Consider the following 112001-nt stretch of genomic DNA (forward strand, 5'->3'; position numbering starts at 1 on the left):
GAGCCGGTGACGTAGAAGATGCGCACGCCCGTCGCCTCGTTCAGCGCGATCGCGAGGATGACGACCGCGAAGGCGGCGACGACGATCGGGATGTTCATCGTGATGATGCTCGTGGCCTGGCCGATGCGGTCGGCGAGCTTGTACTGGCGGGATGCCGTGTACACGCCGAGCGCGATGCCGAGGACGGTGAAGAGGATCGTGGCTCCCAGCACCAGCTCGGCGCTGACCCACATGCGGTAGCCGACCTGCTCGTTCACCGAGCCGCCGGTCGGGCTCACGCCCCAGTCCCACCGCAGCAGGATCCCCGTGAGCCAGTTCCACCACCGTTCGATGAGAGGGACGGTGTCGCTGAGGTTGCGCGGCTTGAGGAGGTGGACGATCTGCTCCTCCGTCACCGGAGGGCGGCGACCGACGTAGTTGCTGCGCGGGTCGAGGAAACCCCACGCGAGGAAGTACGTGAGATTGGTCGCGACCACGATCATGAGCAGCCAGCCGAGTGCTCGGCGCACGAGATACTTGATCAAGGGTGTGATTCTTTCTCTTCTACAGACGCGCGCGGGATCTGCCGACGCAACGCTGAGCCGGGTAGTCATTCAACCACCAACTGCTGGACTGCGCGACACGACACCTGCACGCTGTCTGTGACGGAGTCTTGTCGCTCATGGGATCCGGTGTCACCGATTGCTCCCGGGCAACTTCGCGAGACTACCACCAGTTATGAGGGAATCTCGGATCGGCCCGCGCTCACCCTAGACTTGAGGGGACATGTCACCACGCGCTCTCACTCCTCTTCAGCCTGCCGCGACTCCGGCCACGCAGATCCGCAACTTCTGCATCATCGCCCACATCGACCACGGCAAGTCGACCCTCGCCGACCGGATGCTCCAGATCACCGGAGTGGTCTCCGACCGCGACATGCGGGCCCAGTATCTGGACCGCATGGACATCGAGCGCGAGCGCGGCATCACGATCAAGAGCCAGGCGGTGCGGATGCCCTGGCAGATCGGCGAAGAGACCTTCGCGCTGAACATGATCGACACCCCCGGTCACGTGGACTTCACGTACGAGGTGTCCCGTTCCCTCGCCGCGTGCGAAGGGGCGATCCTCCTCGTCGACGCGGCTCAGGGCATCGAGGCCCAGACGCTCGCGAACCTGTACCTCGCGCTGGAGAACGACCTCCACATCATCCCGGTCCTGAACAAGATCGATCTCCCGGCCGCCGACCCGGAGAAGTACGCCAAGGAGCTCGCCTCCCTCATCGGCGGGAAGCCGGAGGACGTGCTGCGCGTGTCGGGCAAGACCGGCGTCGGCGTCGAGGAGCTCCTGGACCGGCTCGTGCAGGAGATCCCCGCGCCGAAGGGCGATCCGGAGGCTCCGGCGCGCGCCATGATCTTCGATTCCGTGTACGACGCGTACCGCGGCGTCGTGACGTACGTGCGCATGATCGACGGCAGCCTGTCTCCGCGCGAACGCATCCAGATGATGTCGACCGGCGCGAACCACGAACTCATCGAGATCGGCGTCTCCAGCCCTGAGCCCATTCCGAGCAAGGGACTAGGGATCGGCGAGGTCGGGTACCTGATCACCGGCGTGAAGGACGTGCGCCAGTCGAAGGTCGGCGACACGGTCACGACCAGCCGGAAGCCGGCATCCGAGGCGCTGGCCGGGTACACCGATCCGAAGCCGATGGTCTTCTCCGGCCTGTACCCGATCGACGGCAGCGACTACGCGGAACTGCGCGAGGCGCTCGACAAGCTGAAGCTGTCTGACGCCTCTCTCGTCTACGAACCGGAGACCTCCGTCGCTCTCGGCTTCGGCTTCCGCTGCGGATTCCTCGGGCTCCTGCACCTCGAGATCATCACCGAGCGGCTCGCGCGCGAGTTCGGCCTCGATCTCATCACCACAGCCCCCAGCGTCATCTACGAGGTGCTCACCTCCGACACCGGCGAGACCGTCACCGTGACGAACCCGAGCGAATACCCCGACGGGCGCATCGGCTCCGTCTCCGAGCCGATGGTCAAGGCCGCGATCCTGCTCCCGAAGGACTACGTGGGCACGGTCATGGAACTGTGCCAGTCGCGCCGAGGCTCGCTGCTGGGCATGGAGTACTTCTCCGAGGAGCGCGTCGAGCTGCGCTACAACATGCCGCTCGGCGAGATCGTCTTCGACTTCTTCGATCAGCTGAAGTCCAAGACCCAGGGGTACGCCTCGCTGGACTACGAGCCCTCCGGCCAGCAGGAGGCCGATCTGGTCAAGGTCGACATCCTGCTGCAGGGCGAGAAGGTCGACGCCTTCAGCTCGATCGTGCACCGCGACAAGGCATACGCCTACGGCACCATGATGGCCGAGCGACTGCGCAAGCTCATCCCGCGGCAGCAGTTCGAGGTGCCGATCCAGGCCGCGATCGGCGCCCGCATCATCGCTCGCGAGACGATCCGCGCGATCCGCAAGGACGTGCTCGCCAAGTGCTACGGCGGTGACATCACCCGAAAGCGCAAGCTCCTCGAGAAGCAGAAGGAGGGCAAGAAGCGCATGAAGATGGTGGGTCGCGTCGAGGTCCCCCAGGAGGCGTTCATCGCCGCGCTCTCCGGCGACGTCGAGGGCAAGGACAAGAAGTAGTCCGGTTCTGGGTGCCCGCGGCGCGTGGGGGTGATCGCTCAGGCAAGCCGAAGTAGGGTGGAGATCATGCGGCGCGGGACTTTCCGAGACGACACGGTTGACTATGCGGCCGTGGGTGCCACCCACGCCCCGGATCTGATGCAGTACCCGCCGGAGCGCAGCATCCCGGCGGAGCAGTCCTGGCGGATCGGCAGCGGCTCCGAGCGGTTCCAGACCGCAGGGGAGTCCCTGCTGTCGTGGACGGCGCAGCGAGCCGCAGGGCTCGGCATCCAAGACGTGCGCCCGGCCCCCGGTCCCGCGTACGCCGGAGTGAGCTTCGACGCCGAAGGAAACCCCATCGCGCCCAGCAAGCACGACATCGAGCAGCGCTTCGACGCGGAGGGCACGCCCTTCGTCGGCCCGGGAATGACCCTGAAGCTGCACGGCCATGTGGCAGGCATGAGCGCCGATGCCGAGCTGCGGGTGATCTCCGTGACGGAGGAGAAGCGCCGCATCGGCTTCGTGCTCGGCACGGTCGGAGGATCGGTCGTGAGCGGCGAGGAGTCGTTCGACATCGACTGGCGCGAGGACAACGACGAGGTGTGGTTCACCGTCCGCGCCTTCGACGCGCCGAACGCGATGCTGTACCGGATGGTTCCCGCGCTCGTGAAGCGGCGCAGGAAAGAGCTGTTCGCCCGGTACCTGCGGGCGATCTCCCCGCTCTACGCGACCCCCGTCTGATGGCGGGTCCTCTTCCCCTCGGCGATCCGGCCCCGGCGGACGGCGGGCTCCCCGCCGATCTCTCCGTCGATCCCTCCGTGCCGTTCTCGGCGTACCTGCACATCCCGTTCTGCCGTGTACGGTGCGGGTACTGCGACTTCAACACCTACACCTCGGGCGAGCTGCGCGGCGCGAAGCAGGAGGACTACGCCGACACCCTCGCCGCGGAGATCTCCCTCGCCCGTCATGTGCTGTCGGACGCCGGAGCGCTCCGGCCGATGGACACGGTGTTCTTCGGAGGCGGCACGCCCACGCTGCTGCCCGCCGGCGACCTCGCGCGGATGCTGGATGCGGCGGTGTCGGCCTTCGGGCTCGCCGACGGCGCGGAGGTGACGGTCGAGGCGAACCCCGACACGGTGACCCCCGAGGTCGCCAGGACTCTCGCCGATGCCGGGGTCACCAGGCTCTCCATCGGCATGCAGTCCGCCGTGCCGCACGTGCTCGCTGCGCTGGATCGCACGCACCGGCCGGAGAACGTCCGCACCGCCGTCGAGGCGGCGAAGGGCGCCGGTCTCGCGGTCAGCGTCGACCTCATCTACGGTGCGCCGGGGGAGTCTCTGTCCGATTGGGAAGCCTCTCTCGACGCCGCACTCGACCTCGAGTCGGACCACATCTCCGCGTACGCGCTGATCATCGAGGACGGCACGAAGCTGGCCAGGCAGATCCGCCGCGGCGAGGTGCCGACACCCGACGACGATCTCCAGGCCGACATGTACGAGCTCGCCGACTCGCGGCTCGCCGCCGCCGGTTTCGAGTGGTACGAGGTCAGCAACTGGGCGCGCTCCGCGGATCAGCGTTCGCGTCACAACCTCGCGTACTGGCGGGGGAGCGACTGGTGGGGCTTCGGCCCCGGGGCGCACAGTCACGTCGCGGGCCTGCGCTGGTGGAACGTGAAGCACCCGGCCGCATATGCGCAGCGGCTCGCGGCATCCGAGTCCCCGGCTGCCGGAACCGAGCGCCCTGATGAGGAATCGCGGATGCTGGAGCGGGTGCTGCTGCTGAGCCGTCTCGCCGAGGGCATCGCCGTGGCGGACCTGCCTGCAGGGAACCGAGCCCGCGTCGCCGGCCTGATCGCCGACGGTCTGGTGGATCCTGCCTCCGCCGTTCGCGGCCGCGTTCGGCTGACGCTCCGCGGCCGGCTGCTGGCCGACGCGGTCGTCAGGGAGCTCACCGACTAGGGAGCAGATCCATGCCGATCGTGCGTCGCTGGGGCACCGTGGTGGTCACGGCATCGAACAGGCGCGTCCTGCGCTCGGAGCCGAAAGCGGGCCATCCGGGGTCGCCGGTGGTGACGAAGGAGACCCACGCGCGGTGCATGTCGGCGGCGAGCTCGCGCGGAGCGTCGGTCCCCGCCATGCGCTGCGTCTCGGGGTCGTCGAGCCGGTCGAACACGAAGCCGAGCTCGAGCGCGTGCGCGGCGCGGAGATCGCGCACGGGGCTGGGCCAGGCGAACTCGTAGACGTGGGTGTCCGCGGGGCGCGCTGCCGCGACGCGGCTGAGCGGAGCGCGGAGCATGACATCGGTCGCGAGCTGTCCGAAGATCTCCCCGGTCGACGCCGAAGGGAAGTCGGCGCGGTACGCGGCCACCGCACGGCCGGGGATGCGCAGCGCGAGACGCGCGATCAGCAGCTTCGCCCTGCTGATGCCGGCGAGCGCCTCCGGGGGGAACCACAGCCGGTACTCGTCGGTGTTGCTGCCGATGAGCAGCGGGGTGTCGATCTCGCCGAGCACCTCGTGGGGAGACCGGGGGAGGCTGTCGGGGTCGATCGAGAACTGGAATCCCGGCGCGCCCCCGAGGGGTGAGGAGCCTGCCGCCTGCTCGCGACGGGCCTGCAGGAGCTGGTCGGGGTCGACGCCGGCGAAGGACTCCCGATCGGCGCGGATGCCGAGCCGCTTCGCCAGCTGCGCGGTGACGCGCCCGGCCTTCTCCGGTGTCTGCGCCTCCAGAGGACCGGACTCGATGATCGCCTGAGCGATCAGCGCACGCGACTCCGGACGGGCCAGGAGACCGGCGATGATCGCGCCGCCCGCCGATTCGCCCATCACCGTGACGCGCGCGGGGTCGCCGCCGAACGCCGCGATCTCGCGGTGGACCCAGTCGAGGGCGGCCGCGGCGTCGCGCAGGCCGAGGTTGCGCGGTGCGTCCTCGAGCACGGAGAAGCCCTCCGAGCCCAGGCGGTAGTTGATCGAGGCGAAGACGATGCCGGCGCGTGCGAACCCCGTGCCGTCGTAGATCGAGAGCGCGGCGGTGCCGCGTTCGAGGGCGCCGCCGTGGATCCACAGCAGCACGGGCGCGTCCGAGGCGTCGACCGGGGACCAGACGTTGACGGTGAGGATGTCTTCGCCGTCGATACGCACCGAACCCAGCAGCTCGCCGGTCGCGCCGGAGTAGGGGAGCTGGGGAGACGTGGGGCCGAAGGACACGGCGTCGCGCTCGCCCGTCCACGCGGGAGCGGGCTGTGGCGCGCGGAACCGGTTGTCCCCGAACGGCGGCGCGGCGTACGGGATGCCGAGGAAGCGACGGACGCCGTCCTCGACGGTTCCTCGGAGGACCCCGGTGCTGACGGAAGCGGTGGACGGCGTGGTCATGAGCGCCATCCTAAGGTGCACGCGATAGGATTGGCACTCTATAGGTCCGAGTGCCAGGCGGGAGGGTGAGATGGTCACAGAGCGAGGCCTGCAGGTGCTGCGCGCGATCGTGCAGGACTACGTCGAGACGCACGAACCCGTCGGCAGCCGCACGATCGTCGACCGGTACTCCTTCGGCGTCTCCGCGGCCACCATCCGGAACGACATGGCGCTGCTCGAGGACGAGGAGCTGATCGCCGCTCCGCACACCTCCTCGGGGCGCGTGCCGACCGACAAGGGGTATCGCGTCTTCGTGAACCACCTGGCTCAACTGCGGCCGCTCACCGTGGCTCAGAGAAGTGCGATCGAGTCCTTCCTCGCGGACCCCGCCGATCTCGACGACCTGATGGCGCGCACCGTCCGTGTGCTCACGCAGCTCACGGGGCAGGTCGCCCTGGCGCAGTATCCGTCGTTCGCACGCGCGCATCTGACCCACCTGGAGCTCGTCGCGCTCGCGCCGAGCCGGATGCTCGTCGTGCTCGTCACCGACGCCGGCGGCGTCTCACAGCGCATGACCCCGCTCCCGATCGAGCTCGACGAGGCCGATGTGGCGGTGCTGCGGGCGCGGCTGTCCGCGCTGATCACGGGCCGTGCGGTGAGCGACGCCGCTGAGCGCCTGCAGACCCTGCTCGCCGATGACACGACGACGGATGCCGCGCTGCGCGCCCTCGCGACCGTCATCATCGACGAGCTGGGCGAGTTCCGCCAGGAGCGCCTCGTCATGGCGGGGGCCGCGACGCTGGCCCGGCGCGAACAGGACTTCCGCGGCAGCATCCATCCTCTCCTCGAGGCGATCGAGGAGCAGGTGACGCTGCTGCGGCTGATGAGCGAGATGGAGACCGACGTGCACGGGCTCGCCGCGAGCATCGGCACGGAGAACGCTCCGTTCGGTCTTGGCGAGGCGTCGATCGTCGCCAGCAACTACGCCGCACCGAGCGGCACCGCGCGCGTCGGCGTCATGGGCCCGACCCGCATGGACTATCCGAGCAACCTCGCGGCGGCGCGGGCCGTGGCCCGCTACCTGTCGCGGATGCTCGACGAAGACGAGGCGAGCCGCTGAGGCGGCCGCCGAACGAACACACACGGAGAAGGGCCATCGTGGCGGATCACTATGAGGTTCTCGGGGTATCCCGAGAGGCGTCCACCGACGAGATCAAGAAGGCGTATCGACGCCTCGCGCGTCAGCTGCACCCGGATGTGAACCCGGGCGAGGAGGCGGCGGAGCGCTTCAAGCTCGTCACGCACGCGTACGACGTGCTCAGCGACGACGAGTCGCGACGCCGGTACGACATGGGCGGCGGAGACGGCGCCGCAGGCAACTTCGGCGGGTTCGGAGGCTTCGGCGACATCTTCGAGACCTTCTTCGGCGCCGCGCAGGGCGGCGGGCGCGGCGCTCGTCCGCGGTCACGGCGCGAGCGCGGCCAGGACGCGCTCGTGCGTGTGACCCTCGAGCTCGGCGACGTGGTGTTCGGCGCGCACCGCGACATCGAGGTCGACACGGCGGTGCTGTGCGAGACGTGTCAGGGATCCTGCTGCCAGGAGGGCACGTCGCCCGTCACCTGCGACATCTGCGGCGGCTCCGGCCACGTGCAGCGTCAGGTCCGCAGCCTTCTCGGCAACGTCATCACCTCGCAGCCGTGCGGCACCTGCGAGGGCTACGGCACGACGATCCCGTACCCGTGCGGAACCTGCGCTGGTCAGGGGCGCGTGCGGTCGCGTCGTACGGTGTCCCTCGACATCCCCGCCGGTGTGGAGACCGGGCTGCGACTGCAGCTGCCGGGCTCCGGCGAGGTGGGCAAGGCCGGAGGCCCCAACGGCGACCTGTACGTCGAGGTCACGGTGAGCCCGCACGCGGCGTTCAGCCGTGACGGCGACGACCTCCTCGCCACGCTCGAGGTCTCCATGACCGACGCGATCCTCGGAACGGACACGAAGATCCAGGGGCTCGACGGCGAGGTCGACCTGGAGATCCGCTCCGGCATCCAGTCGGGTGACGTCCTGACGATCAAGGGCCGCGGCATCACCCCGCTGCGGGGATCCCAGCGTGGTGACCTCAGGGTCGGCGTGCAGGTGGTCACGCCCACCAAGCTCGACTCCGCACAGCGCGCGCTCATCGAGGACTTCGCGAAGAAGGCGAAGTCGCCGGGACCGCAGCTCGCCCAGTTCCAGCAGGGGCTGTTCTCCAAGCTCCGCGACCGCTTCCGCTCGCACTGAGCCATGGCGCTGCACTTCCTGGTCGAGACGTCGACCGATGCCGCGGTCGGTGACCTCGTGTCGCTCACCGGCGCGGAGGCGAAGCACGCGGCGGTCGTCCGCAGACTGCGTGTGGGCGAATCCGTGACGATCGGCGACGGTGCAGGCGTCTGGCTCACCGGTGTCGCCGAGGAGGTCTCTCCGACCCGGGTGGACGTGCGCGTGTCCGACCGTGCGATCCACGACGCGCCGACGCCCCGCATCGTCCTCGTTCAGGCACTGGCCAAGGGCGATCGGGATGAACTCGCCGTCCAGGCGGCCTGCGAGCTCGGCGTCGACGAGATCGTCCCGTGGCAGGCGAGCCGCAGCGTGTCGCGCTGGGACGGGCCCAAGGCCGTCAAGGGGCGCGAGCGCTGGGCGACGATCGTGCGCGAGGCCGCGAAGCAGGCGCATCGGCCCTGGATCCCCGAGGTCTCGGAGCCTCTCACGACGGGACAGCTCGCGCAACGCGCGGCGGATGCGCGGATGCTCCTGCTCGACCCGACGGCGACCATCAGGCTCTCCGAGCGGGAACCGGACGGTCGCGACCTGATCCTCGTCGTCGGCCCCGAGGGCGGCATCGCCCCCGAGGAGCTGGACCGTCTCGTCGCGGCGGGTGCCGAGCGCGTGCTGCTCGGCGACACGGTGCTGCGCACGTCCACGGCCGGTCCGGCCGCGATCGCGGTGCTGTCGGTGGCGCTCGGCCGCTGGTGAGCGTCCCCTCAGTAGACTGAGAGCATGAGCGAGCCCTCGATCTTCACCCGCATCCTCACCGGCGACATCCCCGGGGAGATCCTGCTGGAGACCGATCGGGTCTTCGCGATCCGAGACATCAACCCGCAGGCGCCGCTGCACGCCCTCGTCATCCCGAAGACCGAGGAGTACCGCGACGTCACGGAGCTCGCCGCAGGCGACCCCGCGCTCCTCGCGGACATCGTGGCCGCGGCGAGGCGGCTCGCGGAGGAGCACGCGAACGGCGAGTACCGCCTGATCTTCAACAACGGCGCGAGCGCCGGCCAGTCCGTCTTCCACGTGCACGCCCATGTGCTCGGCAACATCGAGGAGAGCAAGCTCGTTGGCTTCTGACGATTTCGATTCCGCTCCCGACCGCGGCAGCGCCGTCGAGAAGATTTACGCAGACGGCGTCGCCATGGTGCAGCTGCTGGGGCCGCAGGACCGGCTGCTGCGGATGCTGGAGAAGGAGCATCCGCAGGTGCAGGTGCTCGTCCGCGGCAACGAGATCACGCTGTCGGGAGACGCCGATGCCGTCGCCGACGCCAAGCGTCTCGTCGACGAGCTGCTCACGATGACCAGACGCGGCCACGACCTCGCTCCGAGCGACGTCTCGAGCTCCGCCAGGATGCTGCGTCAGGACGGCGGCCCGCGTCCGAGCGAGGTGCTCGGCGAGGCGATCCTCTCCACCCGCGGCAAGGTGATCCGTCCGAAGACGCTCGGTCAGAAGGAGTACGTCGACGCGATCGACGAGAGCACGATCGTGTTCGGCATCGGTCCGGCCGGTACCGGCAAGACCTACCTCGCGATGGCGAAGGCCGTCCAGGCGCTGCAGCGCAAGGAGGTCACCCGGATCATCCTCACGCGTCCGGCCGTCGAGGCGGGGGAGCGTCTGGGCTTCCTGCCCGGCACCCTCAACGACAAGATCGATCCGTATCTGCGACCGCTGTACGACGCGCTCAACGAGATGATGGACCCCGAGATCGTCCCGCGTCTGATGGCGACCGGCACGATCGAGGTCGCCCCGCTCGCCTACATGCGCGGTCGCACCCTCAACGACTCGTTCGTGGTGCTCGACGAGGCGCAGAACACCACCCCGGAGCAGATGAAGATGTTCCTCACCCGGTTGGGGTTCGGCACGAAGATGGTCGTCACCGGCGACATCACCCAGATCGACCTCCCGCAGGGAGCTTCGGGGCTGCGGACAGTGACGCGCGTGCTGAGCGACATCGACGACATCCACTTCGCCCGCCTCACCAGCGATGACGTGGTGCGCCACTCGCTCGTCGGGCGCATCGTCGACGCCTACAGCGAGTATGACGAGAAGCGCACGGCGCAGCGGTTCGAGCGCGAGCAGGCGGCGGAGTTCGCCAATCGCGCCGATCGACGCGGCGCCCAGCGACCAGGACCACGCGACCGGATGCCGAAACGAGGACTCTCATGATCGAGATCAACAACGAGTCGGCGATCGACGTCGACGAGACCGTGCTGCAGCGGCTGACGGACTTCAACCTCGCGCAGCTGCATGTCAGCGCCGACGCCGAGGTGGCCATCGTCCTCGTGGACGAGGGCGCCATGGAGGCGCTGCACGTCCAGTGGATGGACGAGCCCGGCCCGACCGACGTGCTCAGCTTCCCGATGGACGAGCTGCGCCCCGGCACGGAGGACCGCCCGACGGCCCCCGGGCTCCTCGGCGACATCGTGCTGTGCCCGCAGGTCGCGGAGACGCAGGCGCAGGCGGCCGGCCACACGCTGATGGACGAGCTCATCCTGCTGACCACGCACGGGCTGCTCCACCTGCTGGGCTTCGACCACGCCGAGCCCGATGACGAGCGCGAGATGTTCGGTCTTCAGAAGGAGCTCATCCAGGGCTTCGCGGCCTCTGAACGCCGACGATGACCGCGGCCTTCCTCCTCGCGGGGGCGGTGCTGCTCGTCGCGTTCGGCGGTCTCATGGCCGCTATCGATGCGGCTTTCGCGGTGACCTCGCGCGCCGACCTCGAGGAGATGGGCGCCGAGGGACGCAATGCGGGGCAGCTGTCCCGCATCGCCGCCGACCCCGATGCGCACGTCAACGCGGTGGCGTTCATCCGCGTGCTCGCGGAGACGACGGCCGCGGTCCTCGTGACGGTCGCCTTCTCCAGCCTCTTCGACAACATCTGGTGGGCGATGCTGGCCGCCGCCGTGCTGATGACGGGCATCACGTTCGTGCTGGTCGGCGCGAGTCCGCGTACGTTCGGCAGGCATCACGCCGACGCGATGCTCCGTGCGTGCGCTCCCGTCGTGCGCGGAGTGCGGATCATCCTCGGACCGCTCGCGCAGGGCCTCGTCGTGCTCGGCAACCGCGTCACCCCCGGGGCGGGACGCAGCACATTCAGCTCGGAGGAGCAGCTGCTGAGCATGGTGGACGAGGCGGCATCGAACGACCTCATCGAGGCGGACGACCGCGATCTCATCCACTCCGTGTTCGACTTCACCGACCAGTTCGTGCGCGCGGTCATGGTGCCGCGCACCGAGATGGTGACGGTGGATGCGACGGCGACCACGAGTGAAGCCATGGCGCTGTTCCTGCACCGCGGCGTCTCGCGCATGCCCGTCGTCGACGACGAGGCGGACGACGTCGTCGGCGTGCTCTATCTCAAGGACCTCGTGCAGTTCGCGTTCCGTGACGAGAACGCCTGGCGGACGGCTCCCATCCGGCCCATCTCCCGGCCGGCGACCTTCGTCCCCGAGTCCATGCGCGCGGAGACGCTGCTGCAGCAGATGAAGCGAGACGCGGTGCACGTGTGCCTGGTGATCGACGAGCACGGCGGCATCTCGGGGCTGGTGACGCTGGAGGATCTCATCGAGGAGCTCGTCGGCGAGATCTCGGACGAGTACGATCAGGTGTCGGCCGAAGTCGTCGATCTCGGCGAAGGCAGATACCGCGTGAGCGCCCGGCTCTCGTTGGAGGACGTCGGCGATCTCTTCGGACTCGAACTCGAGGATGAAGACGTCGACTCGATCGGCGGACTGCTCGGCAAGGCTCTCGGACAGGTTCCCCAGCCGGGGGCCACGGCGACGGTCGACGGCGTCGTGCTGACCGGCGGGGCCTCTCGCGGGCGAGGGCGCGGCATCGCGACGGTGTTCGTCGAACGGGCGCAGGACGCGGCCCATGAAGGAGACACGGAAGATGACTGAGAAGACCAGAAGCGGCTTCGTGACCTTCGTCGGGCGCCCCAACGTGGGCAAGTCCACGCTGACCAACGCCCTGGTGGGCGAGAAGATCGCGATCATCAGCGACAAGCCCCAGACGACGCGCCGCGCGATCCGCGGCATCGTGAACCGTCCTGACGGCCAGCTCGTGATCGTGGACACCCCCGGCATCCACAAGCCGCGCACGCTCCTCGGCGAACGACTGAACGACCTCGTCGAGCAGGTTCTCGGAGATGTCGACGTCATCGGGTTCTGCGTGCCCGCGACGGAGAAGGTCGGACCCGGCGACCGCCGCATCGCCGCGTCCCTCGACGGGTATCCGCGCGCGAAGAAGATCGCGATCGTCACCAAGACGGATGCCGCGGGGCGAGAAGAGATCACCGAGCGCCTGATCGAGGTCGACGCGCTGCGTGAGGACTGGGCGGCCGTGATCCCGCTGTCGGCGCTCACCCGCGATCAGCTCGAGGTCCTCTCCGACGAGATCATCCGGCTGCTGCCGAAGGGCCCTGCGCTGTATCCGGAAGGCATCACCACCGACGAATCCGAGGAGGATCGGATCGCGGAGATCATCCGCGAAGCCGCTCTCGACGGCGTCAGGGATGAGCTCCCGCACTCGATCGCGGTGGTCGTCGACGACATCGCGCCGCGCGAGGACGGCAGCCTGACGGACGTGCACGCGTCGATCGTCGTGGAGCGCGACAGTCAGAAGGCCATCATCATCGGGCACAAGGGGTCGCGTCTTCGGGACGTCGGCGCCCGCGCCCGCGGCGGTATCGAGGAGCTCCTCGGAGCCCGCGTGTTCCTCGGTCTGCACGTCAAGGTCGCGAAGGAATGGCAGCGTGACCCCAAGCAGCTCGGCAGACTCGGCTTCTGAGATGCGCGCGCGTCTACCCCGGGCGGACGACCCGCCTCCCTCGCCGGCATGAGCGCCGGCAGCGAAGACCCGAACTCGCTGCGCAATGAGGTCTTCTCCCGCGTCTTCGACGAGAACTGGGCGGCCGTCAGACATCACATCGAGTGCGTGATCGACGACGACGCCGAGGTCACGGAGCTCGTCTCGGTCGTGTTCTTCAACGCCTGGACGAGGCTGAAGCCGAATCGACCGCTGGGCCGCGTGTGGCTGCTCCGCGAGGCGGACCGCTCACTGCGGCACCGTCTGGGGCGCACCGCCGACCGCCCGGCCGTCACCGAAGCCGTGCACGCGGGGGTCGCGGGGGAATCAGGATCGGAGTGCCCGGCGAGTCACGCCGAGATCCTGAGAGCGCTCTCTGGCCTCAGCGTGCGGGAGAGGCGTATCATCATGTTCACGTACTGGGACGGACTCGCGGTGGGGGATATCGCCGAGTCGATGGGTGTTTCTCGTGCCTGTGCGGAACGGACGAAGCGTCGCGCGCACCGGAAACTGCGTCGCGGCTTGGGCCTGGAGGGGACGGACTGATGCCACAGCTGACCGATGAGGAGCTGGATCGGCTGCTCTACGCAGCCGGTGATCGCGCGCGCACTCCGATCGACGCCAAGCCCGACGCTGAGGCTCTCGCGATGCTCGACCGCATCATGGCGACCGACCCGCACCCGCATCGCACCCGCAACCGCGTCGTCGGCTGGGGGTCCAGTCTCGTCGCAGCGGCTGCTGCCGTCGCGATCGGCGTCAGCGTCGTCGGCTCCGGGGGCGCTGCCGTCGCGGGGACGCCGTCCCCGTTGCAGTTCGAGGGCTCTACGACTGTGACGGAGACGATTCAGAACGCGCAGGCGGCGCTGGCCGCCAGCTCCGGACCAGCCGAACCGGCGCGTACCGTGCGTTCGGCCAATTGGTCGTTCAACATCAACGGCGATACAGGTGCGGCGAAAGTCGTCCCGCAGCTCACCGTGCTGCGGTGGGAGGCCGATGGCTCGGGTCTGGTGACATACGTCGAGGGTGAACCCTATGATCCGTCTGACGCCGCCGCGAACGCGGGAATCGAAGTGGTCAGCAGCGGCAAGATCACGCGGGAGCTCGTGATGGCTCCGGGTGACTTCACGACACCTGTGACCGCACCGCCAGGGACGAGCAAGGAGGAGATCGAAGCCGCACTCGCAGCGTTCGGAATGCCGAAGGATCCCTCAGCGTCCCAGGTTCTCCAAGCGATCGAATCATTGCTCCAGCAGTGGACCCTGACGAACGCCCAGGAGTCCCAGCTGCTCGGGATACTCGCAGACGCCACCGGTTCGACCGCGCTCGGCACCTCGACCGATCGACTCGGTCGTTCGGTCTCGGGAATACGCGTCCCCACCGACAGCGGCGCGGCGAGTGACGTGCTGCTCATCTCCACAGAGACGGGAAGGATCATCGGTCTCGAGCGGACGGTCCTGGTTGCGGACGACCTGCTCCCCGCGGGCGCGGTGCTCTCCTATTGGGTTCTGGATATCGGTGAGGTGGCCGTCCGATGAGGATGCGACGTTATGCGGCATCTGTCGCGCTCGGGACGCTGTTCGTCGTTGCAGGGGCAGGCCCTGCGATGGCAGAGTCTCCGGAAGAGGTCGATCCGCTGGTCGTGCAGATGCTCGAAGACGTGCCCGGTGGAGTCCTGGTCGATGCGACCCATGCGGAATGGCCGGAACTCGGCATGGCGCTCACTGTTCCGACCGCAGGAGACCTGAGTGCGAGGACCGCTTCGGGGTCCTGCGCTTCGGGCCTCATCTGCGTGTACAAGCTGCCGTCTCTCTCCGGAGCGTTTCTGAGCTACTCGGGGTGCGGGGTGCTCGCGGTTCCCGGGGACTGGACGGTGCGGTCGATGGACAACAATCGTGCCTCCGGATATGCGCAGGCGCGCAACGTGACCACCGTGCTCGCGACCGCGAACGCGGGCAGCTGGACGAATGTGGGCGGCACCACCACCAACATCCGCTGCGTCTTCTGAAAATGGCGCGCCATTGGGTGGCGACCGAGTGGGGCACGCCCGACTCGTGGTCCTTCGAAGAGTACGAGCCGGCGCTTCCCGGCGAAGGGGAGATCACGGTCCGTGTCCGCGCCGCGGGAGTGAACCCCGCGGATGCCAAGCACGTCGCCGTGCCCCGCACCGGCGTCTCTCTCCCCGTGCCGATCGGCTACGAGATCTCCGGCGAGATCGTCGCCATCGGACCGGACACGAGGATCGGCTCTGGCGAGGCGCACCCGGGAGATCAGGTGATCGCTTTCCGCGTGCGCGGCGGTTACGCCGACGAGATCACCATCCCCGCCGAGAAGGCGTTCGCTAAGCCGACGACGCTCGATCATGCGGCGGCGTCGAACCTGTTCCTCACGGGGACCACGGCGGCGGAGATGCTGTTCGTGACCGGAGCCTCGCCCGGGGAGACCATCCTGCTGCACGGCGCCTCGGGCGCGGTCGGGGTCGCCGTGCTCCAGCTGGCCGCGCTGCGCGGCATCCGCGTGATCGGCACGGCGAGCGCTGCCCGTGCCGAGGTCGTCCGTCGTTTCGGCGGAGTTCCCGTCGCGTACGGTCCCGGCCTCGAGACCCGTGTGCGCGAGCTGGCAGACGGCCCGGTCGACGCGGCGCTGGACGCCGTCGGCACGGACGAGGCGATCGACGTGTCCCTCGCCCTCGTCGCCGATCGGACGCGCATCGTGACGATCGCCGCGGCTCATCGTGCGGAGGCCGACGGCATCCGCTGGATCGCCGGCTCCCAGCCGGACAGCGCGCGTTTCAGAGACGAGATCAGGGGTGAGCTGGTCGCGCTGGCGCAGAACGGCGATCTCGTCGTGCCGGTGGCGATGACCTTCCCGCTCTCCGAGGCGCCGGAGGCGCTGCGCGTGCTCGCCGGAGGCCATCCCGGCGGAGCGATCGCGCTGATCCCCTAGTCGATCTCGCGAAGCGCCGACGTGACGAACACGACGTCGTCGCCGAACTCGGCGTCCGCGGCGTCCTGGATGCTGCCGTCATCCCAGACGACCTGCACCCAGACGTAGCCTCGATCACTCGACGCGGTCAGCGCTGTCGAGCCGAGACGTGCGGCGACGTCGTCCTGGATGCGCGTGAGATCGGCCGCAGAGGTGGTGCCGTCCACTCCACCCGACGGGTCCTCCGGACGGATCGGATCGTAGAGCGCGAGCATGATCGGCGGATCGGTGATGGTGTACCTCTCGCCGTCGTACGTGCCGTACACGGCGTAGGTGCCCCAGGTGACGTCTCCCGACGTCTCGCTGCCGTCCACACCCTCCCAGGTCCACCCGTCGACGGGGAGACCCTGGCACTGCGGGGGATACGACTCCATGACGGCGCCCAGGCACAACTGCACGTCGCCGCCCTTGTCGATCACCGTGCCCGTCCCGATGACCCGGCCCTGCGGCGGCGCGGGGTGCACCGCCTCCAGGCGCTGATCGGAGGGGACCGTGGTGCTCGTGGGCGCCGGGGATCCTGCCGGGCCGGACGCGCATGCGGTCAGCGCGAGGAGGCAGGCGACGGATGCGGCGGCGAGGAGCGGGCGACTCTGCGATGTGCTCATACTCGACAGTGTCGCCGCAGCACGGATCGTCTCAGAGCGAGTCGAAGCGCATCGGTATCCCTGCTACCATGGCCGCATGCCTTTCGGCGGTCTGCTTCTTCTTAGCTGCCGCGACGAGTCCTAAGAGCTAGGGCCTTCCTCGTCGCGGCGCTTGTGTTGGCCCGTACATTCTGACGAAGAGAAGAAGCCCATCATGAAGAACACCCAGCGCCCGTCCGGGATGCCGATCCACAAGTACCGGCCGTTCCACGAGCAGATCGTCGTCGACCTTCCCGACCGCACCTGGCCGGACGCCCGGATCACCGAGGCTCCCCGCTGGTGCGCCGTCGATCTCCGCGATGGCAACCAGGCTCTCATCGACCCGATGTCGCCCGAGCGCAAGCGCGTCATGTTCGAGCTGCTCGTGAGCATGGGCTACAAGGAGATCGAAGTCGGCTTCCCTTCGGCCAGCCAGACCGACTTCGACTTCGTGCGTCAGCTCATCGAGGAGAACCTGATCCCCGATGACGTGACCATCCAGGTGCTGACCCAGGCACGAGAGCACCTCATCGAGCGCACCTACGAGTCCATCGCCGGGGCCAAGCAGGCGATCGTGCACCTCTACAACTCCACGAGCGTGCTGCAGCGCGAGGTCGTCTTCCGCACCGACAAGCAGGGCATCATCGACATCGCCCTCGAAGGCGCTCGCCTGTGCCGGAAGTTCGAGAAGACCATCCCCGACACCCAGGTCTACTACGAGTACTCGCCCGAGAGCTACACCGGCACCGAGCTCGAGTTCGCGGTGGACGTGTGCAACCAGGTGATCGAGATCTTCGAGCCGACGCCTGACCGCAAGGTCATCATCAACCTCCCCGCCACCGTCGAGATGGCCACGCCGAACGTGTACGCCGACTCGATCGAGTGGATGAGTCGCCACCTCGCCCACCGCGAGAACGTCATCCTGTCGCTGCACCCGCACAACGACCGCGGCACCGCGATCGCCGCCGCCGAGCTGGGCTACATGGCCGGCGCGGATCGCATCGAGGGATGCCTGTTCGGCAACGGCGAGCGCACGGGCAACGTCGACATCGTCGCGCTGGGGATCAACCTGTTCACGCAGGGCATCGACCCGCAGATCGACTTCAGCGACATCGACCAGGTCAAGCGCACGGTCGAGTACTGCAACCAGCTGCCGGTGCCCGAGCGCAGCCCCTGGGCGGGAGACCTGGTCTTCACCGCGTTCAGCGGATCGCACCAGGACGCGATCAAGAAGGGCTTCGAGGCGATGGCCGCGACGGCGGAGTCCCGTGGCGTCACGGTCGACGACATCGAGTGGGCCGTGCCGTACCTGCCTGTCGACCCGAAGGACCTCGGCCGGTCGTACGAGGCGGTCATCCGCGTCAACTCGCAGTCCGGCAAGGGCGGCGTCGCCTACCTGCTGAAGGCTGATCACGCGATCGATCTGCCGCGCAAGCTGCAGATCGAGTTCTCCGGCGTCGTGCAGGCCAAGACGGATGCCGAGGGCGGCGAGGTCACCAGCGAGCAGATCTGGTCGATCTTCAACGACGAGTACCTTCCCGCGGCCGATGCCGCCGCCAAGTGGGGCCGCTTCGAGCTGCTCGCCACTCAGACCCGCAGCGACATGTCGGGCGAGGTGGTCCTCGACGTCGTGCTCCGAGACGACGAGCAGGAGCTCGCGATCTCCGGCAGCGGCAACGGCCCCGTCGCCGCCTTCGTCGAGGTGCTGCGCGCACAGGGCTTCGACATCACCGTCTACGACTACGTCGAGCACGCTCTCAGCGCCGGCGGCGACGCGCAGGCCGCGGCGTACGTCGAGCTGCAGGTCGGCGACCAGCGCCTGTGGGGCGTGGGCATCGACGGAGACATCTCGACGGCATCGCTCAAGGCGATCGTGTCGGGCGTGAACCGATCGATCCGGACCCGCGCCGCAGAGCTCGCCGCGGTCTGACAGCCACCGGGCGAGCGGCCTCACCATCTGGTCGTCGAGCGAGCGAAGCGAGACGAAACGCGTCAACTGACGTCGAACGTCGGATGACGCGTTTCGTCTCGGTCGCTGCGCTCCCTCGCTCGACGACCCGGGGGTGATCGTACGTCGCCCGGAGGAACATCGACCGACGTGTCAGCGCCCGGTGTCCGAGGGCTTGATGATCGGGATCATGCCGGTCTCTGCGGCGACCTTGCGGCGGTACAGGCGGCGCTGCTCCGGCAGGGACACGTCGAAGCTCACCGCGAGGATGCGGATCACCGCCGTCACGATGATGCCGATGATCGCGGCGAGCGTGATCGGCATGTGGAACAGGTTCGCGACGACGATGAACGTGCAGCCGGCGCCGGCCGCGACCGCGTAGAGAGAGCCGACGTGCATGATCGCGGTCGGCAGTCCCATCAGCATGTCGCGGAGCACGCCTCCACCGACCGCCGCGCACACGCCGATGAAGACCGCGGGCACCGGGGGGATGCCGAAGGCGATGGCCTTGCTCGTGCCGAAGGCGCCGAACATGCCGATGACCACTGCGTCGAGCACGACGATCACGGTGTTGATGCGGTTGAAGACCCCGGCGAGGAGCATCCCGAACAGGGAGGCGCCCGTCGCCGTGACCAGATACCAGTTGTCGTGCAGCGTCGCGGGCGGCTGACCGAGCAGGATGTCGCGGATGAGGCCGCCGCCCATGCCGATCATGATGCCGATGATCGCGACGCCCAGCCAGTCGAGTCGGCGCTGACCCTGGAAGCCTGAGGCGAACATCGCCCCCTGCACGCCGCCGAGGCCGACGCCGAGGAGGTCCGCCCACAGCGGAATGGTGAAGAGCGGTTCGGTCACCCGTCCATTGTCGCGCACGGAGGATAATCGAACCGTGCCGACCTACCGAGACGAAGCGGTGATCCTGCGCACCCACAAGCTGGGTGAGGCGGACCGCATCGTCACCATGCTCTCGCGGCGCCACGGCAAGATCCGCGCCGTGGCCAAGGGGGTCAGGCGCACGTCGTCGAAGTTCGGCTCCCGCCTGGAGCCGTTCATGGTCGCCGATGTGCAGCTCTACCAGGGACGCTCTCTCGACATCGTGCAGCAGGCCGAGTCGCTCGGGGCGTACGGAGCCGATATCGCCGCGCACTACGACCGGTTCACGTCGGCCAACGCGATGGTCGAGACCGCCGACAGGCTGAGCGACTCGGAGGCGACGCCCGAGCAGTACCTCCTGCTCGTCGGAGGACTCCGCGCCCTCTCACGGGGCGAGCATGCACCGCGCAGCATCCTGGACTCCTATCTGCTGCGGGTGATGGCACTGTCCGGCTGGGCTCCGTCGCTGGGGGACTGCGCCAGATGCGGCGATCCCGGTCCGCACACGCACTTCGTCGGGCAGCTCGGCGGGTCGGTGTGCACGAACGACGCTCCGGCGGGCAGCCCTCGGATCGCCGAGCGCACGCTCTCCCTCCTGCGGTCGCTGATGGCAGGGGAGTGGGAGCTCATCGATGCGGCATCGCCGGTCGAGACCTCCGCGGCTTCCGGATTGATCGCCGCCTACGCCCAATGGCACCTCGAGCGCGGCATCCGCTCGCTCGCGCACGTGATCGACGCCCCCCGAGAAGGAGCACGGTGAGCCCGAAGCCATTCACCCACAAGGATGCCGTGGCGTACCGCCCGCTCGACTGGACCGGGGTGCACCCGCCCGCCTTCCCGGCGGTCCCCGCTCATGTGGCGATCGTCATGGACGGCAACGGCCGCTGGGCCAACCGCCGCGGCCTGAACCGCATCGAAGGGCACAAGGCCGGTGAGGAGGTCCTGCTCGACGTCGTGGCCGGCGCCATCCAGGCAGGCGTGAAGCACCTCTCGGTCTACGCCTTCTCCACCGAGAACTGGGCGCGCTCTCCCGAAGAGGTGCGCTTCCTCATGGGATACAACCGCGACGTGCTGCACCGGCGCCGCGACCAGCTCAACGAATGGGGCGTGCGGGTGCGCTGGGCCGGTCGCAAGCCGCGGCTGTGGGGCAGCGTCATCAAGGAGCTCCAGTACGCCGAGCAGCTCACCCGGGGCAACGACACCCTGACGCTGACCATGTGCGTGAACTACGGCGGGCGCGTCGAGATCGTCGATGCGATGCGCTCCATCGCGGCAGAGGTCGCCGCAGGGCGGGTCAAGCCGAACGCGATCAGCGAGAAGATGATCCGCAGGCACCTGTACGTCCCCGACATGCCCGATGTCGACCTGTTCCTGCGGAGCTCGGGGGAGCAGCGCACGTCGAACTTCCTGCTCTGGGAGTCCGCGTACGCCGAGATGGTCTTCCTCGACACCCTGTGGCCCGACTTCTCCCGCGAAGAGCTCTGGCGCGCGATCGGCATCTACCTGTCGCGCGACCGGAGGTTCGGCGGAGCGATCGACACTCCCGATCAGGCCTGAGAGCGCATCCAGCGCTCGGCCTCGCGCGGATGCCGCAGCCGCACGATCGTCAGGTGGGGGAATCGCTCCTCGATCCCGGGCATGCGCTCGGCCCAGTGTCGGAGGGTCTTCGTCTGCCAGGCGAGGATGTTCTCCTCGGGGTCGCGGTTCAGCATGTTCCACGGCCCCTTCTCGCGATTGCCGTTCCAGAGCTCGCGCCGGAGCACGCCGCGCGCGAGGGTGCGTCTGATCAGCCGCGAGCGCACGACGCGGTACGGGTAGTCGAGCCAGAGCGCGAGCTGCGCGCGCGGCGTCATGATCTCATCCGTGCCCTTGCTGGTGTACTGCCACTCGGTGATCCAGCGCTCTTCGGCAGCGAACGTCCGCACGTCGTCGAGGAACGACGGCCGCGGTGTCCACTCCGGTCCGTGGAACAGCGCATCGATCTCGATGTGGCGCAGATCCCAGGCGGCGCCGATGCGTGCGGCGAGGGTCGTCTTGCCCGACCCTGAGACGCCGGCGATGAGGATCCGCTCCGGTCGGAACGGCAGAGGATCATCGGCGGAGAGCATCCGAGAATCCTAATCCGGAATAGCCCATTGGTGCATGCGGTTGGATAGGGATGTGACTGAACCCATCTCGATCGACATCTGGTCCGACATCGCCTGCCCGTGGTGCTACATCGGCAAGCGCAATCTCGAGAAGGGCCTCGAAGCCGTCGCCGGTGACGAGGACGCCCCGCAGGTGAACATCACGTTCCACTCCTTCGAGCTGTCTCCCGACACCCCGGTCGACTTCCACGGCGACGAGATCGACTTCCTCGCCGGCCACAAGGGGATGCCGCGCGCACAGGTCGAGCAGATGCTCTCCCATGTCACCGGTGTCGCGCAGAACGCCGGACTCGAGTACCGCTTCGATCTGCTGCAGCACACGAACACGGTGAAGGCGCACGAGCTGCTGCACCATGCGAAGGCGGAGGGCCTCCAGCACGAGATGGAGGAGCGACTGATGTCGGCGTACTTCACCGAGGGCAAGCACGTCGGACGGGTCGACGATCTCGTCGAGCTCGCCGTCGAGGTCGGTCTGGACGCCGACGCCACTCGTCAGGTGCTCGAGTCCGCGCAGTACCTCCCCGCGGTTCGGCAGGATCAGGCGCAGGCGCAGGCCTACGGCATCCAGGGCGTGCCGTTCTTCGTGATCGACGGCCAGTACGGCATCTCCGGAGCGCAGCCGCCTGCCGCCTTCGAGAACGTGCTCCGCGACCTGTGGGCGAAGCGCGGCGAAGACGAGTCGGAGCCCGCCGCGGTCTAGCGGGTCAGCGCCGCCTCGATGGCCCCGACGATGGCGGGGTCATCGGGCTTCTGCTTCGGGCGGAAGCGCTGCACGGATCCGTCCGGCAGCACGAGGAACTTCTCGAAGTTCCACTCGACGCGGCCGGCTTTTCCGCCGGCATCGGGCGTCTCTTTGAGCTCCTTGTAGAGGTCGGCGGCGTTCTTGCCGTTGACCTTGACCTTGTCGGCGATGGGGAAGGTGACGCCGTACGTCGTGGAGCAGAACTCGAGGATCTGATCGACCGACCCCGGCTCCTGGCCGAAGAACTGGTTGCACGGGAAGCCGACGACGCTGAATCCGCGGTCGCCGTAGAGGCGCTGGAGTTCTTCGAGCTGCTCGTACTGCGGCGTGAGGCCGCACTTGGACGCCACGTTCACCACGAGGACGACGTCGGCGCCGAGATCGTCGAGCGTCTTCTCCGCTCCCTGAGCGTCGACGAAGGGGATGCTGCGCACTGCGGAATCGGTCATATCCACAGCTTAGGTCGGTGCGCCGCCATGGGCGCCGGGTCTGGGAGAATAGAAAGGTCATGACTGTCGCCACCGCCCCCGCCCGCCCGCTCCGCATCGGACCGATCGACCTCGACGTACCCGTCGTGCTCGCGCCCATGGCGGGCATCACGAACACCGCCTTCCGCAGGCTCTGCCGCGAGTACGGCGCTGGCCTGTACGTGAGCGAGATGATCACGTCGCGCGCGCTCGTCGAGCGCAACGAGAGCACGATGAGACTCATCCGCCATCACGAGTCGGAGACCCCGCGGTCGATCCAGCTCTACGGCGTCGACCCGAAGACCATCGCCGATGCCGTGCGCATCATCGTCGCCGAGGACCACGCCGATCACATCGACCTGAACTTCGGCTGCCCCGTGCCCAAGGTGACCCGCCGCGGCGGCGGCGCCGCGCTGCCGTGGAAGAACCGTCTGTTCGCCGACATCGTCACCCAGGCCGTGAAGGCGGCGGGCGACATCCCGCTCACCGTGAAGATGCGCAAGGGCATCGACCACGATCACCTCACCTTCATCGAGGCGGGGCGCGCCGCCGAGGACGCGGGAGCGGCAGCCGTCGCCCTGCACGCCAGGACCGCGGGGGAGTACTACTCCGGCAACGCCGACTGGAACGCGATCGGCGAGCTCAAGCAGGCGGTGACCAGCATCCCCGTGCTCGGCAACGGCGACATCTGGTCGGCCGACGATGCGGTGCGGATGATGGCGCAGACCGACTGCGACGGCGTCGTGGTCGGGCGCGGCTGCCTCGGACGCCCGTGGCTCTTCGGCGAGCTCGCTGCGGCCTTCGGCGCCGAGACGCAGCCCGTCGATGCGACGCTCGGCTTCGTCGCCGACGCCTTCCGGCGTCACGCGGAGCTGCTCGTGGAGTTCTTCGACGACGAGGACCACGGATGCCGTGATGTCCGCAAGCACGTCGCCTGGTACTTCAAGGGGTACCCGGTCGGCGGAGACATCCGCACCGGCCTCGCGATGGCGTCGAGCCTGCAGAACATCGACGACCTGCTCGGACAGCTCGATCGCGACGCCCCCTACCCTGGAGCGGACGCCGAGGGCCAGCGCGGCCGGGCGGGTCGGCCGAAGCGCACGGCCCTGCCTGACAAGTGGCTCGAGTCGCGCGAGATCGCCGAGTCGACGTCGGAGATGATGCGAGGAGCGGAGATCGAGAACAGTGGCGGCTGACCAGCGGATCTCGGGCTACGACGCACGCGACGCGGAGCGCTTCTTCGCGGAGACCCACCGATCGGAGCGCGACGACTTCGCCCGAGACAGGGCTCGTGTGCTGCACTCCGCCGCGCTGCGCCGTCTTGCGGCGAAGACGCAGGTTCTGAGTCCGGCGAGCACCGCCGACTTCGCCCGGAACCGTCTGACGCACTCCCTCGAGGTGGCCCAGGTCGGACGCGAGCTCGCCACGGCGCTCGGGGTGTCCGCCGACGTCGTCGACACCGCCTGCCTGAGCCACGACCTCGGCCACCCGCCCTTCGGCCACAACGGGGAGCGGGCCCTTAACGACTGGGCGGAGAACATCGGCGGGTTCGAGGGCAACGCGCAGTCGCTCCGCATCCTGACCCGCCTCGAGGCGAAGGTCCTCGACGATCACGATCGCTCCGTCGGGCTCAACCTCACCAGGGCGAGCCTCGACGCGACCTGCAAGTACCCGTGGACGGTCGACAGTCCGGTCCCGGATCCGGGCGGGCGGCTGAAGTTCGGCGTCTACCCCGAGGACGAGGCCGTGTTCCGCTGGATGCGCGAGGGCGCACCGGGGCGCCTTCGCTGCATCGAGGCCGAGATCATGGACCTCTCCGACGACATCGGCTACTCGGTGCACGACTTCGAGGATGCGATCGTCAACGGGTACGTCGACGTCGCGCAGCTGTCGGACCCGCGCGAGCACGAGGCGCTCATCGACCGCATCCAGCAGTGGGTCGGCTACGACTTCACCAGGGACGAGCTCGCAGACGGCCTCTACCGGCTGGCAAGCCAGCCGATGTGGCTGACGTCGTTCGATCGCTCCCGTCAGGATCTGGCGCGCCTCAAGAACCTGACCAGCGACTTCATCGGGCGGTTCGCTCGCGCCTCCGTGTCGGCCACCAGGGAGGCCTACGCCGGTCCCGTCCTGGTGCGCTACAACGCTCATGTCGTGGTGCCGCGAGTGGTCGAGACCGAGATCGCCGTGCTCAAGGGCATCATGGGTCAGGCCATCGTCACGATCGATGCGCGCAAGGGCGTCTACAAGGAGCAGCGTCGCGTGCTGAAGCGCCTCGCAGACGCTCTGTGGTCGACCGATACGCTGTGGTCGGCGGGGGAGGACGTGCTCGAGCCCGCGTTCGCCGCGGACTTCCTCGATGCGACGACGGATGCCGAGCGCGCCCGCGTCATCGTCGACCAGATCGCCAGTCTCACGGATCAGAGCGCGATCGACTGGCACAACCGCCTCGTCGGCGAGATCGATCCCGCCGAGGTGGGGATCTGGAATCCGCGGAACGCCCGACCGGGCGCGCGTCGCGCGGCATCGGACGACCGGCATCCCGCATCCGCCGAGGTGCGCTGATGCCCCGCATCCGCCAGGCCGACGTCGACGAGGTGAAGGCGCGCACGAACATCGCCGACATCGTCGGCGAGCGCGTCGCGCTGAAGTCGGCGGGTGTCGGGTCGCTCAAGGGGCTGTGCCCCTTCCACGACGAGAAGAGCCCGAGCTTCCATGTCCGGCCCCAGGTCGGCTACTACCACTGCTTCGGATGCGGCGAGTCGGGAGACGTCTACTCGTTCCTGCGCGAGATGGATCACGTCAGCTTCACGGAGGCCGTCGAGAGGCTCGCCGGCCGCATCGGCTACACGCTGCACTACGAAGACGGGGGCGCCGCTCCCGAGACGAGCGGTCGGGCGCGGCTGTACGCGGCGAACACCGCCGCCGCAGAGTTCTTCCGCTCGCAGCTGCTGTCTCCCGATGCCGAGGCCGGGCGTCGTTTCCTCGGCGAGCGGGGGTTCGACGCGGGGGCTGCCGCGCACTTCGGCGTCGGCTTCGCCCCGCGCGGCTGGGACGGCATGCTGAAGGCGCTCACCGCGCAGGGGTTCACCCGGGAGGAGCTCAGCACCGCTGGGCTCGTCTCGACAGGCCAGCGCGGCGTATACGACCGCTTCCGCGGGCGGCTGGTGTGGCCGATCCGCGACGTCTCAGGGCAGACGATCGGCTTCGGAGCGCGCAAGCTGTTCGACGACGACCAGGGGCCGAAGTACCTCAACACCCCGGAGACGCCGATCTACAAGAAGGCGCAGGTGCTGTACGGCCTCGACCTCGCCAAGAAGGACATCGCGCGCGGCGACCCCCGGCGGGTGGTGGTCGTCGAGGGGTACACGGATGTGATGGCCTGCCATCTCGCCGGCCTCACGACCGCGATCGCCACCTGCGGCACGGCATTCGGCACCGATCACATCAAGGTGCTGCGACGGGTCATGGGAGACGACAACGCCTCCGGCGAGGTGGTCTTCACCTTCGACGGCGACGAGGCGGGGCAGAAGGCGGCGCTTCGGGCCTTCACCGAAGACGACCGCTTCAACGCGCAGACCTTCGTGGCGGTCGCGCCCGACGGGCTCGACCCCTGCGATCTGCGGCTGCAGAGGGGGGATGCGGCCGTCCGCACCCTCATGGACGCCAAGGTGCCGATGTTCGAGTTCGCCCTCGACCGCAAGCTCGCAGGCTTCGATCTCGGAACGGTCGAGGGGAGGGTGGGCGCGCTCAGGGCTGCGGCGCCGATCGTCGCGGAGATCAGGGACCGGCTGCTGCGCCCCGGATACGAGCGCGTGCTCGCCCGACGTCTCGGCATGGATCCGACCGAGGTGCACAACGAGGTCGAGCGGGCAGCACGCGGCGGCTCGCACTCCGCGCCGTCGCGACCGGAGCCGGCGCCCATCGATCCCGCAACGGGGGCCCCGGCGATCGTTCCGGTGACGCTCGCGAGCCTTCCTCGCACCGCAGACGTCGCCGTGGAGCGCGACGCGATGATGGGCGTGCTCCAGTACGGACATCAGATCGATCAGGCGCTGCTTTCCCGCGCTCTCATCGCGCCGTTCCGCACCCCGGGACTCGATGCGGTGCGGGAGGCCGTGGCATCCGCGCCCGACCGCACTCGCGCGGGCTGGGTGACCGACGCGGTCAACGCGGTGCGCGAGCCCTACCGTTCTCTCGCGGGGGAGCTGCTCATGACGCCGTTCCCCGCTCGCGACGAGGCGGGGGCCGTGGCGTCGGCGACCGATCTCGCGCGTCGGCTCATCCTCCGCAGTCTCGAGCACGAGAAGCAGGAGCTCCTGGGGGCCGTGCAGCGCGTCCCCGCCGACTCCGACGGAGGGCGTGCCCTGCGCATGAGGCTTCGCGACATCGACGTGGAGCGTCAGCGGTTCACCGAGTCGTAACAGGGGGCGCCGCTCGACGCAGGGCAGGATGGAAGCATGTCCCGAAGGCCCGACTCCACCACCGCGATCGACTGCTCGGACCTGGTGATCGACCGGGCCGGCCACGGTGCGCCGACCAGGGCCGTCGACGGGGTGACCTTCTCGCTCGCCCCCGGTGAGCTGATCTGCGTCGCGGGCCCCACCGGCTCAGGCAAGTCCTCGCTCGTGCTCGCCCTCGCAGGATCCACCGATCCGTCCGTCCGTGTGGTCGGCGGAAGCGCCCACGTCTGCGGAGTGGATGTGCGTCGCCCAGGACGCAAGCACCGGATCCTCACCTACCGCACGGGTTTCGTGCCGCAGGGAGCCGGTGCCGACCTGCCGCCGCGGCTCACCGTGCAGGAGGTGATCGCCGAGCCGATCCTGATCCGCGAGAAGCGCGTGAACACCAAGGCGCTCTCGATCCGTGTGGCCACCCTGCTCGACGAGATGCACCTGCCGCTCGGCACGGCCGCGAAGTTCCCCTACGAGCTGAGCGCCGGCATGCGGCAGCGGGTCGCGATCGCACGCTCCTTCGTGCTCGAGCCGAGGGTGCTGATCGCGGACGAGATCCTCGCCAACCTCGATCTCGAGGTGCGCCCCGTGGTCTTCGACGCCATCACCCGTCGTCGCAAGGAACAGGGCATGGGGGCACTGCTGGTGACGAACGACGCCGACTTCATCCGCGAACTGAACGCCGAGACCCTGATGCTGCGCAGCGGCCACGTCGTCGCCAGGGGAGTCGGAAAGGACCTGCTCTGGGCGCCCAACGCCGAGGCGGATTCGCAGTCCTGAACACCGTTGGATGCGACACGCCCGAGTCATCGTCCGTGTCACGAGCACGCCGAAGTCTTTGCTAAGCTTGTCGAGTTGCCCGCTCAGCGGAGCACATTCCTCGGTAGCTCAATTGGCAGAGCAGCCGGCTGTTAACCGGCAGGTTCTTGGTTCGAGTCCAAGCCGGGGAGCCAAGACCCCTGGCCTTCGCATGAAGGCCAGGGGTTCTCCTTTTCACCACAGCCGATGAAAGCCGGAGCGGATGACTCGATCCACGCAGTTCGCGCAGCTCGGCGCGCTGCTGCTCGAGGCGGGATTCTCCGCCACCGACACCCGCGACGCGCTGGAGGAGATCCGCGCCCGCAGGGCCCCGGAGCAGGAGCTCGCCTTCGCTGTGCTCCCCGAAGCGGTCTTCGTGTCGCCCGCAGAGGGGTCAGAGGGATCGATCCTCCGCATGTCCTTGGCATCGTCCCTGTCGACGAGGCAGTCCGCGATGGTGAGCCGGATGATGCACCGTCTCCGTGACGGTGATATCTCGCTGGAGCGGGCGCTCGGGGCCGAGCAGGACCGCATCCGCGCGGCCTGGATGCGCAAGCCGCTGCTGCGTTGGGTCGTCGGCAACGCGCTCCTCGCCGGCGGACTCGCGGTGCTGTTCCGCTGCCCCTGGTGGGCGGTCGTCGTGTCGACGCTCGTCGCGGCGCTCATGGGCGCTGTCGCCGTCCTGCTGCGCCGCATCCGTCCCGCTGCGGCGATCGTGCCGTTCGTGATCGCGTTGCTGTCGACCGTGCTCGTCAGCGAATCGGCTTCGATGCTGGGCTATACGACCGTGCCCCTCTTCGCCGTCTGCGCGCCGATCGCGATCCTCGTACCGGGGGCCATGATCACGAACGCCCTGCTCGAACTCACCTCGGCCGACGTCGTCACGGGCGCGTCGCGTCTCGTCTACGGCGTCGTGCAGCTCGGATTCATGGCGGCGGGAGTCGCGGCGGGCAGCGCCTGGATCGGTCTCGAGATCGATCAGGACTCGGCCTTCCTGCTCGCCGATGTCGCGGGGATCATCAGCGCCGACCCGGCCTGGGCGTCCCTGCCCTCGACCGTCTTCAGCTGGATCGGCGTCGCTGCCGTCGCGATCGGCATCAGTCTCGCGTTCGGGGCCGGGTACCGGCTCACCGCGGTCAGCATCGCCGCGATGGGAGTCGCGTATGCGCTTCTGATCGGGTTGGCGCCGTTCTGGGGGAGCACGGTGGCCACCGGAGCCACGGCAGCGGTGCTCTTCGTGATCGCCAGGCTGGTCGAGCGCTCCTCGTTCGCGATCCCCGCGACGATCACCTTCCAGCCCGCGTTCCTCCTGCTCGTGCCGGGAACCGTCGGACTCGTGGCGATCACCTCGTTCGACATCGACCCCGTCGCCGCGGCGCTGGCGATCTTCGCGAGCCTCTGCATCGGGACGAAGCTCGGCTCGATCATCGTCGACACGCACTGGTGGCGGCTGTTCCTGCGGCCGCGCCCGGGCCTGTAATGCAAAAGAAGGCCCCGCCGAGATGGCGGGGCCTTCTTTTGCTGTGTGAGGCCGGATCAGCGTGCGGCGCCCTTGAGTGAGGTGCTCGACTGGATGATGTTGCCCGACTCGTCCTGATCGAAGATCACGCACTGGATCACGCGGTCGTTGTAGGAGTCCCAGGTGTCCTGGGTCGGGGTGATCGGGTAGACGCCGAGCGCGGACTGGTCCCACGGGATGCCGACGAAGGACGTGAAGCCCTCACCGGTGCACTGCTCCTGCGAGGCGGTGTCGATCGCCGTGGCGTCGTACTCGCCGTCGGGCATCTTGTACTCGAAGAAGACCTCTTCGTCGTGCGGCTCGGTGCAGGGCACGACATCGGCGCTCTCGAGGAGGCCCGAGGGGCTCTCCATCTTGCAGTCGCCGACCTTCAGCGAGAAGATGCCGATGTTGGCGCTCTCGGTGACCTGACCGGTCTTGTCGTCGCGGTCTGCGTCTCCCGAACCGCTCCCCAGGATGCCGTTCAGTGCGCTGCAGCCGGTCAGTGCGAACGAGAGCGCCGCCGCCGATCCGACGAGAGCCAGCGCGTGTCGCGTGCGCAGTTTCATGTTGTTTCCCCTCCAGGACTGTGGTGAGCGGGCACAGAAGAGTCCCGCCTCAGGAAACGCTATCCGTCCCGGAGTCTGTGATGCAACTCGAAAACCCCTTTGACCAGGCTGAGAGTCTCAGCCCTCGAGGTCGTCGACGCCCGGCATCCAGCTGGCGCCGGGTCGACCCCATCCGCGTTTGCGGGCGATCTTCTGCGCGGTCTTCCAGTCTCCGTCCGACAGGCGATCCACGTAGAGGATGCCGTCGAGGTGGTCGAACTCGTGCTGCATGATGCGCGCGCGCCAGCCGTCGACGGCGATCGCGACCGGTGAGCCGTCGAGGTCGGTCCCGGTCACCTGCACCCGCTCGGAGCGGCGCAGCGGGAACCGCTCGCCGGGGAAGGAGAGGCAGCCCTCCGACTCCAGATCGGGGTCGGGGTCGCCGGGTTCGAGCGGGGTCATCCACAACTCGGGGTTGATGATGACACCACGCCACGGCTGATCGTCGTCGTCGACGTAGGCGTAGGTGTAGATGCGCAGCGGTACGCCGACCTGAGGGGCGGCGAGTCCCACGCCGGGCGCGGTGTCCATCGTCTCGAACATGTCGGCGACGAGGGTGCGGATCTCGTCGGTGATCGCCTCGACGGCGGAAGCGGGAGAGTGCAGGACGGGATCGCCCATGATGCGAATCGGAAGTACAGCCACGCCATAACCATACTGGGCGCACATCGCCGGGTAGGGTCGTAGGGTGAGCATCTCCGTATGGATGAGTGGGGCGGATGTCGGCGACCAGCTCGTCGGCGTCTTCCAGAATCCGCGACTCCTCCTGGGCATCCCGCTCGCCCTCGCGGGCGCCGTCTTCATGTCCCTCGGCGCGCAGTATCAGCACCGTGGGGTGGAGAAGGTCGAGCAGCTCAGCGGCGCGGACGGCGCGACCGGGCTGAGTCTCGACCAGATCAGAAGACTGCTGACGCGTCCGTCCTGGATCATCGGCACGCTCATGCTCGGACTGGCCATCGTGTGCCAGCTCGCCGCGCTCTCCCAGGCGCCGCTGATCGTGGTGCAGCCGCTCGGCGCGATCGCCCTCGTGATCACGACCCTGCTCAACGCCAGGGTCTCCGGACACACGCCGACGAGGCAGTCCATCACCGCGATCGTCTGCTGCGTCGGCGGCATCTTCCTCTTCGTCTCCTTCGCCGCGATCTTCGCGGCGGAGAAACCCATCAGCGACATCGAGCTCTTCACGATCCTGGCGATCCTGCTCGTCGTGATCATCGTGCTCGGCGCCTGCTGGCTCGTGCTGCGTCACCGCATGCGGGCTCTCTTCTACGTCATCGGCGCCGGCATCCTCTACGGCTTCGTGGCCACCCTCGCCAAAGCGGTCATCAATCGCATCGAGGCCGGCAACTTCGAGTGGATCACCCTCGTGTGCGTGATCGCCCTGATCGCGGCATCCGCCGTCGGCGCGTACTTCGTGCAGACCGCGTACAGCTCCGGTCCGCCCGACCTCGTCATCGCCGGTCTCACGGTGGTCGACCCGCTGATCGCGGTGCTCATCGGAATGCTCGTGCTCGGCGAAGCGGCGGCGGCGCCCGGCTGGGTGCTCGTGATCTTCGGGGTCGCCGGCGCCATCGCGGTGTGGGGCGTGGTCGGTCTCGCCCGGTACCACCCGCAGGTTCTCAGCGAGAGTCAGGAGCTCGGCATCCCGCGGGGGAGCGACGGCGCCACGGGAGCGGACGAGCAGAAGTAGGCGCTCTCCGCGCACTCGGACGCCACGACCGTCACGGCCGTCGAGGTCCGGGTTCGCGTCCGATCAGTACGCGGGGTCGATGAGGTCGGGGGAGACCTCGGAGGCAGCCGCCTCGTCGACGAAGAAGATCGTCCGCTTGCGCCCCTTGGCGCCCGCTGCGGGCACGCTGGTGTAGCTGGCGCCCGCGAGGGCCAGACCGAGCGCGGAGGCCTTGTCGGCGCCCGTGAGCACGAGCCAGACGCGCTTGGAGGAGTTCAACACCGGTCGGGTGAGAGTGACGCGCTCCGGCGGAGGCTTGGGGGAGTCGCGCACGGGCAGGGCCGCGGCATCCGTCACCGTGACCTCCGGGCGGTCCGGGAAGAGCGAGGCGATGTGGCCGTCGGGTCCGACGCCAAGGAAGCACACCGCGAACGACGGCCACGGATTCTCATCGGTTCCGAACCGCGCGAGCTCCGCCGCGTACGCGGCGGCCGCCTCGTCGAGGGTGAGGCCGCTGTCGGATGCCGCGATCTCGTGGACGTTCTCGACGGGGACCGGGATGCTGTCCAGGAGAGCCGCTCGGGACTGCACGGCGTTGCGGTCGGCGTGAGCACGGGGCACGAAGCGTTCGTCGCCCCACCAGAAGTGGACGAGCGACCAGTCGATGTCGGCCGACCGTGGATTCTCCGCCGTCGCGCGCAGCACCGCACCGCCCATCGAACCGCCCGTGAGGGCGATGTGGGCGATCCGGCCGTTGCGCGTGCGTGCTCGCAACCGAGCGATGAACCGGTCGGCCACCCGCGCCGCGACGGCGGCGGGGGTGGGTTCGACGACGACCCGCTTCTCTGCGGACGCTGTCTGCATCGACATCATTCTCCTGTCTCGGGCGGACCCAGCTTCTCCCAGCCCTCGGTGATGACTCGACCGTACAGGACATCGGGGTCGAGGCGACGCAGCTCCTCGGCGAGGCACTCCCTGAGCGTGCGGCGCGGCAGGTGGAGGTCGTGGTCGGGTTGCTCGGGCTGCGTGAGCACGGCGACGCCCGGAGTCGGACGCTCCAGCAGGATGTCCCCGTCTGCACGGGTGAGCCGCACCGACTTGATGCCCTCCTGCCAGTGCTCAGGGTCCTCGTACGACCAGCGCACCGGCACCTCGAGCGCCATCTGCAGCCAGGCCGCGAGCAGTGCGGTCGAGGGGGAAGCGACGGCGCCGCGCACCTCGACATCCGTCACCTCGAGGTACGGAGGCTGATCGAGCACGGCGGCGAGCTGCTCGCGCCAGTGCGTGAGCCGGGTCCAGGCCAGATCCGTGTCTCCGGGGGCGTGCGTCTCGCCGAGCAGGGCGAGGCGGTCGCGCACGTCGGGGGAGGTCGCGGCATCCGTGATGCGTCGCTGGGCGATCCTGCCGAGCGGCGAGGTCGCGGGGGAGACGGGCGCCTCCTCCGGCCACCAGGCCACCACCGGGGCGTCGGGGAGGAGGAGGCCGGTGATGAGGCTCTCCTCGTTGCTCGCCGCATCGCCGTAGGCGCGCAGCACGACGACCTCGCTGGCTCCGGCGTCTCCGCCGACGCGGATCTGGGCGTCGAGTCGCGACTCGCCGCCCCCGGTGGTGAGCACGATGACGCGCATCGGGTGCTCGCGTGATGCGTCGTTGGCCGCGTCGATGGCGGCCTCCGCGACGCCGTTCCGCGCCGAGATGACCAGGGTGAGCACGCGGCCGAGAGCGACGACGCCGCCCTCCTCACGGGCCTTGACGAGGTTCTTCGCGACCTGGCTGACGGTCGTGTCGGGAAGGTCGATGATCACGGGCGTCTCCAGACTCGTCCGTCGCGGGCCAACAGGGCATCAGCGGATGCCGGGCCCCACGATCCGGGTGCATACTGCTCGACGGGGCCGCCCTCGGCAGCCCAGTACTCCTCGACCGGGTCGAGGATCTTCCACGAGAGCTCGACCTCCTCGTGCCGCGGGAACAGCGGCGGATCGCCCAGCAGGACGTCGAGGATCAGGCGCTCGTAGGCCTCTGGACTCGCCTCGGTGAAGGCGTGCCCGTAGCCGAAGTCCATCGTCACGTCGCGGACATTCGTGCCGTTGCCCGGCACCTTCGAGCCGAACCGGATGGTCACGCCCTCATCGGGCTGCACGCGGATCACGAGCGCGTTCTGACCGAGCTCCGATGTGTTGCTGCGCCCGAACAGGTGCTCCGGTGCGCGCTTGAAGACGACCGCGACCTCGGTCACCCGTCGGCCGAGCCGCTTGCCGGTGCGCAGGTAGAACGGCACCCCCGACCAGCGGCGGGTGTCGATCTCCAGCTTGATGGCCGCGTAGGTCTCCGTCGCCGACTCGGGGTTCATCCCCTCCTCGTCGAGGAACCCGGTGACCTTCTCGCCGCCCTGCCACCCGCCGGCGTACTGCCCGCGTGCGGTCGCCAGGGCGAGGTCGTCCGGGACGTGCACCGCCGCGAGGACCTTCTCCTTCTCGGCACGCAGGTGCTCCGCGGACAGGCTGATCGGCTCTTCCATCGCGGTGAGGGCGAGAAGCTGCAGCAGGTGGTTCTGGATGACGTCACGGGCCGCGCCGACGCCGTCGTAGTAGCCGGCGCGGCCGCCGACGCCGATGTCCTCGGCCATCGTGATCTGCACGTGGTCGACGTAGTTGCGGTTCCAGATCGGCTCGTACAGCTCGTTGGCGAAGCGCAGCGCCAGGATGTTCTGGACCGTCTCCTTGCCGAGGTAGTGGTCGATGCGGAAGATCGAGTCCGCGGAGAACGCCACCTCGAGGGCCTTGTTCAGCTCGCGAGCGGACTCGAGGTCGTGCCCGAAGGGCTTCTCGATCACGACCCGGCGCCAGCGGTCCTCTCCCTCGTCGTCTCCGACGAGGCCCGAGTCCTTGAGCTGCTGCGCGACGACCGCGAACGACTTCGGCGGGATCGACAGGTAGAACGCGTGGTTGCCCATCGTGCCCCGCTCCACGTCGAGCTGATCCACCGTCTCACGGAGCTTGCGGAACGACTCGGGGTTGTCGAACTCGCCGGACACGAAGCGGATGCCCTGCAGCAGCTGCGTCCAGGTCTCCTCGCGGAAGGGGGTTCGCGCGTGCTGCTTGACCGCGTCGTACACGACCTGCGCGAAGTCCTGATCCTCCCAGTCCCTTCGGGCGAATCCGACGAGCGCGAAGCCCGGCGGGAGCAGGCCCCGGTTGGCGAGGTCGTAGACCGCGGGCATGAGCTTCTTGCGCGACAGATCGCCGGTCACTCCGAAGATCACCAGGGCGCTGGGCCCGGCGATCCTGTTGAGACGGCGATCATCGGGGTCGCGCAGCGGGTTGTGCCCGCGCGAGATGGGAACAGACATCGGTGGGGGATTCTCCTGGCTGCTTACTTCTGTGCTGCTTCGAAAAGGGTGAGCACGTCTGCCGACGAGTCGGTGATCGTCAGCGTGACGACCGGACGGCCGTGCTCCGCGAGCACCGCGGCGTCACCCGCGGCCTGCGCCTCGATGAGCTGACCGAACGTGAACGGCCGACCGGGGATCTCGAGGTCGACGTCGGTGCGCTCCAGGAGCTGGAGGAACACGCCCTGTGCCGGACCGCCCTTGTGGTACTGACCGGTGGAGTGCAGGAAGCGGGGTCCCCAGCCGAAGGTCGTCGGTCGACCGGAGTCGGCGGCGACGAGCTCGCGGAGGCCCTGCAGCTGCGGGACGTCGAGTCGGTTCACATAGGCCTGGATCGAGACGTAGCCGTCGTCGCCCAATCGGGCCCACAGGGAGTCGAGGACGCCCTCGATCGTGCCGGAGGCGGCGAGCTCGGGGTCGGACACGCGGACCTCGACGCTGTTCTCGATGAACGCCGGAGCCGTGGCCTCCGGGCGGGCGTCCAGCAGACCGCGGGCAGCGATCTTGGCGGACTCGACGTCGGGCTGGTCGAACGGGTTGATGCCGAGCAGGTATCCGGCGATGGCCGTCGCATACTCCCAGACGATGAACTGCGCGCCGAGCGTGCCGGAGACGAGGATCTCGCCCTGGTGCTTCTCGCGGAGGTGGAACTCGTTCGCGTCATCGACCAGGCGCACGATCTGCAGGTCGGCGGGGTTCGCGTCGAGCTCCGGGGACACGGGCAGCAGGACGACGGGGAGGATGCCGGTGCCGTCCTTGCCCGTGGACTCCGCGATGAGCTGCTCGATCCAGTCGGGCAGGCCGTTGATGTGCGTGCCGTCGGTGATGAGCCCGAGCTTGTCCCGGCGCGGGCTGGTGGCCGCGATCGCCGCTGCGAGGCGGAGAGCCGGGTTCTCGGCGGAGTCGACCGCGACCTCCAGCAGCGAGGCCTCGGCCTCGTCGAGCAGCTCGTCGATGTCGACGCCGGCGAGCCCCGAGGGGACGAGACCGAACGCGGTGAGCGCCGAGTAGCGTCCACCCACGTTCGGATCGGCGTTGAAGACGCGATAGCCGGCGTCGCGGGCCGAGGCGTCGAGAGGCGAACCGGGGTCGGTGACCACGACGATGCGCTCGACCGGATCGATGCCGAGGTCGCGGAACGCCGTCTCGAACGTGCGGCGCTGAGAGTCGGTCTCCACGGTGGAGCCGGACTTCGACGACACGACGAGGACGGTGCTCTCGAGCCCGTCGTCGAGGGCGGCGAGCACCTGCGCCGGCGAGGTCGAGTCGAGGATCGTGAGCGGAACGCCCGCCGTCTGCGAGATGACCTCGGGGGCGAGGGAGGATCCGCCCATGCCCGCGAGGACGACGCGCGTGACGCCCTTCGCGGCGAGCTCGTCGCGCAGCGCCACGATCTCACCCACGAGGGGACGCGAGATCGACACGGCCTCGACCCATCCGAGCCGCACGGCTGCCTCGGACTCGGCATCCGGGCCCCAGAGGGTCGCGTCGCCCCCGGTGATGCGCGACGCGACGAGGTCGTGCACCAGTCCGGGGACGCTCTCCTCGATCGCGGCCTTCGCCGCGCCCGAGGCGTGCAGCGCGAAGGTCATCGCTGCGCCTCGAGCCCTTCGCTCACCTGGCTGAGCAGGTCATGCCAGGAGTCGATGAACTTCGCGACGCCCTCGTCCTCGAGCACCTGGGTGACGTCGGCGAAGTCGATGCCGAGGTCGGCGAGCCCCGCGAAGACCGCACGGGCCTCCTCGTAGCCGCCCGTGATCGTGTCGCCGGTGACGACGCCGTGGTCGAAGGTCGCCTCGAGCGTCTTCTCGGGCATCGTGTTGACGACGCCCGCGGCGACGAGCTCCGTGACGTAGAGGGTGTCGGGCAGGTTCGGGTCCTTGACGCCGGTCGACGCCCACAGCGGGCGCTGCGGGTTCGCGCCCGCGGCGATCAGCGCCTGCGCGCGCTCACCGGCGAAGGTCTTCTCGTAGAGCTCGTAGGCGAGGCGCGCGTTGGCGAGGCCGGCCTTGTTCTTGAGAGCGTCCGCGGCGTCCGAGCCGATGGCGGCGAGGCGCTTGTCGGTCTCGGTGTCGACCCGCGACACGAAGAAGGACGCGACCGACTCGATGGTCGAGAGGTCGATGCCCGCCGCCTTCGCGGTCTCGAGACCGGTCAGGTACGCCTCGATGACCTCGGCGTAGCGCTCGAGGCTGAAGATCAGCGTGACGTTGACGCTGATGCCCGCGCCGATCGCCTGCGCGATCGCGGGAAGGCCAGCCTTGGTCGCGGGGATCTTCACGAGCAGGTTCGGACGGTCGACCGTGGCCCACAGCTGCTTGGCCTGGGTGACCGTGCCGTCCGTGTCGTGCGCGAGGTCGGGGGAGACCTCGATCGACACGCGTCCGTCGACGTGGCCGGTGGCCTCCCACACGGGGCGGAACACGTCGAGCGCGGCGGCCACGTCCTGCGTGGTGGCCGCGAACACGGCCTCCTCCGCGGTCGCGCCGGATGCCGCGAGCTCGGCGACCTGCGCGTCGTACGACGTGTCGTCGGGGTTCGTGATGGCGTTCGCGAAGATCGTCGGGTTGGTGGTGACGCCCGTGACGTTGCGCGAGGCGATCAGCTCGGCGAGGTTGCCGGAGGAGATGCGGGTGCGGGACAGGTCGTCGAGCCAGATGCTGACACCGGCGGCTGCGAGGTCTGAGGTGGGGGTGCTCATGCGTTCTCCTTGATGGTCTCGCGTGCCGCCTGGATGACGGCTTCGGTGGTGATCCCGAACTTCTCGAACAGGGTCTTGTAGTCGGCGGAGGCGCCGAAGTGGTCGATGCCGACCGAGCGGCCGCGGTCGCCGACGATCCCGCGCCAGCTGAGCACGGAACCGGCCTCGACCGAGACCCGGGCGGTGATGCTCTTCGGGAGCACGCTCTCACGGTACGCCTCGTCCTGCTCGGCGAACCACTCGAGAGAGGGCGCGGAGACGACACGGACGTTCACGCCCTCGGCAGCGAGCGCCGCACGCGCGTCGACGGCCAGCTGGACCTCGGAACCAGTCGCGACGATGATCACGTCGGGGGTGCCGTTCGGCGCCTCGGCCAGCACGTACGCGCCCTTCGAGACGTTCGATGCGGAGGCGAAGGTGTCGCCGGATGCCGCGCCCTCGCCGCGCGCGAACACGGGGATGTTCTGACGGGTCAGGGCGATGCCGGTCGGGCCTCCCTGGCGGCGGAGGATCTCCAGCCAGGACGCCGCGGTCTCGTTGGCGTCGGCCGGACGCACGAGCGTGAAGTTCGGGATGGCGCGCAGCGTGGCGATCTGCTCGATCGGCTGGTGCGTCGGGCCGTCCTCTCCGAGGGCGACGGAGTCGTGCGTCCACACGAAGATGCTGGGCACGTCCATGAGCGCGGCCAGACGCACCGGCGGGCGCATGTAGTCGCTGAAGATCAGGAACGTGCCGCCGAACGGACGGGTCGGACCGTGCAGCTTGATGCCGTTGACGATCGCACCCATCGCGTGCTCGCGGATGCCGAAGTGCAGGACGCGGCCGTAAGGGCTGCCCGACCACTCGTGGGTGGACCACTCGGCGGGGATGAAGGACTTGGCGTCCTTGATCGTGGTGAGGTTCGACTCGGCGAGGTCGGCCGAACCGCCCCAGAGCTCGGGGAGCTCGGCGGCCAGGGCGTTGATGACCTGGCCGGATGCGGCACGGGTCGACACGTCCTTGCCCGCCTCGAACACGGGGAGGGCCGCGTCGATGCCGGCCGGAAGCTCCTTGGCCTCCAGGCGGTCGAGCAGGGTCTTGCGCTCGGGGTTCGCCGCCGCCCAGGCGTCGAACGACTCCTGCCAGGCCGCGCGGACCTCTGCGGAGCGTGCCGCGAGGCCGCGGGTGTGGGCGATGACGTCGTCGGCGACCGCGAAGTGCTCCTCGGGGTCGAAGCCGAGGACCTTCTTGGTCGCGGCGAGCTCGTCCGCGCCGAGGGCGGAGCCGTGGATCTTGCCGGAGTTCTGCTTTCCGGGCGACGGCCAGCCGATGATCGTCTTGAGGATGATGAGCGACGGCTTGTCGGTCTCGCCCTTGGCCGCCTCGATCGCGGCGTAGAGCTCGGCGACGTCCTCGACGTACTGGCCGGTCTTCTTCCAGTCGACGACCTGGACCTGCCAGCCGTAGGACTCGTAGCGCTTCGCGACGTCCTCGGTGAAGGCGACGTTCGTGTCGTCCTCGATGGAGATCTGGTTGGAGTCGTAGATCGCGATGAGGTTGCCGAGCTGCTGGTGGCCCGCGAGCGACGAGGCCTCGCTGGTGACGCCCTCCTGCAGGTCGCCGTCGCCGGCGATCACGTAGATGAAGTGGTCGAAGGGGCTGGTGCCCGCAGCGGCCTCGGGGTCGAAGAGGCCGCGCTCGTAGCGCGAGGCGTAGGCGAACCCGACCGCGGAGGCGAGACCCTGGCCGAGCGGGCCGGTGGTGATCTCCACGCCCTTGGTGTGGCCGTACTCGGGGTGGCCGGGGGTCAGCGAGCCCCACGTGCGCAGAGCCTTGAGGTCGTCGAGCTCCAGTCCGAAGCCGCCGAGGTAGAGCTCGACGTACTGCGTGAGGGAGGAGTGACCCGCGGAGAGGATGAAGCGGTCGCGGCCGAGCCAGTCGGTGTCGGCGGGGTCATGACGCAGCACCCGCTGGTACAGCAGGTAGGCGGCCGGCGCCAGGCTCATCGCGGTGCCGGGGTGGCCGTTGCCGACCTTCTCCACGGCATCCGCCGCCAGCAGCCGAGCGGTGTCCACCGCGCGCCGATCGATCTCTTCCCACTGCAATTCCGACACGGTGAAGCCCTTCTCAACAGTTCGAGAGCGCCCGGTATGCACTGTCGCGGTCCGCAACGATACGGAAGGGGATGCTTGAGCGCCGGGCGCGCGAGTGTTTTCAGCATAGCGGTGCGTGTTACCGCGTTACATCGGACTACAACGCATTCAGGGGAGAGGAATTCCCCTCGTGGTGCGCGGACGGGCGGACGGTGGCTCTCGCCCCGTGCCCTAGACTGAAAGGGCTGCCCACGCGTGCCCGGAGGAGGCGATCGAGATCTCGACGATGTCTGATCAGACCGTTGCGAAGAAGTCCGTCGGTCGTACGGTGAAGGCCTACGTCGCCCTCACGAAGCCGCGCGTGCTCGAACTCCTCCTGGTCTCCACCGTCCCGGTGATGTTCCTCGCTCAGGGCGGCCTGCCGAACCTGTGGCTCGTCCTTGCGACGGTGATCGGCGGCTCCATGAGCGCAGGCTCCGCAGCGGCGTTCAACATGTACCTCGATCGCGACATCGACGCGCACATGCACCGCACCGAGAACCGGCCGCTCGTCACCGGCGAGATCACGCCGCGCGGTGCGCTCGTGTTCTCATGGACCCTCGCCGTCCTCTCGACGGTGTGGCTGTACGTGACGACGAACTGGCTGGCCGCGGTGCTCTCGGCATCCGCCATCTTCTTCTACGTCGTGATCTACACGATGATCCTCAAGCGCCGCACGGAGCAGAACATCGTGTGGGGCGGCATCGCCGGATGCTTCCCCGTGCTGATCGGCTGGGCGGCCGTGACCGGCTCCCTGGACTGGCCGGCCTTCATCCTCTTCGCCCTGATCTTCCTCTGGACGCCGCCGCACTACTGGCCGCTCTCCATGAAGTACAAGGACGACTACGACGACGTCGACGTCCCCATGCTCGGCGTCACCCGCAACGCGTCGCAGGTCGGACTCCAGGTCATCCTCTACGCGTGGGCGACCGTCGCCTGCTCACTGCTGCTCGTGCCGATCGCGAGCATGGGGCTCGTCTACACCGTCTCCGCGCTCGTCTTCGGCGGCTGGTTCATCTACGAGTCGCACCGCCTGTACAACCGTGCGGTGCGGGGGACCGAGGCGCGTCCGATGAGGGTCTTCCACGCCTCGATCACCTACTTGACGCTGATCTTCGTCGCGGTCGCGATCGACCCGCTGCTCCCGTTCTGATCCTCGGTCGCGGAGTCCTCTGACGCGGTCTCCGCGACAGCCTCGGGATCGACGACCGACTCAGGCTCCACGGCCTCGGGCTCTGCCGACGCGACGTCCTCTGCGGGCGCGCTCTGAGCGCTCCAGTCGATGGCCTCGACGGCGACCGGCTGCGACGCCGGAAGGATCGCCTGCACGGCGACGAGCGCGAGCGCGATCAGGGTCCCGAGCACGCCGGCGCCGACGAGCGCAGCGCCGAACACGATGAGCGACTGTCCGACGTAGACCTCGACTCCGGTGGCGGTGCCGTCGAGCAGCGTCGAGGTCATCGTGCTCAGCTGGCCCGAGATGATCCATCCGCCGACCGCCGCGGCGACGAGGGAGACGAGCAGGAGGAGCCAGAAGCCGATGCTGTGCGTGAGTGACTTTTTCATGCCGCCCACCATGACGCAGCTTCTGTTGCGTCTCCGATGTGCCGTCTATGCGTCGGCTGGGCGCATCAGGATCGCGGCGATGCGGGGCGCTTGAGGTGGAGCACCACGACGGTGTAGGTCGCCGCCGACAGGGCGGCGAGCACCATGTGGATGCCGACGAGGATCTCCGGAAGCCCTTCGCGGGCCTGCCACACGCCGACCCCGACCTGCACGAGGATCGCCGCTACGAGGACGAGCAGCCATCTGCGGGGTTCGAGGCGCAGCGCCCAGGCGGAGATCGTCAGCACCGCGACGAGTCCGGCGAGGATGTAGCCCGGCCACGAGTGCACGTGCGCGAGGACGGTGGCGTCGAAGCCGTGACGGAGCACCTCTGCGTCGCCGGAGTGCGGGCCGGAACCCGTGGTCAGCACGCCGAAGACGATCGTGACGGCGAGGGCGAGGCCGGTCACGTGCGAGAGGATCGCGAACCAGGCGGGCACCGCCTTCTCGCGCGGTCCGGGGACCGCGTACAGGCGAACGAGGAACGCCGCGGTGATGCACACCAGCAGCAGCGACGACACGTAGTGGAAGCCGACGATGAACGGATTCAGGCCCGTCCACACCGTGATGCCGCCCACGACGGCCTGCATCACGATGCCGCCGAGCACAACGAGGGAGAGCACCCAGAGGTCGCGACGCCGGGCGCGGAAGCGGAGGACGAAGAACACCACGGCGAGTGCGAGGAGGCCGACCACTCCGGTCATGGTGCGGTTGCCGAACTCGATGATGCCGTGGATGCCCTGCTCGGGCGTCGGCACGAGCGACTCGGGCGTGCACAGCGGCCACTGTGAGCAGCCGAGCCCCGAACCGGTGAGGCGTACGGCCCCTCCGGTGCCGATGATGATGACCTCGGCGAGGAAAGACAGCCAGGCCGCGACGGTCAGTCGGCGGCCGATCTCGGAGGGCAGCCAATCATGGACGCGGGACAGAAAACCGGTCCTCGTTGCGGGGGAGTCGGCGGTGGCGGTGTCGGGCATGGGTCCTCCGGAACCCCCGTGACGCGGACATGACGGCCCGCACGTCTGAGGGAACCTGTAGAATCGGGGTGTTGGGATGCCCGCGTGACCGCGGAACGCATCCCTGACAGTTTAGGCGCGATGGAAGCGCCGGTGATGAGGGCCCCACCAGCGGCACCCGCTCCCGCAGACTCGACGGGGATCAGGTGTGTCGGGGCGGATGACACCGTTGAGGCCCAATAAGGAGAGTGTGTGATGTCGGATGTGCTGATCGACCGCCCGGAGCTTGACGGTCTGGGGGTGTACGAGTTCGGCTGGCACGATGCCGACGCCGCGGGAGCCGTGGCGAAGCGCGGCATCTCCGAAGAGGTCGTCCGAGGCATCTCTGCCCTCAAGGACGAACCCGAATGGATGCTGAAGACGCGCCTCAAGGGCTATCAGCTCTTCGGACGCAAGCCGATGCCGACCTGGGGCGCCGACCTCAGCGACATCGACTTCGACAACATCAAGTACTTCGTGCGCTCCACGGAGAAGCAGGCGCAGTCGTGGGAGGAGCTCCCCGCGGAGATCCGCGAGACCTACGAGCGTCTCGGCATCCCCGAGGCCGAGCGCCAGCGGCTCGTCGCCGGCGTGGCCGCGCAGTACGAGTCCGAGGTCGTCTACCACCAGATCCGCGAGGACCTGGAGGAGCAGGGCGTCATCTTCATGGACACCGACACCGCGCTGCGCGAGCACCCCGAGTTCTTCGAGGAGTACTTCGGCACCGTGATCCCCGCCGGCGACAACAAGTTCGCGGCGCTGAACACGGCCGTCTGGTCCGGCGGCTCGTTCGTGTACGTCCCCAAGGGCGTTCACGTGGAGATCCCGCTGCAGGCCTACTTCCGCATCAACACCGAGAACATGGGCCAGTTCGAGCGGACCCTGATCATCGCCGACGAGGACAGCTACGTCCACTACATCGAGGGCTGCACGGCTCCGATCTACAAGTCGGACTCGCTGCACTCGGCCGTCGTCGAGATCATCGTGAAGAAGAACGCCCGCGTGCGCTACACGACGATCCAGAACTGGTCGAACAACGTCTACAACCTCGTCACCAAGCGCGCCGTCGCCCACGAGGGCGCGACCATGGAGTGGGTCGACGGCAACATCGGCTCCAAGGTGACGATGAAGTACCCGTCGATCTACCTGATGGGCGAGCACGCCAAGGGCGAGACCCTCTCGGTCGCCTTCGCGGGCCCCGGCCAGCACCAGGACGCCGGCGCCAAGATGATCCACATGGCGCCGTACACGCAGTCGTCGATCGTCTCGAAGTCGATCGCCCGTGGCGGCGGTCGCGCCGGCTACCGCGGCGAGGTGCGGGTGGATGCCGCCGCGCACCACTCCGCGAACACCGTGCGCTGCGATGCGCTGCTCGTCGACACGAAGTCCCGCAGCGACACCTACCCTGCGATCGACATCCGCGTCGACGACGTCCAGCTGGGTCACGAGGCCACGGTCTCGAAGGTCAGCGAGGAGCAGCTCTTCTACCTGCAGTCCCGCGGCATGCCCGAGGACGAGGCGATGGCGATGATCGTGCGCGGCTTCATCGAGCCGATCGCGCGTGAGCTGCCCATGGAGTACGCGATGGAACTGAACAAGCTCATCGAGATGGGCATGGAAGGATCGGTCGGCTAGTGACGGCCCCTACGACCGCGCCCGCAGAGGCGCAGCACACGAACGCGCACATCGACCCGGCCGCCCAGGTGGCCGACGCCGGTTTCGTCCCGGTGCAGACCCGCTCAGAGCGTCCGCACTCCTTTGATCCGACCGACTTCGGCGCGCCCTCGGGCCGCGAGGTCAACTGGAAGCACACCCCGGTCGCGCAACTGAAGCCGCTCTTCGAGGTCGCCGCGCCCAACGACGGCGTCAGCTACGCCTTCCCCGCGGGTGAGGAGTACGTCGCGGCTCCGCTCGCTGCGGGCGACGCTCCGCGCGGCGAGGTCTTCCTCGCGGAGGACATCACGGCCGCCGTCGCCTGGCAGGGCGCCGCCGAGGCTCTGCACATCCGCATCCCGCGCGAGGAGGAGGTCGCCGAGCCCATCCTCGTGCAGGTGACCGGCCTCGGCGCCGGGCTCCGCGCCGATGCGCACATCGTGATCGAGGCGCTCGAGCACAGCTCCGCGACCGTGGTCCTCGCGCACTCCGGCTCGGCGCAGTACTCGCAGAACGTCGAGATCATCGCCCGCGACGGCTCCAGGCTCACCGTCGTGAGCCTGCAGCAGTGGCAGGACGACGCGATCCACACGTCGGCGCACCAGGCCCGCGTGGGCGCGGACGCGACCCTCAAGCACTTCGTGATCAGCTTCGGCGGCGCTCTGGTCCGGGTGAACCCGAACGTCGAGCTCGCGGGCAACGGCTCGGAGGGGTACCTCTACGGCCTCTCCTACGCGGATGCCGGTCAGCACCTGGAGAGCCAGGTCTACCTGCACCACAAGGGCGCCCACACCAAGGGCGACGTCCTCTACAAGGGCGCGCTGCAGGGCGAGGGAGCGCACAGCGTCTGGATCGGCGACGTGCTGATCGGCGCGAACGCGACCGGCACCGACTCCTACGAGGCGAACCGCAACCTGGTCCTCACCGAGGGCGCGCGCGCCGACTCGATCCCGAACCTCGAGATCGAGACGGGCGACATCCTCGGCGCCGGCCACGCCAGCGCGACGGGACGTTTCGACGACGAGCAGCTGTTCTACCTGCAGGCCCGCGGCATCTCCGAGGAGGAGGCGCGGCGCCTGGTGGTGCTCGGCTTCCTCAGCGACATCGTCCAGCGCCTCGGCATCCCGGCGCTCGAGACCGAGCTGCTCGCGACGATCGAGACGGAGCTCGCGGCGGTGACCGCGTGAGCGCCGAGCGCGTCTGCGGCGTCGCCGACCTCGAGACCGACATGCCGCTGCGGGTCGACCCCGCCGGCGTGCCGATCACCGTCATCAAGGACTCCGATGGCGTGATCCACGCCATCGGAGACACCTGCACGCACGGTGACATCTCCCTCTCCGAGGGCTTCGTCGAGGGCGACACCGTCGAGTGCTGGGCTCATGGCTCGGCGTTCTCGCTGCTCACCGGCAAGCCCCAGAATCTCCCCGCTTTCGAGCCCGTCCCGGTCTACGTCGTCGAGATCGACGGCGACGACGTGCTCATCGATCCGACTGTGACAAAGGAAGTTTGAATGTCTGTTCTCGAAATCCGCGACCTCCACGTGACGGTCGAGACGGAGGCGGGGACCACCCCGATCCTCAACGGAATCACCCTCACGATGAACACGGGTGAGACCCACGCCATCATGGGCCCCAACGGCTCGGGCAAGTCGACCCTCGCGTACACGATCGCCGGTCACCCGAAGTACACGGTGACCTCCGGCTCCATCACCTTCGACGGCCAGGACGTCCTGGAGATGAGCGTGGACGAGCGCGCCCGCGCCGGTCTGTTCCTCGCGATGCAGTACCCGGTCGAGATCCCCGGCGTCACGGTGACCAACTTCCTGCGCACGGCGAAGACCGCGCTCGACGGCGAGGCCCCCGCGATCCGCAGCTGGACCAAGGACGTCAAGCAGGCGATGTCGAACCTGCGCATGGACCCGAAGTTCGCGCAGCGCAACGTCAACGAGGGCTTCTCCGGTGGCGAGAAGAAGCGCCACGAGATCCTCCAGCTCGAGGTGCTCAAGCCGAAGTTCGCCGTCCTCGACGAGACCGACTCCGGTCTCGACGTCGACGCGCTGAAGATCGTCTCCGAGGGCGTCAACCGCGCCAAGGAGGCCACCGGTCTCGGCGTGCTGCTGATCACGCACTACACGCGCATCCTCCGCTACATCCGCCCCGACTTCGTGCACGTGGTCGTCGCGGGCAAGATCGTGGAGGAGGGCGGCCCCGAGCTCGCCGACCGTCTCGAGGAAGAGGGCTACGACCGCTTCCTCGACCCCACGGCTCCCGTCGAGGCGTAGGCTGACAGCCATGACAGCGACCCTCACGGACGAGAAGTACGACGAGGTCACCGAGGCGCTCAAGGACGTCATGGATCCCGAGCTCGGGATCAACGTCGTCGACCTCGGCCTCATCTACGATCTCGCTTGGGATGACGAGAACGACGCTCTCGTCATCCACATGACGCTGACCAGCGCCGGGTGCCCGCTCACCGACGTCCTCGAGGACCAGACGGCCCAGGCGCTGGACAACGTCGTCGATCGCTTCCGCATCAACTGGGTGTGGATGCCGCCGTGGGGTCCCGAGAAGATCACCGACGACGGACGCGACATGATGCGCGCGCTCGGCTTCGCGATCTGACGCGGATCGGCGCACTGCCGCGCGGCGGCCGACGCGCTCGTGCCTCATCGCCGAGCGCGCACCAGCGAGGGGAAGCCCGGAGGAACATGGTCGAGGTCGAAGCGCTGCCGTTGAGCGAGCTCCGTGAGCGCACCAGCGAGAAGTGGCGGGAGTATCCCGCCGACGTCCTGCCGCTGTTCGTGGCGGAGACCGACTTCCCGCTGGCGCCGACGGTGCAGGCGGCGCTGCAGCGCGCGATCGAGACGGGCGACACCGGGTACATCGCGTCGCGGGGCCCGCTGGCCGAGACCTTCGCCGCGTTCGCGAAGCGCCGCTTCGACTGGGAGGTGGACCCGGCGCGCCTGCGGTCCACGGCCGATGTCAGCATGGGGATCGTCGAGATCCTCCGTCGCGTCGTGCAGCCGGGCGAGCGCGTGATCGTGACGCCGCCCGTCTACCCGCCGTTCTACGACCTCGTGGAGGAAGCGGGAGCCGAGGTGGAACGGGTGCCGCTCCGCGACACCGGCACCGCCTGGGAGCTCGACCTCGACGGCATCCGCTCTGCCTTCGAGGACGGCGCGCGGGCGATCCTGCTGTGCAACCCGCACAACCCGACCGGTACCGTGCACGACCGCGACGCGCTGGCCGCGCTCGCGGACCTCGCGGACGAGTTCGACGCCGCGGTGGTGTCGGATGAGATCCATGCGCTGCTCGCGCAGCCCGGCACCGGGTTCACGCCGTTCCTCTCGGTGAGTCCGGTCGCCCAGCGCGTCGGCTACGCGGTCGTCAGCGCCAGCAAGGCGTTCAACCTGGCGGGCCTCAAGTGCGCGCTGATGGTCACCGCCGACGACGCGACGACGGCGGTGCTCCGCTCGCTGCCGATCGAGGTCGTCTGGCGCACAGGGCAGCTGGGGCTCCTCGCCGCCGTCGCCGCGTTCGGCGAGGAGAGCGACGAGTGGCTCGACGGTCTCGTGCGCACCCTCGACCGCAATCGGGTGCTGCTGGAGGACCTCCTCGCACGGCTCCTGCCCGGCGCCCGTTATCGCATCCCCGATGCGGGCTACCTGGCGTGGATCGACGTCTCCCGCCTCGGACTCGGCGACAGCCCCGCCCGCCGCATCCTCAAGGACGCGAAGGTGGCGTTGAACGCCGGATCGACCTTCGGTGCAGAGGGGGAGGGGTTCGTGAGGTTGAACTTCGGCACGAATCCCGAGATCCTCACCGAGGCCGTCGAGCGCATCGCCGCGCTCGTGGGCCGATGACGGAGACCGCGACCGCCGCTTCGATCTGGGACCGCGAACGCATCTGGGTCACCGTCGGCGCCATCGCACTGATCTTCCTCGGGGCCATCGAGGCTCTCGCCGTGACGACGGTGATGCCGGTCGTGAGCGACGCGCTCGACGGCCAGTCGCTGTACGCGGTCGCGTTCGCCGGCACGCTGGCGACGAGTGTGATCGGCATGGTCGCCGCGGGCGCCTGGTCTGATGCGCGGGGTCCGCGAGGCGCCCTCTACGTCGCGGTCTCGCTGTTCATCCTGGGGCTGTTGATCTCGGGCTTCGCCGTCACGATGCACCAGTTCCTGATCGGGCGGCTCGTGCAGGGGCTCGGCACGGGTGGTCAGACGGTCGCGCTCTACGTCGTGGTCGCGCGGCTCTATCCGTCGCAGCTGCACGGCAAGGTGTTCGCGGCCTTCGCGGCGGCCTGGGTCGTGCCGTCGATGATCGGTCCGTTCCTGGCCGGCGCCGTCGCGGAGTACGTCGACTGGCGCTGGACGTTCCTCGGAGTGGCTGTGCTCACCGCTGCGGCTTTCCTGACCATCGCGGTCCGTCTGCGCGGAGTCGACCTCGGCCACGGTGAGCCGCAGGATCGACGGGCGCTCGTCACTCGGCTCCTGCTCGCCGTCGTCGTCGCCGTGCTCGCCGTTCTCGTCGGATTCGCTGCCGAGATGGAGCCGGGTATCGGCTGGCCGGTCGCAGCGGGCGCGGTGCTGCTGATCGGGTTCGCGGTGCTGCCGCTGCTGCCGCGGGGAACGTTGCGGTCGCGGCGCGGACTGCCCAGCGTCGTCCTGATGCGCGGGATCGCCTCCGGAGCGTTCTTCGCCTCCGAGGCGTACGTGCCGTACCTGCTCATGGAGCGCTTCGAGTTCACGGCGACCTGGGCCGGCGTCGGCCTCATGCTCTCGGCGTTCGCGTGGGCCGGAGCCTCTGAGCTGCAGGGTCGGTTCGGGGAGCGGCTCGGCAATCGCAGGATCGCGGTGATCAGCACCGGGCTCATCGTGCTGGCGCTGCTGTGCGTGCTCTCGGCCGCGCTGCTCGGCCTCTCGCCGGTTCTCGTGATCGTCGGATGGGGCTTCGCGGGCGGCGGCATGGGGCTCCTCTATCCGCGCCTCACGGTCTTGACGCTCGCGTACTCCGATGAGACCAACCAGGGTTTCAACTCCTCGGCGCTGTCGATCGCGGACTCGACCGGCTCCGCCGTCGCGATCGCCCTCGCCGGATTGGGAGTCGCGACGCTGGGCGGGGGCGCCGGCGCCTTCGGCGCGGTGTTCGTCTTCGGGATCGCGCTGGCGGTGGTGGCTGTGGTGCCCGGTCTCAGACTCGGTCACGCGGCGGAGACGCCGCTGCGCTGACCTCTCCGGCGAGTGCACGGACGCCGAGGTCGAAGACGAGGTCGAGTCCGGCCGTGACGTCGATCTCGTCGACCGTGTTCGCCGCGCCGTGACTGTCTGCGTGCATGCGCTGCTGCACGAGCGTGGAGTGACCGAGCACGAAGTGCAGGATGGCGGTGGCGCGATCCCGCGCATCGGGCAGGCCTCTGAGAGCCGTTTCGAGAGCCGTCTGTGCGTAGGAGGACCCCAGGCGCAGCGCGTAGGTGCTGAGCACGAGCTCGGCGCCGTCGCGGTACGCGAAGAGCGCGTCGCGGATGCTCCGCGCGATCGTGAGCACGTCGGCGTCGTCGCGGGGGATCCCGGCCGTGATGCGGTCGGCGAGGACCGCGAGGAGCTCCTGCTTGCTCTGGAAGTGCCAGTACAGCGCGCTCGGCTGGATGTCCAGCCGTCCGGCGATGCGTCTCATCGACAGATCGGCGAGCCCGACCTCGTCGAGCAGGGCGAGCGCCGCGCTGGCGACCCCGTCACGGTCGTGGCGGACGGAGTTGTGGTCGGGGCTCATGACCCCACTATAGTGAACACCGTTCAAGTGAACAGTGTTCAGGAAGTGGATCGGCTCCCGACCGAGACCCCTGAACCCCGACGGAAGGAAACCCATGACCGACGCCCCCCGCGATCTCGGCCGTGATCTCGCGCGCATCGCGATCTTCGCCGCGCTCATCATCGTCCTCGGAACGGTCACGATCCCGCTGCCCGGCGGAGTCCCGATCACCGCGCAGACCCTGGGAGTCATGCTGGCCGGCACGGTGCTCGGACCCCGCAGAGGACCGCTCGCCGTGCTCCTGGTCCTGGTGCTCGCAGCGATCGGACTCCCCGTGCTCGCGGGCGGGCGGGGAGGCCTCGGCGTGTTCGTGGGGCCGACCGCCGGCTACATGCTGGGCTGGATCTTCGGCGTCATCGTGATCGGCCTCATCGTCCGCAGCGGACGGCTGACCTGGTGGCGCACAGCCATCGGCACGGTCGTCGGCGGCATCCTCGTTGTCTACCTGTTCGGCATCCCCGTGCAGTCGCTCGTGCTCGGCGTCGATCTTCTCCCCACGGCGGCATCGACGGTGGTCTTCCTCCCCGGGGACCTGCTGAAGGCGGCCGCGGCCACCGCCTTGACCCTGGCGCTGGCCAGGGCGTACCCGCCGGCCTTCGGCGGCTCCATCCGGCTCGAGCGGACGCGGGCGCGTGCGGCCTGAGACCGATCTGCGAACCGTCGCGCTCGACCGGGTCTCGGTCGAGCGCGACGGCCGGCGCATCCTCTCGGAGGTCAGCCTCGCGATGGACGCGCCGCGGATCGCGGTGATCGGGGCGAACGGCTCGGGCAAGTCGACCTTCGCCCGGCTGCTGAACGGACTCGTCTCCCCGTCGACGGGGCGGGTGTCGGTGCACGGCCTCGACTCCTCGCGCGACCGCGCGGCGCTCCGCCGCCGGGTCGGCTTCGTGTTCACCGATCCGCAGGCGCAGATCCTGATGCCGACACCCGCCGAGGATGTGGCGCTGTCGCTCCGCGGCCTTCCTCGGCCCGAGATCGACCGTCGGGTGACGGAGGCGCTGGCCGAGCACGGGCTCGCCGGTCACGCCGACGTTCCCGCATCGGCGCTGTCGGGAGGGCAGAAGCAGCTGCTGGCCCTCGCTTCGGTGCTGATCACCGAGCCGGCGCTCGTGGTGGCCGATGAGCCGACGACCCTGCTCGATCTGCGCAACGCGCGCCGTGTCGGCGATCTGCTGCTGTCCCTGGAGGCTCAGGTGGTCGTCGTCACCCACGACCTCGAGCTCGCGGGGCGATGCGATGCGGCGGTGCTCTTCGCCGACGGCCGCCTGGTGGACGTGGGCGATCCTGACGAGCTCATCCCGACGTATCGGCGGATGTGCGGATGATCCAGCTCTATCGCCCTGGCACGAGTGCCGTGCACCGGCTCCCCGCAGCGGTGAAGCTCGCCGTACTCGCTGCGACCGCCGTCGCGCTGTCCCTCGCCCCTCCGGACCCGTGGATCATCGGGGTCGCTCTGGCGTCGGTGTTCTCCCTGTACGGACTCGCGCGGTTCCCGCCGATCGTGCCTGCCGCCGAGCTCTGGCGCCTCCGGTGGATCGTGCTCGTGCTGGGCGCCGCGCTGTGGATCTTCGTCGGGCCGCTCACCGCCTGGATCAACACCGGACGTGTCGTCGCGCTGGTGCTGCTGGCCGGGCTGCTCACCCTGACGACGAGGATGGGGGAGCTGCTGGCGGTGCTCCATGCGGCGCTCCGGCCGCTCCGTCGCTGCGGAGTGGACGTCGAGGCCGTGGCGATGACGGTGTCGCTGGCGATCACCATGGTCCCCGTCGTCGCGGGTTTCGCCGATCAGGTGCGCGAGGCTCAGCGCGCGCGGGGGGCGAGACTCGGCATCCGCTGGATCGTTCCGCTCATGGTGCGGACGCTGCGCCATGCCGACGATGTGGGCGATGCGCTGGCGGCGCGCGGGCTCGGCTGAGCAGCGCGGGCGAGACGCAGCGCGATCAGCAGCGCGCCCACCGCGATGGCCGCGGTCAGGACGGAGGTCCCCGCGACGAGCAGGAGCACGACCCCGCACAGACCGATCAGCGTCGCTGCGGCGACTCCGCGCCCCGAGATCGAGGGAGAGGGCGCCGCTGCGGTCTCGAACCGCGTGAGGGCGAGCGCGACCAGCGCCGTGAGAGCCAGAGCGGTGGCGAGCCAGAGCGGCCGTCCGAGCCACCAGAGGGTGCTGCTCGGTTCGGGGAGCGCCATTCCGGTGCCCAGGGCGACCATCGCCGAGGCCCCGGCCATCACGAGCAGCACGGGCATGTGCCACAGGTAGATCGTCATGGTGCGTCCGTTCACGAAGGAGCTGAACGCGGCCGCGCGCGCCCCACGGCTGAACGCCGAGATGCGATCGCGGAACAGGGAGACGAGGCTGAGGTGCACCGCGCCGACGAGCAGGAGGGCGCCCGTGGGCGGGTTGATGTTCGCGATGAGGTCGGGGGAGTACACCCCGGTCGCGAAGGAGAGGACCAGGAGCGCGGCGGCGCCGACGGCGACGCCCTTCCGTACGCGGCGGCTCAGGGCATCGATCGAGCCGTCGGCGAAGAAGAATCCGAGCTGCTGCAGAGCCATCCACACGAAGGCGAGGTTCACGAATCCGATGCCGTCGATGCCGGTCGCCGCGCGGATGCCGTCCACGACGAGGGCCGCTGCGGCGAGCGCGCCGAGGGTGCGCAGCGGAGCCCGGTCATGGGCCGCCGACAGCGCGGGCAGCAGCGCCTGGCAGAGCAGGAAGACGCCGAGGAACCACAGCGGCTGCCCGTAGCGGAATCCGGCGATCGCGATGAGGTCGGCGGGGACGCCCGAGAGAGCGAGCACCGCGAGAGCCGCACCGACCAGGCCGATCGCGAAGACGGCGGGGCGCAGGAGGCGGTGCACCCTGGCGGCGACGAAGGCCGTGGCGGTTCCTCCGCGCTCGCGCTGCCTGCGGTACGCGATGACGCCGGCGAATCCGCCGATGATGAAGAAGAGCGGCATCACCTGCAGCATCCAGCTCACCGGGACGATCCACCAGGAGCCTTCCGCGGCGTTCGCGAACACGGGGTCCGTTCCTGAGACCGTCACACCCACCATGATCGAGTGGAGCAGCACGACCCCGGTCACGCACAGCGCGCGGAGCAGATCGATCCCCGTGTCGCGGGTGCTCCGCGGTACGGCCGACGATGCGACGGCGGGCGGTGTCTGAACGGTGCTCATGGGTCCTCCTCGGGAGCGGTGTCCCAGGAGACTATGGAGCCGGCGAGTGGCGAGGCATCACCCCGCGGTGCCGTTCTCGCCCCCTACCGTGGGGTGAGACAGCGGCATGACGGACGTCAGGACGCGGGTTCGACGAGGCCCGCGTCATACGCGAGGATGACGGCGTGCACGCGGTCACGCAGCCCGAGCTTGGCGAGCACCTTGCCGACGTGGGTCTTGACGGTCTGCTCCGCGATGAAGAGGTCGGCCGCGATCTCGCTGTTGGAGCGCCCTCGACCGATCAGCACGAGCACCTCGCGCTCGCGGTCGGTCAGGTCGGAGAGGGCCGTGGCGGCGCGGGGAGCACGCGGTCTGCGGCTGGAGAACTGCTCGATCAGCCGCCGGGTCACGCTCGGGGCCAGCAGCGCGTCGCCCCCTGCCACGACGCGTACGGCGTGCACGAGCTCCTCGGGCAGAGCGTCCTTCAACAGGAACCCGCTCGCTCCGGCCTCGAGGGCGTCGTACACGTAGTCGTCGATGTCGAACGTGGTCAGCATCAGGATGCGCGGAACGTGAGCCGCGGGATAGCCGGGACCGAGGATGCGGCGCGTCGCCTCGATGCCGTCGAGCTCCGGCATCCGCACGTCCATCAGGATGACGTCGGGGTCGAGCCGGGCCGACATCGCGACCGCCTCCGCGCCGTTGGCGGCCTGCCCGGCGACACGTATGCCGTCGTGGGCGTCGAGGAGCGCGGCGAACCCCGCCCGGACCATGGCCTGGTCGTCGGCGATGAGGACGTTGATCGTCATGGGGTCTCCTGTGCGAGGTCGAGGGGCAGCTCGGCGATGACGGACCAGCTGCCGTCGTCCTGATGGCCTGCGGTGAGGGATCCGCCGAGGAGCTCCGCGCGCTCGCGCATGCCGCGCAGACCGTGTCCGGCGCCGGCAGGGCCCTCGGTGCGTGCCGCCGGGTTGGAGACGCGGATGCGGAGCGCGCCGTGGTCTGTCTGCAACCGCACCGCGACGGGGGCGCCCGGGCTGTGCCTGACGGCGTTGCTCAGTCCCTCCTGCACGATGCGGTAGGCCGCGATCTGCACCGCCACCGGGGCCGTGGACGTCGCCCCGGTGATCTCCAGTCCCACGGTGACCCCGGCCCGACGGATGCTGTCGACCAGCCCGGGGATGTCCTCGATGTCGTGCTGCGGAGCGAGCTCGGCGCTCTGATCCTCGGTGCGCAGCACGCCGAGCATCCTTCTCATCTCCATCAGCGAGGTGCGGGCCGTCGCTGCGATGCTCTCGAACTCCGTGGTCGCCTCCGCGCCGATGCCCGGCAGGCGGTAGCGGGCCGTCGAGGCCTGCACCTGGATCACCGACATGCTGTGCGCGATGACGTCGTGCAGCTCCCTGGCGATGCGCGTGCGCTCCTCCATGAGCGCCCGGCGAGACTGCTCGAGGGCCGAGTGCTCCCTCTCGCGCGACAGCTCCTGAGCGACGTGCAGCCTGCCGGCCGCGAGCATCGCGATCAGGTAGCCGCCGCAGGCGACGGATGCCGTCACGATGAGATTCGCGGTCGCGGCGTTGCCCGCATGGACGTCGGGGCGGAGCAGGGGGACCGCGAGGGATCCGATCATGCCGATCACGAGCGGGTAGGCGCCGATGCGGGCGCCGTGACGGAAGGTCACGACGCCGACGAACAGCACGAAGGCGAGCATGGCGGGCACCGACCACGGCCAGGGCGCCGCGGGGCCGCCGGACGCGGAGACCAGCAGGGGGAGTGCGAACGCGCCGCCGCAGAACATCGCGATCGCGGTCAGGGGGCGGGTCAGCGAGAGAAGAGGGGCGGCGCAGATCGCGGCCCCGAGGATGAACACCAGCGGCAGCAGGGTGCCGTAGATCGTCGCGTGCAGGGAGACCAGGACGGCGAACAGCGCGACCGACGCCGCGGACACGCCGATCAGCGCGCCGGTGCGGGCACTGATGCGGGGGAGACGGAGGCGGCGGGCCATGCTGTCATCCTGCCAGCTGCAGAGCGCTTTCGCGGCGACGCCGTGACGAGGCGATCCTGTCGATCACGATCCCGATCGACAGCGCCACGGCGACCCCGATGACCGCGCTGAGGAGCGGCTGGTCCTTGATCCAGGCCCCCGCCAACAGCCCGATCGCGATGCTCAGGGCGCTCCAGCTGATGCCGGCGACGATGCTGAGCGGCACGAAGCGACGCCACGGGAACCCGAGCGCCCCCGCCGACATGTTGACCGCGACCCGGCCGACCGGGATGTACCGCGCCCCGAGGATGAGCGCGGCGCTGCGTCGATCCAGCGCGCGTTGGGCGTGGGCGAACGCGGCCTGGATGCGCGGTCGTCTCATCCAGGAGAAGCGGGTGGTGCCGACGCGACGCCCGATCGCGAAGGCGATGTTGTCGCCGATCGCCGCTCCGACGGCCGCGATGACGCCGAGGGCGCACAGGGTCGCGATCTGGCCGGAGGAGGCGGCGACCGCCGCCGCGGCGACGAGCACGGTCTCGCTGGGCACCGGTGGGAAGAAGCCGTCGATGATCGTCACGGCGAAGAGCACGACGTAGAGCCAGGGAGAGGCGACGGTCTGCATGATGATCTCGTTGATGACGTCCACCCCTCCACGCTAGGAAGCGGGCGCATCGGACGGCATCCACCCGCGGTATCGTCCTCGTCACCCTGTGGGGTGATCTTCCTGGGAATGCTCGATGAGCGTGCCGGTTTATACTGGGAGGCTGGCCCATCGGCCGCCTCCCACCCCGAACGAACGGACATCCCGCTGTGCTTGCCGTGCACGAACTCGAAATCCGCATTGGCGCACGCCTGCTCATGGAGAATGTCTCGTTCCGCGTCTCCGATGGAGACAAGATCGGTCTGGTCGGGCGCAACGGCGCCGGCAAGACCACTCTGACGAAGGTGCTCGCCGGAGACGTGCTCCCGTCCGGCGGCAGCGTCACGCGCTCGGGCGAGCTCGGCTATCTGCCGCAGGACCCCCGCTCGGGCGACCCGGAGATGCTCGCACGCACGCGCATCCTCGACGCTCGCGGCCTCGGGACGCTGGCGCTCGGCATGGCCGAGGCCACGGTCGCGATGGGCTCGGACGACCCGGCCGTCGCCGAGAAGGCGATGAAGCGCTACGCCAGGCTCACCGAGGAGTTCGAGGGGCAGGGCGGCTACGCGGCCGAGGCCGAGGCGGCGTCCATCGCGAACAACCTCTCGCTTCCCGATCGGATCCTCGATCAGCCCCTCAAGACCCTGTCCGGCGGTCAGCGCCGCCGCATCGAGCTCGCGCGCATCCTCTTCTCGGATGCCGAGACGATGATCCTCGACGAGCCCACCAACCACCTCGACGCCGACAGTGTCGTGTGGCTCCGCGAGTTCCTGAAGAACTACAAGGGCGGGCTGATCGTCATCAGCCACGACGTCGAGCTCGTCGGCGAGACCGTGAACCGCGTGTTCTACCTCGATGCCAACCGTCAGGTCATCGACGCCTACAACATGAACTGGAAGAACTACCTCCGCCAGCGCGCCGCCGACGAGGAGCGTCGCAAGAAGGAGCGCGCGAACGCGGAGAAGAAGGCGACGACCCTGCAGCAGCAGGCCGCGCGCTTCGGCGCCAAGGCCTCCAAGGCCGCCGCCGCTCACCAGATGATCGCACGCGCCGAGAAGCTGCTCGCCGGTCTGGATGAGGTGCGCCAGGAGGACCGCGTCGCCAAGCTCCGGTTCCCGAAGCCGGCGCCCTGCGGCAAGACGCCCATGATGGCGAGCGGTCTGTCGAAGTCGTACGGCTCGCTGGAGATCTTCACCGACGTCGACCTCGCGATCGACCGCGGATCCAAGGTCGTCGTCCTGGGCCTGAACGGCGCGGGCAAGACGACGTTGCTGCGGATGCTCGCGGGCGTGGACCAGCCCGACACCGGGCAGCTCGAACCGGGCCACGGTCTGAAGGTCGGCTACTACGCCCAGGAGCACGAGAACCTCGATGTGAGCCGTTCGGTGCTCGAGAACATGGTCTCGGCCGCTCCGCACATCACCGAGACCGAGGCGCGCAAGGTCCTCGGTTCGTTCCTCTTCACGGGCGACGACGTGCTGAAGCCGGCCGGCGTGCTCTCCGGAGGCGAGAAGACGCGTCTGTCGCTCGCGACCCTGGTCGTGTCGTCGGCGAACCTGCTGCTGCTCGACGAGCCGACGAACAACCTCGACCCCGCCTCCCGCGAGGAGATCCTCGGCGCGCTCGCGCACTACGAGGGCGCCGTGGTGCTCGTCTCGCACGACCCCGGCGCCGTGCAGTCGCTCAACCCCGAGCGCGTGCTGATCCTGCCCGACGGCGTCGAGGACATCTGGAGCCAGGAGTACCAGGACCTCATCGAGCTCGCGTGACCTGACCCGTCGTCGGCCGCACGGGGTGCTCTGTCGGCGCTCGGTCGTAGTCTGGGGGCGTGCCGAAGGAATCTCCCGCCCCCGTCGTCGACCGCTTGCGTGCGCTGGCCTCGCTGACCGGACGCGCTCCGGTCCTCGCGTTGGATGGTCTCCCGACCGACCCGGTCGCGCTGTTCCTCGAGTGGCTCGAGTGCGCCGTGTCGGCGGGGGTTCCGGAGCCGCACGTGATGACGCTCGCGACCGTGGACGCCGAGGGCATCCCCGATGCGCGCGCCCTCATCCTGAAGGACGTGTCCCTGCGCGGCTGGGCGTTCGCGGGGCTGCGCTCCTCGACGAAGGGCGAGCAGCTGGCGGCGCGTCCGGTCGCGGCGCTGAACTTCTGGTGGCAGCCGCAGGTCCGTGCCGTCCGCGTCCGCGGACGCGTCGAGGAGGCGAGTCCCGAAGAGAGCGCCGCTGATCTCGCTGCGCGCTCCGCTGCCGCACGCGACGGGGTGGCCGCAGACGACTGGGTGCTCTGGCGTCTCGTTCCCGACCGCATCGAGTTCTGGCAGGGGTCGGGCGATCGGCGTCACGCGAGAATCGTGTACACGAGGGATGCCGCGGGCTGGAGCCGCAGCGGCGCAGGAACGGAGGACGGACGATGACCGGATACCAGGTGACGGAGATCGGCGCGCTCGACGAGTGGCGGGGGCACTTCGGCGGGTTCGACGAGGCGCGGTCCCGTGACGGTCGTCGCGTCGTCGATCACGAGCTCACGATGCAGTTCATCGGGATGACGGCCAATGCGCTCCTGCCGGGCGAGGAGGCGGGGTACTGGCACGTGCACCGGAAGGTCGAGGAGGTCTACGTCTTCCTCGGCGGGCGAGGCCAGATGGGCCTGGACGATGATGTCGTCGAGGTCGGACCAGGCACCGTCATCCGTGTCGGGCAGGGTGTCGCCCGCACCTGGCGTGCACGCCCAGACAGCCCAGGCGAACTGCGCTGGCTCTGTGTGCGTGCCGGAGGTGAGGAGCTGCCGCACCTTCCGGACGACAGCTCCCGTCTTCCCGAGCGTCCGATGCCGTGGACGGACTGACGCGCGTCCGCGCGGTCTGCTGGGACTGGAACGGCACGCTGCTCGACGACGCGGCCCTGTGCCGACAGGTGATGAACCGCGTGCTGTCGGAGCACGGACTCGACGAGCTGGGGGATGCTGCGGCCTACCGCTCGGCGTTCCGCTTCCCGATCCGCGACTTCTACGCCGACCTGGGCATCCGCGACGCGCTGTTCGAACCGGCTGCCCGGAGATACCTCGAGCTCCTCGCGCGGCGCTCGGGGGAGGCCTCGCTGCACGCCGGTGCGCACCGCACGATCGCGGCCGTCGCCGGACTCGGACACCGGCAGGTCCTGGCCTCGGCGACCCTGACCGACGTCCTGAGCGCGCAGATGGCGCCGCACGGCATCGCCGATGAGTTCGAGGCCGTGCTGTCCATTGACGATCCGTTCCGTGCGTCCAAGCACGATGCGATCCAGGGCTGGCTCGATTCGTCGGGACTCGACGCCGACGAGGTGCTGATGATCGGCGACACCAATCATGACCGGGAGATCGCGGACGCCCTCGGAGCATCCTTCGTGCATTTCGACGGCGGACACCAGGTCGCACCGGAGGAGCGGACGCGCATCGCCGCCCTGGAGGAGCTGATCCCGCTGCTCGCCGGCTGAATGTCTGCGGTCGGTGAGACCATGTGCCGTGCGCACAACAGACGTCCGGTTGCCGGATCCGCCATCCTCGCCCCCGGTGTTCGACGACGACTTCTCCACGGGCGTCGATCCCGCCCGCTGGGTCGCGCACTATCTCCCGCAGTGGACCGTCCCTGAGCGGTCGGAGGCGAGGTACGCGAACAGCCGCGACGGGCTGGAGCTGCGTATCGACGCGGATCAACTCGACTGGCGTCCTGAGGACGCGCCTCTTCGGGTGTCGAATCTCCAGACCGGTGTGTTCTCGGGCCCTACGGGGTCGGCGCGGGGGACTCATCGTCACCGCCCCGATGGTCTCGTCGTGCGCACCGAGACGCCGACGAGGCTGCTGTTCGCGCCGGATCACGGCCGCATCGACATCACCGTGAGCGCCAGCAACGATCCCGGCTGCATGCTCGCGGCCTGGCTCGTGGGAACGGAGCATCTGTCCGCCGACGACTCGGGAGAGATCTGCGTCTTCGAGATCGATGCGGACGCGATCGGCGCGTCCACGGTCGCTCGCTCCGGCGTGAAGGCGCATCACGACCCGCGGATGACCACCGACATGGCCGAGGTGACGCTGCCCTTCGACGCGGGTCTTCCGCATACGTGGACCGTCATCTGGGGAGCGGGGGAGACGATCATCGGATGCGAGGGGATCGTCCTCCGCAGAATCCGCCAGGCGCCGGAGTACCCGCTGTTCCTGCTGATCGATCTGTTCGAGACGGCGCCGCCCTCCGGCGAGTATCCGAAGACGGCGATCGTCCGTCGGGTCCGTGCGTGGGACGGCTGACGGGTCAGCGGGCGTCGAGCAGTTCGTCTTCGATGTCGGCGTCACGGTCGCGGCTGCGCCTGCGCTTCTCCTTCACCGGGATGCCCTCGACCTCTTCGCGGTGCTTCACGATCTCGGTGCGGATGATGTACCCGATGAAGATGAAGCCCATGATCGCGAACAGGATCCACTGGATCGCGTAGGACAGGTGCGGGCCGGGGTCGTCGGTGGGGGAGTCGAAGGTGCCGAGGGGTGCGGCCGCCGGCTTCTCGCTGACGAGCTGGCCGTAGGCGCTGGTCACGACATCGTCGCCTCCGACGAGCGCGGCCACCGTCGGCAGGTGGATGGTCGCCACCTGGCCTTCGGCGGCTCCACGGCCGGACGCGGGGAGCCTCTCGCCCGGTCGAAGCCGCACGACGACCTCGACCTCTCCCTGCGGCGGTGCGGGAACGGCGTCCGGGGTGTCGCCCTCGCCGGGCGCGACCCACCCGCGATCGACGATGAAGACTCGGCCGTCGCCGGTCTGGAACGGCACCAGGATCTCGAAGGCGACCGTCCCTCCGTGCGGGCGGTTGCGGACGAGCAGCTGCTGGTCGGTGAGATACGAGCCGTTCAGCGTCACCGGATGCCATTCGTCGCCTGCGTGGAAGCGTCCGTCGGATCCGATCAGATCGTCCAGGGGTACGGGATCGGCCTCGTAGTTCTGCTCGACGAGGGCGATCTGCTCGGTGCGGGAGGCATTGCGATCGAACTGCCAGTGCGACAGGAAGACGCACGCGATCGCGAATCCGATCGCGATGAGCACGTACACCGTCCAGCGCAGCATCCGCTGGCTCATGCGGGGACTCCGTCTCTGATCGTCACGGGGAAGTCCCTCGCCGCGAGATAGTCGTGCAGGAACCCCGCGTGGTCATCGCAGGCGAGCCAGATCTTCTCGCGATCGGCCGCGTGGATGCGCGGATTCCGCCACACGACCTGTTTCGTCGCCGCGCTCCGGCAGCCGGCGCGCGAGCACTCCAGTGCCGTCACTCCTCGTCCTGCCGACGTTCGTGGATCGTGATGATGTGGGTCTCGGACGGCGTCTCGACGGTCTCCGACAGGCGAGTCGTCGCCTCGATCTCCTGCACCGGCGACTCGGCGGTCGTCTCCGTGCTGTCGCTGCCCGCGTTCGCGAACACGACCGCGATGTAGGGGAGGACGGCAGCCGCGATCCCGAACACCCAGGTGTACCACCCGTAGGGCTGGACCAGCGCCATCAGTCCGAAGCACACCACGCGGATCGTCATCGTGAGCGCGTAGCGGCGCACGCGATGGTCGGCCTCGTCCCGCGGCGACTGCGGCAGGGAGGTGACGGCGGGCACCAGACGCTTGTTCTTCACGATGCATCAAGCCTACGCCGCCGGGGAGGCTGTGGAGCTCGCCGCAGGGGATCAGCTGTTGACGAGGAACGGCACGGAGAAGGCGCCGAAGAACAAGAACGCGAACAGGACGATCGCGATCTGCGCGACGAGGAGCCCGATGCCGGCGTAACCCGTGATGAGTCCCGCGATGGCCATGCCTCGGCCGCCGAGGGCGGGGTTGCTCTTGATCTGCTTCAGAGCCATGTGGCCGGTGATGACGGCGACGATGGAGGCGACGACGGGGGCCCACAACCAGAACAGCACGAGCCCGCCGATGCCGCAGATCAGCGACGTGAGCGCGAGTCCGCTGTTCGGACGGGGAGCCGTGTAGCCCTGGGCGCCGTACGGATACCCGGGGGCAGGCTGGGTCGGGGGCACCGACGCGTAGTACTGCTGCTGGGGCGCGGGTGCGCCGTAGGCGGGCGGGGCTGCCGGAGCCGCGTACGGCTGCGGAGCGGCGGGGGCGCCGTACGGGGGCTGAGCCGGGGGATAGGCGGGAGCCGCGCCGGGGTACGCCTGGCCGGGAGCGCCCGCCGGGTAGGCCTGGGGCGGAGAAGCGGGCGGAGCTGCCGGAGGCTGGATCGGCTGCGGCTCGCCTGCAGGACCGGGGATGCTGTTGTCGCTCACGTCGAAGCCTTTCGTCGCCTTCAGCGTTTCAGCCGCGTGTTGTTCTGTCAAACGTCATCCCGGTCGCACACGGCATCATCGATAGGATCGATGTCGACCAGGCCACGGACCCAGCCGGCCGGATCAGGAGTGAAAATGAGTTCTCAGCGCGTCGTCCTCGTCACCGGAGGCAACCGCGGCATCGGACGAGCGATCGCCGAGCGATTCGTCCGCGACGGCTACCGCGTCGCGGTCACGGTCCGCAGCGGCGAGGGGCCTGAGGGCACACTCACCGTCCGAGCCGACGTGACGGATGCCGCTGCGATCGACGCCGCCTTCACCGAGGTCGAGGAGAAGCTCGGTCCTGTCGAGATCGTCGTCGCGAACGCCGGGATCACCAAGGACACGCTGCTGCTCCGCATGAGCGAGGACGACTTCGACAGCGTGGTCGCCACCAATCTCGGCGGCTCCTTCCGCGTCGTCAAGCGGGCTTCGAAGGGAATGCTGCGCGCCCGCTTCGGCCGCGTCATCCTCATCTCCAGCGTCGTCGGTCTCTACGGTTCGGCCGGCCAGATCAACTACTCGGCGTCCAAGAGCGCCCTGGTCGGGTTCGCCCGTTCACTCACCCGCGAGCTGGGTGGCCGCGGCATCACGGCGAACGTCGTGGCTCCGGGTTTCATCGAGACCGACATGACGGCGGAGCTGCCCGAAGAGACGCAGAAGCAGTACAAGGCGAGCATCCCCGCCGGGCGCTTCGCGACGCCCGACGAGGTCGCCGGCGTCGTCACCTGGCTGGCGAGCGACGAGTCCGGCTACATCTCCGGCGCCGTCATCCCCGTCGATGGCGGTCTCGGGATGGGGCACTGACCCTCATCTCGACGCCGCGGCGCTGATCAGCGCCGCGAGACGTTCGGGCACGGAGAACTGCGGCCAGTGTCCTGACCCGATGCGCACGACCTCGGCGTCTTCGATGGCGCGGTACTCCTCGGCGTACGGACCCCACTGCTCGAGCAGAGACTCCAGGGTCTCCTGGTCGAGCCCTCCCATGAGGAGCGTGGCGGGAACGCGGTAGCGGGCGTCTGCGGAGAGCGCGATCGGATCGGTCGGAACCCGCGCCGGAACGCTCAGCGCCAGGGGAGCCGTGCGCGCCCTCGTCGCCTCGTCGAGATCGTCGACGTCTTCGGGAGGGAAGAAGTCCCACCCGGGGAAGGGGACGACGCCGTCGATCGTCTCGAACTCGCTGATCCCCTGGCCGGGCGGCGGCGGCACCGTGTCGACGAAGACGACGCGAGACACCGCATCGGGCCGCGCATCGACGACGCCCCACGCGACGTTGCCGCCTCCGCTGTGGCCGACCACCACGACGGGGCCGTCCACGGCGTCGACCGCTGCGACGCCCGCCGCCACCCAGTCCGCGATGCCGATGTCAGCGGACTCGGAGGCCGGTGCGCCGACACCGGGCATGGTGAGGGGATGCACGCGGTGCCCCGCCCTTTCCAGGGCGGGGACCACCTCGTTCCAACTGGACGCGTCGAGCCAGAGACCGGGGATGAGGATGATGTCCATGCGCAGACCCTACGCGTCGCCTCCGACATCCGTGGAGCGTCCGGATCGTCCACCGCGTCCGCGACGGATCAGCGCGATCGCTCCGACCGCGATGAGCGCCAGGCCACCGAGGAGCATCCAGATCGGCACGCTCCCGCCCGTCGTCGCGAGTCCGCCGCCGTGCGGGGACCCGGGGGTTCCCGGGTCGACGGGCGTTCCGCCGCCGGACTTCGGGGTCGTCACCGCGGCGACATCGCTGGGCGACGACTCCTGTCCGAGCGAGTCCACCGCGGTCACGTGATAGCGGTAGGTGGTGCCGCCGACGAGGCCGGAGTCGACGAAGGACGTGCCCTCCGCGACGCTCGCGACCGCCACGCCGTCGCGGAAGACGCGGTAGCCGATCACCTCGGCGCGGCCGGTGGCCGCGGTCTTGAGCATTCCCGCCGTGCTCTGCCACTCGAGTCGCACGGAGGTAGGGGCTGTCGCGGTGGCCGTCAGGCCTGTCGGTGCGACGGGCGCGACGGCCGTCTCCGGCAGACCGACCCCGGTGGGTGACCACCAGTTGCCCGACACGACGATCAGGGACAGCATCCGGATGCTGTCGCCGAAGTACGTCGTGACGGGCTCGGCGGTGTTCGCCTCCCAGAGCGCGTCGAGCCACTCCTGGTTCCCGCCCTCGACCATCGCGCTCACCGTGAACGGCGCCGAGAACGCCAGGTCGGTCCACTCGTCCAGCGGCTGCCCCTCGAGGGAGTACCCCTGAGCGATGGCCGAGGGATCGCCGTGAGTCGCAGTCTGCAGCCACGAGTTCATCGTCGACAGCTGCTCCTGGGTGCGATCGTCGCCGGTGAGGAGATAGTCGGTGCCGAGGCGCCACGGCACGCGGCTGGCGTTCCAGTTGTACGCGCCGTCGTTGTCGTCCTCCAGGAATCCCGGATCCACCGGTCGGTACCCGGCCCCGTCGCGGATCGCGAAGTCGGGCAGCAGACCCGTCGTCGGGCTGAAGCGCGAGAAGAGGTCGTGAGACGCCGACTGCGTCGCGTCCACCACGTCGGTCCAGCGCGGGTTCCCCGTCGCCTTCGCGAAGTCCTTGAAGTGCTGGAGCATGAAGTCGGAGGTGCGCGTCGACCGGCCGAAGACGATCTCGTCCCTGGTCCAGTCGCCGAGGAGGATCACGTCATCCGTCGGATGGACCTCGCTCCTCAGGATCGCCGCCATGAGACGACGCGCCTCGGAGAGGTAGTCGAACGCCCCTCCGCTGCCCCACTGCGCGTCGGCCATGAGCAGCGCGTAGGCCATGTCGAGGTCGCCGTCCGATGCCGCGTCGTCGCCGTACTCCTCGCCCTCCTCGTCGACCTCCGTCGTGTTGACGATCGCCGTGCCGTCATCTCGCTGCTGCCAGGCCATCAGGTCGGGATCGACGCTGCTCGGGTGGGCCTTCGCGAAGCGCAGCAGCGCATCGAACAGGGTCTGCGCCTGCGGATCGTGCCCGGCCATGATCGCGGTGATGAGCATTCCGTAGCCGTTGGACTCCGACGTGGTCACCGCATCGGGGGCGTCTTCCCCCGCCTCGCCGTTGCCGTTGTAGTAGACGTAGTACTGGTCCGACTCGTAGGGGTTCTGCGTCAGATACGCGTCCTTCCACGCGTCGTAGAGGGAGGCGACCGTCGCATCCATCCGCTCCTGGCCCACGCCGGGACGCAGCGTCCCCGGTGCGTAGACCGTGTGCTGACCGAACGGGCGCTGCGGATCCGTCGTCGTGGGGTTCCGCGGGGTCGACACCGTCGCCGGGGTGCTCTTCGCCGACTCGTTGCCCGCGGCATCGTAGGCGCTGATCCGGTACTCGTAGGTCGTGCCCGGCTCGCGCCCCGCGTCCTGGAAGGTCGTCGTCGTGGTCCGCGCGACCAGTTCCCCGTCCCGGAAGACCTTGTACCCGGTCACCGCGACGTCGTCCACCGACGGCAGCCAGCTCACGTTCACCTGGAACGGCGACGCCGCCCTGAGGGTCACGCCGACGGGCGCCGACGGCGCCTTCTCGTCATCGGACGCCCGAGGCGGCGCGATGGCCACCGGCGCGGAGTTGTCCTTCGCGCCCACGGCGCGCACGACGAACTCGTAGCGCACCGTGGGGTCGTCGGAGATGGGCTGGACGAACGTGTACTGCTCCTTGCCGGTCTCGGCGGGGATGTACGCGCTCCAGTTCACGCCCACGCGGTCGTTCTTCTCGTAGATGCGATAACCCCGCACGGGCTCGACCGAAGCGGTCGGCGCCTTCCAGGAGAAGGACGCCGCGCCGTCGGCGATGCGCACGCTCGCGTCGCGCACCGGATCCGGGGTGCCGTCCGTGCGGGTGATCGAGTAGTGGTCGAACTCGCGCAGTCCGTCGGAGCCGGCGATCTCGTCCTCCTTGGCCGCCGTGTACGCGGTGAAGGACAGGGTGTCGCGCGACACGGAGAAGTCCACGAACATCTTCTTCTCCGGCTGGGCATTGATCGCCGCGAAAGAGGTGTCGCACCCTTCCGGCGTCTCGTAGAACTTGTTGCCGAGCGCGTTGGGCATCAGGTAGAGCACGCCGTTCGGATCCGTCACGTCGTACTGCACGACGATCTGACCGTTCTCATCCGTGATGGTGTCGACCGGGTGGCCGTCGCGCATCTGGTGGGAGCGCATGTACATGTGGTCGTGCGCCTCGAGCACCACGTCGACCGCCGTCTCCTGGAAGATCGGCACGAGCGTCTTCTCGTAGAACGCGACGCGGTCGGCCTCCCAGTTGCAGACGTTCTCTCCTGCGGAGTAGACGCCCTTGTGCAGGGACACGAACTTCCACCGCTTGTCGGTCTCGGCGACGGTGCGACGAAGCCAGTCGAGCTGCTTGCTGAACTGCGGATCGACCCAGGCGGTGTCACCGTTCTCGTCGAGTCCTCCGCCGTACTGAGAGTTGAACTGCATGAACAGGGCGTCGCCGTATTCGAACGAGTAGACCGAGCCCTCGTGGGCGCCGGTGCCCGCGGCATCCCGGGGCTCGTTGAAGTGGTTGAAGAAGTTGTTGTTCGGAAGGGTTCCCGAGTCCTCCACCTCGTGCCCGCCGAGGACCGGCACGTAGGGCACGGTGGCGAACTGGTCGGCGGCGCTGTTGAGCATCCACTGCCACTGCTCCTCGAGGTCGCCGTTGTCGACGAGGTCGCCCGTGACGAGGAGGAACTTCGGGTCGTCCACCTTCGCCGACGCCTTCTCGAAGGTGTCCTGCCACTCCAGGAAGCTCCCGAGATCGGAGGCCTGGGAATCGGATCCGAAGAGGAAGTGGAACGGCTCCGCGATCGCCGAGTCGGTCGTGAAGCTGCCGATCCCGCCCCAGCCGTTCGGTGTGCCGTCGCCGACGCGGTACACGTAGGAGGTTCCGGGGGAGAGCCCGTCTGCCGTGGCCTTGTGGCTCGCGTACTTCGTGGTGCGGCGCGCCTCACGGTCGCTCTCCGTCACGAACGTGTCGATGATCTCGCTCTTCCCGTCGAACTCGATCACGCCGTCGTCGGGGAACTTCTCGCCGTCGCGGGCGCCTGCGGGAGCGATCTGGACGTGCGTCGCGGTGACCTCGGGCGGGGTGTACCAGGCGAAGCTCATCGAGGTGCGGGTGTCGCCGTTGAAGTTCATCGAGAACGCGGTGGGTGTCTTCGCCAAGGTGCTGAAGCTCCAGACGATGTCGCGGACGGGGTAGACGCCGTCGGCACCCGCGATCGACGCGGCCGGAACCGTGACCGTGTAGCGGTGTCCGAATCCGAAGTCCCGGTGGGCGATCGACACGAGGTCGTCCTTCGCGGTCGGGACGACTCCGGATGCGGCGGCCCCGGTCTCGTCGACGATCGAGATGGAGGAGGCGTCGACGATCGAGACGTCCTTGTTGACGCGAAGGGTCACGGGTGCGGCGAGGTCGACGGTCGCTGCGGCATCGACCGGGGCCGTCTGCACGTCGACGGTCGGGATCACGAGCGGGGCGCCGTCGATCCGGTCACCCGTGATGCGGATGTTGCGGAGGAAGCTGTCGCCGTAGCCGCCGACGGTGGTGTTCTCGTCGGTGTTGGAGGGAGTGTCGGTGGCCTGCAGCCAGCGCAGGAACAGCGTCGAGGCCCCGGATGCGGCCGCGGGCAGCGGGACGTCGGTGAGGCGGCACGTGTCGTCAGGACAGGTGAAGGTGTGCGTCGCGGTCTTGATCGTGGAGTCGGGGACATCGGTCCAGGTGACCCGGTCGGTGCTCATCTGAACGACGAAGTCGCGAGGGCCCGAGCCCGAGGCGCTGTGCTCCGACGAGAGGGCGAGGTTCTCGAAACCGACGGAGGACAGCGAGGCCAGCCAGTACTTGGTGCCGGCGCCTCCGCCCCAGCCCTGCACGGAGATCGCGTTGCCGCGGTCGGCGTGGAAGCCGTACTCGCCGCGGGTGCCGACGCTGGTGAGAGCGGAGTGGTCGGCATAGGCGCCGTCGGTAGCCCAGAAGACGCCGTCGTCGCCGTCGTCGGTGAACGCCCACTCCGCCACGGAGTCGCGAGGGGCGGCGGGGGTGCGGAAGGACCACACGATGTCGGATGCCGGGGCGATGCCGTCCGCCGCTCCGGCCACCGCGGCGCGGGGCACGGTGACGGTGTATCCGCGTCCGGGCTGGAGCGGAGCGTGGGTCAGCGAGAGCTGGGTGCCGTTCGCGGTCGCGGCGACGTCGGCGACGGGGGAGCCGCCGTCATCGACGACCGATGCCGTCGCGCCCGATGCGAGCGCGATCGGCTTGTTGAACGTCACGGCGAGCGCAGCGTCCAGCGGCGCGTCGACGGCGCCGTTCAGCGGGGAGAGCGCGGTCGCGACGGTGGGCCGCTCGACCGGTGTGCCGGTGGATGTGCCGGATACCGAGATGTCGCGGATGCGGCTGGAGCCGGTCGCGCCGACGGTCGATCCGCTCGCGCTGGTGGTGGAGGTCACCACCCAGCGGATCGCGACGTCGGCGCGGTCGGCGGCGGATGCCGGCAGCGGGAGCGACGCGACGGAACCGCCGGTCGCGAAATCGGTGCCCACGGTGACGACGCCACCCGGCACGTCCTGCCAGGTGCTCTGGCCGTCGGTGCTGACCTGCACAGCGAAGTCGCGCGGCCCCGAACCGGACGAGCGCTGCTGTGAGGTGAGAGTGAGGTCGGCATAGCCACGGGTGTCCAGGGTGACCACCCACCCCTTGATGCCCACGCCGTCGTTCCAGCCCTGGTATCGCACCGAGCGCTCGGCTTCGTCGTAGGTGTAGGAGAGCAGCGGGTCGGTCGTGACGGGACGCAGGCTCGCCGCGGTGTCCGCGCCGCCCGTCGCGGTGAAGACGTTCGCGGCCGGGCTGGCGTCGACGACGGAGGGCGCCGTCGCGAAACGCCATTCCGCCACCGATTCGGGTCCGGCAGCCTGCGCGGTAGGAGCGATGAGTGCCGAGAGCGTGAGCGCCGCGGTGATCGCGGCCAGGGTGCGCACGACTCCGGAGCGGGAGAGCCGGAGCGGGTGCGTGGTGTCCGAGGAGGTCATCGAGTGTCCTTCGTGGGGCGGTCGACGGCAGCGACCTGTGAGGCGAGGGTGGATTTCGATAGTAAAGATCATTTACGATCTGTTACGGGAATGCTATCCACACACGAAGGCACGGGTCAATGACGAGAGACCGGACGAGAGGAGAGTTCATCCGCCGGCACGAAAGGCGCATCGGCCGTTCATCGGCCGGTACGGGACGCTACGGAAGTAGAGCGATGACCTCGCCGAGGTCCTGCGGGCCGATGACCAGGCTGGCGGCGGCGCGGACGGCCGGCTTCGCATTGAACGCGAGTCCGAGGCCCGCGGCCGCCATCATCCTCAGGTCGTTGGCGCCGTCGCCGATCGCGATCGTCGCGGACGATGGCACTCCGAGCTCCGCGGCCCATTCCCGCAGCGATGATGCCTTCGCTTCGGCGTCGACGATCTCGCCGTCCACGCGACCCGTCAGCGCTCCGTCGGAGACCTCGAGCCGATTGGCGCGCCAGCGGTCCACGCCGAGACCCGGAGCCACGTGGTCCAGGATCTCGTGGAATCCGCCGGACACGACGCCCACGACCCCGCCGCGTTCGTGCACTGCCGCCGTGAGCTCTCGGACTCCGGTCGTGGGCTCGATCCGGGCCAGAACCCGTTCGAACGACGACACCTCGACGCCCTGGAGGGCCGCGACGCGCGAGCGCAGGCTCGTGGCGAAATCGACCTCCCCGCGCATGGCCGCCTCGGTCGCCGCCTGCACCTCCTCGCGCCGTCCTGCTTCGTCGGCGAGCAGCTCGATCACCTCATTGCGGATGAGGGTGGAATCGGCATCGAGGACGACGAGGAAGCGCGCGGAGGTCACGGATTCGAGCCTAGCGACAGCCGCCGGGCTCGAACGCCGCATGACGTCAGCGGTCGACGAAGACGCCCTTGCCGACCACGGTGATCCCCGAGTCCGTGACGGTGAAGCCGCGGGCCAGGTCGCGTTCGCGGTCGACGCCGACCGTCGCGCCGTCGGCCAGAACAACGTTCTTGTCGAGGATCGCCCTGTGCACGCGGGCGCCGGCGCCCACGCGGACGTGATCGAACAGGACAGAGTCGGTGATGGTCGAGCCGCCTCCCGCGAGGGTCCACGGGCCGACCACGCTGCGTTCGACGTGCGTTCCGGAGAGCACGCAGCCGAGGGACACGATCGAGTCGATCGCGTTGCCGATGCGTCCGACCGAGTCGCGCACGAACTTCGCCGGCGGGGAGTTCACCGCCTGCGAGTGGATCGGCCACTCCATGTTGTAGAGGTTGAACACGGGCAGCGTGGAGATCAGGTCCATGTGCGCGTCGAAGAAGGAGTCGATCGTACCCACGTCCCGCCAGTACGAGCGGTCTCGCGGCGAGGAGCCCGGCACGTCGTTCTGCTTCATGTCGTAGTAGCCGGCCTCGCCCCGCTCGACGAAGTAGGGGACGATGTCGCCGCCCATGTCGTGGCCGGAGGTCGGGGACTCGCCGTCTGCCTCGACGGCGGCGATCAGCGCGTCGGCGTCGAAGATGTAGTTGCCCATCGACGCGAGGACCTCGTGCGGCGAGTCGTCGAGCCCCTCGGCATCCGTGGGCTTCTCCAGGAACTGCTTGATGCGTCCGGACTCGATGTCGGCGTCGATGACCCCGAACTGCGACGCGAGGGCCAGGGGCTGTCGGATGCCGGCGACCGTGGCCTTCGCGCCCGACGCGATGTGCGCGTCGAGCATCTGCTGGAAGTCCATCCGGTAGACGTGGTCGGCGCCGATGACGATCACGATGTCGGGCTTCTCGTCGTTGATCAGGTTGAGGCTCTGCAGGATCGCGTCGGCGGAGCCGGAGAACCAGCGCTTGCCGAGCCGCTGCTGGGCGGGCACCGAGGTGACGTACGAGTCGAGGAGGGCGGACATCCGCCAGGTCTGCGAGATGTGACGGTCGAGGCTGTGGGACTTGTACTGGGTGAGGACGACGATCTGTCTCAAGCCTGAATTTATGAGGTTCGAGATGGCGAAATCGATCAATCGGTACTGTCCGCCGAAGGGCACTGCAGGTTTTGCGCGGTCAGCCGTGAGGGGCATGAGACGCTTGCCCTCGCCGCCGGCGAGGATGATGCCGAAGATCTTCTTTGGAGCGGACATGGCTCCACCCTAGAGTGCCAATCCCTGCGTGTACTAGCGTTTCGCACATGCGAGTTGAAATGATCACGAAGGAGTATCCGCCGGAGATCTACGGCGGTGCTGGCGTGCACGTCGCGGAGCTCGTCACGGCTCTGCGAGAGAGCATCGAGGTGCGTGTCCGCGCCTTCGGCGCGCCCCGTGACGAACCGGGGACGTTCGCCTATCGGACCCCCTCGGAGCTCGCCGACGCGAACGCCGCGCTGCAGACGCTCGGCACCGATCTCGAGATCGTCTCGGCGATCGCCGACGCCGACCTCGTGCACAGTCACACCTGGTATGCGAACTTCGCCGGTCACATCGCCTCGCAGTTGCACGGCATCCCGCACGTGCTCACCGCGCACAGCCTCGAACCCCTCCGGCCATGGAAGGCCGAGCAGCTCGGCGGCGGCTACGCGGTGTCGAGCGGGATCGAGAAGCTCGCGTACGAGAACGCCGCCGCGGTGATCGCGGTGAGCGCCGGCATGCGCAACGACATCCTGCGGAGCTACCCGAACGTCGACCCCGCGAAGGTCCGCGTCATCCACAACGGCATCGACGTCGAGCGCTGGCGTCCGGTCCAGAACCCGGAGTTCCTGGCGTCGATCGGCATGGACCCGTCGAGGCCATCCGTGGTCTTCGTCGGACGCATCACACGTCAGAAGGGGCTGCCGTACCTGCTGCAGGCCGCAGGGCGGCTGCCCGCCGATGTTCAGCTGATCCTGTGCGCCGGCGCTCCGGACACTCCCGAGATCATGGCGGAGGTGCAGGAGGGCGTGCGCCTGCTGCAGCAGACCAGGGAGGGCGTCATCTGGATCGAGCGGATGCTGCCGCGTGACGAGCTCTCCGCGATCCTCACGGCGGCGACCACGTTCGTCTGCCCCTCGGTCTACGAGCCCCTCGGCATCGTGAACCTCGAGGCGATGGCGTGCGGCGCCGCCGTGGTCGGCACGGCGACCGGCGGCATCCCCGAGGTCGTCGCCGATGGTCGCACCGGACGCCTGGTCCCGATCGAGCAGGTGCAGGACGGCACCGGCACCCCCGTCGATCCGGAGAAGTACGTCGCAGACCTCGCCGCGGTGCTCACCGAGGTGGCGTCGGATCCGGCGAGGGCGAGGGAGTACGGCGAGGCCGGTCGCGCTCGTGCACGCGACGAGTTCAGCTGGGGTGCGATCGCCGACACCACGCGCGCGCTCTACGCGGAGCTGACGGACTGAGCAGATAGGCTGGCAGCATGCCAAGCGCTCTGGAATTCACCGACGTCGTCGTGCGCCGCGAGGGGCGCAACATCATCGATCACGTGACCTGGCAGGTCCAGGACGATCAGCGCTGGGTCGTCCTCGGGCCTAACGGGGCGGGCAAGACCACGCTCCTCCAGCTGGCCGACACGCTCATGCACCCGACCTCGGGAACGGTGACGGTGCTGGGGGAGACCCTGGGCCGCACGGACGTCTTCGAGGTGCGCCCGCGCATCGGATTCGCGTCGTCGGCGATGGCCAAGAGGGTGCCGAGGGACGAGACGGTGCTGAACACGGTCCTCACGGCGGCGTACTCGGTTCTCGGGCGCTGGAACGAGCTCTACGAGAGCATCGACGAGCGCCGTGCGCTGCGCGTCCTCGCCGAGTGGAAGCTGGATCACCTCGCCGACCGCACCTTCGGCACGCTGAGCGACGGCGAGCAGAAGCGCGTGCAGATCGCGCGCGCCGTGATGACCGATCCGGAGCTCCTGCTGCTGGACGAGCCGACCGCCTCTCTCGACCTCGGATCCCGCGAGGAGCTGCTGGGCCTGCTCAGCGGCTACGCCTCGTCGCCCACGACCCCGGCCATGCTCATGGTCACGCATCACGTCGAGGAGATCCCCGTCGGCTTCACCCACGTGATGCTGATCCGCGAGGGCAGGGTCGTCGCGGCAGGGCCGATCGCGGAGACCCTCACGGCCGAGTCCCTCACCGAGGCGTTCGGCATGCCGATCGTGCTCACCGAGGACGGCGGACGCTACGCCGCGCGCGCGGCATCCTGATCGCCCATCTGCTAAACTCGATCCTTGGTGCTCACCGCACCGCAGACTTCCCCGACTCTGGCACAATCCAGGGCATCAACTAAGGAATCCCATGAAGACTGACATCCACCCCGACTACAAGGCCGTCGTGTTCCGCGACCTCGGCTCGGGCGAGACCTTCCTCACCCGTTCGACCGTCACGAGCGACAAGACCATCGAGCTGGACGGCGTGGAGTACCCCGTCATCGACGTCGAGATCTCCTCGGCCTCGCACCCGTTCTACACGGGCAAGCAGCGCATCATGGACTCGGCCGGTCGCGTCGAGAAGTTCAACCAGCGCTTCAAGGGCTTCGGCGGTTCCTCCAAGTAAGGACCGCCGCGAAAGGCCCCGCTCTCCTCGGAGAGCGGGGCCTTCGTCATTGCGCCGGGGATCCGGTCAGATGTCGATGACGATGCGATCGCCGTCGATGGCGTTCGGCGGATCGCCTGGCGATGGTGCGGGTGCCGTCCGTCGGGTCTGGCGGTCGCGCTCCATGCCGGCCTCGTAGGCCGAGGGCATCCAGATCGCGTCGAAGGCTCCGCCGAATCCGCCGCCCGTGCCTTCGTACTTCTCCTCGACGGTCTTCTTCGACATCGTCCTGACGATCGCGAAGACGATCAGCCCCGGTCCCATGCCGGCGACCATGGCGACGTAGAACCAGCCGACGATGTCCTTCATGCGCCCAGGCTACGCGGGGCGCACGACGTCGGCATCCGTCGTGCGGGGGATTCTCAGCGGAGGCGGCGGCCCTGCGCGAGGTCGACGAGGTGCGACAGCACGGGGCCCGACCGCAGGCCGTTGTGCTCGTGCTCGCTGGTGACCCAGAGCTGCACGCCCGGCAGCAGCGCGGCCGTCTCGAGCGAGAACTCGAGGGGCACGTAGACGTCGTTCACGTACACCGCGGCCGCTCCGGTGGCGCCGGACGCGGCGATCGTGTCGGCGTCGTAGATCGACGGCCACTCGAACTCAGCGAGCTCCAGGACGACCTCACGCCACGGCTGGAACGCGGGGACGGTCTCCGTCCACTCGCGGCGGATGTGCTCGCCGGTGAACAGCGTGACGTCCTCGACGAAGTCGGCGGGCTCGACGCGCTCCGCCGACCACCGTGTCGCCTCACCGCTGGCGTAGCTCGACTCGTGGAACGCGAAGTAGAGCGGGTTGCGGCCGTCGAACGGCATGGCGTGCATCAGGTCGTAGCGGAAGGCGTTCGACGAGGGGTCCCGCTCCAGGAGCGACCAGAGGGTCTGCCAGCCGTCGTTCGTTCCCAGGGCGGAGCCCACGGAGCGCAGACGGGACGCCGAGACGACCTCGCCGTCCGGCAGGGTGATGCCACCCGCGGTCGCGAGGTCGACGAGGCGGCGCATCACGTCGCGGTGCTCCGGGAAGCGGCGGTAGTACTTCTCGGATGCGGTCCGCATCTTGTCGTAGCAGAGGGCGTACACCTCGTCGGCGGAGCGCGTGACGGTGCTGAGGCCGCCGGTGATGAAGACGTTCTCGAGGGATGCGGCATCCGTCGTCAGGTATGCGAGGGTCGTGAACCCGCCGAAGGACTGCCCGAGCACGCTCCAGGTCGCAGCACCCAGGTGCTCGCGCATCGCTTCGCAGTCGCGCACGATGGAGTCCGCACGCAGATGGGTGAGGTGCTCGGCGATGGCCGTCGAGCCGCGTTGCAGATCGGCGTCTCCCACCGGCGTCGACAGGCCCGTTCCGCGCTGGTCGATCATGACGACGCGGTGGTGGGCGAGTGCCTCGTCGAGCCACGCGGGGGCGGTCGACGAGTGGAACGGCCGCGGAGCCTCGTGGCCGGGGCCGCCCTGCAGGAAGACCAGGTAGGGGAGCGCCTCGCCGCCCTCGCGCGACACCACACGGGCGAACACGTCGATGGTGCGGGGATCGGACGGATCCGACCACACCAGGGGAACGGTGAGCGTGTGCTCTTCGACGGTCAGATCCAGCAGGCGACGGACAATGGTGCTCACCCGTCGAGCCTATCGTCCGCGATGACGGTAACACCGTCGAGAGCGACTACATCACGTTGCCGATGTAGGAGTACTTCACGAACACCTCGGAGGCGAGGCCCGATTCGTCGAGCACGCCCTGCACCGCGGTCATCATGTAGTTGCTGTCCCAGCCCATGTAGAGGAAGTGCGATTCGTCGAGCTGGTCCCAGTGGCCCTTCCACGCCATCTCCGCGTAGATCGGCCCGCCGTGCGTCGCGCAGTAGGAGAGGGCGGCCTCGCGCGTGTCGGTCCAGGCGCGTCGCATGACCCGGTTGAAGAGGTACTTGACGTCGGGCACCTCCCAGCGCTCTCCGCGGTACTCGACGTAGTCGAACTCCCGCTCCCAGCCGGCCGGCCAGCCACGTCGCCGCACGGCGTCGAGGATCGGGGTGAGGCCGTCGTCGTCGATCTCCGGCAGCGCAGGACGCGCCCAGATCCGCAGCAGATCGGAGGTGAGGAGGATCGTGCGCCGGGTGATGGCCGCGGTGCTCCAGGCCTCCGTGCGCTCGAGGTCGCGGGTCGCCGGCACGGAGCTGCGAGCGTAGGCCTCGGCCCGCTTCATCGGATAGGCCGCGCCGAAGACGCGCTCGGCGAGACGCGGCTCCAGGAGGGTGAGGTTGCCGAGCGTGGGGGCGAGCGCGCGGAGGCTGTTCTGCTCGTCGTCGCTGTAGTCGTCCCAGCCGCGGACGCCGTCGCCGGACCAGGTGTCGTGCGGCACGGCGGGCACGATCCGTTCGACGTCGTAGTCCTGGGGATTCTCGACGCCCTCCAGCCTGCCCAGCACGTACGCGGCGTGGGGGAGCTCGCTGTACTTGAGGACCGCGCTCACGCGCTCGTCCGACGGGGTGATGCGGGCGAACGCCCGGGCCAGCGCGTCGCGCCCCTCCGCACGCGCGCGGCAGAGTCGGGCGACCAGACGCTCGTTCGGCAGGTTGACCAGCGTGCGGCGCAGATAGAGGGTCTGGATCCACTCCAGGGTCTCGATGAGCTCGTCGCGGTCGATGAGCCCTCGGGAATGATCGCTGTAGACGCTCAGGACGAGCGGATACGCCGCGCGCCCGAACGTGTTCACGTATCCGAGCTGTCGCGAGATCTCCGCATCGGGCTCCCGAGAGGGATCGAGGAGGATGCCGTAGATCTCCGCGTAGTGGCGCCAGACCTCGGCATCCGACTGGAGATGCTCGACATCCACCCGGGGGAAGGACTGGCGGAACGCGCTGTACACGCCGTGCTCGCCGTTGGCCGCCACCTCGCGCCCCGTCGTCATCACGAGGTAGTGGCGCCAGAACGCGCCGATCGTCTCGCCGGTGTGCTGCTCGATCGGCAGCCAGAAGCGCGCCTCGACGTCGAGCTGCTCGGCGTGCGTGAGTCCCATCAGGATGTAGTTGTGGATGAGCTCGTGGTCGCGCAGCGGCTCCCCGGTGGAGTTCAGGCTCTCGAAGATCTGCTGCGCGTTCGCGTCGGCGCCGAGCGTGATCGAGACGTGCTCGAGGCGCTGTAGCCCGCGCCAGATGCGGGGCGCTTCGTCGACGTGCACCTGGCTGCGGAAGAAGGCGTAGTTGTCGTCGAAACGCGACTCCCGGTCGACGTCGTCGCGACGGTCGAGCACCACCGACTCGTACAGGTCGGCCCAGGCTTCGTGCGGACGGAGCCGCGTGCGGGAGGAGTCGTCGTCGCGGACGAGGACCGCGCTGAGCTCGGCGGCCAGCGCAGGGTCGGTGTCTCCGACCGCGTGGTGCAACGCGGCGACGAGCAGCATCAGCGTGGTGAGACGCTGCTGACCGTCGATGAGGATGAGATCGCCGTCGGCAGCCGTGTCGTGCGCCGAGAGGATGGACCCGATGAAGTGCCGGTGGCCGTGCTCCTGATCGGCGACTGCGCGGATGTCGCTGAGGAGGCGTTCGCATCCGCCGATGTCCCAGCGGTACTGGCGCTGGTACACGGGAACGACGATCGTGGTGGATCCGGCGGAGAGCCACTCGATCGTGTTGACAGCTGTCGCCTCGACGTTGGTGGCAGAGCTCATGGGAAAAAGTCTATTCGGTTATGCACGGCGACCCTCCGGTGCGCGATCAGGGCGCCCTGTTAGGCTTGCCTTATCAGGGCCTGTTAAAACGTGCTGGCCCCCGATGAAAGGATCTGGTTCAGATCATGGGATACATCAAGTCCGCAGCACTCGAGGACAAGGGCTTCGTCGTCCTCGACAGCTACAACCAGGAGCTCGACCCCCAGGAGTGGCTCGACATCGAGTACAACGACTGGAAGTCCTCGGGCGACACCCGTTTCGCGCCTCTCGCGAGCGCCAAGGGCGAGATCGAGTGCAACGGTTTCTGGAACCACAAGCCGCCGCGCACCGACAAGGACGGCGTGTGGATCGACTCGCAGACCGCCAAGGCGCCGAACCTCACGCGCCGCGCGCAGGAGCCGGGCGCCAACGTCGGCCGCTGCCGCGTGATCGAGCTGCAGCCGACCCCCTACGGCGAGTGCCTCTACAACCTCCACCAGGACGACAACAACCGTCTGAACCCCGACGGCACCGGCTGGGTCGTGCGCGGCTTCTTCAACCTCACCGATGACAAGGACAGCTTCTTCGTCCTCCGTGAGAACCGGACCGACCCGAGCATCGAGTACCGCATCGCCCTTCCGGCCGGCGCGCAGCTGATCGTCGACACCCAGCGCCTGTGGCACGCCGCCACGCACGTGGGCACCGACCCCCGCTACTGCCTGATCACCTCGTGGACCTCCGGTCCCGAGCTCGACGCCTACATCGAGAAGTACAACGGCACGCAGGACGTCCCGAACGTCGAGGTCCCCCAGGAGGTGCTCGAGGCGGGCTACGCCGAGCAGGCTCAGCGTGACGCCGCTCGCGCCGCCTACTACGCGGCCAAGGGCCAGCAGGTCAAGATGGCGATGAGCGAGGCCTGAGTCTCCGTCTCATCAAGAGGGCCCCGGTCGACATCGACCGGGGCCCTTTCTCTCTGTGAATCACATGCTTGTGATTTCTCCTGATCTGGGCGACAATAGGCGCACAACCGCATATTCTCGCCAGTTCTCGTGGTTCAGGTCGTTGGGGAAGACGCACCTGATGAAACGGAGAGATCATGGCGACGGCTTACGCACGCGGAGTGGTGTTCATCCACTCTGCGCCTCGCGCGCTCTGCCCGCACCTCGAGTGGGCAGTCGGACGCGCTATCGGGCGTGCGGTGAACTTCGACTGGACCGAGCAGCCGGTGCTCGACGGCGCCCGTCGCGCCGAGTTCTACTGGGACGGACCGGTCGGAACGGGTGCAGCTCTGGCGACCGCGATCCGCGGGTGGGAGCACCTCCGTTTCGAGGTGAGCGAAGATCCGACTCCTCGCAGCGACGGCGGCCGGTGGATGCACACGCCCGATCTCGGCATCCACTATGCGCAGACGGATGCCGCGGGCAACGTGGTGATCGGCGAGGACCGCATCCGCTACGCGATGGAGATCGCGGCGGGAAACGTGGCCGAGCTGCAGCGCGAACTCGACATCGCGCTCGGCTCGGCCTGGGACGAGGAGCTGGAGCCCTTCCGGCACGCGAGCGATGACGCCCGCGTGGTCTGGCTCCACAAGGTGGGCTAGCCCCATGCTCCGGAGACCTGGGATGGGAAGGCGTGAGTATCGGATGCCGGTGATTCGCCCCGGACGCTGAGAAGACGTATCCCCATCCTGAATGACGAGGACCCCGCCCCATCAAGGGACGGGGTCCTCGTCTGTCACACCACGGCCTCGTGCCGCAGCTCGCCGCGCTGAGGCGAGCCGTGTCGCACCTCGTCCCAGGCGAGGCGCAGCCGGTTCATCGCCTCCGCCGTGCGCTCGGGCGGGAGGGTGATGGGGATCCTCAGGCGCCTCTCGAGGACGCCCCCGGTCGTGAAGCGAGGGCCGGGCGGCAGGACGAGTCCGTGGGAGCGCGCCGCCAGGGACAGCGACGTCGAGATCGGCGCGCCGAGGTCGACCCAGGCGGAGAGGCCGCCGGGAGTGGGCGGCATCGTGATGCCCTCGAGCCCGATCAATCCCTCGGCCACCGCCGCTCGTCCGGCGCGCAGCCGGGTGCGGACGTGATCGGTGAGCGAAGGCATATCGGAGAGCAGCTCGACCGCGATGCACTGTTCGAGCAGCGCGGTGCCCAGCTCGAACGATGGACGGGTGGCGAGAAGCCTCGTGATCACCGCCCGATCAGCGCGGATCCACCCGACGCGCATGCCGCCCCAGGCGATCTTCGACATCGAGCCGACCGTGATCACCTCGGGGCTGAACGCCGCCATCGGGAGCGGGGACGAGCCGCGGTCGATGTCGAGCTCGGTCGTGGTCTCATCGACGATGAGCCGCGTGCCGGAGCTGCGCGCCGTGGTCGCGATGCGCGCCCGCTCCGGTTCCGGCAGTGTCGCACCGGTGGGGTTGTGGAAATCGGGGATCAGGTACGCGACGTGCGGACGGCTGCGCAGCAGCGTGTCGGTGAAGTGCCGGTGGTCCCAGCCGTCGGCATCGACCGGGGTCGGTACCAGCCGGTAGCCGTGACGGTGCAGCGCCTCCAGGGCGTGCGGGAAGGTGGGCTGCTCGACGAGCGCCCGCTCTCCGCGTCGGCCCATCGCCGCGAGGATGAGGTTCACGGCGTTCAGCGCGCCGGAGGTGATGATGATCTCGTCGGCATCGGTGTCGACGCCGCGTCGGGTGAACCGCTGCGCGACGGCGTGCCTGAGTTCGGGGAGGCCCTGCAGCGAGTACCCGCTGGTGCCGCGCATGGCCGCGAGACGGGGGAGCGAGCGGACGGTCGCGTCGTACAGCCCGGGAGTCGAGTCCATCGAGGCGATGGAGAGGTCGATGGCCGACTCGTCGTCGCCGCTCCTCGCCGACGGCGCGACGTTCGGAAGAGCCACCCTCGTGCTTCCGCCGTGCAGGCGCGTCACGAAGCCGTCGGTCTCCAGCAGCCCGTACACGCGGGTGGTTGTGGAACGCGAACGCCGCAGCTCGAGGGCGAGGGCGCGTTCGCTGGGCAGGCGTTCGCCGACGGTCAGACGCCCGTCGAGGATCAGGGCGCGGATCCGCTCGGCGAGGGCCGCGGCGGTGGCGCCGGCGACGTGCTGCGCGCCGAGCTGATCGACCAGACGAGATCCCATGCACCCAGCATGCCGCAAAGTGGCCTCGCGTCGTCAGGCCACTTCTCGTCGAGTGGCCTCCCTATCGGCCCTCACGGGCAGGCCACCATGGAGGGATGCTCCTCCGATCCGTCCTCCTCCCGATCACCGCCACGAGCCGGCGTGACCTCGTCGAGCGCATCGTGCAGCTCGTCCTCGGCCTCTTCCTCTACGGTGTGGCGCTGGGACTGATGGTGCGCGGCGGCATCGGCGTCTCGCCCTGGGATGTGCTCGCGCTCGGAGTCTCCGGCCGCACCGGGATCGGATACGGCGTCGTCACGAACCTCGTCGCGCTCGTCGTGCTGCTCCTGTGGATCCCGCTGCGACAGCGGGTCGGGCTGGGAACGGTCCTCAACGCCCTGCTGATCGGCCCCAGCGCCGACCTGACCCTCGCGCTCGTGCCCGCGCCGTCGTCGATCTGGGTGGGAGCGCCGATGTTCGTCGCCGGCCTCCTCCTGCTCGCGTTCGCCACAGGGCTGTACATCTCAGCCGACTTCGGTCCCGGACCGCGCGACGGCCTGATGACCGGGCTGGTGCGCAGGACCGGGTGGCGCGTGTGGATCGTCCGCACGCTCATCGAGGGCACCGTGCTCGTCGTCGGGTTCCTGCTCGGCGGACCGGTCGGAGTCGGCACCGTCCTCTTCGCCTTCGGAGTGGGGCCGCTCATCGGCTGGTTCCTGCCCTGGATGACGAGGGTGCGCACGACGCGTTCTCGCCGGCCGTCCCCGGCTTCGAGCCGCTAGACGCGGCGCCCACGACGAAGGCCCCCGGGAGATTCCCGAGGGCCTTCGTCGTGCGTCCTGTCGTCAGTCGGCGCTGGCGAAGACGGCGACGGCGTTGTGGCCGCCGAAGCCGAACGAGTTGCTGATGGCGATCTGAGGACCGTCGCCCAGCGGCTGCGGCTCGCCGGACAGCCGGAAGGGCACGGCCGGGTCGGGCTCGGTCATGTTGATCGTCGGAGGAGCGACGCGGTCGCGGAGCGCGAGCAGGGCGAAGATCGCTTCCAGCGCGCCGGTGCCGCCGAGCAGGTGCCCGGTCGAGGCCTTGGTCGCGGACACCGGGATCTCGTCGATCCGGTCGCCGAAGACCTTCTTGAGTGCCACGTACTCGTTGGGGTCGCCCACGGGGGTGGACGTGGCGTGCGCGTTGATGTGCGTCACCTGGTCGGCGGTGATGCCCGCCTCGCCGAGGGCGTGGGTGACAGCGCGGGCGGCGCCGTTGCCCTCGGGGTCGTTGCCGGTGATGTGGTATGCATCAGCCGTCACGCCACCTCCGAGGACGTAGCCGTAGATCTTGGCGCCGCGGGCCTTCGCGTGCTCCTCGGTCTCGAGGATGAGCACAGCAGCGCCCTCTCCCATGACGAAGCCGTCACGGTCGATGGCGCCAGGGCGCGATGCGGTCGCGGGGTCGTCGTTGCGACGCGAGAGCGCCTGCGCGGACGCGAACGACGCCATCGTGATCGGGTGGATGGCCGACTCGGCGCCGCCGGCGATCACGACGTCGGCGAGCCCTTCCTGCAGGTGATGGAAGGCGTGGATGATCGACTCGGTGCTGGAGGCGCAGGCGCTGACGACGGTCTGCGCGTAGGCGCGCGCCGAGAACTGCAGAGACAGGTTGCCCGCGGCCGCGTTCGGCATGAGCATCGGGACCGTGAGCGGCATGACGCGACGGGGCCCCTTCTCGCGCAGCGTGTCCCACGCGTCGAGGAGGGTCCAGAGGCCGCCGATGCCGGTGGCGAAGTCGACGCCGAGGCGCTCAGGGGCGACCTCGGGCGATCCGGCATCCTCCCACGCCTCGCGCGCGGCGATCAGGGCGAACTGGGAGGAGGGGTCGAGACGCTTCGCCTCGTGGCGGGGGAGCACTTCCTCGGGGCGGACGATCGCCTCTGCGGCGAAGGTCACGGGCAGCTCGTACTGCGCGACCCAGTCGTGCTCGAGGGTCCGGGTGCCGGAGACGCCTGCGAGGAGGTTGCTCCAGTTCTCGGGGGCGGTCCCGCCGATGGCGGAAGTGGCGCCGATGCCGGTGACGACGATGCGCTTGGTCATGGTGTGGTTCCTTGTCGTACGGGTTGCGTGCGAGGTGAGGGCAGGGGTGAGGATGCCACGCCCCGCGGGTGGCGGGGGTGGCATCCGTGCCCCGGGATTACTCCTGGCCTGCGACGATGAAGCTGACGGCGTCGCCGACGGTCTTCAGGTTCTTGACCTCGTCGTCGGGGATGGTGACGCCGAACTTCTCCTCGGCGTTGACGACGATCGTCATCATCGAGATCGAGTCGATGTCGAGGTCGTCGGTGAACGACTTCTCGAGGGCGACCTCGGAAGCGTTGATGCCGGTCTCGTCGGTGATCAGCTCTGCGAGGCCGGCGAGGACCTCATCGTTGGTGAAAGCCATGTGGTCTTCCTCTTTCTTGCGGGTTGTATTCGGAACCGTGGAACAGTCTAGGGAAGGTCGGGACGTTCTCAGGGGAGGACGACGACCTGCGCGGCGAAGACGAGGCCCGCGCCGAAGCCGATCTGCAGGGCGAGACCGCCGGACAGCTCGGGGTGCTCGGTCATCAACCGGTGGCTGGCGAGCGGGATGGATGCCGCGGACGTGTTGCCCGTGGTCTCGATGTCGCGGGCGATCACCGTGGTCTCCGGCAGCTTGAGCTGCTTGGCGAACTCGTCGATGATGCGCATGTTCGCCTGGTGAGGGATGAACGCCGCGATGTCGGACGGCTCGACGCCCGCCTTGTCCAGCGCCTCGCGGGCGACCTTGGCCATCTCCCACACGGCCCAGCGGAACACCGTCTGGCCCTCCTGGCGCAGCGTGGGCCAGGAGGACTCTCCGTCGCGGAACTCGGTCAGGGTGAAGTTCATGCCGACGGCATCCGCCTTCGAGCCGTCGGAGCCCCACACGGCGGGCGCGATCCCCGGGGTGTCGCTCGGGCCGATGAGCGCGGCGCCGGCGCCGTCGCCGAGGAGGAAGGAGATGCTCCGGTCGGTCGGGTCGACGATGTCGGAGAGCTTCTCGGTGCCGATCACCAGCGCGTAGCGTGCGGCGCCGGCGCGGATCAGCGCGTCGGCCTGTGCCACGGCGTAGGCGTAGCCGGCGCACGCGGCGTTGATGTCGTACGCGGCAGCGGGGTTGGCCCCGACGCGGTCGGCGACGATGGCCGACACCGACGGCGTCTGCTTCGGGTTGCTGATGGTCGCGACGATCACGAGGTCGACCTGATCAGCGGGGACGCCGGCCTTCTCGATCGCCTCGATGCCCGCAGCCGTCGCCAGATCGATCGCGTCGGTGCCCTTGTCGGCGCGCACGCGCGTGACGATGCCCGTGCGCTGACGGATCCACTCGTCGCTGGAGTCGATCGGCCCGACCAGGTCGTCGTTGGGCACGGCGTTCTCGCCGCGCGCCGCTCCATAGGAGTAGATGCGGGTGTAGGCCGGCCCGGTGAGCTGGTTCAGGGTGACGCTCATGCGGCTTCTCCGTTCAGCAGCGCGACGGCTGCATCGAGGTCTTCGGGGGTCTTCACGGCGACGGTCGGCACGCCGCGCAGTCCGCGCTTGGCGAGGCCGGTGAGCGCTCCGGCGGGCGTGAGCTCGATGAGACCGGTGATCCCCGCGTCGGCGAAGGATGCCATGCACAGGTCCCACCGCACGGGGGAGGACACCTGGTCGACGAGGTAGTCCAGCGCGGTCGCACCGTCGGTGACGACGGATCCGTCGCGGTTGGTCCACAGCGTGATGTTCGGGTCGGCGGCGTCGACGCCTTGGACGGCGTCGCGCAGCGCGGCCACGGCCGAGGCCATGTAGCTCGTGTGGAACGCGCCGGCGACCTGCAGGGCGATGACGCGGGTGCCGCGCAGAGGCTCCGCCGCGAGCGCGGCGAGGCTGTCGAGCGCACCCGCGGCCACGATCTGCCCTCCGCCGTTGTAGTTGGCCGGGGTGAGGCCGAGCTCCGCGAGACGGGCGAGGACGGCATCCTCGTCACCGCCGAGCACGGCGCTCATGCCGGTGGCCTCCTGGGCCGCGGCATCCGCCATCGCCCGGCCGCGGATGCCGACGAGCCGCATCGCGTCCGCAGCGGAGATCACTCCGGAGCCGACGAGTGCGGCGAGCTCTCCGACCGAGTGGCCGGCGATGCCGTCGGGCTGACGTCCGGAGCGCTCGAGCAGGGCGCGACCCGCGACGAGGGAGGCCGCGACGATCAGCGGCTGCGCGATGCGCGTGTCGCGGATGGTGTCTGCATCCGATTCCGTGCCGTGGGCGATGAGGTCGACCTGTGCCGCCTCGGAGTAGGCGGCGAGCTGCTCGGCGACGCCGTCGAGCTCGAGCCAGGGGGAGAGGAAGCCGGGAGTCTGAGAACCCTGTCCAGGGCAGGCGTAGACGATCACCTCCCCAGTCTGCCAACGATCACGCAGGAACGGTGGATGATCCATCACAAGATTCCGAAGATCCCTTGTGTGTGGCGTACAGCCTGGGGGCGGGTCAGCGGGTCGGTCGACGCAGCGGCGCGCGACGGCGCACCTGCTCGGCCGCGCCGATCGAGCCGAGGATCAGCGCCGTCTGCAGGATCAGCGCCTCGCGCGGACCCGTCGCGTCCCAGCCGATGACCTCGCTGACCCGCTTGAGCCGGTAGCGCACGGTATTCGGGTGCACGAAGAGCTCACGCGCCGTGGCCTCGAGAGAGCGACCGTTGTCGAGGTAGCTCCACAGGGTCGTGACGAGATCGGTCGAGTGCGCCTGCAGTGGTCGGTAGATCCGCTCGATCAGCGTCTGCTTCGCGAGCGGGTCGCCGGCGAGGGCGCGTTCTGGCAGCAGGTCGTCCGCCTCGACCGGGCGGGGGGCGTTGCGCCATGCCCGCGCGACGGCGAAGCCGGCGAGGGCTGCCCGAGCGCTCTGGCTGGCGTCGACGAGTGCCGCGACGGCCGGACCGAGCACGACGTATCCGGGGCCGAACGACGGCTCCAGCCTGGTGGCGATCTCCTGGAAGCCGAGCTCCTCGTCCTCGCCCTCCTGGCCCGCGATGCGGGCGCGGCCGAGCACCAGCACGAGGCGGGAGCCCTGCACGCCGATGAGCACGTCGACCGCGAGCTTGCGGGCGGTGCGCCGGACGAGATCGACGTCGAACTGCGGGGGAGTCGTGCCGACGAGGACGGCGACCTCGCCGTGACCGTGCCACCCGAGAGCCGCGATGCGGCTCGGGAGCTCCTCGTCGGCCTCGCCGGTGAGGATCGAGTCGACGACGAGCGCCTCCAGACGCGCGTCCCACAGGCCGCGCGCCTCCGCGGCGCGCGCGTAGACGTCGGCGGCGGCGAACGCGACGTCGCGCGAGTACAGCAGGATCGCCTCGCGCAGCAGGTCGCCCTTGCCCGCGACGCGCTCCTCGGTGACCTCGACGGTGACGCGGATCAGCTGCAGCGTCTGCTGCAGGCTGACGCTGCGCAGCAGCTCACGAGGAGCCGCGGCGAAGATGTCGGCCGCGATCCACGGCGTCGAGGTCGGATCGTCGTACCACTGGATGAACGAGGTGATGCCGGCCTGAGCCACCAGCCCGACCGCAGAGCGGCGGGCCGGTGGCATGTCGGCGTACCAGGGGAGGGTGTCCTCCAGGCGCTTGATCGTCACCGAGGCGATGTCGCCGGAGATCCGGCGCAGCCAGGTGAGCGTCGCGGCCTTGTCCATGCCGGTGGGAGACGAGTCTGTCACCGAAGGGCTCAGCTTTCGCCGCCCGCGTTGCCGCTGGTTCCGGCGTTCACGTTGTGCAGGTCGTACTTCTGGATCGCCTGCGCTGCGAGCGACCGGTCGACCTTGCCCTCCTCGGCCAGCGACTGCAGCGTGCGGACCACGATCGACGGACCGTCGATCTTGAAGTACCGGCGTGCGGCGGCGCGGGTGTCGGAGAAGCCGAAGTCGTCGGCGCCGAGCGTGGCGTAGCGGTTCGGGACCCACGGACGGATCTGGTCCTGCACGGCGTGCATGAAGTCGCTCACGGCGACGACCGGACCCTCGGCGCCCTGCAGCTTCTGGGTGAGGTAGGCCGTGCGGGGCTCCTCCTCCGGGTGCAGGAAGTTGTGCTCGTCGGCGGCGAGGCCGTCGCGGCGCAGCTCGGTCCACGAGGTGACCGACCACACGTCGGCGATCACGCCCCAGTCGTTCTTGAGCAGCTCCTGCGCCTCCAGCGCCCACGGCAGGCCGACCCCCGAGGCGAACAGCTGCGCGCGGGGGCCTTCGCCCTCGCCGGCGGACACGCGGTGGATGCCGCGCACGATGCCGTCGACGTCCACGTTCTCCGGCTCAGCCGGCTGCACGTAGGGCTCGTTGTACAGCGTGATGTAGTACATGACGTTCGGGTCGGGGTGCTTCCCGCCGTACATGCGCTCCAGGCCGTCGCGCACGATGTGGGCGATCTCGTAGCCGTACGCGGGGTCGTAGGACACCGTCGCCGGGTTGGTCGAGGCGAGCAGGTGCGAGTGGCCGTCCGCGTGCTGCAGGCCCTCGCCGGTCAGCGTGGTGCGGCCGGCCGTTGCGCCCATGATGAACCCGCGGGCCATCTGGTCGCCGGCTGCCCACTGGGCGTCGCCGGTGCGCTGGAAGCCGAACATCGAGTAGAAGATGTAGATCGGGATCAGCGGTTCGCCGTGCGTCGCGTAGGACGTGCCGATGCCGGTGAAGGCGGCCAGCGCTCCGGCCTCGTTGATGCCGACGTGCACGATCTGCCCCTGCGGGCTCTCCTTGTAGGCGAGGAGGAGCTCACGGTCGACCGAGGTGTAGTGCTGGCCGTTCGGGTTGTAGATCTTCGCGGTCGGGAAGTACGCGTCCATGCCGAAGGTGCGCGCCTCGTCGGGGATGATCGGCACGATGCGGTTGCCGAAGTCCTTCGAGCGGAGCAGATCCTTCAGCAGGCGGACGAACGCCATGGTGGTGGCGATCTCCTGCGTGCCGGAGCCCTTCTTCGGCAGGGCGTACGCGGTGTCGTCGGGCAGGGACAGGCCGACGTGCGTCGAACGACGCTCCGGGAGGAAGCCGCCGAGGTTGCGACGGCGCTCCAGCATGTACTGGATCGTCTCGTCCTGCGCCCCGGGGTTGTAGTACGGGGGAAGGTACGGGTTCTCCTCGAGCTGCGCGTCCGTGATCGGGATGTGCATCGTGTCGCGGAACGTCTTGAGGTTGTCCAGCGTCATCTTCTTCATCTGGTGGGTCGCGTTGCGGCCCTCGAAGTGGGGGCCGAGGCCGTAGCCCTTGACCGTCTTCGCCAGGATGACCGTGGGCTGGCCCTTGTGCTCGGCCGCCGCCTTGAAGGCCGCGTAGACCTTGCGGTAGTCGTGACCGCCGCGCTTGAGGTGCCAGATCTGGTCGTCGGTGTAGTCCGAGACCAGGGCGGCCGCACGCTCGTCCTTGCCGAAGAAGTGCTCGCGGATGTACGCGCCGGACTCGGCCTTGTACGTCTGGTAGTCGCCGTCGGGCGTGGCGTTCATGATGTTCAGCAGGGCGCCCTCGGTGTCGCGGGCGAGCAGGTCGTCCCACTCGCGGCCCCAGACCACCTTGATGACGTTCCAGCCGGCGCCGCGGAAGTACGACTCCAGCTCCTGGATGATCTTGCCGTTGCCGCGGACGGGGCCGTCGAGGCGCTGCAGGTTGCAGTTGATCACGAAGTTGAGGTTGTCCAGGCCCTCGTTGGCTGCGACCTGGAGCTGACCGCGGCTCTCGATCTCGTCCATCTCGCCGTCGCCGAGGAACGCCCACACCTGCGAGGACGAGGTGTCCTTGATGCCGCGGTTCTCCAGGTAACGGTTCGACATGGCCTGGTAGATCGCGTTGATCGGGCCCAGACCCATCGACACCGTCGGGAACTGCCAGTAGTCCTGCATCTGGCGGGGGTGCGGGTACGAGGGGATGCCGAACGGCGCACGCGACTGCTCCTGGCGGAACCCGTCGAGGTGCTCCTCCGTGAGGCGGCCTTCGAGGAAGGAACGCGCGTAGATGCCGGGGGAGGCGTGGCCCTGGATGAAGATCTGGTCGGCACCGCCGGGGTTGTCCGCACCGCGGAAGAAGTGGTTGAAGCCGACCTCGTACAGCGCGGCGGACGACGCGTAGGTCGAGATGTGACCGCCGACGCCGATGCCGGGGCGCTGTGCGCGGTGCACGGTCACGGCGGCGTTCCAGCGGATCCATGCGCGGTAGCGGCGCTCGATCTCCTCGTCGCCGGGGAACTCGGGCTCGTTCTCCGAGGCGATGGTGTTGATGTAGTCCGTCGTCGGGACCATCGGCACGCCCAGGTGCAGCTCCTTGGAGCGCTTGAGCAGGCTGAGCATGATCTCGCGGCCGCGGCCGTGGCCCTTCGCGTCGACGAGCTCGTCGAGCGACTGCTGCCACTCGCCGGTCTCCTCCGGATCGCTGTCGAGGGGGCCCTGGGAGTACGGATCCTGGTCGTGCACGGTCACGGGGGAGCCTTTCGTCAAGCTGGCAGGTCATGCCAATGAAACGGGAAGCGACGCGGGCAGCCTTGTCGGCTGTGCACAACGCGCGCCTCCCTCACCTTATCCCTCTTCCACGACACGGGCGCGCACCCGCCACCGGATAGACTGGCAGCACCAGGGCCTTTAGCTCAGCTGGTAGAGCGCCACGTTTACACCGTGGATGTCGTCGGTTCGATCCCGGCAGGGCCCACCTTTCTCCTCGGCTCGTCGGGTCCTGCACTCCCGCGGAGCCCGCCGTGGGTCGGCATCCTCAGGCGAAGGCGGCATCGACCGCGTTCTGCACGGAGCGGACGATCCGTGCCGGGATGCCGTGGCGTCCGCGCACGACCATGCGCAACGGCGGAGGTACGGGGAGGCCCGGGACCGGGCGGAGCCCTTCCAGACCCCTGTCCACGACGGGGAGCAGGATCGCTCCGAGGCCGGAACGTGCTGCGGACAGGCCGCCGGCGAGGTCGCCGACCTCGACGGCAGTGCGGAAGGCCCTCCCGTTCGCCGCCATGAGATCGAGGACGGCGGGGCGCATCACGCAGGGGGGATCGAACTGGATGAGCGGCACGGGCTCGTTCAGCGGCGCGGTCCACTCCGGGCCAGCGAACCACCCGAGTCGGAGCCGTCTCTGCGCCGGGCTGGGCTCTCCGATCTCGAGCACCACCGCGAGATCGAGGCGACCGGCCTCGAGCGCCTCGCTGACGCGTGCGGTGCGGTCCAGGCGGATCCTCACCTCCGTGTCGGGCGCGTCGCGTTTGAGCGTCGAGATGATCTCGGGGAGCATCTGCTCGGCCCCGTGCTCGGTGGAGCCGAGCACGAGAGTGCCGGTCTCATCGGGAACCCGCACGGTTCGGAGCACCTCATCGTGGAGGTCGACGATCCGGCGCGCTTCGGCGAGCAGGGACTCTCCGCGAGGGGTGAAGGCCATGAGGCGTCCGCTGCGTTCTACGAGCGGCGCTCCGACGACCTGCTCCAGGCGCCGTACGTGCTGGCTCACGGCCGACTGGCTGAGATGAAGGGCCGCCGCCGCTCTGTGGAATCCGCCGCATGATGCGATCGCCAGGAAGGAGCGCAGCGGGATGACGTCGAGGGTCTCCATGATCACACCCTAGTCCGATTGCCAAAGCTTATCGATCGCGATCAATAATCATTGTTGGACGGACGGGCCTCGCTGCGGAGAGCATCGGAACCATGAAGCTCCGAGCGACTCACATCATCCTCATCGTCGTGCTGTACGGACTCGGCTACCCCCTCGGCGCGATGGCGCTCGGCGAGCTGTCGGCGCCGTGGGTGCTGTCGATCCGATTCGTGCTGGCCGCCGCGCTCCTCGCCGGGGCGGCTGCATTCGGGCGTCGCCGGTGGCCACGCGGTCGGCAGTGGGGGCATGCGATCGTGGTCGGGCTGCTCACACAGGCCGTGCAATTCGGATGCGCGTACGAGGGGATGCGGGAGGGGGTCTCGCCGACGTTGACGGCGCTCGTTATCGCGATGAACCCGCTGGTGACGGCAGTGCTCACGGCATCGTGGCTCGGGGAGCGGCCGACCAGGCGGGGCGTCGTCGGGCTCGCTCTCGGACTCGTCGCCATCGGTGTCGCGTTCGCGGGGCGGGTCACGGCCACAGGCGTGGACGCGGCGCTGGTCCTGACGCTTCTGGCGCTCCTCGGCATGTCTGCGGGAGGGGTCTACCAGCAGCGATTCCTCGCGGCCACCGATCCGCTGCCTGCGAGCGCCGTCGGCCAGTTCGTCTCCGCGATGCCCATGCTGATCTGGGCGGCGGTGACGCCGCCCGATCTGGGCGACCCCGGGCTCGCGCTGGCGAGCATGGGCGCGATGATCGTGCTCAGCGCCGCCGTGGGCACCACGGTCTACATGGCGGCGGTGCGGCGGAGCGGCGCCGCCCGGGTGTCGCTGCTCTTCGCGGTGATCCCGTCGGTCGCTGCGCTCTTCGGCTGGCTCCTCCTGGGTCAGGTTCCGGGCCAGGGAGTGATCCTGGGTCTCGTGATCGGCGGGATCGCCTGCGCAGTGGGCGGGTCAGGCGACTCACGACGACGGCCGACCGCGATGGAGCACCCCATCTCAGCGGAGTCGCGGGCGCAGTGACATCCGACCTGCTTCGCGATTCTCCGGTCCGATCCGCTGGAGTCCACGGCCCCGGCACTGCGAGACTGACCGCATGGCAATCATCGAGAACTCGAAGCTCACGGTCGTCGGCGCGGGCAGCGTCGGTTCGAGCGTCGCGTACGCGGCCCTGATCCGCGGTTCCGCGCGCCACGTCGCTCTGTACGACATCGCGACCGAGAAGGTCGAGGCCGAGGTGCTCGATCTCGCGCACGGCACGCAGTTCACCGGGTCGAGCGACATCGTCGGCGGCAGCGACATCTCGGTGGCCGCCGGATCGCACGTCGTGGTGATCACGGCGGGGGCCAAGCAGAAGCCCGGGCAGACGCGGATGGAGCTCGCCGACGTGAACGCCGGCATCATCCGCGACATGCTTCCGAAGCTCATCGAGGTGGCGCCGAACGCCGTCTACGTCATCGTGACGAACCCCTGCGACGTGCTGACCGTGATCGCCCAGGAGGCGACAGGGCTTCCGCCGGAGCGGATCTTCTCCTCCGGCACCGTGCTCGACACCTCGCGTCTGCGGTGGAAGCTCGCCGAGCGCGCCGGCGTCTCCACAGGCAGCGTCCACGCGTACATCGTGGGCGAGCACGGCGACACGGAGTTCCCGCTCTGGTCGCACGCGACGATCGGCACGGTGCCCATCCTCGACTGGGAGACTCCGGAGCACCCGCGGCTCACTCTCGACGAGCTGCGCGGGATCGCGGTCGACGTCAGGGATGCCGCATACAAGGTGATCCAGGGAAAGGGCGCCACGAACTACGCGATCGGGCTCTCCAGCGCGCGGATCGTCGAGGCGATCCTCCGCGACGAGCACGCCGTGATGCCGGTGAGCACGGTGCTCCACGACTTCCACGGGATCGACGGCGTCGCTCTCTCCGTGCCGTCCATCGTGAGCGCGGCCGGAGCGGTTCCCGTCCGCAACACGACGTTCTCCCCGGAGGAACTGGAGCTGCTGAGGCTTTCGGCAGGTGCTCTGGCCTCAGCGGTGGACGACCTCCGCGGTTAGGCGTCGCGAGCAGGGCAGACGCGGCGGGGTACGATCGGCGCGGGGCCGCGTCGTCCGACACGAGATCGTCGTCCCGCCCGTGGCCCGCAGCGAGCATCGGAGGATCATGACCCGTCGCATCGTCATCAGCGGAGCATCCGGCCTGATCGGATCGGCGCTGGCAGCGTCGCTGCGCGCGGACGGGATCGAGGTGACGACCCTCGTGCGTCGTCCGCCGCGCGCCTCGCACGAGGTGCAGTGGAGCCCGGGAGAGGCGCCCCTCGACCCCGACGTGCTCTCCGGAGCGGAGGCCGTGGTGGCGCTCGGCGGAGCCAGCGTCGGCAGGCTGCCCTGGACGCCACGCTATCGCCGCGAGCTCCTTTCGTCGCGCCTGCGCCCGACGGAGACGATCGCCGCAGCGCTCCGTGCGCAGGGATCGGATGCTCCCGCCTTCGTGTCGGCCTCCGCGGTGGGGTACTACGGCTCAGCTCCGGGCGCCGTGCTCGACGAGTCCTCACGAGCGGGGAGCACCTTCCTCGCGGAACTGTGCGTGGCGTGGGAGGACGCCGCCCGTCGCGCAGGGGAGGGTGCGCGTGTGGCGCTGCTCCGCACGGCGCCGGTGATCCACCCGCGGGGAGTGCTCAAGCCGCTGATCGCGCTCACGAGACTCGGCGTCTCGGGGCCGCTGGGCACGGGCACGCAGATCTGGCCCTGGATCTCCCTCGACGACGAGGTGCGGGCCATCCGGCACACCATCGACGAGGGGCTCGCGGGGCCGGTGAACCTGACCGGACCGACCCCGGCCTCCGCGAACGACATCGGACGCGCGCTCGCCCGCAGGATGCACCGCCCGTTCTGGCTGCCCGCTCCCGCCTGGGCGCTTCGCCTCGCGCTGGGCCCCGCGGCCGATTCCCTGCTCCTCGGCGATGCGGACGTGCGTCCGCTCGCACTCGAGCGCTCGGGCTTCTCGTTCTCCCACGCGACGGCGGAGGATGCCGTGGAGCACGCGGTCTGAGCGTCAGTTCCCGTGCGGGTCGAGGCTGTTGAGGGTCGCGACCACCTGGTCGTAGTCACCCCGCGCCTCGCCGTAGCGAAGGAACTTCACGTTCTCTACCTGGATCTCGGTCGCGTCCGGCTGCGTCTCGATGAGCCCGACGACCTCGGAGACGAAGTCGTCGAGAGGCATCGCGAAGGCGCTGCTCTCCTGGCCGGGCATCAGCGCCGTGCGCACGGACGGCGGCTCGAGCTCGACGATCCGCACTCCGGTGCCGGCGAGCTGCAGGCGCACCGACTCGCTGAGCATGTGGATCGCCGCCTTCGTCGCGTTGTACGTCGGAGTGACGCGCAGGGGCGCGAACGCGAGTCCCGACGACACCGTCATGATCGTGGCGTCCGGTACCGCCCGCAGCTGCTCGATGAAGGCGGCGATGAGGCGGATCGGGCCGAGCAGGTTCGTCGTGACGGTCGCCTCGGCGGTTTCGAGGAAGCCCTCCGGCGTCGTCCAGTCCTCGACCCGCATGATGCCGGCCATCGTGACGAGCACGTTGAGGTCGGGGTGTGCGGCGATGACCTCCTCGGCGGCGGAGCGGATGCTGTCGGCATCCATCGTGTCGATCTCGACCGTGTGCAATTCGGGGGTCTCGGCGGCGATCGTCCGGAGCAGGTCGGCCCTGCGACCGCCGATGATCACGGTGTTGCCGCGTGCGCTGAGCGCCCTGGCGAGGGCGAGGCCGATCCCGCTGGTCGCCCCGGGGATGAAGATGGTGTTTCCGCTGATGTTCATGTTCCCAGCCTGCGGAGGTTCCCGCGGGCGTGGCAGAGAGCGCTCATCCATGGATCGGCGCTCCCTGGATGCGCACGGCGCAGACGGGGGATACTTCGGGAATGGATCGTGATGCCCTCGCCGACTTCCTGCTGCGACGCAGACAGGAGCTGAAGCCGTCGGACGTCGGTCTGAGCGAGGGGCCCCGGCGCCGCACCAGCGGACTGCGCCGCGAGGAGGTCGCGATGCTCGCCGCGATGTCCGCCGACTACTACGCGCGGCTCGAACAGCGCCGCGGCCCTCAGCCCAGCGTGCAGATGCTGTCCTCCCTCTCGCGGGCGCTCCGGCTCACGCCCGACGAACGCGACTACCTCTACCGGGTCAGCGGGCACAGTGCGCCGGATCGCGCCGTGTTCAGCGACTACGTCGCCCCGAGTCTGCTGCGCGTCATAGACCGCCTGAGCGACACCCCCGCTTTCGTCGTGTCCGTCCTCGACGAGGTGCTCGTGCAGAACGACGCCGCGCGTGCCCTGTTCGGCGACGCGAGCGCGCGGAAGGGCATGGAGCGCAGCGGGATCTACCGCTGGTTCGCCAGCCCCGAGGAGGAGCGCCGCATCTATCCGGTGCGGGATCACGAGCGTCACGGCCGCACTCTCGCGGCGTCGCTGCGCGCGGCGCACGGCACCTGGGGGCCGACGTCGCGCGCGGGGGAGATCGAACAGGCTCTGCGTGCCGTGAGCCCCGAGTTCGTCGACTACTGGGAGGACCACGAGGTCCGCCGGAGGTTCGAGGATCGGAAGACCGTCGTGCACCCGGATCTCGGCGAGATCGAGGTCGACTGCCAGGCCCTCCTCACGCCCGACGAGTCTCAGGCGCTCATCGTGCTGACCGCGGCGCCGGGCAGTGAGGCGGCGAGCAGACTCGATCTGCTCAGGGTGCTGGGGACGCAGACGATCCGCTCGTCGTGACGGCTGCGCGGTGGCCCTTCGGCAGACGCGGGATCCAGCAGGACACGTCGTTCCGGTACTCGTCGAACTCGGCGCCGAAGCGCGCGGAGAGGTCGGCCTCCTCCTGCGGTCTGACGAGGGTGTTCCAGATCAGTGAGCCGCACAGGGCGTAGGCGACGACCATCCAGGAACCGAGGGCGAGCCCGACGGCGACGCCCTGGGCGATGCCCGCTACCGCCATCGGATTGCGCACGTAGCGGTAAGGGCCGGAGATCACGAGATGCCGGGCCATATGCGCGGGCAGCGGTGTGCCCTCGCCCTTGACGAGCATCGAGACCGCCGACCAGATGCCGAGCGCTCCGGTCGCGACGAACAGCACGCCGCCGCCGATCCGCACGGCGACGGGGACGTCGACGGCGAGCATCCACCGGGATTCCAGAACGGAGATGCCCAGGGGCAGCACGCCGAGGAAGAGCACCCAGAACAGCAGCATCTGACGGAAGATCCGCACGGCGAGTCTGGTGCGGCCCTCATCGTCGGCCGTGCGGAACGCGAACGGCCCGCTGACGATCCATTCGACGGGAGCTCTGCCGCAGACGATGACGATGCCCGCCGCGATGGACCCCATCGCGGCGAGGGCCATGAGCAGTGCGCCCCATCCCGCCAGCGTCGTCGCCGTCGCATAGACCGCCATGCCCGCGGCCACCAACGCGGTCCACGGGACGACGATCCACACAGCCCAGCGGATGCCGCATGCGACGAGCGCCGAGGCGAGGACGAAGAGGGGGATGTCGGCGACGGCGATCACGGCAGCGGGGAGGTCGCCGAGCGTCGCGTGTCGCAGGGAGTCCGTCGTGAAGACCCCTACCCACCAGAGCGCTCCCAGGACCGCCTGAAGACCGAAGTACGCTCGCGCGCTCCCCGGGGCGACGCCGATGCCGGCGATCGTGATGCTGCTGATCTCAGGACTCCTCGTGCGTCCGCGGGTCGGCGCCGAACAGCCGGCCGTCCTGGCGCCCGAGCGCGGTGATCGCCTCGACCTCCGCCGCATCGAGCACCACGGAGCCCGCTGCGAGGTTGCCCGTCTGATGCTCGAGAGACGTCGCCTTGGGGATGGCGACGGTCTCGCGGGCGACATGCCAGGCGAGTACGGCCTGTGCGGCGCTGATGCCATGGGCCGCGGCGACCTCGACCACGACCGGCTCCGAGAGCAGGGCCGATCCCTTGCCCAACGGGCTCCAGGCCTGGGTGAGGATGCCGTGTTCACGGTGATAGGCGAGCTGCTCGGTCTGCGGGAAGTAGGGGTGGACCTCGATCTGGTTCACCACGGGGCGCACACCTGTCTCGCGCTCGATGCGCTCCAGATGCTCGGGGAGGAAGTTCGACACGCCGATCTGCCGCACCACGCCGCGCTGCTGTGCGTCGACCAGGGCCTGCCACGCCTCGACGTACTCGTCCTGGCTCGGGTTGGGCCAGTGGATCAGATGGAGGTCGGTGGTCTCCAGCCCGAGGCGGGAACGGCTCTCCTCGATGCTCGTCCGCGCCTTCGCCGTTGCATGATGACGACCAGGCAGCTTGGTCGTCACGATCACCTCGGAGCGATCGGCGCCGGACGCCGCCACTCCGCGCCCGACCGCGCCCTCGTTCTCGTAGTTGAACGCGGAGTCGATGAGGCGGTATCCGGCGCCGATCGCCGCGGCGACGGCATCCGATCCGGCATCTCCTCGCAGACCGTAGGTTCCGAGTCCGATCGCCGGCAGCTGGAATCCGTTGTGAGCGGTGAAGCGGTTCATGCCTTCAGCGTACGCTGGGGCCATGGACGACCAGAGATGCCCGTGCGGATCGGGGGATGTGCTCGGCGGATGCTGCGGCCCCCTGATCGCCGGCTCTCCCGCTCCGACGGCCGAACGACTGATGCGGTCACGCTACACGGCCTTCTCGCTCGGCGACACCGCGTATCTCCGCGCCTCCTGGCACGGCTCGACTAGACCCCCCGTGGTGGATCTGGAGCCGGGACTGCGCTGGCGACGGCTCCTGATCATCGACCGCGTCGCCGGCGGCCCCTTCGATCGCGAGGGCGTCGTCGAGTTCGAGGCGTTCTGGCAGCAGGGCGATGAGCGCGGATCGCTCCGCGAACGCAGCCGTTTCGTGAGGGAGGGGCGGCGTTGGCTGTACCTCGACGGAGAAGTGCAGTGAGAGACGTCGCACGCACCGACTAGATTTGAAGACGTGAACGCCAGCCCGGAACACCAGCGCATCCTGCTCGACGTCGCCGATCTCGATCGGCGCATCTCCCAGGCGGATCGTGCGCGCACGAAGCCGGTGCAGGGGCCGCGCATCACCGAGCTCGTCGCCATCCGTCAGGAGCAGCTGCGGGAGCTGACCACGCTCACCGGAACCCGCGACGATGTGCGGGTCGAGCTGACTCGTCTCGAGTCCGACGTGAAGCTGGTCGAGCAGAGGCGCGCCCGCGACGCCGAGCGTCTCGCCGCCGCGACGAACTCCAAGGAGGCGCAGGCACTCGAGCACGAGCTCGACAGCCTCGCCAGGCGCCAGAGCAACCTCGAAGACGCCGAGCTCGATGTGATGGGTCGTGTCGAGGAGGCGGATGCCGCGGTCGCCGCCCAGCAGGCGCTGCTGGACGCCACGACGGCGGAGGGCTCGGCGCTCACCGCGCAGGCGAAGGCCGACGTGGCGGCGGCCACCGAACTCGGCGAGCAGCTGGCGCGCGATCGTGCCGCGATCACCGAGCAGATCCCCGCGGCCCTACTGGCCGACTATGCGCGGCGCGCGGCGAACAGCGCGGGCGCCGCCCTTCTCACCCGCGGCACCTGCGAAGGATGCCGCATCCTGCTGCCCGGCACCGACCTCAACGACATCCGCCGTGCCGCGGAAGACGCCGTCGTGTCCTGCCCGGAGTGCGGATGCATCCTGGTGCGCACCGAGGAATCCGGGCTGTGATCTCCGCGCCACGAGCGCGACGGCGGTGACCTCGCGGCGTCCCCCCGAGCGCAGGATCGCCCTGGTGGCGACGGGCTCCGGCCGATACGTCGCGGTCGAGCTCGGCGACGATGACGTCGAGATCAGCAGGCACGAGCTCTCCGCGAGCGAGCTGCCCGGCTGGGTGGCCGCGCGCGAGGACGAGGCGACGCCGAGATGGATCCTCCGCCATGCCAGGGAGATCTATCCGATGCTCCTCGACGCCGGGGTGTTCCTCACCCGCACTCATGACCTGCTGCTGTGCCACGCGATCCTCCGCGACACGGACACGGTGGCGCGTCCCCTGGCGCCGTCGGCGTCCTGGGTGCGCCGTGAACCCTCGGACGACGCGCCTGCGCTGTTCGACGTGATGGAGCAGCACCCCGCAGAAGACCCGGTCGCCGACGCGCTGGATCAGTACCGGGCGCAGCGTCGGGTCATCGCCGACGGCCGCGACGGGCGCCTCCTGCTGCTCTGTGCGGCGGAGTCGGCCGGCGGGCTCATCGCCGAGGAGATGCGCGCGGCAGGACTCCCGTGGAACGAGGACGTCCATCGGGGGATCCTCGCGGACACGCTGGGGACGCGCCCCGTCGGGGGCGGTGTCCCGTCGCGCATGCTCGAGCTGGCCGACCGCGTCCGCGCGATCCTCGGCGACGCGACGCTGAACCTCGACAGCCAGCCGAAGCTCCTGCGCGCCCTGCACCGCGTGGGGGTGCAGGTCGAGTCGACGAACCGCTGGGAGCTCGCGCAGCACAGCCACGCCGTCGTCGAGCCCCTCCTCGCGTACAAGAAGCTCGCGCGTCTGCTCAGCGCCAACGGGTGGGCGTGGCTCTCCGAGTGGGTCCACGACGGGCGCTTCCGACCGATCTACATCCCCGGCGGCGTCGTCACGGGAAGGTGGGCGTCGGCCGGAGGGGGAGCGCTGCAGCTGCCGCGTATGCTCCGCACGGCGGTGCGCGCCGACGACGGGTGGATGCTCGTCGTCGCGGACGTCGCTCAGCTGGAGCCGAGGATGCTGGCCGCAATGGCCGGCGATCGGGCGATGGCGCGGGCGGCGCAGGGAAGCGACCTCTACGCGGGTGTCGTCGACTCCGGCGCCGTGGGGACGCGCGAAGAGGCGAAGTACGCCGTGCTCGGTGCGATGTACGGCGCGACGACGGGGGACAGCGGGCGACTGGTGCCGAGGCTCCGCAAGGTGTACCCGCGGGCGATGGCGCACGTCGACAAGGCGGCGAGGAAGGGCGAGGACGGCGGGGTCGTCTCGACCTGGCTCGGTCGCTCATCGCCGCGCCCGTCGGATGAGTGGTCGCGCATGCAGGCCAGAGCGACCGACGCCGACGTCGATCAGACGGAGGTCGCCCTCGCCCGCCGGCGCGCCCGCGACTGGGGCCGTTTCACCCGAAACTTCGTGGTCCAGGGCACGGCTGCCGAGTGGTCGCTGATCTGGCTCGCGGAGATCAGGCATCGGCTGAGGGACTTTCCGGAGTCGGAGGCGCCGGCGATCGCCTCGGGTCCCTTCGCGCGGCATCCGCATCTGGCGTTCTTCCTGCACGACGAAGTGATCCTGCACGTGCCCGCCGAGCAGGCGGAGGCCGCAGCCCAGGCCGTGCGCGAGGCTGCAGCGGTGGCGACCACTCGACTCTTCGGCGGCTTCCCCATCGACGTACCGCTCGATCTGCGGATCGCCGAATCCGCGGAGAAGTAGTCCCGGTAGACTGGACGGGCGAATGGGTCGACTGGACGGTCGCGTGGCGGGCAACCGCACCGAGGAACGTCCGGGCTCCTCAGGGCAGGACGGTGGGTAACGCCCACCCGGAGCAATCCGCGAGACAGTGCCACAGAGAGCAGACCGCCCCGCAAGGGGTAAGGGTGAAAGGGTGGTGTAAGAGACCACCGGGGGCCGTGGTGACACGGCCCGCCAGGTAAACCTCGTCCGGAGCAAGGTCAGACAGAGGATGTTGACGCGGCTCGCCGAGTCCTCGGGTAGACCGCTAGAGTGCCACGGCAACGTGTCGCCGAGAGAGATGGCCGTCGAAGGGGCGAAGAACCCCGGAACAGAACCCGGCGTACAGGTCGGCCCATTCGCACCCTGGATGCTGGTCTCTCCGCCGAGCCCGCGGTAGCGTGCGTCTATGTCGCACCGCACAGCCGCCACGTCGGCGCTTCTCGTCGCCTTGGCCACCGTCGTTCTCGTCGGGTGCACGGTTCCGGTGCCGGAGTCCGCGGAGACGCCGGCCGCGGTCGAACCGTCGCCGGAACCGACGGCGGACCCCGCGCTGACCGCCACGTCCGAGCCGGTCGACACCGGTTCCATCGATGGCGCCGAAGGAGAGGTCGTCTTCTACGAGGACGCACTCGTGGGCTATGAGGTCACCTATGGCGATCTGCTGGGCGCGATCGAGAAGCGTTTCGGCGTCGCCGGGCTGGCGTCCCTCAACGACATCACTCCGGAATCGATCGCTCCGGGCGATCGCCTCCTTCTCCGGAAGGGCGCCACCATGCCCGATATCAGCGGATGCGTCGGGCGGTCGAAGCTGGGATTCATGGACGGCGGCGGAATCGACGGACACTGGGTGTTCTGGACCGGTCCCGAACTGGTCGACCGCGGTCCGAGCGACACCGCCGACGGAACCGTGGCGAGGGATTCCGCCGGGCGCATCGTGTCGTACACGGTCGCGGAAGGCGACGGCGAGTTCGCGATCGGCGACCGGTTCTGCCTCGAACCGTACTCGTTCATGGAGTACAGCAATCTGGAGTGGCCGCTCAAGACCGGCGACCTCCTGCTGCTGGCGGTGGATCCCTCGGTCCTGTTCGAGGTGAAGCAGTAGCGGGGACTGGCACGACGAAGGCCCCGCTAGATTCAGCGGGGCCTTCGCGTGTCGTGTGGGTCGCTGACTCAGTCGCCGGCGAGGGATGCCGCGCCGATGATGCCGGAGTTGTTGCGGTGGATCGCCGGAACGATCGGCGTCTTCAGCTCGAGCAGCGGGAGGAAGTCGCCGGCGTTCTTGGAGACGCCGCCGCCGACCACGAACAGATCGGGGCTGAACAGGAACTCGATGTGCGAGTAGAAGGCCTGCAGCCGCTCCGCCCACTCGGACCAGCTCAGTCCTTCGCGCTCGCGTGCGGAGGTGGCTGCCCACTTCTCGACGGAGTCGTAGGTGCCGAAGTTCAGGTGTCCGAGTTCGGAGTTGGGGACGAGCACGCCGTCGTACAGGAACGCCGACCCGATGCCCGTGCCGAGGGTCGTGAGGAGCGTGAGGCCCTGGACGTCTCTGGCGGCGCCGTGGCGCGCCTCGGCGACGCCCGCGGCATCCGCGTCGTTCACGAACACGATGTTGCGACCGAGTCCGTCGCGGAAGAAGCGCTCGGCGTCGAAGTCGAGCCACTCCTTGGAGACGTTCGCCGCGGAGAGGGTCTTTCCGCGCTTGACGATGGCGGGGAAGGCCACGCCGAGCGGAAGGGTCGACTCGTGCACGTCGAGCGTCTTCAGGACCGTCTGCACGGCGACGAGGACGTCCTGCGGGGATGCGCCCTCGGGCGTGGGCACACGCACCCGGTCGGAAGCCATGGTTCCGTGTGAGAGGTCGACGAGTCCTGCCTTGATACCCGTGCCGCCGATATCGACGCCGATCGCTTTAGCCATGGTCGATAGCTTAGCGACCGGTGCCGTCGCCAGTAGGATCGATGACACCACGTGAAGAAGGGGATCGGCCATGACCAACGGCGATGAGAAGTACTGGTACAACCTGGAGACCGGTCAGGTCGAGTTCGGCATGATCTCGCCGTCCGTCGACCGCGTCGGACCGTTCGACACCGAGGCCGAGGCTGCGAACGCACCGGAGAAGCTCAAGGAGCGCTCGCGCGCCTGGGCCGAAGAGGAAGCCGCCGAGAACGGCTGGGACGCCGGCTCCGGCAAGGTCGCAGAGTAGCGATGGACAAGCAGCGGGATTTCGTCCTCCGGACGATCGAGGAACGCGGCGTCAAGTTCGTCAGGCTGTGGTTCACCGACGTGATCGGCACCCTGAAGTCCGTCGCGATCGCCCCGGCTGAGGTCGAGGGCGCTTTCGCCGAGGGAATCGGCTTCGACGGCTCGGCCATCGAGGGCCTCACCCGCAGCTATGAGTCAGATCTGCTCGCGCAGCCCGACCCGACGACCTTCCAGACCCTGCCGTGGCGCGGAGAGATCGACCCGACCGCGCGTATGTTCTGCGACATCACCACGCCGGACGGACGCCCCGCGGTGTCCGACCCCCGGCACGTGCTCAAGCGCACCCTCGCGAAGGCGGCGGACGCCGGATTCACGTTCTACACGCACCCGGAGATCGAGTTCTACCTTCTGAAGTCCTCGTCCTTCGGCCCGGACGGACCCGTTCCCGTCGACTCCGCTGGATACTTCGACAACGTGCCGGGCGGCACCGCGCACGACTTCCGTCGCCGTTCGGTGCGGATGCTGGAGGACCTCGGCATCTCGGTCGAGTTCAGCCACCACGAGGGCGGCCCCGGCCAGAACGAGATCGACCTGCGATACGCGGATGCGCTGACGATGGCCGACAACGTCATGACCTTCCGCACGGTCATCAAGGAGGTGGCCATCGAGCAGGGCGTCTACGCGACGTTCATGCCGAAGCCCCTCAGCGGCCAGCCCGGCAGCGGCATGCACACGCACATGTCGCTCTTCGAGGGCGAGCGCAACGCGTTCTACGAGGAGGGTGCGAAGTACCAGCTCTCCAAGACGGGACGCCACTTCATCGCCGGACTCCTCAGGCACGCCAACGAGATCGCTGCCGTCACGAACCAGTTCGTCAACTCGTACAAGCGGCTGTGGGGCGGAGACGAGGCTCCGAGCTTCGTCACCTGGGGCCACAACAACCGCTCCGCGCTCGTGCGAGTGCCGATGTACAAGCCGAACAAGGGCGGTTCCACTCGTGTGGAGTACCGCGCCCTCGACTCGGCGGCAAACCCCTACCTGGCGTACGCGCTCATGCTCGCCGCCGGCCTCAAGGGTATCGAGGAGGGCTACGAGCTGCCGCCAGAGGCCGAGGACAACGTGTGGTCCCTCAGCGACGCCGAGCGCCGTGCACTGGGCTACTCGGCCCTTCCAGCGAGCCTCGACCACGCCCTGGAGTACATGGAGAACTCCGAGCTCGTCGCGGAGACCCTGGGGGAGTCCGTCTTCAACTACGTGCTGCTGAACAAGCGCAAGGAGTGGGAGTCCTACCGCGGCCAGGTCACTCCGCTGGAGCTGAAGAACAACCTCGAGCTCCTCTGAGTCGCGCATGGCCCGTTCGGACGATTCCGTCTCGCTCTCCGCTCTGGCCAGGCTGGGCTTCGCCGAGCTCAGCGAGGCCGCGGCATCCCTCGCCGAGCTGTCGACCCTTCTCGGCATCGAGAGGGCGGAGCTGCTCGACGGAGCGGATGCCGCTGATCCCGACGCCGCCGTGCAGGGGATGCTCCATGTGGCCTGGCGCGACACCGTCGAACTGCGGGAGCTGCTGAGCGCACCGGAGACGCGGCGTCGCGCGTGGCAGGTGTTCGGCGCATCTCAGGGCTTCGCCGACTTCTTCCGACGACACCCCGAGCAGCTCGACGTGCTGCGGACGCCGGGGCACGCGCTGCCCTCGGCGTCCGATCTCCGTGGGCTGCTCCTCGACGCCGTCGGAGCCGAGGACGGGTTCGCGGCATCCGGAGACGACGCCGCGCTCGGGACTCTGCGCGTCGCGTACCGCCGCCACCTCGTGGCGATCGCGGCCTACGACCTCGGCCACCCCCGTCCCGTCGAGATCGTCGGAGACGTGGCAGCGGCTCTCGCCGACATCGCGGGGGCCGCTCTCGAGGCGTCACTCGCCATCGCGCGCACCCGGCTCGGAGCGACGCTGCGCACCGAGGACGTGGCGGCGACGCGACTGGCGATCATCGGCATGGGGAAGGCCGGAGCTCGAGAGCTGAACTACGTCAGCGACGTGGATGTGATCTTCGTCGGCGGCACGAAGGACGAGGACCTGGTCCCGGAGGCCAGGGCGATCGACATCGCGACGCGTCTCGCGCGCGAGACCATGCGAGGGCTCAGCGGGATCGAGGTCGAGCCCCCGCTCTGGGAGGTCGACGCGGCGCTCCGTCCCGAGGGCAAGCAGGGCGCGCTCGTGCGCTCCCTCGCCTCGCACCTGGCGTATTACGACCGATGGGCCAAGAGCTGGGAGTTCCAGGCCCTGCTGAAGGCGCGTCCCCTCGCCGGCGACGCCGAGCTCGGCGACGCGTACATCGAGGCCGTGCAGCCCAAGATCTGGTCGAGCGCGGCGCGGGAGAACTTCGTCGACAGCGTTCAGCGCATGCGCGAACGCGTGATGGAGCACATCGATCCGGAGGATGCGCCGTATCAGCTCAAACTCGGAGCAGGAGGCCTCCGAGACATCGAGTTCACCGTGCAGCTGCTGCAGCTGGTGCACGGGCTCACCGATCCGCACATCCGCACGCGCGGCACGCTGGAGAGCATCGACGCACTGGTCGAGGGCGGCTACATCGGTCGAGCGGAGGCCGCGACGTTCGCCGATGACTACCGCGTGCTGCGGCTGATGGAGCACCGCCTCCAGCTGAGGGAGCTCAGCCGAACCCATCTGATGCCCCGCACTCCCGCGGGGCTCCGCGTGCTCGCCCGCAGCACCGGCCTCGCGGAGTCCGGAGACGGCGTGTGGGCGCGATGGGAGAGCGTTCGTCGCGAGGTGCGCGAGATCCACATCCGCCTCTTCTACCGCCCTCTGCTCTCCGCCGTCGCCGCCCTGCCGGAGGAGGAGCGCACGCTCTCGACGGCGCAGGCGCACGACCGCCTCGCCGCCATCGGCTTCCGCGACCCCGCCGGCGCGCTCCGCCACATCGGCGCGCTCACGACCGGCCTCAGCCGCAAGGCGACCATCCAGCGGCACCTCATGCCGATCATGGTGCGGTGGTTCGCCGACGGCAGCGACCCCGACTACGCCCTGATCGCCTTCCGCCGGATCAGCGAGCGGCTCGGCGACACCCCCTGGTTCCTGCGGATGCTGCGCGACTCGTCCGGCGCTGCCGAGAGCCTCACGCGTCTGCTCTCCTCGTCGCGGTACGTGGGCGAGCTCATGGAGTGGATCCCCGAGTCCGTCGCCTGGCTCGACAGCACGGAGCTGCTGCGACCGCGCAGCGGGGCCGCGCTCGACGAGGAGGCCAGGGCGATCCAGACCCGCCACGAGAGCGTCGTCGATGCGCTGCGCGCCGTGCGGGCTCTGCGCCGCAGAGAACTGCTCCGAACAGCGATGGGGGCCGTGCTCGACGTCCTCACGATCGAGGAGGTCGCGACCTCCCTCACGGAGATCACCGACGCCGCCATCCAGGCCGCCCTCAGGGCGGTGCAGCGCGAGATCGTTCCAGAGGAGGGCGCGGCGCTCGACTTCGCCGTGATCGGCATGGGGCGTTTCGGCGGCGCGGAGCTCGGTTTCGGATCGGATGCCGACATCCTCTACGTGTACGACGCGAACGGCATCGACCCCGAACGCGCGCAGAAGCTCTCCACGCAGATCGTCGCCGGTCTCCGTGAGCACCTGACGGATCACCGGGTGCCGCTGGACCTCGACGCGGATCTTCGCCCTGAGGGGCGCAACGGCCCTGTGGTGCGCTCGATCGAGGCCTACGCCGAGTACTACCGGCGATGGTCGCTCTCGTGGGAGGCCCAGGCCCTGCTCAGGGCGCGCGGCGTCGCGGGGAGCGCAAAGCTGATCGCGAAGTTCACGAACCTCGCCGACAGCATCCGGTACCCGGAGGCGATCGACCTGCAGGGCACTCGTGAGATCAAGCGCATCAAGGCGCGGGTGGAGGGGGAGCGGCTGCCGCAGGGCGTCGACCCGCGGCGTCACCTCAAGCTCGGTCCTGGGACGCTCAGCGACGTCGAGTGGCTCGTGCAGCTGCTGCAGCTGCAGCATGCGCACGCCGTGCCCGCTCTGCGCACGACGTCGACCATCGCCGCGCTGGATGCGGCGGTGGATGCGGAGCTCGTGCCGGCGGCGTCAGCCGACCTGCTGCGGGCCGCGTGGCGCCTGTCCAGTCGGCTGCGTTCGGCGATCACCCTGTACACCGGGCAGACGAGCGACGTGCTGCCCGTCGAGCCGCGTCAGCTGGACGCACTGGGGATCCTGCTCGGATATCCGGAGAGATCGGCCTCCGTGCTCGAAGACGACTATCTCGGCGTCACCCGACGGGCGAGGAAAGCCTTCGAGGCGCTCTTCTACGGGTGAGTCCGGTTTGCTATCCGGGCTCGACTCGCGCAGGCTGGCCCCATGACGATCTCGAAGCTCGGTGTGATCTGGAATCCCTCGAAGATCGATGAGGAGCGGCTGCGCGCCGCGGTCTCGGAGACCATCACCGCGGAGGTTGTGTGGTGGGAGACGAGCGAAGACGACCCGGGGCGCGGGATGGCGTCCTCCGCGATCGACGAGGGCTGCGACGTCGTCGTCGCGGTCGGCGGCGACGGCACGGTCCGAGCGGTCGCAGAGGTGCTCGCAGGCACCGAGGTGGCGCTGGGCATCGTCCCGCAGGGCACGGGGAATCTGCTCGCGCGGAACCTCGGTGTGCCGCTCGACGACATCACCGCTGCGCTCGAGCGCGTGCAGGACGGCGAGCCCCGCAGCATCGACATCGGCTGGGTCGAGTTCGAGGGGGAGAAGCGCGCCTTCACCGTCATGGTCGGCTTCGGCGTCGATGCGCAGATGCTCGTGGAGACGAACGACGATCTGAAGGACCGTGCGGGCTGGCTCGCCTACGTCGAGGCCATGGGGCGGGCGCTGGCGGGCACGGAGATGACGGACATCACCCTCACGCTGGACGAGGGCGACGCTCAGGAGGTCCGTGGGCACACCATGATCATCGGCAACTGCGGCATGCTGCAGGGCGGCATCCGTCTGCTCCCGGATGCCGTGCTCGACGACGGGCAGCTGGATCTGCTGCTCGTGAGCGCCGACGGGGCGCTGCAGTGGCTCGACACCGTGAGGTCGGTCGTGTGGGACAACGGCATCCGGCGTCTCCTCGGCGGGGGCACGGAGGCGGTCAGCACGGAGTCGACTCGCCACGTGGCTGCGCAGACGATCTCGGTGACTCTGGATTCCCCTCAGCAGTTCGAGGTGGACGGCGAGGAGGTCGGCGAGGTCGCGTCCTTCGTCGCGACCGTGCAGCCGGGCGCTCTCATCGTGCGCTGACGGCGGGCGGCGTGGTCTTCCCGTCCTGAGCGGGGAAGAGCACCTTCTGGACGATGATGATGATGCTCGCCGCGACCGGGATCGCCACGAGGGCGCCGGCGATCCCGCCGAGGGCGCCACCGGCGACCGCGGCGATCACGACCAGCGAGCCGGGGACGGCGACCGCCTTGCTCATGATGCGCGGGGAGAGGACGTATGCCTCGATCTGCATGTAGATGAGGTAGTAGATGAAGGCGATGAGCGCCGTGACGGGGCTCACGACGAGGCAGATCAGCGAGTTGACGATGGACGCCGACAGCGTTCCGACGAGCGGGATCATCGATCCGATGAACGCGATCAGGGCCAGCAGAGCCGGCACCGGGGCGCCGATGATCGAGAGCACGATGAGGCTGAGGACGCCGTTCACCAGGGCGAGGCTCACCTGGCCGATGACGTAGCGGCCGACGGCGCCGGAGACGTCCTCGACGAGGCTGCTGAAGGTGTCGCGCTGGTAGGCGGGCACGAAGCGGGCGGCGACCTTCTTCATGCTGCGCAGGGAGGCCATGAAGTAGAGGGTCAGGATCAGCACGATCGTGACGCCGGTGAAGCCGCCGGCGATGCCGGTGCCCACGGCGAGCACGCCGCCGCCGATGTTGAGGAGGTTGCTGGGGTCCTTCACGAACTTGAGGACGGCGTCGGTCGCGTCCTGGAAGTTCGCGCCGAACTGCGCGGTGAGGTCCTTGTACCAGCCGGCGTGCTGGATGTCGCTCACCATCTTCGGACCGTTCTCGATCAGGTTGCTGATCTGGTCGACGAGGATCGGGACGATCGCCAGGATGATCCCCGCGAAGAGCAGCAGCACGATCGCGACGACGATCGCGACGGCGCCTGGGCGCGGAATCGAGAACCGCTTCTCAAGGAAGGTCACGATCGGATCGAGGCCGAGCGCGAGGAACACGGCGAACCCGATGTAGACGAGCACCGTTCCGAGCTGGGTGACGATGCCGCCCAGGGTCAGCGCGACGAGAACGCCGAGGGCCCCGAACAGGCCGAACACGAACGGGTTGATGCGCGAGATCGCGGCGGCGGCCGTCGTCGGCTGCGGCTGAGGGCGGGTGCCCTGATACGGCTGCGCCGTGTTCGTCGTCTCAGGCGTGGTGATCGGTCGACGGCGTCGCATCGTGCCCCCAGGTGTCGGTTCGGAACTGTCAGTTGAGCAGGCGCGCGCTCCGGAGTCAAGCCGGTTGCGCGGCGTCCGCTGCGGAGTGTCCGAGCCGCGTGGGAGAGTCTGAGCATGACCGCACTGCTGCTCCGTCCCTGGTCCGCGGAAGACCTCCCCCTCCTGACGCAGGCGAACACTCCGACGATGACGGCCCACCTCAACGGACCGGAGAGCGAGCAGGAGCTCGTCGACCGGCACGCCCGCTATCTGCGGCTGGGGGAGTCGGGAGAGGCGCGGATGTTCGTCATCGAGGATGACGGTGTGCCGCTCGGGTCGATCGGCTGGTGGAACGTCGACTGGCGGGGCTCAGCGGCCCTGGAGACGGGATGGTTCGTCCTCCCCGAGGCGCAGGGGCGCGGGGCGGCATCGGAGGCTCTCGCGCTGCTCGTGGTCGATGCGCGCGAGCACCGCGCGCGGCGCCGGTTCCTCACCGCGTTCCCCGGCGCCGAGAACGCCGCGTCGAACGGCGTCTGCCGGCGCAACGGCTTCGCCCTCGTCGGGACGATCACCGAGACCTTCCGGGGCGGCGAGCTCGTCATGAACGAATGGATGCTGGACCTGGGCGCCGTCGACGACTAGTCGTTGATCATTCGACAGGCTCGAGAGGCCGTCATCACAGCTCGCTCACGCGCTGCCGTGATGCGGACAGCTCCTCCGCTGCGCTCACGACGTCGGACGTCGCCGTATCCAGGAGCGCCTGAGCGGCCGAGGCATCCGCCGTCGCCCTGACGAGTCGATCGCGCATCCGTGCGAGCTCCGTCTCGAGCTCCTCGATCTGCGCAGGCAGCCGAGCGGTCAGAGCCTCGGCGTCCCGCACCGCCCTCCGCGCTGCGTGCTGCTGCTGTTCGGCGTGAGCAAGAGCCTTCTCCGCGTCGCTGACCGCACGTTCCGCATCCCTCCGCATCCGTCGCGCTCGCACCTCATCGAGAGGAGGGGCGGAAGCGGGCGCGGCATCCGACACTCCGCCCGCGACGACCGACTCCAGATCCACCGGGGCGGAGGGTTCGAGCTCTCGGATCAGCCGACCGGAAGCGACGGCCACCGCTGCATCCGGATCGAAGAACGCCGCGGTGAGTGTCTGCCGCACCGCTTCGGAGGTGGCTGGCGTGATGCGCTCGCCCTGCGCCGACGCCAGTGAGGTCGCTTCCGCAGCCAGGCGCTGAGTGAGTGCGCGACGTTCACGACCGAGGCTCGCCAGCGTCGCCGCGTCGAGGTCGGCCTGCGCGTCGCGGAGCTCCTGCGCCAACTGCAGTGCTTCACCGAGTTGGGAGGGGCGTTCGCGGGCGAACAGGTTCACGACCCACGCCGACACCGACGGCTTCTTGAGCGCGCGGATCCGATCGCCCGTGTCGCGATCGGCGGCCGCTGCCGCGAAGGCGTTCCGGGTCGCGACGAACTCGGCGGGTGGACCGGAGTACAGCGCGGCCGCCATCTCTGCGAAGTCGCGTGACGTCATCGGACGACGGGTGAGACGATCGGCGCGGCGCGGCAGATGTGGGCGGGCATCGATCGAGAGTACCGAGGAAACGTGAGCGCCGTCAGCCCTGTTCTTCGGGACCCTGGCGCAGACGGAAGAGCCCGCCCCGACGCAGGTCGGGACGGGCTCATCGTGAACGTCGGGCGATCAGACGCCGTAGTACAGCTCGAACTCGAACGGGTGCGGTCGCTGGGCCATCGGCAGGATCTCGTTCTCGTACTTGTAGGAGATCCAGGTCTCGATGAGCTCCTCGGTGAACACGCCGCCCTCGAGGAGGAAGGCGTGGTCCTCGCGCAGGGCCTCCAGCGAGTCCAGCAGCGAGTTCGGCACCTGCGGGATGTTCTTGGCCTCCTCGGGCGGGAGCTCGTAGAGGTCCTTGTCGACGGGCTCGTGCGGCTCGATGCGGTTCTTGATGCCGTCGAGGCCGGCCATGAGCTGCGCGGCGAAGGCGAGGTACGGGTTGCCGGAGGCGTCGGGCGCACGGAACTCGATGCGCTTCGCCTTCGGGTTGGAGCCCGTGATCGGGATGCGGATCGCGGCCGAGCGGTTTCCGGCCGAGTAGACCAGGTTGACCGGGGCCTCGAAGCCCTTGACCAGACGGTGGTAGCTGTTCAGGGTCGGGTTGGTGAAGGCGAGCAGCGCCGGAGCGTGCGCCAGGATGCCGCCGATGTACCAGCGCGCGATGTCGCTGAGCTGGCCGTAGCCGGCCTCGTCGTAGAAGAGCGGCTTGCCGTCGCTCCACAGCGACTGGTGGGTGTGCATGCCCGAGCCGTTGTCGCCGAAGAGCGGCTTCGGCATGAACGTCGCGGTCTTGCCCCACTGGTCGGCGGTGTTCTTGACGATGTACTTGAACTTCAGGATGTCGTCTGCCGCGTGCACCATGGTGTCGAAGCGGTAGTTGATCTCCTGCTGACCGGCGGTGCCCACCTCGTGGTGCGAGCGCTCGAGGATGAACCCGGCCTCGATGAGCTTGAGGGTGATGTCGTCGCGGAGGTCGGCCGTCTTGTCGACGGGGGAGACGGGGAAGTAGCCGCCCTTGTACGGCGTCTTGTTGCCGAGGTTGCCGCCCTCTTCCTCACGGCCGGTGTTCCACGCGGCCTCTTCGGAGTCGACCTTGTAGAAGCTCTCGCCCGCGGTGACGGAGTAGCGGACCTCGTCGAAGATGTAGAACTCGGCCTCGGGCGCGAAGAACGCGGTGTCGGCGATGCCGGTCGACGCGAGGTACTTCTCGGCGTTCTTGGCGACCTGACGTGGGTCCTTCGAGTAGATCTCTCCGGTGCGGGGGTTGTAGATGTCGAAGACCATGACGAGCGTGCTCGCCTCGCGGAACGGGTCGACATAGGCGGTCGTGACGTCAGGGATGAGCTGCATGTCGGACTCGTGGATGCTCGCGAAGCCGCGGATCGAGGAACCGTCGAACAGCTGGCCGTTGACGAAGAAGTCCTCGTCCACCGTGGATGCCGGGATGTTGAAGTGCTGCTGCACACCGGGGAGATCGGTGAAACGGATGTCAAGGAACTTGACGTCGTTCTCCGTGATGTAGCTCAGTACCTCGGACGAATCTTTGAACATGTACGACTCCTGTAATGCGGATCGATGGCTTCACGGCCATTCTGCACAGTACGGCTGGAGGATTTCTCCGGGGTGTCCGCTTTGTTTCGAGCTTGTTACGGCGGAGGCACCCGCGGACGCTGGGTAGGCTGGACAAGTGACGGATGCTGTGAACTCGTACCCCGGTGAACGACTCGGTCTTCCGGAGCAAGGTCCCGGGAGCATCGCCCGCCCCGGCCGGCGGATCGGCGCGCTGCTGATCGACTATGCGGCGGCGAGCATCATCGCGACGGCGTTCTTCGGATTCAACCAGTTCGCGCTGCCCTCGGAGGCCGGTCTCAGCCAGTTCGCGCCCATGGCCGTGTTCGCGGTGATGCAGATCCTCTTCATCCCCACCGCTGGCGGCAGCCCGGGGCACCGCATTCTCGGCATGCGTGTGGTTCCCTTCGCCGGCCCCGGCTGGGTCGGCCTGTGGCGCCCCGTCGTCCGCACGCTCCTGCTGGTCATCGTCATCCCCGCGGTGGTATGGGACGCCGATCAGCGAGGACTCCACGACAAGGCGTCAGGGCTGATGCTCATCCGCGCCTGACGCGGCTCACTCCTTGCCGCGGTTGCGGCGGCGCGCCTCTCGGGGAGCGCGTCCGCCCACGAAGGAGCGGGCGGGATCGACGACGTACCCCTGACGCAGCGCCTCGCGGCCGATGAGCATCCGGAACCCCATCTCGT

Annotated in this window: 110 protein-coding genes, 2 tRNA genes and 1 other RNA gene (2 of these 113 running past the window's edge); 65 read left to right on the forward strand and 48 right to left on the reverse strand. The window is 69.1% G+C overall.

The features are described from left to right. Positions 1-524 carry the 5' portion of an ABC transporter permease gene (locus tag LC438_RS08290; protein ID WP_223586312.1) on the reverse strand. Its footprint begins 460 nt before the window's first position, so 524 of the gene's 984 nt are visible here — the first part of the coding sequence; its start codon is at positions 522-524; its stop codon lies off the left edge, out of view. A gap of 241 nt (positions 525-765) precedes the next feature. Here LC438_RS08290 and lepA point away from each other — a divergent pair, with 241 nt between their 5' ends. The 3 genes from lepA to hemW all read left to right on the forward strand — a co-directional run bounded on the left by lepA (position 766) and on the right by hemW (position 4556). Beyond that, a complete protein-coding gene (gene lepA / locus LC438_RS08295; RefSeq protein ID WP_105672948.1) occupies positions 766-2619 on the forward strand; it encodes a translation elongation factor 4 in 1854 nt (617 codons plus the stop codon). A 66-nt stretch (positions 2620-2685) separates the two neighbouring features. Beyond that, entirely contained in the window at positions 2686-3339 is a 654-nt protein-coding gene (locus LC438_RS08300; RefSeq protein ID WP_105673095.1) for a DUF1990 family protein, read from the forward strand. Then, complete coding sequence (gene hemW, locus LC438_RS08305) at positions 3339-4556, forward strand: radical SAM family heme chaperone HemW (RefSeq protein ID WP_223586313.1); 1218 nt, start codon at positions 3339-3341, stop codon at positions 4554-4556. The genes LC438_RS08300 and hemW overlap by 1 nt, the downstream gene beginning before the upstream one ends. Here the strand turns inward: hemW and LC438_RS08310 are convergent. Further along, entirely contained in the window at positions 4546-5967 is a 1422-nt protein-coding gene (locus LC438_RS08310; protein ID WP_223586314.1) for a carboxylesterase/lipase family protein, read from the reverse strand. The two genes, hemW and LC438_RS08310, sit on opposite strands and share 11 nt — an antisense overlap. 70 nt (positions 5968-6037) lie before the next feature. On the opposite strand from LC438_RS08310, the gene hrcA reads away from it, so the two are divergent. The 12 genes from hrcA (at position 6038) to LC438_RS08370 (ending at position 15999) form a co-directional block, all read left to right on the forward strand. Beyond that, a complete protein-coding gene (hrcA, locus tag LC438_RS08315) occupies positions 6038-7066 on the forward strand; it encodes a heat-inducible transcriptional repressor HrcA (protein ID WP_105672951.1) in 1029 nt (342 codons plus the stop codon). 38 nt (positions 7067-7104) lie between these two features. Further along, positions 7105-8220 (forward strand): molecular chaperone DnaJ, encoded by a 1116-nt coding sequence (dnaJ, locus tag LC438_RS08320; protein ID WP_105672952.1) that lies wholly within the window; start codon positions 7105-7107, stop codon positions 8218-8220. Between the two features lie 3 nt (positions 8221-8223). Next, positions 8224-8952 (forward strand): 16S rRNA (uracil(1498)-N(3))-methyltransferase, encoded by a 729-nt coding sequence (locus tag LC438_RS08325; protein WP_223586315.1) that lies wholly within the window; start codon positions 8224-8226, stop codon positions 8950-8952. Positions 8953-8976: 24 nt separating this feature from the next. After that, complete coding sequence (locus LC438_RS08330) at positions 8977-9324, forward strand: HIT domain-containing protein (protein ID WP_105672954.1); 348 nt, start codon at positions 8977-8979, stop codon at positions 9322-9324. Positions 9325-9388: 64 nt separating this feature from the next. Continuing rightward, the gene (locus LC438_RS08335) at positions 9389-10414 is read left to right on the forward strand and encodes a PhoH family protein (protein WP_223587460.1); all 1026 of its coding nucleotides are present in this window, start codon (positions 9389-9391) and stop codon (positions 10412-10414) included. Beyond that, positions 10411-10869: an rRNA maturation RNase YbeY gene (gene ybeY, locus LC438_RS08340; RefSeq protein WP_105672956.1), complete on the forward strand. Its 459-nt coding sequence runs from the start codon at positions 10411-10413 to the stop codon at positions 10867-10869. The genes LC438_RS08335 and ybeY overlap by 4 nt, the downstream gene beginning before the upstream one ends. Next, positions 10866-12149 carry a hemolysin family protein gene (locus LC438_RS08345; protein WP_105672957.1) on the forward strand — a complete coding sequence of 428 codons (1284 nt, stop codon included), beginning with the start codon at positions 10866-10868 and terminating at the stop codon, positions 12147-12149. Before ybeY ends, LC438_RS08345 begins: the two co-directional genes overlap by 4 nt. Continuing rightward, positions 12142-13038, forward strand: coding sequence for a GTPase Era (era, locus tag LC438_RS08350; RefSeq protein WP_223586316.1), 897 nt, complete (start codon positions 12142-12144; stop codon positions 13036-13038). Before LC438_RS08345 ends, era begins: the two co-directional genes overlap by 8 nt. A 48-nt stretch (positions 13039-13086) precedes the next feature. Then, positions 13087-13602, forward strand: a complete 516-nt coding sequence (locus tag LC438_RS08355) for a sigma-70 family RNA polymerase sigma factor (RefSeq protein WP_105672959.1) — start codon at positions 13087-13089, stop codon at positions 13600-13602. Beyond that, on the forward strand, positions 13602-14591 hold the full coding sequence (locus LC438_RS08360) for a hypothetical protein (RefSeq protein ID WP_223586317.1): 990 nt from the start codon (positions 13602-13604) through the stop codon (positions 14589-14591). The genes LC438_RS08355 and LC438_RS08360 overlap by 1 nt, the downstream gene beginning before the upstream one ends. A gap of 68 nt (positions 14592-14659) precedes the next feature. Next, positions 14660-15061, forward strand: coding sequence for a hypothetical protein (locus LC438_RS08365; RefSeq protein ID WP_223586318.1), 402 nt, complete (start codon positions 14660-14662; stop codon positions 15059-15061). A 2-nt stretch (positions 15062-15063) separates the two neighbouring features. Next, positions 15064-15999: an NADP-dependent oxidoreductase gene (locus LC438_RS08370; protein ID WP_223586319.1), complete on the forward strand. Its 936-nt coding sequence runs from the start codon at positions 15064-15066 to the stop codon at positions 15997-15999. On the opposite strand, the gene LC438_RS08375 is transcribed toward LC438_RS08370, so the two are convergent. After that, positions 15996-16643, reverse strand: coding sequence for a hypothetical protein (locus tag LC438_RS08375; RefSeq protein WP_223586320.1), 648 nt, complete (start codon positions 16641-16643; stop codon positions 15996-15998). The genes LC438_RS08370 and LC438_RS08375 overlap by 4 nt on opposite strands. 193 nt (positions 16644-16836) lie before the next feature. Between LC438_RS08375 and leuA the strand changes: the two genes are divergently transcribed. Next, a complete protein-coding gene (leuA, locus tag LC438_RS08380) occupies positions 16837-18591 on the forward strand; it encodes a 2-isopropylmalate synthase (protein WP_105672963.1) in 1755 nt (584 codons plus the stop codon). A 171-nt stretch (positions 18592-18762) separates the two neighbouring features. Here leuA and LC438_RS08385 read toward each other — a convergent pair whose 3' ends face one another. Next, a complete protein-coding gene (locus LC438_RS08385; protein ID WP_105672964.1) occupies positions 18763-19464 on the reverse strand; it encodes a trimeric intracellular cation channel family protein in 702 nt (233 codons plus the stop codon). 34 nt (positions 19465-19498) lie between these two features. Here LC438_RS08385 and recO point away from each other — a divergent pair, with 34 nt between their 5' ends. Both recO and LC438_RS08395 read left to right on the forward strand, forming a co-directional pair. Next, positions 19499-20242, forward strand: a complete 744-nt coding sequence (recO, locus tag LC438_RS08390) for a DNA repair protein RecO (RefSeq protein WP_105672965.1) — start codon at positions 19499-19501, stop codon at positions 20240-20242. Next, positions 20239-21039 (forward strand): isoprenyl transferase, encoded by an 801-nt coding sequence (locus LC438_RS08395; protein WP_105672966.1) that lies wholly within the window; start codon positions 20239-20241, stop codon positions 21037-21039. Before recO ends, LC438_RS08395 begins: the two co-directional genes overlap by 4 nt. On the opposite strand, the gene LC438_RS08400 is transcribed toward LC438_RS08395, so the two are convergent. Continuing rightward, entirely contained in the window at positions 21030-21590 is a 561-nt protein-coding gene (locus LC438_RS08400) for an AAA family ATPase (RefSeq protein WP_105672967.1), read from the reverse strand. The two genes, LC438_RS08395 and LC438_RS08400, sit on opposite strands and share 10 nt — an antisense overlap. Before the next feature lie 52 nt (positions 21591-21642). Here LC438_RS08400 and LC438_RS08405 point away from each other — a divergent pair, with 52 nt between their 5' ends. Then, complete coding sequence (locus LC438_RS08405) at positions 21643-22329, forward strand: DsbA family protein (RefSeq protein WP_223586321.1); 687 nt, start codon at positions 21643-21645, stop codon at positions 22327-22329. On the opposite strand, the gene LC438_RS08410 is transcribed toward LC438_RS08405, so the two are convergent. Beyond that, complete coding sequence (locus tag LC438_RS08410) at positions 22326-22820, reverse strand: glutathione peroxidase (protein WP_105672969.1); 495 nt, start codon at positions 22818-22820, stop codon at positions 22326-22328. The genes LC438_RS08405 and LC438_RS08410 overlap by 4 nt on opposite strands. A gap of 59 nt (positions 22821-22879) precedes the next feature. On the opposite strand from LC438_RS08410, the gene dusB reads away from it, so the two are divergent. The 6 genes from dusB (at position 22880) to LC438_RS08440 (ending at position 29570) form a co-directional block, all read left to right on the forward strand. Next, positions 22880-24034: a tRNA dihydrouridine synthase DusB gene (gene dusB / locus LC438_RS08415; RefSeq protein WP_105672970.1), complete on the forward strand. Its 1155-nt coding sequence runs from the start codon at positions 22880-22882 to the stop codon at positions 24032-24034. Next, positions 24024-25403: a deoxyguanosinetriphosphate triphosphohydrolase gene (locus LC438_RS08420; protein WP_105672971.1), complete on the forward strand. Its 1380-nt coding sequence runs from the start codon at positions 24024-24026 to the stop codon at positions 25401-25403. The genes dusB and LC438_RS08420 overlap by 11 nt, the downstream gene beginning before the upstream one ends. Next, positions 25403-27262: a DNA primase gene (dnaG, locus tag LC438_RS08425; protein ID WP_223586322.1), complete on the forward strand. Its 1860-nt coding sequence runs from the start codon at positions 25403-25405 to the stop codon at positions 27260-27262. Before LC438_RS08420 ends, dnaG begins: the two co-directional genes overlap by 1 nt. Before the next feature lie 36 nt (positions 27263-27298). After that, entirely contained in the window at positions 27299-28072 is a 774-nt protein-coding gene (locus tag LC438_RS08430; protein ID WP_105672973.1) for an ATP-binding cassette domain-containing protein, read from the forward strand. Positions 28073-28169: 97 nt separating this feature from the next. After that, positions 28170-28245, forward strand: a tRNA-Asn gene (locus tag LC438_RS08435). 68 nt (positions 28246-28313) lie between these two features. Further along, a complete protein-coding gene (locus LC438_RS08440) occupies positions 28314-29570 on the forward strand; it encodes a threonine/serine exporter family protein (protein ID WP_223586323.1) in 1257 nt (418 codons plus the stop codon). Positions 29571-29626: 56 nt separating this feature from the next. Here the strand turns inward: LC438_RS08440 and LC438_RS08445 are convergent, their stop codons facing one another. Then, positions 29627-30157 carry a septum formation family protein gene (locus tag LC438_RS08445; protein ID WP_223586324.1) on the reverse strand — a complete coding sequence of 177 codons (531 nt, stop codon included), beginning with the start codon at positions 30155-30157 and terminating at the stop codon, positions 29627-29629. Positions 30158-30274: 117 nt separating this feature from the next. After that, positions 30275-30841 (reverse strand): peptide deformylase, encoded by a 567-nt coding sequence (def, locus tag LC438_RS08450; RefSeq protein WP_181155826.1) that lies wholly within the window; start codon positions 30839-30841, stop codon positions 30275-30277. Between the two features lie 61 nt (positions 30842-30902). Here def and LC438_RS08455 point away from each other — a divergent pair, with 61 nt between their 5' ends. Further along, complete coding sequence (locus LC438_RS08455; RefSeq protein WP_105672976.1) at positions 30903-31886, forward strand: DMT family transporter; 984 nt, start codon at positions 30903-30905, stop codon at positions 31884-31886. Between the two features lie 63 nt (positions 31887-31949). Here LC438_RS08455 and pgl read toward each other — a convergent pair whose 3' ends face one another. From pgl to tkt, 6 genes are read right to left on the reverse strand one after another with little or no spacing between them, the layout of a single operon-like run. Further along, positions 31950-32738, reverse strand: a complete 789-nt coding sequence (gene pgl, locus LC438_RS08460; RefSeq protein WP_223586325.1) for a 6-phosphogluconolactonase — start codon at positions 32736-32738, stop codon at positions 31950-31952. Further along, complete coding sequence (locus tag LC438_RS08465; protein ID WP_105672978.1) at positions 32735-33670, reverse strand: glucose-6-phosphate dehydrogenase assembly protein OpcA; 936 nt, start codon at positions 33668-33670, stop codon at positions 32735-32737. The genes pgl and LC438_RS08465 overlap by 4 nt, the downstream gene beginning before the upstream one ends. Further along, positions 33667-35214 carry a glucose-6-phosphate dehydrogenase gene (gene zwf, locus LC438_RS08470; RefSeq protein ID WP_105672979.1) on the reverse strand — a complete coding sequence of 516 codons (1548 nt, stop codon included), beginning with the start codon at positions 35212-35214 and terminating at the stop codon, positions 33667-33669. Before zwf ends, LC438_RS08465 begins: the two co-directional genes overlap by 4 nt. 23 nt (positions 35215-35237) lie before the next feature. Beyond that, complete coding sequence (locus LC438_RS08475; RefSeq protein WP_223586326.1) at positions 35238-36845, reverse strand: glucose-6-phosphate isomerase; 1608 nt, start codon at positions 36843-36845, stop codon at positions 35238-35240. Then, entirely contained in the window at positions 36842-37954 is a 1113-nt protein-coding gene (gene tal / locus LC438_RS08480; RefSeq protein ID WP_223586327.1) for a transaldolase, read from the reverse strand. The genes LC438_RS08475 and tal overlap by 4 nt, the downstream gene beginning before the upstream one ends. Beyond that, on the reverse strand, positions 37951-40047 hold the full coding sequence (tkt, locus tag LC438_RS08485; protein ID WP_223586328.1) for a transketolase: 2097 nt from the start codon (positions 40045-40047) through the stop codon (positions 37951-37953). The genes tal and tkt overlap by 4 nt, the downstream gene beginning before the upstream one ends. A gap of 265 nt (positions 40048-40312) precedes the next feature. On the opposite strand from tkt, the gene LC438_RS08490 reads away from it, so the two are divergent. Continuing rightward, the gene (locus LC438_RS08490; protein ID WP_105672983.1) at positions 40313-41218 is read left to right on the forward strand and encodes a heme o synthase; all 906 of its coding nucleotides are present in this window, start codon (positions 40313-40315) and stop codon (positions 41216-41218) included. Here the strand turns inward: LC438_RS08490 and LC438_RS08495 are convergent. Further along, entirely contained in the window at positions 41164-41631 is a 468-nt protein-coding gene (locus LC438_RS08495; RefSeq protein WP_223586329.1) for a hypothetical protein, read from the reverse strand. The two genes, LC438_RS08490 and LC438_RS08495, sit on opposite strands and share 55 nt — an antisense overlap. Before the next feature lie 65 nt (positions 41632-41696). Then, positions 41697-42647, reverse strand: a complete 951-nt coding sequence (locus tag LC438_RS08500; RefSeq protein WP_105672985.1) for a heme A synthase — start codon at positions 42645-42647, stop codon at positions 41697-41699. 234 nt (positions 42648-42881) lie between these two features. On the opposite strand from LC438_RS08500, the gene sufB reads away from it, so the two are divergent. From sufB to LC438_RS08535, 7 genes are all read left to right on the forward strand, one after another. Beyond that, positions 42882-44300: a Fe-S cluster assembly protein SufB gene (gene sufB, locus LC438_RS08505; protein ID WP_105672986.1), complete on the forward strand. Its 1419-nt coding sequence runs from the start codon at positions 42882-42884 to the stop codon at positions 44298-44300. After that, positions 44300-45505 (forward strand): Fe-S cluster assembly protein SufD, encoded by a 1206-nt coding sequence (gene sufD, locus LC438_RS08510; protein ID WP_105672987.1) that lies wholly within the window; start codon positions 44300-44302, stop codon positions 45503-45505. Before sufB ends, sufD begins: the two co-directional genes overlap by 1 nt. Then, positions 45502-45828 carry a non-heme iron oxygenase ferredoxin subunit gene (locus tag LC438_RS08515; RefSeq protein ID WP_105672988.1) on the forward strand — a complete coding sequence of 109 codons (327 nt, stop codon included), beginning with the start codon at positions 45502-45504 and terminating at the stop codon, positions 45826-45828. The genes sufD and LC438_RS08515 overlap by 4 nt, the downstream gene beginning before the upstream one ends. Beyond that, entirely contained in the window at positions 45829-46599 is a 771-nt protein-coding gene (gene sufC, locus LC438_RS08520; protein WP_105672989.1) for a Fe-S cluster assembly ATPase SufC, read from the forward strand. Between the two features lie 10 nt (positions 46600-46609). After that, a complete protein-coding gene (locus LC438_RS08525) occupies positions 46610-46939 on the forward strand; it encodes a metal-sulfur cluster assembly factor (protein ID WP_105672990.1) in 330 nt (109 codons plus the stop codon). 86 nt (positions 46940-47025) lie between these two features. Beyond that, positions 47026-48180 carry a MalY/PatB family protein gene (locus LC438_RS08530; protein ID WP_223586330.1) on the forward strand — a complete coding sequence of 385 codons (1155 nt, stop codon included), beginning with the start codon at positions 47026-47028 and terminating at the stop codon, positions 48178-48180. Beyond that, entirely contained in the window at positions 48177-49547 is a 1371-nt protein-coding gene (locus tag LC438_RS08535; protein WP_105672992.1) for an MFS transporter, read from the forward strand. The genes LC438_RS08530 and LC438_RS08535 overlap by 4 nt, the downstream gene beginning before the upstream one ends. Here the strand turns inward: LC438_RS08535 and LC438_RS08540 are convergent. Beyond that, positions 49510-50088, reverse strand: a complete 579-nt coding sequence (locus LC438_RS08540) for a TetR family transcriptional regulator (RefSeq protein WP_105672993.1) — start codon at positions 50086-50088, stop codon at positions 49510-49512. The two genes, LC438_RS08535 and LC438_RS08540, sit on opposite strands and share 38 nt — an antisense overlap. A 94-nt stretch (positions 50089-50182) precedes the next feature. On the opposite strand from LC438_RS08540, the gene LC438_RS08545 reads away from it, so the two are divergent. From LC438_RS08545 to LC438_RS08555, 3 genes are read left to right on the forward strand one after another with little or no spacing between them, the layout of a single operon-like run. Then, complete coding sequence (locus LC438_RS08545; protein WP_105672994.1) at positions 50183-50770, forward strand: biotin transporter BioY; 588 nt, start codon at positions 50183-50185, stop codon at positions 50768-50770. After that, positions 50760-51452, forward strand: a complete 693-nt coding sequence (locus LC438_RS08550) for an energy-coupling factor ABC transporter ATP-binding protein (RefSeq protein WP_223586331.1) — start codon at positions 50760-50762, stop codon at positions 51450-51452. Before LC438_RS08545 ends, LC438_RS08550 begins: the two co-directional genes overlap by 11 nt. Further along, entirely contained in the window at positions 51449-52042 is a 594-nt protein-coding gene (locus LC438_RS08555) for an energy-coupling factor transporter transmembrane component T (protein ID WP_105672995.1), read from the forward strand. Before LC438_RS08550 ends, LC438_RS08555 begins: the two co-directional genes overlap by 4 nt. Here LC438_RS08555 and LC438_RS08560 read toward each other — a convergent pair. The 4 genes from LC438_RS08560 to LC438_RS08575 form a co-directional block, all read right to left on the reverse strand. Beyond that, positions 51928-53307, reverse strand: a complete 1380-nt coding sequence (locus tag LC438_RS08560; RefSeq protein ID WP_105672996.1) for an acyltransferase — start codon at positions 53305-53307, stop codon at positions 51928-51930. The two genes, LC438_RS08555 and LC438_RS08560, sit on opposite strands and share 115 nt — an antisense overlap. A 116-nt stretch (positions 53308-53423) precedes the next feature. Further along, positions 53424-54095, reverse strand: a complete 672-nt coding sequence (locus LC438_RS08565; RefSeq protein ID WP_105672997.1) for a response regulator transcription factor — start codon at positions 54093-54095, stop codon at positions 53424-53426. Continuing rightward, positions 54092-55291, reverse strand: coding sequence for a sensor histidine kinase (locus tag LC438_RS08570; RefSeq protein WP_223586332.1), 1200 nt, complete (start codon positions 55289-55291; stop codon positions 54092-54094). Before LC438_RS08570 ends, LC438_RS08565 begins: the two co-directional genes overlap by 4 nt. A 4-nt stretch (positions 55292-55295) precedes the next feature. Further along, positions 55296-55916: a DedA family protein gene (locus LC438_RS08575; RefSeq protein WP_105672999.1), complete on the reverse strand. Its 621-nt coding sequence runs from the start codon at positions 55914-55916 to the stop codon at positions 55296-55298. 164 nt (positions 55917-56080) lie between these two features. On the opposite strand from LC438_RS08575, the gene LC438_RS08580 reads away from it, so the two are divergent. From LC438_RS08580 to LC438_RS08600, 5 genes are all read left to right on the forward strand, one after another. Next, the gene (locus LC438_RS08580; protein ID WP_223586333.1) at positions 56081-57679 is read left to right on the forward strand and encodes an ABC-F family ATP-binding cassette domain-containing protein; all 1599 of its coding nucleotides are present in this window, start codon (positions 56081-56083) and stop codon (positions 57677-57679) included. Between the two features lie 59 nt (positions 57680-57738). Beyond that, positions 57739-58323, forward strand: coding sequence for a pyridoxamine 5'-phosphate oxidase family protein (locus LC438_RS08585; RefSeq protein WP_223586334.1), 585 nt, complete (start codon positions 57739-57741; stop codon positions 58321-58323). Then, the gene (locus LC438_RS08590; protein ID WP_223586335.1) at positions 58320-58754 is read left to right on the forward strand and encodes a cupin domain-containing protein; all 435 of its coding nucleotides are present in this window, start codon (positions 58320-58322) and stop codon (positions 58752-58754) included. The genes LC438_RS08585 and LC438_RS08590 overlap by 4 nt, the downstream gene beginning before the upstream one ends. After that, positions 58742-59380, forward strand: coding sequence for an HAD family hydrolase (locus tag LC438_RS08595; protein ID WP_223586336.1), 639 nt, complete (start codon positions 58742-58744; stop codon positions 59378-59380). Before LC438_RS08590 ends, LC438_RS08595 begins: the two co-directional genes overlap by 13 nt. Before the next feature lie 76 nt (positions 59381-59456). Beyond that, a complete protein-coding gene (locus LC438_RS08600; RefSeq protein WP_223586337.1) occupies positions 59457-60188 on the forward strand; it encodes a hypothetical protein in 732 nt (243 codons plus the stop codon). A 4-nt stretch (positions 60189-60192) separates the two neighbouring features. Here the strand turns inward: LC438_RS08600 and LC438_RS08605 are convergent, their stop codons facing one another. The 4 genes from LC438_RS08605 to LC438_RS08620 are packed head-to-tail and all read right to left on the reverse strand — an operon-like array spanning position 60193 to position 62194. Then, the gene (locus LC438_RS08605) at positions 60193-61005 is read right to left on the reverse strand and encodes an SURF1 family protein (RefSeq protein WP_105673005.1); all 813 of its coding nucleotides are present in this window, start codon (positions 61003-61005) and stop codon (positions 60193-60195) included. Further along, a complete protein-coding gene (locus LC438_RS08610; protein WP_105673006.1) occupies positions 61002-61196 on the reverse strand; it encodes a hypothetical protein in 195 nt (64 codons plus the stop codon). The genes LC438_RS08605 and LC438_RS08610 overlap by 4 nt, the downstream gene beginning before the upstream one ends. Continuing rightward, positions 61193-61546 carry a DUF3099 domain-containing protein gene (locus tag LC438_RS08615; RefSeq protein ID WP_105673007.1) on the reverse strand — a complete coding sequence of 118 codons (354 nt, stop codon included), beginning with the start codon at positions 61544-61546 and terminating at the stop codon, positions 61193-61195. Before LC438_RS08615 ends, LC438_RS08610 begins: the two co-directional genes overlap by 4 nt. A gap of 51 nt (positions 61547-61597) precedes the next feature. Further along, on the reverse strand, positions 61598-62194 hold the full coding sequence (locus LC438_RS08620) for a DUF4190 domain-containing protein (RefSeq protein WP_105673008.1): 597 nt from the start codon (positions 62192-62194) through the stop codon (positions 61598-61600). A 135-nt stretch (positions 62195-62329) separates the two neighbouring features. Between LC438_RS08620 and LC438_RS08625 the strand changes: the two genes are divergently transcribed. Then, a complete protein-coding gene (locus tag LC438_RS08625; protein WP_223586338.1) occupies positions 62330-63040 on the forward strand; it encodes a beta-ketoacyl-ACP reductase in 711 nt (236 codons plus the stop codon). 3 nt (positions 63041-63043) lie between these two features. On the opposite strand, the gene LC438_RS08630 is transcribed toward LC438_RS08625, so the two are convergent. The 4 genes from LC438_RS08630 to glgC all read right to left on the reverse strand — a co-directional run bounded on the left by LC438_RS08630 (position 63044) and on the right by glgC (position 71379). Further along, complete coding sequence (locus tag LC438_RS08630; protein WP_223586339.1) at positions 63044-63739, reverse strand: alpha/beta fold hydrolase; 696 nt, start codon at positions 63737-63739, stop codon at positions 63044-63046. Between the two features lie 9 nt (positions 63740-63748). Next, positions 63749-69256, reverse strand: coding sequence for a glycosyl hydrolase family 8 (locus LC438_RS08635; protein ID WP_223586340.1), 5508 nt, complete (start codon positions 69254-69256; stop codon positions 63749-63751). A 199-nt stretch (positions 69257-69455) separates the two neighbouring features. After that, positions 69456-70091: a phosphoserine phosphatase SerB gene (serB, locus tag LC438_RS08640; protein ID WP_105673012.1), complete on the reverse strand. Its 636-nt coding sequence runs from the start codon at positions 70089-70091 to the stop codon at positions 69456-69458. Positions 70092-70137: 46 nt separating this feature from the next. Then, positions 70138-71379 carry a glucose-1-phosphate adenylyltransferase gene (gene glgC, locus LC438_RS08645; RefSeq protein ID WP_105673013.1) on the reverse strand — a complete coding sequence of 414 codons (1242 nt, stop codon included), beginning with the start codon at positions 71377-71379 and terminating at the stop codon, positions 70138-70140. Between the two features lie 47 nt (positions 71380-71426). Here glgC and glgA point away from each other — a divergent pair, with 47 nt between their 5' ends. The 3 genes from glgA to LC438_RS08660 all read left to right on the forward strand — a co-directional run bounded on the left by glgA (position 71427) and on the right by LC438_RS08660 (position 73763). Continuing rightward, on the forward strand, positions 71427-72611 hold the full coding sequence (gene glgA, locus LC438_RS08650; protein WP_223586341.1) for a glycogen synthase: 1185 nt from the start codon (positions 71427-71429) through the stop codon (positions 72609-72611). Between the two features lie 17 nt (positions 72612-72628). Further along, on the forward strand, positions 72629-73414 hold the full coding sequence (locus LC438_RS08655) for an ABC transporter ATP-binding protein (protein WP_223586342.1): 786 nt from the start codon (positions 72629-72631) through the stop codon (positions 73412-73414). A 91-nt stretch (positions 73415-73505) separates the two neighbouring features. After that, positions 73506-73763, forward strand: coding sequence for a type B 50S ribosomal protein L31 (locus tag LC438_RS08660; RefSeq protein ID WP_017202258.1), 258 nt, complete (start codon positions 73506-73508; stop codon positions 73761-73763). 66 nt (positions 73764-73829) lie between these two features. On the opposite strand, the gene LC438_RS08665 is transcribed toward LC438_RS08660, so the two are convergent. The 3 genes from LC438_RS08665 to LC438_RS08675 are packed head-to-tail and all read right to left on the reverse strand — an operon-like array spanning position 73830 to position 77459. Then, entirely contained in the window at positions 73830-74111 is a 282-nt protein-coding gene (locus LC438_RS08665; RefSeq protein ID WP_105673016.1) for a hypothetical protein, read from the reverse strand. A gap of 53 nt (positions 74112-74164) precedes the next feature. Further along, positions 74165-75412 carry an alpha/beta fold hydrolase gene (locus LC438_RS08670; RefSeq protein ID WP_223586343.1) on the reverse strand — a complete coding sequence of 416 codons (1248 nt, stop codon included), beginning with the start codon at positions 75410-75412 and terminating at the stop codon, positions 74165-74167. A 46-nt stretch (positions 75413-75458) separates the two neighbouring features. Beyond that, positions 75459-77459: a DUF262 domain-containing protein gene (locus LC438_RS08675; protein ID WP_105673017.1), complete on the reverse strand. Its 2001-nt coding sequence runs from the start codon at positions 77457-77459 to the stop codon at positions 75459-75461. Between the two features lie 125 nt (positions 77460-77584). On the opposite strand from LC438_RS08675, the gene LC438_RS08680 reads away from it, so the two are divergent. Both LC438_RS08680 and LC438_RS08685 read left to right on the forward strand, forming a co-directional pair. Beyond that, positions 77585-78358, forward strand: a complete 774-nt coding sequence (locus tag LC438_RS08680) for a hypothetical protein (RefSeq protein ID WP_223586344.1) — start codon at positions 77585-77587, stop codon at positions 78356-78358. Between the two features lie 176 nt (positions 78359-78534). Beyond that, positions 78535-79038, forward strand: a complete 504-nt coding sequence (locus LC438_RS08685; protein ID WP_105673019.1) for a DUF3145 domain-containing protein — start codon at positions 78535-78537, stop codon at positions 79036-79038. A gap of 134 nt (positions 79039-79172) precedes the next feature. On the opposite strand, the gene LC438_RS08690 is transcribed toward LC438_RS08685, so the two are convergent. Further along, entirely contained in the window at positions 79173-80573 is a 1401-nt protein-coding gene (locus tag LC438_RS08690) for a PLP-dependent aminotransferase family protein (protein ID WP_223586345.1), read from the reverse strand. 95 nt (positions 80574-80668) lie between these two features. Here LC438_RS08690 and LC438_RS08695 point away from each other — a divergent pair, with 95 nt between their 5' ends. After that, complete coding sequence (locus tag LC438_RS08695) at positions 80669-81334, forward strand: YitT family protein (RefSeq protein WP_223586346.1); 666 nt, start codon at positions 80669-80671, stop codon at positions 81332-81334. A gap of 63 nt (positions 81335-81397) precedes the next feature. Here LC438_RS08695 and LC438_RS08700 read toward each other — a convergent pair whose 3' ends face one another. The 6 genes from LC438_RS08700 to aceE form a co-directional block, all read right to left on the reverse strand. Then, entirely contained in the window at positions 81398-82636 is a 1239-nt protein-coding gene (locus tag LC438_RS08700) for a beta-ketoacyl synthase (RefSeq protein ID WP_223586347.1), read from the reverse strand. Between the two features lie 97 nt (positions 82637-82733). Further along, positions 82734-82982 (reverse strand): acyl carrier protein, encoded by a 249-nt coding sequence (locus LC438_RS08705; protein ID WP_017830435.1) that lies wholly within the window; start codon positions 82980-82982, stop codon positions 82734-82736. Between the two features lie 68 nt (positions 82983-83050). Continuing rightward, complete coding sequence (locus tag LC438_RS08710; protein ID WP_223586348.1) at positions 83051-84052, reverse strand: beta-ketoacyl-ACP synthase III; 1002 nt, start codon at positions 84050-84052, stop codon at positions 83051-83053. Then, entirely contained in the window at positions 84049-84969 is a 921-nt protein-coding gene (locus LC438_RS08715) for an ACP S-malonyltransferase (protein WP_223586349.1), read from the reverse strand. The genes LC438_RS08710 and LC438_RS08715 overlap by 4 nt, the downstream gene beginning before the upstream one ends. A 94-nt stretch (positions 84970-85063) precedes the next feature. After that, entirely contained in the window at positions 85064-86260 is a 1197-nt protein-coding gene (locus LC438_RS08720) for a CdaR family transcriptional regulator (RefSeq protein WP_105673024.1), read from the reverse strand. A gap of 32 nt (positions 86261-86292) precedes the next feature. Then, positions 86293-89019, reverse strand: a complete 2727-nt coding sequence (gene aceE / locus LC438_RS08725; RefSeq protein ID WP_223586350.1) for a pyruvate dehydrogenase (acetyl-transferring), homodimeric type — start codon at positions 89017-89019, stop codon at positions 86293-86295. Positions 89020-89172: 153 nt separating this feature from the next. Between aceE and LC438_RS08730 the strand changes: the two genes are divergently transcribed. Then, a tRNA-Val gene (locus LC438_RS08730) sits at positions 89173-89245 on the forward strand. Positions 89246-89305: 60 nt separating this feature from the next. Here the strand turns inward: LC438_RS08730 and LC438_RS08735 are convergent. After that, positions 89306-90142, reverse strand: coding sequence for a LysR family transcriptional regulator (locus LC438_RS08735; protein ID WP_223586351.1), 837 nt, complete (start codon positions 90140-90142; stop codon positions 89306-89308). A gap of 92 nt (positions 90143-90234) precedes the next feature. Between LC438_RS08735 and LC438_RS08740 the strand changes: the two genes are divergently transcribed. From LC438_RS08740 to LC438_RS08750, 3 genes are all read left to right on the forward strand, one after another. Next, a complete protein-coding gene (locus LC438_RS08740; RefSeq protein WP_105673027.1) occupies positions 90235-91143 on the forward strand; it encodes a DMT family transporter in 909 nt (302 codons plus the stop codon). 73 nt (positions 91144-91216) lie between these two features. Continuing rightward, positions 91217-92170, forward strand: a complete 954-nt coding sequence (locus LC438_RS08745) for an L-lactate dehydrogenase (RefSeq protein ID WP_105673028.1) — start codon at positions 91217-91219, stop codon at positions 92168-92170. A 106-nt stretch (positions 92171-92276) separates the two neighbouring features. Continuing rightward, the gene (locus tag LC438_RS08750; RefSeq protein ID WP_105673029.1) at positions 92277-93164 is read left to right on the forward strand and encodes a TIGR01777 family oxidoreductase; all 888 of its coding nucleotides are present in this window, start codon (positions 92277-92279) and stop codon (positions 93162-93164) included. A gap of 3 nt (positions 93165-93167) precedes the next feature. On the opposite strand, the gene LC438_RS08755 is transcribed toward LC438_RS08750, so the two are convergent. Continuing rightward, a complete protein-coding gene (locus tag LC438_RS08755; RefSeq protein WP_223586352.1) occupies positions 93168-93932 on the reverse strand; it encodes an SDR family oxidoreductase in 765 nt (254 codons plus the stop codon). A 101-nt stretch (positions 93933-94033) separates the two neighbouring features. On the opposite strand from LC438_RS08755, the gene LC438_RS08760 reads away from it, so the two are divergent. Then, positions 94034-94879, forward strand: coding sequence for a helix-turn-helix transcriptional regulator (locus LC438_RS08760; protein ID WP_105673031.1), 846 nt, complete (start codon positions 94034-94036; stop codon positions 94877-94879). On the opposite strand, the gene LC438_RS08765 is transcribed toward LC438_RS08760, so the two are convergent. Then, positions 94842-95909 (reverse strand): isoprenylcysteine carboxylmethyltransferase family protein, encoded by a 1068-nt coding sequence (locus tag LC438_RS08765; RefSeq protein ID WP_308116177.1) that lies wholly within the window; start codon positions 95907-95909, stop codon positions 94842-94844. The genes LC438_RS08760 and LC438_RS08765 overlap by 38 nt on opposite strands. Then, on the reverse strand, positions 95821-96651 hold the full coding sequence (locus tag LC438_RS08770) for an aldo/keto reductase (RefSeq protein WP_223586353.1): 831 nt from the start codon (positions 96649-96651) through the stop codon (positions 95821-95823). Before LC438_RS08770 ends, LC438_RS08765 begins: the two co-directional genes overlap by 89 nt. A 22-nt stretch (positions 96652-96673) precedes the next feature. Here LC438_RS08770 and LC438_RS08775 point away from each other — a divergent pair, with 22 nt between their 5' ends. The 5 genes from LC438_RS08775 (at position 96674) to LC438_RS08795 (ending at position 100665) form a co-directional block, all read left to right on the forward strand. Then, a complete protein-coding gene (locus LC438_RS08775) occupies positions 96674-97054 on the forward strand; it encodes a YchJ family protein (RefSeq protein WP_105673034.1) in 381 nt (126 codons plus the stop codon). A gap of 33 nt (positions 97055-97087) precedes the next feature. Then, a complete protein-coding gene (locus LC438_RS08780; RefSeq protein ID WP_105673035.1) occupies positions 97088-97819 on the forward strand; it encodes a zinc ribbon domain-containing protein in 732 nt (243 codons plus the stop codon). A 64-nt stretch (positions 97820-97883) separates the two neighbouring features. Continuing rightward, positions 97884-99542 carry a bifunctional 3'-5' exonuclease/DNA polymerase gene (locus LC438_RS08785; protein ID WP_223586354.1) on the forward strand — a complete coding sequence of 553 codons (1659 nt, stop codon included), beginning with the start codon at positions 97884-97886 and terminating at the stop codon, positions 99540-99542. A 23-nt stretch (positions 99543-99565) separates the two neighbouring features. Then, an RNA gene (rnpB, locus tag LC438_RS08790) (RNase P RNA component class A) lies at positions 99566-99922 on the forward strand. Positions 99923-99969: 47 nt separating this feature from the next. Next, positions 99970-100665, forward strand: a complete 696-nt coding sequence (locus LC438_RS08795) for a LysM peptidoglycan-binding domain-containing protein (RefSeq protein ID WP_105673036.1) — start codon at positions 99970-99972, stop codon at positions 100663-100665. Positions 100666-100733: 68 nt separating this feature from the next. Here LC438_RS08795 and ppgK read toward each other — a convergent pair whose 3' ends face one another. Beyond that, the gene (gene ppgK, locus LC438_RS08800) at positions 100734-101480 is read right to left on the reverse strand and encodes a polyphosphate--glucose phosphotransferase (RefSeq protein ID WP_105673037.1); all 747 of its coding nucleotides are present in this window, start codon (positions 101478-101480) and stop codon (positions 100734-100736) included. A 70-nt stretch (positions 101481-101550) separates the two neighbouring features. Between ppgK and LC438_RS08805 the strand changes: the two genes are divergently transcribed. Genes LC438_RS08805 through LC438_RS08820 form a run of 4 tightly spaced genes read left to right on the forward strand, consistent with a single transcriptional unit; the run spans position 101551 to position 107046 of the window. After that, complete coding sequence (locus tag LC438_RS08805) at positions 101551-101766, forward strand: hypothetical protein (RefSeq protein ID WP_105673038.1); 216 nt, start codon at positions 101551-101553, stop codon at positions 101764-101766. A 2-nt stretch (positions 101767-101768) separates the two neighbouring features. Next, positions 101769-103106, forward strand: coding sequence for a type I glutamate--ammonia ligase (gene glnA / locus LC438_RS08810; RefSeq protein WP_105673039.1), 1338 nt, complete (start codon positions 101769-101771; stop codon positions 103104-103106). A 7-nt stretch (positions 103107-103113) separates the two neighbouring features. Then, positions 103114-106089, forward strand: coding sequence for a bifunctional [glutamine synthetase] adenylyltransferase/[glutamine synthetase]-adenylyl-L-tyrosine phosphorylase (locus LC438_RS08815; RefSeq protein WP_223586355.1), 2976 nt, complete (start codon positions 103114-103116; stop codon positions 106087-106089). A gap of 42 nt (positions 106090-106131) precedes the next feature. After that, the gene (locus LC438_RS08820; protein WP_105673041.1) at positions 106132-107046 is read left to right on the forward strand and encodes a diacylglycerol kinase family protein; all 915 of its coding nucleotides are present in this window, start codon (positions 106132-106134) and stop codon (positions 107044-107046) included. Here the strand turns inward: LC438_RS08820 and LC438_RS08825 are convergent. Next, the gene (locus LC438_RS08825; protein ID WP_105673042.1) at positions 107033-108205 is read right to left on the reverse strand and encodes an AI-2E family transporter; all 1173 of its coding nucleotides are present in this window, start codon (positions 108203-108205) and stop codon (positions 107033-107035) included. The two genes, LC438_RS08820 and LC438_RS08825, sit on opposite strands and share 14 nt — an antisense overlap. A 114-nt stretch (positions 108206-108319) precedes the next feature. Here LC438_RS08825 and LC438_RS08830 point away from each other — a divergent pair, with 114 nt between their 5' ends. Then, positions 108320-108826 carry a GNAT family N-acetyltransferase gene (locus LC438_RS08830; RefSeq protein WP_223586356.1) on the forward strand — a complete coding sequence of 169 codons (507 nt, stop codon included), beginning with the start codon at positions 108320-108322 and terminating at the stop codon, positions 108824-108826. 34 nt (positions 108827-108860) lie between these two features. Here LC438_RS08830 and LC438_RS08835 read toward each other — a convergent pair whose 3' ends face one another. Next, entirely contained in the window at positions 108861-109703 is an 843-nt protein-coding gene (locus LC438_RS08835) for a transposase (protein WP_223586357.1), read from the reverse strand. A gap of 168 nt (positions 109704-109871) precedes the next feature. After that, on the reverse strand, positions 109872-111296 hold the full coding sequence (gene glnA, locus LC438_RS08840; RefSeq protein ID WP_105673045.1) for a type I glutamate--ammonia ligase: 1425 nt from the start codon (positions 111294-111296) through the stop codon (positions 109872-109874). 136 nt (positions 111297-111432) lie between these two features. Between glnA (LC438_RS08840) and LC438_RS08845 the strand changes: the two genes are divergently transcribed. Beyond that, positions 111433-111864, forward strand: coding sequence for an RDD family protein (locus LC438_RS08845; RefSeq protein WP_223586358.1), 432 nt, complete (start codon positions 111433-111435; stop codon positions 111862-111864). Between the two features lie 6 nt (positions 111865-111870). Here LC438_RS08845 and LC438_RS08850 read toward each other — a convergent pair whose 3' ends face one another. After that, on the reverse strand, positions 111871-112001 hold the final stretch of the coding sequence (locus LC438_RS08850) for an ATP-dependent zinc protease (RefSeq protein ID WP_105673047.1). It continues 358 nt past the right edge of the window; only the last 131 of its 489 coding nucleotides appear in the window; the start codon falls outside the window, past its right edge — the gene reads right to left on this strand; it ends in the stop codon at positions 111871-111873.

The organism is Microbacterium sp. OVT16B (assembly GCF_019969705.1).
Taxonomy (GTDB): domain Bacteria; phylum Actinomycetota; class Actinomycetes; order Actinomycetales; family Microbacteriaceae; genus Microbacterium; species Microbacterium natoriense.

What these genes read in the sequence shown, in the direction of transcription:
- LC438_RS08440 (WP_223586323.1), top strand. Translation starts at nt 28,314, where the DNA reads ATGACTCGATCCACGCAGTTCGCGCAGCTCGGCGCGCTGCTGCTCGAG.
- LC438_RS08365 (WP_223586318.1), top strand. Translation starts at nt 14,660, where the DNA reads ATGGCAGAGTCTCCGGAAGAGGTCGATCCGCTGGTCGTGCAGATGCTC.
- LC438_RS08745 (WP_105673028.1), top strand. Translation starts at nt 91,217, where the DNA reads ATGGCAATCATCGAGAACTCGAAGCTCACGGTCGTCGGCGCGGGCAGC.
- LC438_RS08375 (WP_223586320.1), bottom strand. Translation starts at nt 16,643, where the DNA reads ATGAGCACATCGCAGAGTCGCCCGCTCCTCGCCGCCGCATCCGTCGCC.
- LC438_RS08445 (WP_223586324.1), bottom strand. Translation starts at nt 30,157, where the DNA reads ATGAAACTGCGCACGCGACACGCGCTGGCTCTCGTCGGATCGGCGGCG.
- LC438_RS08720 (WP_105673024.1), bottom strand. Translation starts at nt 86,260, where the DNA reads ATGGACAAGGCCGCGACGCTCACCTGGCTGCGCCGGATCTCCGGCGAC.
- pgl (WP_223586325.1), bottom strand. Translation starts at nt 32,738, where the DNA reads ATGATGTCGATGCAGACAGCGTCCGCAGAGAAGCGGGTCGTCGTCGAA.
- LC438_RS08760 (WP_105673031.1), top strand. Translation starts at nt 94,034, where the DNA reads ATGGATCGTGATGCCCTCGCCGACTTCCTGCTGCGACGCAGACAGGAG.
- LC438_RS08555 (WP_105672995.1), top strand. Translation starts at nt 51,449, where the DNA reads ATGATCCAGCTCTATCGCCCTGGCACGAGTGCCGTGCACCGGCTCCCC.
- LC438_RS08475 (WP_223586326.1), bottom strand. Translation starts at nt 36,845, where the DNA reads ATGACCTTCGCGCTGCACGCCTCGGGCGCGGCGAAGGCCGCGATCGAG.
- LC438_RS08755 (WP_223586352.1), bottom strand. Translation starts at nt 93,932, where the DNA reads ATGAACATCAGCGGAAACACCATCTTCATCCCCGGGGCGACCAGCGGG.
- LC438_RS08500 (WP_105672985.1), bottom strand. Translation starts at nt 42,647, where the DNA reads ATGCCCGACACCGCCACCGCCGACTCCCCCGCAACGAGGACCGGTTTT.
- LC438_RS08655 (WP_223586342.1), top strand. Translation starts at nt 72,629, where the DNA reads ATGCCAAGCGCTCTGGAATTCACCGACGTCGTCGTGCGCCGCGAGGGG.
- LC438_RS08675 (WP_105673017.1), bottom strand. Translation starts at nt 77,459, where the DNA reads ATGAGCTCTGCCACCAACGTCGAGGCGACAGCTGTCAACACGATCGAG.
- LC438_RS08300 (WP_105673095.1), top strand. Translation starts at nt 2,686, where the DNA reads ATGCGGCGCGGGACTTTCCGAGACGACACGGTTGACTATGCGGCCGTG.
- LC438_RS08665 (WP_105673016.1), bottom strand. Translation starts at nt 74,111, where the DNA reads ATGAAGGACATCGTCGGCTGGTTCTACGTCGCCATGGTCGCCGGCATG.
- LC438_RS08335 (WP_223587460.1), top strand. Translation starts at nt 9,389, where the DNA reads ATGGTGCAGCTGCTGGGGCCGCAGGACCGGCTGCTGCGGATGCTGGAG.
- LC438_RS08525 (WP_105672990.1), top strand. Translation starts at nt 46,610, where the DNA reads ATGACAGCGACCCTCACGGACGAGAAGTACGACGAGGTCACCGAGGCG.
- LC438_RS08835 (WP_223586357.1), bottom strand. Translation starts at nt 109,703, where the DNA reads ATGACGTCACGCGACTTCGCAGAGATGGCGGCCGCGCTGTACTCCGGT.
- LC438_RS08765 (WP_308116177.1), bottom strand. Translation starts at nt 95,909, where the DNA reads ATGCGGCGGAGGTCGAGGCGATCACCGCGCTCGGGCGCCAGGACGGCC.
- LC438_RS08310 (WP_223586314.1), bottom strand. Translation starts at nt 5,967, where the DNA reads ATGACCACGCCGTCCACCGCTTCCGTCAGCACCGGGGTCCTCCGAGGA.
- LC438_RS08560 (WP_105672996.1), bottom strand. Translation starts at nt 53,307, where the DNA reads ATGAGCACCGTTCAGACACCGCCCGCCGTCGCATCGTCGGCCGTACCG.
- LC438_RS08695 (WP_223586346.1), top strand. Translation starts at nt 80,669, where the DNA reads ATGCTCCTCCGATCCGTCCTCCTCCCGATCACCGCCACGAGCCGGCGT.
- LC438_RS08705 (WP_017830435.1), bottom strand. Translation starts at nt 82,982, where the DNA reads ATGGCTTTCACCAACGATGAGGTCCTCGCCGGCCTCGCAGAGCTGATC.
- glgA (WP_223586341.1), top strand. Translation starts at nt 71,427, where the DNA reads ATGCGAGTTGAAATGATCACGAAGGAGTATCCGCCGGAGATCTACGGC.
- LC438_RS08740 (WP_105673027.1), top strand. Translation starts at nt 90,235, where the DNA reads ATGAAGCTCCGAGCGACTCACATCATCCTCATCGTCGTGCTGTACGGA.
- LC438_RS08630 (WP_223586339.1), bottom strand. Translation starts at nt 63,739, where the DNA reads ATGGACATCATCCTCATCCCCGGTCTCTGGCTCGACGCGTCCAGTTGG.
- LC438_RS08570 (WP_223586332.1), bottom strand. Translation starts at nt 55,291, where the DNA reads ATGGCCCGCCGCCTCCGTCTCCCCCGCATCAGTGCCCGCACCGGCGCG.
- LC438_RS08495 (WP_223586329.1), bottom strand. Translation starts at nt 41,631, where the DNA reads ATGAAAAAGTCACTCACGCACAGCATCGGCTTCTGGCTCCTCCTGCTC.
- LC438_RS08345 (WP_105672957.1), top strand. Translation starts at nt 10,866, where the DNA reads ATGACCGCGGCCTTCCTCCTCGCGGGGGCGGTGCTGCTCGTCGCGTTC.
- tal (WP_223586327.1), bottom strand. Translation starts at nt 37,954, where the DNA reads ATGAGCACCCCCACCTCAGACCTCGCAGCCGCCGGTGTCAGCATCTGG.
- LC438_RS08795 (WP_105673036.1), top strand. Translation starts at nt 99,970, where the DNA reads ATGTCGCACCGCACAGCCGCCACGTCGGCGCTTCTCGTCGCCTTGGCC.
- LC438_RS08545 (WP_105672994.1), top strand. Translation starts at nt 50,183, where the DNA reads ATGACCGACGCCCCCCGCGATCTCGGCCGTGATCTCGCGCGCATCGCG.
- ppgK (WP_105673037.1), bottom strand. Translation starts at nt 101,480, where the DNA reads ATGGCTAAAGCGATCGGCGTCGATATCGGCGGCACGGGTATCAAGGCA.
- LC438_RS08680 (WP_223586344.1), top strand. Translation starts at nt 77,585, where the DNA reads ATGGGATACATCAAGTCCGCAGCACTCGAGGACAAGGGCTTCGTCGTC.
- LC438_RS08710 (WP_223586348.1), bottom strand. Translation starts at nt 84,052, where the DNA reads ATGAGCGTCACCCTGAACCAGCTCACCGGGCCGGCCTACACCCGCATC.
- LC438_RS08400 (WP_105672967.1), bottom strand. Translation starts at nt 21,590, where the DNA reads ATGCTCTCCGCCGATGATCCTCTGCCGTTCCGACCGGAGCGGATCCTC.
- zwf (WP_105672979.1), bottom strand. Translation starts at nt 35,214, where the DNA reads ATGTCTGTTCCCATCTCGCGCGGGCACAACCCGCTGCGCGACCCCGAT.
- LC438_RS08535 (WP_105672992.1), top strand. Translation starts at nt 48,177, where the DNA reads ATGACGGAGACCGCGACCGCCGCTTCGATCTGGGACCGCGAACGCATC.
- LC438_RS08820 (WP_105673041.1), top strand. Translation starts at nt 106,132, where the DNA reads ATGACGATCTCGAAGCTCGGTGTGATCTGGAATCCCTCGAAGATCGAT.
- ybeY (WP_105672956.1), top strand. Translation starts at nt 10,411, where the DNA reads ATGATCGAGATCAACAACGAGTCGGCGATCGACGTCGACGAGACCGTG.
- LC438_RS08490 (WP_105672983.1), top strand. Translation starts at nt 40,313, where the DNA reads ATGTCTGATCAGACCGTTGCGAAGAAGTCCGTCGGTCGTACGGTGAAG.
- LC438_RS08690 (WP_223586345.1), bottom strand. Translation starts at nt 80,573, where the DNA reads ATGGGATCTCGTCTGGTCGATCAGCTCGGCGCGCAGCACGTCGCCGGC.
- glnA (WP_105673039.1), top strand. Translation starts at nt 101,769, where the DNA reads ATGGACAAGCAGCGGGATTTCGTCCTCCGGACGATCGAGGAACGCGGC.
- LC438_RS08735 (WP_223586351.1), bottom strand. Translation starts at nt 90,142, where the DNA reads ATGGAGACCCTCGACGTCATCCCGCTGCGCTCCTTCCTGGCGATCGCA.
- LC438_RS08540 (WP_105672993.1), bottom strand. Translation starts at nt 50,088, where the DNA reads ATGAGCCCCGACCACAACTCCGTCCGCCACGACCGTGACGGGGTCGCC.
- LC438_RS08355 (WP_105672959.1), top strand. Translation starts at nt 13,087, where the DNA reads ATGAGCGCCGGCAGCGAAGACCCGAACTCGCTGCGCAATGAGGTCTTC.
- LC438_RS08370 (WP_223586319.1), top strand. Translation starts at nt 15,064, where the DNA reads ATGGCGCGCCATTGGGTGGCGACCGAGTGGGGCACGCCCGACTCGTGG.
- LC438_RS08360 (WP_223586317.1), top strand. Translation starts at nt 13,602, where the DNA reads ATGCCACAGCTGACCGATGAGGAGCTGGATCGGCTGCTCTACGCAGCC.
- LC438_RS08530 (WP_223586330.1), top strand. Translation starts at nt 47,026, where the DNA reads ATGGTCGAGGTCGAAGCGCTGCCGTTGAGCGAGCTCCGTGAGCGCACC.
- LC438_RS08815 (WP_223586355.1), top strand. Translation starts at nt 103,114, where the DNA reads ATGGCCCGTTCGGACGATTCCGTCTCGCTCTCCGCTCTGGCCAGGCTG.
- LC438_RS08770 (WP_223586353.1), bottom strand. Translation starts at nt 96,651, where the DNA reads ATGAACCGCTTCACCGCTCACAACGGATTCCAGCTGCCGGCGATCGGA.
- sufC (WP_105672989.1), top strand. Translation starts at nt 45,829, where the DNA reads ATGTCTGTTCTCGAAATCCGCGACCTCCACGTGACGGTCGAGACGGAG.
- dusB (WP_105672970.1), top strand. Translation starts at nt 22,880, where the DNA reads ATGACTGTCGCCACCGCCCCCGCCCGCCCGCTCCGCATCGGACCGATC.
- leuA (WP_105672963.1), top strand. Translation starts at nt 16,837, where the DNA reads ATGAAGAACACCCAGCGCCCGTCCGGGATGCCGATCCACAAGTACCGG.
- LC438_RS08325 (WP_223586315.1), top strand. Translation starts at nt 8,224, where the DNA reads ATGGCGCTGCACTTCCTGGTCGAGACGTCGACCGATGCCGCGGTCGGT.
- LC438_RS08775 (WP_105673034.1), top strand. Translation starts at nt 96,674, where the DNA reads ATGGACGACCAGAGATGCCCGTGCGGATCGGGGGATGTGCTCGGCGGA.
- glgC (WP_105673013.1), bottom strand. Translation starts at nt 71,379, where the DNA reads ATGTCCGCTCCAAAGAAGATCTTCGGCATCATCCTCGCCGGCGGCGAG.
- LC438_RS08565 (WP_105672997.1), bottom strand. Translation starts at nt 54,095, where the DNA reads ATGACGATCAACGTCCTCATCGCCGACGACCAGGCCATGGTCCGGGCG.
- lepA (WP_105672948.1), top strand. Translation starts at nt 766, where the DNA reads ATGTCACCACGCGCTCTCACTCCTCTTCAGCCTGCCGCGACTCCGGCC.
- LC438_RS08635 (WP_223586340.1), bottom strand. Translation starts at nt 69,256, where the DNA reads ATGACCTCCTCGGACACCACGCACCCGCTCCGGCTCTCCCGCTCCGGA.
- hemW (WP_223586313.1), top strand. Translation starts at nt 3,339, where the DNA reads ATGGCGGGTCCTCTTCCCCTCGGCGATCCGGCCCCGGCGGACGGCGGG.
- LC438_RS08605 (WP_105673005.1), bottom strand. Translation starts at nt 61,005, where the DNA reads ATGAGCCAGCGGATGCTGCGCTGGACGGTGTACGTGCTCATCGCGATC.
- LC438_RS08590 (WP_223586335.1), top strand. Translation starts at nt 58,320, where the DNA reads ATGACCGGATACCAGGTGACGGAGATCGGCGCGCTCGACGAGTGGCGG.
- LC438_RS08625 (WP_223586338.1), top strand. Translation starts at nt 62,330, where the DNA reads ATGAGTTCTCAGCGCGTCGTCCTCGTCACCGGAGGCAACCGCGGCATC.
- LC438_RS08750 (WP_105673029.1), top strand. Translation starts at nt 92,277, where the DNA reads ATGACCCGTCGCATCGTCATCAGCGGAGCATCCGGCCTGATCGGATCG.
- dnaG (WP_223586322.1), top strand. Translation starts at nt 25,403, where the DNA reads ATGCCCCGCATCCGCCAGGCCGACGTCGACGAGGTGAAGGCGCGCACG.
- LC438_RS08455 (WP_105672976.1), top strand. Translation starts at nt 30,903, where the DNA reads ATGAGTGGGGCGGATGTCGGCGACCAGCTCGTCGGCGTCTTCCAGAAT.
- LC438_RS08805 (WP_105673038.1), top strand. Translation starts at nt 101,551, where the DNA reads ATGACCAACGGCGATGAGAAGTACTGGTACAACCTGGAGACCGGTCAG.
- LC438_RS08825 (WP_105673042.1), bottom strand. Translation starts at nt 108,205, where the DNA reads ATGCGACGCCGTCGACCGATCACCACGCCTGAGACGACGAACACGGCG.
- LC438_RS08685 (WP_105673019.1), top strand. Translation starts at nt 78,535, where the DNA reads ATGGCGACGGCTTACGCACGCGGAGTGGTGTTCATCCACTCTGCGCCT.
- LC438_RS08430 (WP_105672973.1), top strand. Translation starts at nt 27,299, where the DNA reads ATGTCCCGAAGGCCCGACTCCACCACCGCGATCGACTGCTCGGACCTG.
- era (WP_223586316.1), top strand. Translation starts at nt 12,142, where the DNA reads ATGACTGAGAAGACCAGAAGCGGCTTCGTGACCTTCGTCGGGCGCCCC.
- glnA (WP_105673045.1), bottom strand. Translation starts at nt 111,296, where the DNA reads ATGTTCAAAGATTCGTCCGAGGTACTGAGCTACATCACGGAGAACGAC.
- LC438_RS08830 (WP_223586356.1), top strand. Translation starts at nt 108,320, where the DNA reads ATGACCGCACTGCTGCTCCGTCCCTGGTCCGCGGAAGACCTCCCCCTC.
- LC438_RS08330 (WP_105672954.1), top strand. Translation starts at nt 8,977, where the DNA reads ATGAGCGAGCCCTCGATCTTCACCCGCATCCTCACCGGCGACATCCCC.
- LC438_RS08700 (WP_223586347.1), bottom strand. Translation starts at nt 82,636, where the DNA reads ATGACCAAGCGCATCGTCGTCACCGGCATCGGCGCCACTTCCGCCATC.
- LC438_RS08410 (WP_105672969.1), bottom strand. Translation starts at nt 22,820, where the DNA reads ATGACCGATTCCGCAGTGCGCAGCATCCCCTTCGTCGACGCTCAGGGA.
- hrcA (WP_105672951.1), top strand. Translation starts at nt 6,038, where the DNA reads ATGGTCACAGAGCGAGGCCTGCAGGTGCTGCGCGCGATCGTGCAGGAC.
- sufB (WP_105672986.1), top strand. Translation starts at nt 42,882, where the DNA reads ATGTCGGATGTGCTGATCGACCGCCCGGAGCTTGACGGTCTGGGGGTG.
- LC438_RS08660 (WP_017202258.1), top strand. Translation starts at nt 73,506, where the DNA reads ATGAAGACTGACATCCACCCCGACTACAAGGCCGTCGTGTTCCGCGAC.